A 115,343-nucleotide genomic window follows, 5' to 3' on the forward strand; every position below is an offset into this window, starting at 1 on the left:
CCAAACATGATGCCAATAATGGATAACAACCAACCACCGAATATGATGCCATATCAAATGCCGTATCAACAGCCAATGATGCCGCCATATCCGCATTATCAGCAACAAAATCCATACAATCAAATGCCGTATCAACAAATGGCGCCGCAATATACTTCTATGCCAAATCCAAATATGATGCCAATGGATAATAATATGCCACCACTCGTACAAGGGGAAGAAGATTGTGGATGCGGAGGAGAGAGTAGGTTATATAGTCCGCAACCGGGTGGACCACAATACGCCAATCCTTTATATTATCAACCGACTCAGCCAGCATATGCACCGCAGCCAGGAACGATGTATTATCAGCCAGATCCACCAAATGTATTTGGAGAACCAGTTTCAGAAGAAGAGGATGAAGAGGAAGTTTAAAAAAGGTGGGGTTATTCCCGCCTTTTTTTATTCGTGATGGTCAGGAATATGGTGAATTTACATTAAGTGCTAGAAAATTCCTAGTGAAATATTAACAGTGTAAAAACCCTCTCTATTACTCATCATAAGGGGGAGCTTTTCGAAAGAGAAGTTCATTCTAACAAGGGGGGTTTTTGTATTGAATACGAAAGTAAAAGTTATTGCTGCTTCTTTGTTAGTTACCAGTGCATTAGCTGCATGTGGTACACCAAAAGATAATAATGCGATGGATGGACGTAACTATAATTACGAGCGTACATCTTATAATGACACACACCGATATAATGATAATGTAACGCGTAACGATCGTTCTACAGATTATGTAACATATAGAAACGGTCGTAACGATACAGGATATAATAATTATTACCGTGATGTAAATTACAATGGGCAAATTGCTAATCCGCATCCAACCCGTAATATTACAATGAACAATTCATACATTAACAATGATGGTAAAACTGCGGAGAAAATTACGAATCGTGTAAAACGTATGAATAACGTAGATCGAGTTTCTACAGTTGTATATGGAAACGATGTAGCGATTGCGGTAAAGCCACGTAATTCGGCGACAGATGAAACGGCAATGGCAAACGAAATTCGTCAAGCTGTTGCGAATGAAGTTGGAAATAGAAATGTTTATGTTTCTGTAAGAAATGACATGTTTACTCGTGTGGATGCAATGAGTACACGTCTACGTAACGGCACAGTTACAAATGATTTTAATCGTGACATAACAAATATGTTCCGAGACATTCGTTATGGCTTAACTGGTACAGTACGATAACAAAACAAAGAGGAAGGGATAGCCCTTCCTCTTTATTCATCTTCGTCTTGTAAACGACGTTTTTTAATAAACATGTTGCGTTTCTATCTTATTAATGTTATATTAGCAAAGCGATGAGCTAATTTACGTAAGTCGAGAGATATGCTTAAGTGCTAAACACGCGAATGTGGTCGCCTGGTTTCTCGCCGTAAACGCATCAAGACGCCTGCTTTGCAGGCGTCTTTCATTTTATATAAAAGTAACTGATACATGCAGATGAGGATTAACCCTTATCTGCATTTTTTATTTTCCTTAGAAATTTAATGCGATTTTTTATATGGATAAAACCCCCATTTCCGGAAAAGCTACAAATGAAAGTATGATTTTGCCTAGAAGAGGTGAACGGAAATGAAATGGATACTAATTGCAGTGCAAGCTTTCGTTATGATGTTTTGCTTAGCTTATGGATCCGATGTGAGGGCAGAAATAACAGAAAAAGAACCTGCAGTTACAATTTTATTAGAGCGTATGTATGTTGATGGAGAAGTAAGCGAGGAAATACTGACAGAAAAAGTAGTGGATTTAGAAAAGTTTTTGCAGCAATATAAAGAATGGCAACTTGTTGATCGTGATGATGTGCAAATCGTATTACAAAAGAAAGTGGATGATATTTCTCCTTTACTGAAAACGAGCGGTTATTTTGGTGTTTCAGAGGAAGGGATATTGCAAATTTTCAAAGGGGTACCGAAAAGTGATAACGCGATCCATTCCTTCTTTCAAATTGATATGAAAAAGCTTGAAAGTTATGAGCGTGCGGAATTGAAACGTGGTATTCGCATAAAATCAAAAGAAGGTTTTGTAAAGACAATCGAAAAAATGAAGCAGTACGCAGTGCAAAATCAGAAAAAAAGCAGCTCAGGGTGAGCTGCTTTTTCTTATTTATTCTTAGCTAAAATCTCTTTTGCGATTTCATCAATTAGCATATCTTTTCCGATTGGATTGAAGGCTTTCGTATTGAAGGCTTCATTTGATACTTCATATACGTGATTATTTTTTACTGCTTTATTATCTTTCCAAACGGCACTGTTTTTATAGTCTTCGTACACTTTATCAGCTTCTCCGCCGAAGTTTACAATAAACATTTGATCAGGCTGGAATGCAACAAGACCTTCTAGTGATACTTGTGCCATCGTTTGTTTTAAATCTGTACCTTTTGTTGCTGGAAGCTTTAAATCGTTAAAGAGTATGTCACCATATCCGAAGCTACCGTATACACGGAAGTTTTGTGGTGTTACTGCAACGAACATAAAGTTCTCATCTTTTGTTTTTTCTTTAATTTTTTTAGATAAAGACTCTGCTTTTTTATCGTAGTCTGCAATCCATTTGTCAGCTTTCTTCTCTTCGTCAAATAGTTTACCTACTTCTTTAAACTTACCGCGCCAGTCTTCTAGATTTGTTTCTAGAACAACTGTCGGTGCAACTTTTTCTAGTTGATCATAAATTTTCAATTGACGATTGTTTAAAATAATTAAGTCTGGTTTTAAAGCAGTAACAGCCTCTAGGTCAACTTTAGGCGCCCAGTACCAGCCGACTGCTTTTACTCCGTCTAGTTTGTCTGTTAAGTGATTTTGGATTTTATCTTTATATGTGTTCGCTGTGCCAACAGGTTTATGTCCAAGGATTAATAATTCCTCTGTTGATCCAGATAAGTCAACAATTCTCTTTGGATTAACTGGAATTGTTGCTTCCCCTTTAGCATGTTTTACAACTTTCGTTTTCGGTTGTTCTTTTGCTTTGGATTCTTCTTTTTGAGAAGAACAGCCAACAATAGAAAGAACAACTAGCATAATAGTAAATAAAATAAATAGCCTTTGTTTCATCCTGATGTAACCCCTTTAATTAATATTGATAATCATTATTGACTCCTGTATATTAAGGTGCTTTATACTTTCTGTCAATGGAAAATAACAGAAGTTTCAAATAGAGAACATTTGTTGGGGCAGTCTCGCTTTTCTATTGTTAAATATGTTAAAATGGAATACATGATTTGAGAGGGAGAGATCGTATTTTGTTTGAATATGTTACAGGTTACGTGGAGTATGTAGGACCGGAATATGTCGTAATTGATCATAATGGAATTGGTTATCAAATTTTCACACCAAATCCGTATGTATTTCAAAGAAGTAAGCAAGAAATTCGTGTCTATACATATCATTATGTGAGAGAAGATATTATGGCACTTTACGGATTTAAAACACGTGAAGAGCGTTTATTATTTACAAAATTGTTAGGTGTATCGGGGATTGGACCAAAAGGTGCTCTTGCAATTTTAGCTTCTGGTCAAACAGGACAGGTCGTGCAAGCGATTGAACATGAAGATGAGAAGTTTTTAGTGAAATTCCCAGGTGTCGGAAAGAAAACAGCGCGCCAAATGATTTTAGATTTAAAAGGAAAACTAGCAGATGTCGTGCCAGATGCGTTTGTTGACCTGTTCTCGGATGCCGAAAGTTTTGATCAGAAGAAAGGTTCATCAACTGAGCTTGATGAGGCACTTGAAGCACTACGAGCACTTGGTTACGCGGAGAGAGAAGTTTCTCGCGTTGTACCAGAACTATTAAAAGAATCACTTACAACGGATCAGTATATCAAAAAGGCACTTAGTCTTTTACTAAATGGTAAGAGGTGAGTATAATGGACGAACGTCTCCTTTCAGGGGAATCTGGATATGAAGATGCGGATTTAGAGTATTCATTACGGCCACAGACGCTCCGTCAGTATATTGGCCAAGATAAAGCGAAACATAATTTAGAAGTGTTTATTGAAGCGGCAAAAATGCGCGAAGAAACGTTAGATCACGTACTTTTATATGGACCACCTGGACTTGGTAAAACGACGCTTGCGAATATTATTTCCAATGAAATGGGTGTTAACATTCGAACAACGTCAGGTCCTGCAATTGAAAGACCAGGAGATTTAGCGGCTGTATTAACAGCACTTCAGCCTGGGGATGTATTATTTATTGATGAAATTCATCGTTTGCATAGATCTATTGAAGAAGTGTTATACCCAGCGATGGAAGACTTTTGCCTTGATATCGTTATTGGGAAAGGACCGTCAGCTCGTTCTGTACGTCTAGACTTACCTCCATTTACGCTAGTTGGGGCAACGACGCGTGCAGGTGCATTATCAGCACCACTTCGTGACCGTTTTGGTGTACTTTCACGATTAGAGTACTATACAGTAGATCAGCTTTCTGCGATTGTAGAACGTACAGCAGAAGTGTTTGAAGTTGAAATAGATTCGTTAGCTGCATTAGAAATTGCAAGGCGTGCCCGTGGTACACCTCGTATTGCGAATCGTCTATTACGACGTGTACGTGACTTCGCACAAGTTCGCAGTGACGGAACCATTGCGATGGAAATTACACAAATGGCGTTAGAACTATTACAAGTAGATAAATTAGGACTTGATCATATTGATCATAAATTACTGCTTGGTATTATTGAAAAGTTCCGCGGTGGTCCAGTTGGATTAGAAACTGTTTCAGCAACGATTGGGGAAGAATCGCATACGATTGAAGATGTGTATGAGCCGTATTTATTACAAATTGGCTTTTTACAAAGAACGCCAAGAGGCCGGATCGTAACGCCGCTCGCATATGAGCATTTCGGAATGGAGATGCCAAAAGTATGACGGAGATGCCAAAGCTGCTTATTACAGCGGGTATTTTGCTCATTGTTGCTGGATTAGCTTGGAAGTTCATAGGAAGACTTCCAGGCGATATTTTTGTGAAAAAAGGTAACGTTACCTTTTATTTTCCTATCATTACATGTATTGTGTTAAGTATTGTATTATCTTTTATTATGTATATAATAAATCGATTCAAATAAGAAATAGGTGGATACAGTTATGGATATTAATTTGTTTGATTTTCATTTACCAGAAGAGCTCATTGCACAAATTCCGCTTGAAGAGCGTGAAACATCAAGATTGATGATGTTAGACCGTGAAACAGGAGATATTGAGCACAAACATTTTACGGACATTCTTTCTTACTTACATGAGGGGGATTGCTTAGTTTTAAATGAAACGAAAGTTATGCCTGCTCGCTTGCACGGCGTGAAAGAAGATACAGGTGCACACATTGAAGTACTTCTTTTGAAACAAGAAGAGGGCGATAAGTGGGAAACGCTTATAAAGCCAGCGAAGCGTGTAAAAGAAGGAACTGTTATCTCTTTTGGTGAAGGAAAGTTAAAAGCAACTTGCATTGGAACAGCAGATCAAGGTGGGCGTCAACTTGAGTTTTCATATGACGGCATCTTTTATGAAATTTTAGACGAGCTTGGAGAAATGCCACTTCCTCCATATATTAAAGAGACGCTAGAAGATCGCGATCGTTATCAAACGGTATATGCGAAGGAAATAGGTTCAGCAGCAGCACCGACAGCTGGGCTTCATTTTACAGAAGAGTTACTCGAGAAATTGAAGCAAAAAGGCGTCGGGTTAGCGTTCATTACACTCCATGTAGGACTTGGAACATTTAGACCAGTTTCTGCAGATACGATTGAAGAGCATCATATGCACGCAGAGTATTACCATATGTCTGAAGAGACAGCTGCGTTATTAAACCGCGTGAAAGAGAATGGCGGACGTATTATTACAGTAGGTACGACATCAACTCGTACGTTAGAGACGATTGCGACAGATCATAGTGGTAAGCTTTGCGCCGCTTCTGGCTGGACAGATATTTTTATGTACCCAGGATACGAATTTAAAGCAATTGATGGTTTAATTACAAACTTCCATTTGCCGAAATCAACATTAATTATGCTTGTAAGTGCATTTGCAAATAGAGATAATGTACTTCATGCTTATAATGAAGCAGTAAAAGAAAAATATCGTTTCTTTAGCTTCGGTGATGCGATGTTCGTTGCATCTCACGCTAAAATGAGAAACAAATAAAAGGAGTAAATTATGACAGCAATTCGTTATGAATTTATTAAAACTTGTAAACAAACGGGTGCGCGTTTAGGTCGAGTACATACGCCACACGGTTCATTTGATACACCAACATTTATGCCAGTTGGTACACTTGCAACAGTTAAAACGATGTCACCAGAAGAATTAAAAGCAATGGATTCTGGCATTATTTTAAGCAATACGTATCATTTATGGTTACGTCCAGGTCATGAAATTGTACGCGAAGCAGGTGGCTTGCATAAGTTTATGAACTGGGATCGTGCAATTTTAACAGATTCTGGTGGATTTCAAGTATTTAGCTTAAGTGATTTCCGACGCATTGAAGAGGAAGGTGTTCATTTCCGTAATCACTTAAATGGAGATAAATTATTCTTATCACCAGAAAAAGCGATGGAAATCCAAAATGCATTAGGTTCAGATATCATGATGGCATTTGATGAGTGTCCACCATTCCCTGCTACTTTTGAATACATGAAGAAGTCTGTAGAACGTACAAGCCGCTGGGCAGAGCGTTGTCTAAAGGCGCATGAACGTCCACAAGATCAAGGTTTATTCGGTATAGTACAGGGCGGAGAGTTTGAAGAACTTCGTCGCCAAAGTGCGAAAGATCTTGTTTCAATGGACTTCCCTGGCTATGCTATAGGCGGTCTATCTGTTGGTGAACCGAAGGATATTATGAATCGTGTTCTTGAGTTTACAACACCACTTCTTCCTGATGATAAGCCACGTTACTTAATGGGTGTAGGTTCTCCTGACTCGTTAATTGATGGTGCGATTCGCGGTGTTGATATGTTTGACTGTGTACTTCCAACTCGTATCGCTCGAAATGGTACATGTATGACAAGTGAAGGCCGTCTAGTTGTGAAAAACGCGAAATTCGCTAGAGACTTCGGACCGCTTGATCCGAACTGTGATTGCTACACATGTAAAAACTATTCTCGTGCGTACATTCGTCACTTAATGAAATGCGATGAAACGTTCGGAATTCGTTTAACGTCTTATCACAACCTTCATTTTCTGTTAAACTTAATGGAGCAGGTGAGACAAGCTATTCGTGAAGACCGTCTTGGCGATTTCCGCGAAGAGTTCTTTGAACAGTATGGCTTTAATAAACCGAATGCTAAAAACTTCTAATACATAATTTAAAAGGAGGAACACAAGATGAATGCAGGTATGATGAATATCGTTATGATTGTTGCGATGTTTGCGATTTTCTATTTCTTATTAATTCGCCCGCAACAAAAGCGTCAAAAAGCAGTTGCTCAAATGCAAAATGAAATCAAAAAAGGTGATGCTATCGTAACAATCGGTGGTTTACACGCTACAATCGAATCAGTAGACGAAACGAAAATCGTTGTTAAATCTGGTGGTTCACACTTAACTTTCGATCGCAATGCGATTCGTGAAGTTGTGAAAAACTAATGATGAAGGCCCTGCATGAAATGTGCAGGGCCTTTTTTTAATTATTTTGTTTTGACATATTTACACCGAAAATGCCTCCGAGTGTACTCGCACCCATTAATGCTAATTGGTAGAGTAACTGTGAGTTCGATAAAGTTTGAGAGAAGCCTAAATAGTTAACGAGAAAGACGAGAAGAGTGAATGTGAGTCCTGTAGTGAAACCCACTAACCAACCTTTTCCTTGTGCCTTTTTACCAGCAATAAATCCAGACATAAGCATAGATAGAAGGGCTAGTATAAAAATAGTAATTACTAATGTCCCTTCATTAATATTCGTGAATTTTAATAAAAGAGCCATGATCATACTTGTAATAGATGCGAGGATTAATAGGGTAATAATACCGAAGCCGATTGCGCTCGATAATTTTTTCGTTCCATCCATTATGCATTCCCCCTTTTTAATACAAGCATATTTTCATTTTGTTTAAGTTAGACTAGTTTCTTTTTTGTAGGGGAGCCTATAAGTAAAAAAAGGGGATGTAGAAATGGAATGGGTATCAATAATCGGACGAACAATGCTTTTGTATATAATCATTTTAATTATTTTTCGTCTTATGGGTAAACGCGAAATTGGAGAATTAAGTGTATTAGATTTGGTTGTATTCATTATGCTCGGTGAAATGGCTGTAGTGGCAATTGAAAATACAGATAAATCACTTTGGCATCAATTAGTTCCAATGACTTTTCTAATGTGTATACAAATCATTTTGTCGGTCATTTCTTTAAAGTTCCAGCGTTTTCGGCATTTAATAGAAGGGGAGCCTGCGATTCTTGTGAATGCAGGTAAAATTGACGAAAAAAAGATGCGGAAGCAGCGATATAACATAGATGATTTATTGATGCAACTACGTGAGCAAGGAATCGGAGATGTGCGTGATGTAGAATACGCTATTTTAGAACCATCTGGAAAGTTATCTGTCTTTCAAAAACAAAAAAGTAAAAAGAGCAAAAATGATACACCAATTTTTACACTCCCACTAATTATTGATGGAGAAATTCAATACAATCATTTGCAAATGATTGAGCATACAAATGAGTGGCTCGTTGAGAAATTGAATAACTTAGGTTATAAAGATGTGAAACAGATTGTATATTGTAGTTTTCAAAATGGACAATTTTTTGTTGATTTGAAAGAAAATTAGAGGCTTACCATTTTGAATGGCAAGCCCGCTTACTTCAAAAATGAAAGTTTCCGGATGATAGGGAGACGACTTAATTCTTCTTTTCGAATGAGTTTGAAAACGAAGAGGAGAACGATATAAACGATTGTTGTTAAGGTGATTTCCCATAACGTTTGTACGCCAAGTGAATGAGAAAAAACGATATGCTTATGAAGATAAAAACCGAAGGTACCAGCAATCCCGATAGCAATTCCGCCGAAAATATAGTCTTTTGCGTAAATGGTAAATGCAATTTTCTTTAAAACAGTGGCGTAGTGAAGGAATGTTACGGTTACTATATTTGCTGCGATGGCGAGGGCAACCCCCATCATTTGGAACTCTGGGCGTGAAGCGAGTGCAAAAATAACGATTAATTTTACGATAGCACCAATAAAGGTGTTCATCATAGCAGCGCGTGCTAAGTTTAAAGCTTGCAACACAGATGTAAGGGGACTTTGGAAATAATGAAATAAAAAGCAAGGTGCAAGAAGCTGGATGAACGCGGCCGCGTTGTCTGATCCGTACATGAGAGTTAAAACTGGAGAAGCAAATACATATAATATAACGACTGACCATCCGCCGGTTATTAAGGAAATTCGAAGCGCTTGTTGTAATCGGTGTTCCACTAATTTGTGTTGTCTCTTTGCCATTGCCTCGCTAATTGATGGGACGAGTGCTGTAGAAAGAGCATATGTAATAAAGGCTGGCAGTGATAGAAGCGGGAACGCATATCCGTTTAATATACCGTATTGCTGAGTGGCGACAGAAGCAGCAACGCCGGCGATCGCTAAGCTTTGCATAACGACGATAGGTTCAAAGAAATAAGAAACGGAACCAATTAAACGGCTTCCTGTAGTTGGTAAAGCAATGTCCATAAGGGAATAAAATGTATTTTTGCTCTCCTTTACAGTAGTGAAAAATCCAGAGCGTATAGATAAATGTTTTTCGCGTTGGAATAAAGTAAGTAAAAATAATAAAGATGCAACTTCGCCAAGAACAGCTGATAGCATGGCACCGGCTGCAGCATATTCTACGCCGTAAGGTAAAAATAACCGAATGCATACAGCGATAATTGTAATGCGGACAACTTGTTCTATGACTTGAGCATAAGCGCTCGGCTTCATATTTTGTTTCCCTTGGAAATAACCACGTAAAACGGAAGAAACTGCAATAACAGGGACGACAGGTAAAATAGCCATTAATGGATAGTAAGTTCTTTCATCTGTTAGTAATGTTTTTGCTAAAATAGGTGTGAGTAGCATAATCCCAATTGTTAAAATGATACTAATAATGGATGTAACGGCTAGCGAGACAGTTAATATTTTTTTAACTCTTTGTTTATCGTTCACTGCTTCCGCTTCTGCTACAAATTTTGCGATTGCCACAGGAAGACCAATTTGTGTTAATGTAATTGCTAAAATGAAGGTGGGGACAGCCATCATATAAAGGCCAACGCCTTCTTCGCCTAAAATACGTGCCATTACAATGCGGTTAATAAATCCAAGAATTTTTGTAATAAAGCCAGCTATCATTAAAATAAATGCACCTTTTAAAAAGCTTTGTCTCGTCATACTCTTCTCCTACCTTCTCAAAATCAATGGAATGATTTACAATAATTTATATGCACGTATGAGACAAGAATGACAAGCATTTAAGAGAGTAAAGTATGAATGGTACTCTTGAAAGAAGTTATTACTGTCCATTAGAGCGGGATTAAAAGCGACTTTTCGTGCTGAAATAAGAAGGAGATGTTATATATGTTGGATAAAGAGGCTTTGGTAGAATCATACCGCGGACAGTTACAAGTCGTTTTAGAAAGTAAAGTAGAAGAGTTTCAAATGTTCGGTTACGACCGAGTGACAGATAATGATATTTGGAAGTTTCTCAAGGCGAAAAAGTGGAAAAAGATAGACAGTGATGTTAGATTATATGAATTAGTAAATGATGTATTAAGAGTAAGTACTAATGAATATATGAATTATTTAACTGTTGAAGCATATCAAGCACCACTTTGGTCGTTTGATGAATATGAAAATAAATAACCGACTGTAATTGGTTTGTTCTTCCTTTTGCAGTATAATGATAGGTATTGATAAAGAGGAATTAATTATGTCTAAGATTATATATAAAGGAGGTAGTGAAGAGAAAAAATAAATAATGAAAGTGTAGGTATTGTGAAAAGCTTACCGACACAGCTAGTGATGAACTAGCGAAAATACATGTATTTTATAGAAAGTAAGTCTACTAACTAGGCGTATGCACACGTGCAAAAATGAATCGTAAGAGATTTATTGAAAGTGTTAGTAGCAGAAAGAGGGTACATATGGCAAAGCGTGGTACAAGAATTGCTGCCTTTTTCCTCATCGTTTTATTAATTGGTGGAGTAATTGGTGCGGCAGGAAAAGACATAGCAAAAGGAATTAGTCTAGGACTAGACCTTCGCGGTGGTTTTGAAATTCTGTATGAAGTAAAACCAGCCAAAAAAGGTGATAAAATCGATCGTGATGCACTTGTAAGTACAGTAGGTGCTCTTGAAAATCGTGTCAATGTTCTTGGTGTAAGTGAGCCGAACATTCAAATCGAAGGGGAAGATCGAATTCGTGTACAGCTTGCTGGTGTACAAGATCAGCAAAAAGCACGTGAAATGTTATCAACACAAGCGAAACTAACATTCCGTGATGTGGATGATAACCTTCTTATGGACGGAACGGATTTAAAAGGCGGCGGAGCGAAGCAAACATTTGATGAGCAAGGCCGTGCGAGCGTAGGTCTTACACTAAAAAGCGCTGAAAAATTCCGTGAAGTAACTGAAAAGATTTCAAAAATGCCACCACCAACGAATTTAATGGTAATTTGGCTTGATTTTGAAGAAGGAAAAGATTCATATAAAGCAGAATCTGCAAAACCGAATCCGAAGTTTTTATCAGCAGCAACAGTAAGCCAAGTATTTAACCAAGCTGAAGTATCTATCGTAGGTGGAAACTTTACAGTTGAAAGTGCGAAAGAACTTTCATCTTTATTAAATGCAGGTGCACTTCCTGTTGATTTAAAAGAAATGTATTCAACATCTGTTGGAGCGAAATTTGGTCAACAAGCATTAGAGCAAACGATTTTCGCTAGTGCGATCGGCATTGCTATTATCTTCTTATTCATGCTTGTATTCTACCGTTTACCAGGACTTGTAGCGGTTATTATGTTAGGGTTATATATTTTCGTTACACTGCTTGTCTTTAACTGGATGCATGCAGTTCTTACGTTACCAGGTATTGCGGCATTAGTGCTCGGGGTAGGTATCGCAGTTGATGCGAATATCATTACGTACGAGAGGTTAAAGGAAGAGCTTAAAATTGGTAAGTCGATGATGTCAGCATTTCGTGCTGGTAACCATCGTTCATTAGCGACAATTTTAGATGCGAACGTTACAACAATTGCAGCAGCTGGTGTATTATTCGCTTACGGTAATAGCTCTGTAAAAGGGTTCGCAACGAGTTTAATCGTAAGTATTTTAGTTGGTTTCATTACGAACGTATTTGGTACTCGTTTCCTACTTGGATTACTTGTAAAGAGCCGTTACTTCGATAAAAAACTATCTTACTTCGGTGTTAAGGAAAAGGATATTATTCCATTAACAAAAGGTGTAGTACATCCACCAACGAAATTTGATCGTATTAACTTCGTAAATATCGGTCATAAATTCTTCTTATTCTCAGTTGTAGTCGTAATTGCTGGGGCAATTATATTACCGATTTTCAAAATGAACCTTGGAATTGACTTTGCAAGTGGTACACGTATTGACTTGCAATCAAAACAAGCACTTACTGTGTCTGATGTTCATAAAGACTTCAACGAACTGAAGATTGATGTGAAAGAAGAAAATATTGTACCGACTGGTAATGATAATAAAGGTTTCGCAGTTCGTACGTTAGGTGTTCTATCAAAAGATGAAATTGCGAAAACAAAAACATTCTTTAACGATAAATACGGTACAGAGCCAAACGTAAGTACAGTTTCACCGACAATCGGTAAAGAGATTGCACGAAATGCATTCATCGCGGTTCTGATAGCTTCATTGGTTATCATCTTATACGTAAGTATTCGTTTCCGCTTTACATATGCATTATCTGCGGTAATCGCATTGTTACATGATGCGTTCGTTATGATTGTTATGTTTAGTCTTTTCCATATAGAGGTAGACTTAACGTTTATCGCTGCGATATTAACGATTATTGGTTACTCTATCAATGACTCAATCGTTACGTTTGATAGAAACCGTGAGTTATACAAACAGAAAAAACGAGTTCGCGATATAAAAGATTTAGAAGAAATCGTAAACTCAAGTATTCGCCAAACAATTGGTCGTTCAATTAATACAGTGTTAACAGTGTTATTCCCAGTAATTGCACTACTTATTTTCGGTAGTGAATCACTGCGTAACTTCTCACTTGCATTATTAATTGGATTAGTTGTAGGTACGTACTCTTCTATTTTCGTTGCTTCTCAAATTTGGTTAATGCTTGAAAACCGTCGTTTGAAAAAGGGCAAAAACAAGAAGAAGGTTGAGAAAGAAGTATCTGAACCGCAAGTATAAAAAATAAAACATATAAAAAGATGATGTCTCTATATGAGGCATCTCTTTTTCGTTTGCGGACACAATAAAGTAGCGCCTTTTTTAAGGGGAGATAAATGGAAGAAAGTGGTGATGTTATCTTTATTTTTGTTACAATAAAGTGAAACTTTAATGAGAGGGAGTCTTACTGCTCGTTAAAGCGGGATAAAAAGAGAGGTTAAGAAAAGAAGGGATTTTAATTATGGAAAAAGATGAACGTTTTAAACAGGCCGAGTTTGGTGCTATTGTCGGAATCGTTGGTAATATTATATTAGCGATTGTAAAAGCGGTAATCGGTTATATTGGAAACAGTAAGGCACTTTTAGCGGATGCGGTGCATTCTGGATCAGATGTAATTGGCTCGTTAGCTGTACTTTTTGGATTACGAGCAGCAAAGCAACCGCCTGATGAAGATCATCCGTATGGTCATGGTAAAGCGGAATCGATTTCAGCGATTATTGTTGCGGTATTATTATTTATTGTTGGACTAGAGATAGCGATTTCGTCTATAAAAGCTTTTTCACAAGATTTAGAACCACCAAAAGGAATTACGATTTTTGCAGTTATTCTTTCGATTGTAGTGAAAGAAGGGATGTTTCAGTATAAATATCGATTAGGGAAGAGGATAAATAGTGATGCAATTATTGCAAATGCATATGAACATCGTTCGGATGTGTTTTCTTCAATTGCAGCTTTAATAGGCATTTGTGCAGCTATTATCGGCGGTAAGTTAGGTATAGATTGGCTTGTATATGCCGATCCAATTGCGGGATTATTTGTCTCAATTCTCGTTGCTAAGATGGCGTGGAGTATTGGAGCAGAAGCTATTCATGCAACGCTTGATCATGTTTTGCATGAAGAAGATGTTGTTCCGCTTAGGGAGGCAGTTTTTCAAGTGGAAGGTGTGAAAAAAATCGGCTCTTTATATGCAAGAGAACATGGCCACTATGTTATTGTTGATATTAAAGTATCTGTAGATCCATATATCACTGTAGAAGAAGGTCACCGCATCGGAAAACATGTAAAAGAAAAACTTATGAAACAAGATAACGTACAAAATGTTTTTGTACATATTAATCCGTATTCTCCAAATTAAACATAACGGATATTTAATTATATAGATATCGAATCGTAGTTTGCATTATATTGTCACCCCTTAATCTGTCTTGTATAATGGATAGGTTAAGGGGTGATTTCGTGTTACAACCGAAGACGCGTTGGAAAGAAAAAGAATATAATGAGGAACTAGTGAGTGAATTAGCAAATAAATTGCAACTATCACCTCTTGTGACTTCATTATTTCTCGGTAGAGGCTTAAATACAGAAGATAAGATTGTAGACTTTTTAAATACAGCAGATCAAGAATTTCATGATCCATTTTTACTTGAAGGAATGGATCGGACTGTAGAACGTGTGAAAAAGGCCATTGAAAATGGAGAACAAATATTAATATTTGGCGATTATGATGCGGACGGAGTAAGTAGTACGACTGTGTTATATCTTGCTCTCAAAGAATTAGGTGCAGAAGTAGAGTTTTATATTCCAAATCGTTTTACTGAAGGCTATGGGCCAAATGAAGAAGCGTTTCGTTGGGCGCACAGTGCAGGGTTCTCACTAATTATTACTGTCGATACTGGTATCGCAGCGGTACATGAAGCGAAGGTAGCGAAGGAACTTGGGATAGATCTTATTATTACAGATCATCATGAGCCGCCACCAGAGTTACCAGAGGCACTTGCGATTATTCATCCGAAATTAGAAGGCGGTGTTTATCCGTTTCATTATTTAGCGGGTGTTGGTGTTGCATTTAAAGTTGCACATGCACTTTTGGGCCGTGTACCAGAGCATTTATTAGAAATTGCAGTAATCGGTACGGTAGCCGATTTAGTATCGCTTCACGGTGAAAATAGATTGTTAGTACAGCGTGGACTGAAGCATATGCGAATGACTCGAAATATCGGTTTAAAGGCGTTATTTAAAGTTGCTAACGTTTCGCAAAGCGAAATTACAGAAGAAAGCATCGGATTCTCACTCGCACCTCGTATTAATGCAGTTGGTCGTTTGGAAGATGCAACACCTGCTGTACACCTTTTATTATCAGAAGATCCAGAGGAAGCGAAAGAGCTAGCTGAAGAAATTGATGAGCTGAACACACTTCGAAAAGATATTGTAAAGCAAATTACAGAAGAAGCTATCGCTGAAGTCGAAAATAAATTCCCGCCTGAAGAAAATAAAGTATTAGTCCTTGCAAAAGAAGGTTGGAATCCAGGGGTAATTGGAATTGTCGCTTCTAAGTTAGTTGAACGTTTTTATCGTCCGACGATTGTATTAAGCATTGATCCTCATAAAGAAACAGCAAAGGGATCGGCTCGTAGTATTGCAGGATTTGATTTGTTTGCAAACCTTTCAGATTGCCGTGAATTGTTACCGCATTTCGGAGGTCATCCGATGGCGGCGGGAATGACGCTTAATATGAATGATGTGGATGAATTAAGACGCAGGTTAAATGAGCAAGCAGATGTAATTTTAACAGAAGAAGATTTTATTCCGATTACAGCAGTGGATGCATTTTGTAAAGTAGAGGATGTAACGCTTGCCGCGATTGAGGAGATGCAAAAGTTAGCGCCATTTGGCGTAGGAAATCCGAAACCGCGTATTGCGGTGAAAGATGCTGACTTAGAAAGTATCCGTGCAATTGGATCTGATGGATCTCATTTGAAAATGGCTCTTCGTGAGGGACAAGCAACACTGGATACAATTGGATTTGGATTTGGTGCTTATGCGAAAGAAATCTCTCCAGTTGCGAAGGTTTCTGTAGTAGGAGAAGTGTCCATTAATGAATGGAATAACTTTAAAAAGCCGCAATTAATGGTGCAAGATATTGCTGTAGAGGCATGGCAATTATTTGACTGGCGTAGTATGCGTAATGTAGAAGCAAATTTAGCAGAACTTCCGAAAGAAAAAATAACCATGGTGTATTTTTCTGAAGAGGTATTGAATAAGTTTTCTTTAGAAGGCTATAAAGAACAGCTCGTGCATGCATCAGAGGTAACACATTTAGATGATCAATATATTGTGTTACTCGATTTGCCGAAAGGAACAGATGAATTGCGTGATTTATTTAAAGTAGGATTTCCATCTCGAATTTACACGCTATTTTATCAAGAGAACAATCATTTATTTAGTACGGTCCCAACGAGGGAACATTTTAAATGGTACTATTCTTTCTTAAACCAAAAAACACCATTTTCTTTAAAGCAATATGGGGAACAACTGTGTCGTCATAAAGGTTGGTCAAAAGATACAGTAAATTTCATGACACAGGTGTTTTTTGAGTTAGAATTTGTTACAATAAAAGACGGTGTCATTTTTATGGCAGACAAAAAACAAAAGCGTGATTTAATTGAATCGAACACATATCGTGAGAAAATGAACCACTTACAATTAGAGAAAGAATTGGTTTATAGCACATATCAGCAACTATATACATGGTTTGAAACGATTCGTAATCATAAATAAGTAGAACAGTTAGGGTAAAGGATTTGTATTTACAAACCTTTTATATCTGAGGAGGATTCAGAAATATGGATTTCAAGCAACATATCGCAATTGTACCAGACTATCCGAAAGAAGGTATTGTGTTTAAAGACATTACACCTTTAATGAACGACGGAAAAGCATACAAAGCAGCAACAGATGAAATCGTTGCTTATGCAAAAAAAAGAGACATTGATGTTGTAGTAGGGCCAGAAGCGCGTGGTTTTATTATTGGTTGCCCAGTTTCTTATGCATTAGAATTAGGGTTCGCACCAGTTCGTAAATTAGGGAAATTACCACGTGAAGTAATTACAGTTGACTACGGTAAAGAATATGGAACAGATGTTTTAACAATCCATAAAGATGCAATTAAGCCAGGTCAACGTGTATTAATTACAGATGACCTATTGGCTACAGGTGGAACAATCGAAGCGACAATTAAACTAGTTGAAGAACTTGGCGGAGTTGTAGCAGGAATTGCATTCTTAGTAGAGCTTACTTACTTAGATGGTCGTAAAATGTTAGATGGTTACGATGTATTAGTATTAGAAAAATACTAATCGCTATATAGGTAAAACTACGGTGATAAAAAGTACCCGTGAATCTCTTGGAGAGGAACGGGTACTTTTGTATAATTGCACAAAAAAATAAGGTGAAATGTCAGTAAAATCTTTTCCTTTTCACAATTCACAATCATTGGGTTATAATGATAGAATATAATTTATTCTACTTAATAAAGATAAAGTCAATTTTCAATAAAAGGTGATTCGATGGCAAATGAGCAAGTACTAACAGCTGAACAGGTACTCGAGAAAGCAAGTCAATATTTAGCGGATGAAGATATTGAGCTAGTGGCACGTGCCTATGAATATGCGCGCGATGCACATAGCGAACAATATAGGAAATCGGGTGAACCATATATTATTCACCCAATTCAAGTTGCAGGTATTTTAGTTGATTTACACATGGATCCGGCTACAGTATCGGCAGGTTTCTTGCATGATGTAGTGGAAGATACAGAAATTACATTAGAAGATATTGAACGGGAATTTAATAAAGAAATCGCTATGCTTGTCGATGGCGTTACAAAGCTCGGAAAGATTAAATATAAATCTCATGAGCAACAACAAGCAGAAAACCATCGCAAAATGTTTATCGCAATGGCTCAAGATATTCGAGTTATTTTAATTAAACTAGCTGATCGTCTTCATAATATGCGTACATTGAAACATTTGCCTCAAGAGAAGCAGCGTCGCATTGCGAATGAAACGTTAGAAATCTTTGCACCTTTAGCACATAGACTCGGAATTAGTACTATTAAATGGGAGTTAGAGGATACGTCACTCCGCTATTTAAACCCACAGCAATATTATCGTATTGTAAATTTAATGAAGCGTAAACGTGCAGAGCGTGAAGAATATTTAGATGAAGTAATGACTGGTATTCGTGAGAAATTAAAAGAAGTTTCAATTCAACCTGAGATTTCTGGAAGACCAAAACATATTTACAGTATTTATCGTAAAATGGCATTGCAAAATAAACAGTTCAATGAAATTTACGATTTATTAGCTGTACGTGTCGTTGTAAATAGTATTAAAGATTGTTACGCGGTACTTGGAATTATTCATACGTGCTGGAAGCCAATGCCAGGTCGTTTTAAAGATTATATTGCAATGCCGAAAGCGAATCTATATCAATCTCTTCATACAACTGTAATTGGACCGAAAGGTGATCCGCTAGAAGTGCAAATTCGTACGAAAGAAATGCACGAAATTGCAGAATTCGGTATCGCGGCACACTGGGCGTATAAAGAAGGGAAAACAGCAGAAACAACTGGTACATTAGAGAAGAAACTAACTTGGTTCCGTCAAATATTAGAATGGCAAAATGAAGCTTCTAATGCAGAAGAGTTTATGGAATCATTAAAAATTGATTTGTTCTCTGACATGGTATTCGTCTTCACACCGAAAGGCGATGTAATGGAATTACCACTTGGATCTGTTCCAATTGACTTTTCGTATCGTGTCCATTCAGAGATCGGGAATAAAACAATTGGTGCAAAAGTAAATGGGAAAATGGTGACCCTTGATTATAAATTAAAAACGGGTGACATCATTGAAATTTTAACATCGAAACATTCGTATGGCCCAAGTCAAGATTGGGTGAAACTTGCTCAAACATCTCATGCGAAAAATAAAATACGTCAATTCTTTAAGAAACAACGTAGAGACGAAAATATTGAAAAAGGCCGTGAACTTGTTGAAAAAGAAGTACGTGGTCTAGAGTATGAGATGAAAGAAGTGTTAGCTCCTGACAATTTAAAACGTGTTGCTGAGAAGTTCAATTTTGCAAATGAAGAAGATATGTTTGCAGCAGTTGGATATAGCGGAATTACAGCGTCGCAAATTGTTACGCGACTAACGGACAAGTTCCGTAAGCAACGTGAAGAAGAAGAAATCGTTGAAGTTAAAGAAGTTCGTAAACCGATGAAAATTCGAAAATGGGATTCTGGTGTAAAGGTAAGCGGTGCTGACAATTTATTGATTCGCTTGTCAAAATGCTGTAACCCAGTTCCGGGCGATGATATTGTTGGGTATATTACGAAAGGCCGAGGTGTATCGATTCACCGTCGTGATTGTGTAAATGTCCATACAGAAGAAGCTGTAGAGCGCTTATTAGAAGTAGAGTGGGAAGGTAGCCCTGAAAAAGAAATTGAATACAATGTTGATATTGAGATTTCAGGTTACGATCGCCGTGGTTTATTAAATGAAGTATTGCAAGCTGTTACGGAGACGAAAACGTACATTTCAGCTGTTTCTGGTAGAAGTGATCGTAATAAGATGGCAACGATTAACATGTCAATTTCTATTCGAAACTTACAGCACTTGAAGAAAGTAGTAGAGCGCATTAAACGTGTTCCAGAAATTTATGCGGTACGACGCATGATGCATTAATAGGGAGTGTATAAAAGATGAGAGTTGTTTTACAACGATCAAAAGAAGCGTCTGTCACAGTAGATGGTGAGATTGTAGGACAAATTCCATTCGGTTTAACACTACTAGTTGGCATTACGCATGAAGATACAGAAAAAGATGCAACTTACATCGCTGAAAAAATTGCAAACCTACGTATTTTTGAAGATGAGAGCGGAAAGATGAACCACTCTGTACTTGATATGAAGGGACAAGTTCTATCTATTTCGCAATTTACATTATACGGAGATTGCCGTAAAGGAAGACGTCCAAACTTTATGGATGCTGCGAAACCTGATTATGCAGAGCATTTATATGATTTCTTTAATGAAGAAGTTCGTAAACAAGGACTACATGTGGAGACAGGACAGTTCGGAGCAATGATGGACGTTTCTTTAATCAATGATGGTCCGGTGACCTTAATTGTAGAAAGTAAATAGTGTTGCCGGGGAAGAGAGGATTATAGGATCCTCTCTTTTTTCATACATTGTGGTATGTTTTGTTTAGTTATTTGGAATCAATAGCTGTTTCGGCTATGTATAACTATCTCATCAATATGGAACAATAAAAAGTAAAACATCCATATTGAATGTGAGGGATATACGTATGCGTATGAATGAAAAAGGGCATTCTGTTACAAATGGTGCAAATCAACTGTTTAACGTAAATTTACATGATTTTATTTCAAAAGAACAAAACAATACTTCAATGGAGCTTGCTTCTGAGTTTGGAATTTCACTACAAGATGTAAAGCGCCTAAAGAAGCAAATTGAGCGCTCTTAGAGCACTTGACAATCCTACTCAACAAACGTATAGTAATTTTATATTTACATATGAATATAGCCGTTGATAGAGGAGAGTAAATGAGATACACATGGAAAGAGAAGAAATGTCCTAGGCTGAAAACATTTCTACATGATGACTGATTGAATGACACTCTGTAGGTTTCAACTTGAAAGGCTTATACGCTTAGTAGAGATGAACGCAAATTTAAGCGTTATTAAAAAAGTGGAAGCATACGTGCTTCAATTAGGGTGGCACCACGGGTATAATACTCTCGTCCCTACTGTTCAAACAGTAGAGGCGGGAGTTTTTTTATTTTTATTAAGATTAAAACAATTTGAGGAGGAACTGAATATGTCTATTCAAATCCCACGCGGAACGCAAGATATTCTTCCAGGTAGTGTTGAGTTATGGCAGTATATCGAAGGGCAAGCGCGCGACATTTGCCGTCGTTACAATTATAAAGAAATTCGTACACCAATTTTTGAGCACACAGAGCTATTTTTACGTGGTGTTGGTGATACGACAGATATCGTACAAAAAGAAATGTATTCATTCCAAGACCGTGGAGAGCGTAGTTTAACATTACGTCCAGAAGGTACTGCACCTGTTGTACGTTCTTACGTTGAAAACAAAATGTTCGGTGATGCAACACAACCAACAAAATTATACTATATCGGCCAAATGTTCCGTTATGAAAGACCACAAGCAGGTCGCTATCGTCAATTCGTACAATTCGGTATTGAAGCAATTGGTAGTAACGATCCAGCAATTGATGCAGAAGTAATTGCACTTGCTGTAGAGTTTTACCGCGGTATGGGCTTGAAAAATATTAAAGTTGTATTAAATAGCTTAGGTGATGCAGCGAGTCGTCAAGCACACCGTGATGCGTTAATTGCTCACTTTGAGCCGCGCATCGGAGAATTCTGTTCTGATTGCCAATCTCGCTTAGAAAAAAACCCTCTTCGTATTTTAGACTGTAAGAAGGACCGTAATCATGAATTAATGAGCACGGCACCATCTATTACAGAATACTTAAACGAAGATTCAGCAGTATACTACGACAAAGTACAAGAACTACTAACGATGATGGATGTTCCATTTGAGAAAGATCCGAATTTAGTACGTGGTTTAGACTACTACCAACACACTGTTTTTGAAATTATGAGTGAGGCAGAAGGTTTCGGTGCTATCACAACATTAAGTGGCGGTGGCCGTTATAACGGACTTGTACAAGAAATCGGTGGACCGGAAATGCCAGGTATCGGTTTTGCGATGAGTATTGAGCGTTTAATTATGGCGCTGAAGGCTGAAAATATTGAGTTACCAATTGAACATAGTATTGATTGTTACGTTGTAGCACTTGGTGAAAAAGCGAAAGACCAAGCTGCGAAAATTGCGTTTGATCTTCGTAAAGCTGGACTAGCAGTTGAAAAAGATTATTTAGATCGCAAAATGAAAGCACAATTTAAATCTGCAGATCGTTTAAATGCGAAATACGTAGCTGTATTAGGGGAAGATGAGCTAGATAAAGGCATCATTAACTTAAAAGATATGGCAACAGGCGGACAAGAAGAAGTAGCGTTAGATGTATTTGCTTCATATGTAGCAGAGAAATTAATATAGGGGGAACTTAAAGTGGCTGAAAGAACACATGCATGCGGAAAAGTAACAGTAGAAGCGGTTGGACAAACAGTTCAATTAAAAGGTTGGGTACAAAAACGCCGTGATTTAGGTGGATTAATCTTTATCGACTTACGTGACCGTACAGGTATCGTACAAGTTGTATTTAATCCAGAAACATCAAAAGAAGCGTTAGAAGTAGCAGAAACGATTCGTAGCGAATACGTATTACACGTAGAAGGTACAGTTGTTGAACGTGGTGAAGGCGCAATTAATGATAATATGGCAACTGGTCGTATTGAAGTACAAGCATCGAAAGTAAACGTATTAAACGCAGCGAAAACAACGCCAATCATTATTGCTGATGATACAGATGCATCAGAAGATGTGCGTTTAAAATATCGTTACTTAGACTTACGTCGTCCTGCAATGTTCAACACATTCAAAATGCGTCATGACGTAACGAAAACAATTCGTAACTTCTTAGATACAGAAGAGTTCTTAGAAGTTGAAACACCAATTTTAACGAAGAGCACGCCAGAAGGAGCTCGCGACTATTTAGTACCAAGCCGTGTGCATGATGGTGAATTTTATGCATTACCTCAATCTCCGCAGCTATTTAAACAGCTTCTTATGGTCGGTGGATTTGAGCGTTACTATCAAGTAGCACGTTGTTTCCGTGACGAAGATTTACGTGCGGACCGTCAACCGGAATTCACGCAAATTGATATCGAGGCATCATTCTTAACACAAGATGAAATTTTAGAAATGATGGAGCGTATGATGACGAAAGTCATGAAGGATGCAAAAGGTGTAGAAGTTAGTGCACCATTCCCTCGTATGAAATATGCTGATGCAATGGCTCGCTTTGGTTCTGATAAGCCGGATACACGCTTTGAAATGGAACTAAAAGACCTATCTGAATTTGCAGTAGGTTGTGGATTTAAAGTATTTACAAGTGCTGTAGAAAACGGCGGACAAGTAAAAGCGATTAACGCAAAAGGTGCAGCGAGCAAATACTCTCGTAAAGACATCGATGCATTAACTGAATTCGCAAAAGTATACGGTGCAAAAGGTCTAGCTTGGCTTAAAGTTGAAGAAGACGGCTTAAAAGGACCGATTGCGAAATTCTTCGGTGAAGAAGATGCAAACGTGTTAATGAGTACATTAGAAGCGGATGCTGGTGACTTATTACTATTCGTAGCAGATAAGAAGAGCGTTGTTGCAGATAGTTTAGGTGCACTTCGTTTACGTTTAGGTAAAGAACTTGAGCTAATTGACGAAAGTAAATTTAACTTCCTATGGGTAACGGATTGGCCACTTCTTGAGTACGATGAAGATGCAGATCGTTACTTCGCAGCTCATCATCCATTCACAATGCCATTCCGTGAAGATGTTGAACTATTAGAAACAGCACCAGAAAAAGCACGTGCACAAGCATATGACCTTGTATTAAACGGTTATGAGCTTGGTGGTGGATCACTTCGTATTTACGAGCGTGACGTACAAGAAAAAATGTTCAAAGCACTTGGATTCTCACAAGAAGAAGCACAAGAACAATTCGGATTCTTATTAGAAGCATTCGAATACGGTACACCACCACATGGCGGAATCGCATTAGGTTTAGACCGTCTTGTTATGTTACTTGCAGGTCGTACGAACCTTCGTGATACAATTGCATTCCCGAAAACAGCAAGCGCAAGCTGCTTATTAACAGAAGCTCCAAGCCCAGTTGCAGAAGCGCAGCTTGAAGAGCTAAGTTTAAAATTGAGCGTGAAAGTGAAAGAAGAGAAGTAAGAATAGAGTCTAGATGGTTATACTATAGCCGTCTAGGCTTTTTTTTATAGAGGAAGTTAAAAAAGTCCCGTTCAGATGGCAGTCACATCTCACCGTTGCTTCGCCAGTCCGGTGATCGAGTAGTAAAGCTACACTGCGCTCCTCCTGGCGTCAGCGCCTCGATCTGCTCGGCCCTCTGAATCCTCCTTTTTAAACGTACACGTAAGAAAAAAGTCTGGTTTACATTATGTTTTCCTTGTTTGAAATACGTATTTTTAGGAATTCTATAACTTTTTCTATACAAATAGTCGGAAAAACGCTAGAATACATGGTAGACCATTTTTGTAATAGGAGTGTAGAGCTGAATGTTACATCAATTTTCACGTAATGAATTAGCCTTTGGAAAAGAAGGCCTTGAAATATTAAAAAATAGTACAGTCGGTATTTTAGGAATTGGCGGCGTAGGGTCATTTTCGGCAGAAGCGCTAGCACGTTCTGGCGTAGGACGTCTTGTATTAGTTGATAAAGACGTTGTAGATATTACAAACGTAAACCGTCAAATTCACGCGTTAGTATCTACTGTAGGACGTTCAAAAGTAGAATTAATGAAAGAGCGTATTGCGGACATTAATCCGGAATGTGAAGTAATTGGACTAGAGATGTTTTATACAGATGAAACATATGAAGAGTTCTTTAAACACGGTTTAGATTTCGTAGTAGATGCATCTGATACGATTACGTTCAAAATTCATTTAATTAAACAATGTTTACGTCGTAAAATTAAAATTATCTCATGTATGGGTGCGGCAAATAAAATGGACCCAACTCGTTTCCGTATTGCGGACATTTCAAAAACACATACAGATCCAATTGCGAAAGTAATTCGTACGAAGCTTCGTAAAGATGGCATTAAAAAAGGTGTAAAAGTTGTCTTCTCTGACGAAAACCCAATCGTAATTCGTGAAGAAGTACGTAAAGAAATCGTACCAGACGAAAATGCAAAAATTCGTAAAGCGAAATTACCACCTTCTTCAAATGCATTCGTACCATCTGTGGCAGGCTTAATTATGGCAAGTCACGTTGTACGTGAACGTATTAAAAACGTAGAAGTGAAGCGTGTAGGGCAAGAATAAAAAGGAAGCATATATCCGCCTAGGGTATATGCTTTTTGTATGTTTTAAAGAAATATTATTAATGTTAATTTTTGTCGGTAAATCGATATTCTATGTCGAATGGTTGATATATTTCGAGTTGTGATAGATATATTCGGAAAATCGTTAATATAATTTCACTTACCGAGGCGATGTTTGCCGTAGTAATAAACAGGGATGTCACTAAGTTGAAAAAGTGACATCCCCATTTTCAATTTTCTGCTGAATATATAATATCTAAATTTCCATTTTGATCGGTTTTGAAAATCGGAGCAATTTGCTCTTCTTGTTCTTCGACCGAAACAAGTTTTCGAGCACGATCCATAATTCTAACAAGCATTGCATAATCTTCTTCGATTGCTTGTTGTTTTTTTGTGAGAACAGCTAATTTTGCTTCAAGTTCATTATTCGTTTTTTGCAGGGAAGTGAGCTGATCTTGTAATACGTCATTTTCAGTTTGTAACTTTGCGAGTGAAGGGTTATTGTGCTCCAAGTTTTGCAAAAATGAGATGACATTTTGCATTGTAAGATCTTGTTTATTTGGGGCAATATCTTCTGAAAACTCGGCATCGATTACGAGCTGCCGAGTTTGTGTGAACTGCTCTTGTTCTATTTTAGCTTCCGAACGCTTTAATTCTTTACGTTGTTTTTTTGCAATTTGCACCGCATCTTCATAATATGGTCTTACTTCAGCATTCCATCTAAAGCCACAAGCTGCTGAAGTTCGGTTTAATGTATCACCAACTTCATCGAATGCTTTTATTTGTGTACTTCCGCTGCGAATATGTCGTAAAACAGTTTCTGCTAAAAGGAGATCGTCTTCTTTTGTCCATGCATCTTGACGTGTTTTCATAAGCGAAGCCTCCGTAATGGTGACGTTTTCGCTTATATTACCCTTTATTCTTCATTTTATGCGAACTTTGTAATCTTTCATAAACAGTAGAAAGTGCTTGTTCAAATTTCCCTGTCGTTTTCGGTTTATAATATTGCTTGTTTTTAATTTTATCAGGTAAGTATTGTTGTTGTACCCAACCGTTTGGGTGATCGTGTGGATATAAGTATCCGATGCCTCTTCCTAATGATTCGGCTCCTTTATAATGACTATCTTTTAAATGACTTGGAATACCGCCTGTTTGGCCATTACGTAAATCGTGTAGTGCGGCATCGAGTGCTTTATAGGCCGAATTTGATTTCGGTGATAGACAAAGTTCAATAACAGCATTTGCAAGTGGTATACGTGCCTCTGGGAAGCCGACCCGTTCAGCTGATTCAATCGCTGCAAGTGTACGTTGTCCAGCTTGTGGGCTAGCAAGTCCGATATCTTCATATGCCATAATAAGCAGACGTCTACCGATGCTTTGTAAGTCACCAGCTTCAATAAGACGTGCTAAATAATGAAGTGCGGCGTTCACATCACTTCCGCGTACTGATTTTTGAAAAGCAGATAAAACGTCATAGTGAGCATCGCCACCTTTGTCGTGAACGAAACTCTTTTTTTGTAAGCATTCTTCTGCGATTTCAAGTGTAATTTCCGCGGCTTTGTCGTCAGTTGTAAAGCTAGATAAAACAGCTAGTTCAAGTGCATTATAAGCTGAGCGCATATCTCCGCCTGACGCATTTGCAAAGTGATGTAATGCTTCATCCGTAACAGTTACATCATATTCCCCAAGCCCTTTTTCTTTATCTTCAAGCGCTCGTTTTAAGCCAATTAAAATATCATCTTCTGTTAATGCGTGTAATTCGAAGATTTGACAACGACTTCGAATAGCAGAATTAATAGCATGGAACGGATTGCTTGTCGTTGCACCAATTAAAGTAAGAAGTCCGCTTTCTAAATGGGGTAATAGAAAGTCTTGCTTCGCTTTATCTAGCCTATGAACTTCATCCAGAATTAAAACGAGGTGCCGATGCATCTTCGCTTCTTGTACGACAACTTCCATATCTTTTTTATTATGAGTAACAGCGTTTAAGAGGCGAAACGGGGTTCCAGTGCTTCCTGCAATTGCGCTAGCGATTGATGTTTTTCCTGTGCCTGGAGGACCATATAAAATCATTGATTGAAAATGATTTGCTTGGACCATTCGCCATAAAATCTTGCCTTCACCAACTAAATGCTGTTGTCCGATAATTTCTTGAATATTTGTAGGGCGCATTCGATGTGCGAGTGGTTGTTTCATTTGACCCTCTCCCTTAATGTATAATCTCATTCTATCGTATCATTTTTTTTGATGAAATTTGAAATAGGATGCTGTTTTATGGGAAAAATGAAGGATAATATTTTCATTTTTCTTTCAATTGTAATAATTTCCGAGTTTTTCAATGTGATTTTATGTTATCATTTTGATACACAAGTTGAAATTTCTTATAATACTATATTATGCTATAATTTCATAGGATTTTAAATTGTGTTCTTTTATAAATAAGATATAACCAATAGAAGTGAAAATTTGAAATGAGGTGCAAATAGATGAAGATTTCAACGAAAGGCCGCTACGGCTTAACAATTATGATCGACCTTGCAAAAAAATTTGGTGAAGGCCCAATTTCATTAAAATCAATTGCGCAGGCACATGACCTATCTGAGCATTATTTAGAGCAATTAATTTCACCACTTCGTAACGCTCGTCTTGTAAAGAGTACGCGCGGGGCATATGGCGGATATGTATTATCTGATCAGCCAGTCAACATTACAGCTGGAGATGTAATCCGTGTACTAGAGGGTCCAATTAGTGTTGTAGAAATGATAGAAGAAGAAGAACCAGCACAACGCCAATTATGGATGCGTGTTCGTGATGCGGTGCAAGAAGTATTAGATAGTACAACTTTAGAAGATTTAGTACGTTATGAGGAAGAAAATCACGGGGGCTATATGTTTTACATTTAATTCCTTGTGAAACGATTTGGAAAGAAGGAGATTTAATGGAACGCATTTACTTAGATCATGCTGCGACATCTCCGACTCACCCAGAAGTGGTCGAAAAGATGATTCCATATATGACAGAAACATTTGGAAACCCGTCTAGCATTCACTTTTATGGGCGTCAAACGCGCCATGCGGTAGATGAGGCGAGACGTGTGTGTGCACGTAGCATTCACGCGAGTCCAAATGAAATTATATTCACGAGCGGTGGTACAGAAGCTGATAATTTAGCACTTATAGGTGTAGCGCGCGCGAATCGTCACAAAGGTAACCACATTATTACAACGCAAATTGAACATCATGCGATTTTGCATACGTGTGAATTGTTAGAGCGTGAAGGATTTGAAGTGACGTATTTACCTGTTGATGAAACAGGGCGTGTTCAAGTTTCTGACATACAAAAGGCACTAACGGAAGAGACGATTCTTGTATCTATTATGTTCGGGAATAATGAAGTAGGGACAATGCAACCAATTGCGGAAATAGGTAAGCTGTTAAAAGAACATCAAGCTTATTTCCACACAGATGCTGTACAAGCCTACGGTTTATTATCGATTGATGTGAAAGAATTTGGAATTGATTTATTATCAATTTCAGCACACAAAATTAACGGACCAAAAGGTGTCGGGTTCCTATATGCTGGTGCAAATGTGAAGTTTGAACCGTTATTAATAGGCGGAGAGCAAGAAAGAAAACGTCGTGCTGGTACTGAAAATGTACCTAGTATTGCCGGACTTCAGCAAGCAATTTTGCTAGCTGAAAAAACTCGTGAGCAAAAAAATGCCCAATATGAAGAGTTTAAAGATATAATGGTATCTGTCTTCAAAAATGAAGACATTACTTTCGAGGTAAACGGAAACTTGGAATATCGCTTATCACATGTGTTTAATGTAAGTTTTACAGGAATGAATATTGAACCATTTCTTGTAAACTTAGACTTAGCTGGCATTGCAGTATCAAGTGGTTCTGCTTGTACAGCTGGTTCGATTGACCCATCACATGTATTAGTGGCGATGTTCGGAAAAGATTCCGATCAAATACGTTCATCCGTACGCTTTAGTTTCGGTCTTGGAAATACGAAAAAGCAAATTGAAAAAGCGGCGTACGAAACAGTGAAAATCGTGAAGCGATTAACACAAAATTAGCATGGGAGGTGACATGATGAACAAACTACCTCACGAAACACGCGTTGTCATCGGGATGTCCGGTGGCGTCGATTCATCTGTAGCAGCTCTTTTATTAAAAGAGCAAGGTTATGATGTAATCGGAATTTTTATGAAAAACTGGGATGATACAGATGCAAATGGTGTCTGCACAGCAACAGAAGATTACAATGATGTAATTGAAGTGTGTAACCAAATCGGCATTCCGTATTATGCAGTAAACTTTGAAAAACAATACTGGGATAAAGTATTTACGTACTTTTTAGATGAGTACCGAGCTGGTCGTACACCAAACCCAGATGTAATGTGTAACAAAGAAATTAAATTTAAAGCATTTTTAGAGCATGCAATTGCACTTGGTGCTGATTATGTAGCAACAGGTCATTATGCACGCGTTGCTTATATGGACGGCGAATATAAAATGCTTCGCGGCGTTGATGACAATAAAGATCAAACATATTTCTTAAATCAATTAAGCCAAGAGCAACTATCAAAAACAATGTTCCCATTAGGTGAATTAAAGAAACCACAAATTCGCGAAATGGCGACAGAAGCTGGTTTAGCGACAGCGGCGAAGAAAGATAGTACTGGTATTTGCTTCATCGGTGAGCGTAACTTTAAAGATTTCTTAAGTAACTATTTACCGGCGCAACCAGGTGTGATGCAAACATTATCTGGTGAAGTGAAAGGGAAACATGATGGTTTAATGTACTATACAATTGGACAACGTCATGGCCTTGGTATTGGTGGTAATGGTGATCCATGGTTTGCTGTTGGGAAAAACTTGAAAGAAAACATTTTATATGTTGACCAAGGATTCCATAACGAACTTCTATATGGTGATGAAGTTATTGCTACGAATGTAGGCTGGGTAAGTAATAAAGCGAAGGAAAAAGAATTTACGTGTACAGCGAAATTCCGTTATCGTCAAGCAGACAATAAAGTAACGGTTCAAATCGTTGATGAAAATACAGTTCGTATTCTTTGTGATGAGCCAATTCGTGCGATTACGCCAGGCCAAGCAGTTGTTTTCTATGATGGAGATGAGTGCTTAGGCGGCGCTACAATTGATGAAGTATATCATAGTGGTAAGAAATTAGATTATTTAGGATAACACGAGAAGCCTCTGCCGATTAGCGGTTAGAGGTTTCTTTTACATAAAGCGAATTTTTGTTCGCTTGGAAAATACATTCTTTGTTATAATTTGTTGTAGAGGTGAAGGATATGTCAAACAAACTTGAAACAGGTATTAAATATATGCAAGAAGGAAACTGGGAAGAAGCAGCTGAAAATTTCACAGAAGCAATCGAAGAAAATCCGAAAGATACGCTTGGATACATTAACTTTGCGAATTTATTAGATGTATTAGGTGATAGTGAGCGAGCAATTTTATTTTATAAACGTGCAGTAGAATTAGATGGTAAATCTGCGGCTGCTTATTATGGCTTAGGAAACGTATATTACGGTCAAGAGCAATTTGCAGAGGCGAAGGCTGTATTTGAACAAGCGATGCAAGCGGGATTACAATCAGCTGACGTAACATTTATGTTAGGTATCACACATGTGCAACTTGGAAATGATCGTCTTGCGCTGCCATTTTTACAAAGGGCAACTGAATTAGATGAAAATGATGTAGAAGCTGTTTTCCAATGCGGACTTTGCTTCGCGCGACTAGAACATATTCAAGAGGCAAAACCTTATTTTGAAAAGGTATTAGAAATGGATGAAGAGCATGCAGATGCGTATTATAATTTAGGTGTTGCGTACGTATTCGAAGAAAATAACGAGAAAGCTCTTACTTTATTTAAGAAAGCGACTGAAATTCAAGCAGACCACTTTTTAGCTGGTAATGGTATTCGTTTATTAGAGCAAGAAGCTGAATAAAGTGAAATTATAGTTTAATGCGCAGTTACCCCTCATCTAAAGATTGTGAAAGAGGTGGGGGATGTACTGCTCATTAAAGTGAAAAGAACTCGGAAAGGAGAGGAAATATGGGAAATCAACATGCAATGGATTTGTTTGAGGAAGAGAAAAAATTTATAAAAGCGCAAGTTCTTCATACCATTTTCCACAACGAAGAAAACCTCTATTCCGTTGTCAGTATGAAAGTCATTGAAACGAATGAAACATACGACGAAAAAAAAGTAATGATAAACGGTCATTTTCCCCGTATGCATGAAGATGAAGTGTTTACATTAACAGGTCATTTTAAAGACCACCCAAAGTATGGAAAACAATATTTAGTTGAAACGTTTAAAAAAGAACTGCCACAAACAAAAGCAGGTATGGTGCAATATTTAGCGAGCGATTTATTTAAAGGGATTGGAAAGCGTACAGCCGAAAAAATCGTGGACCATCTTGGTGAGCATGCGATTTCTAAAATTATGGATGATCCGGATGCGTTAAGTGGTGTTGTAAACAAGCAAAAAGCGCAGGAAATATATGAGACGATTATTGAGCATCAAGGGCTCGAGAAAGTGATGAGTTTTTTAAATGGTTACGGTTTTGGAACAAAACTTTCTATTAAAATTTATCAGCAATATAAAGAGATGACATTAGAAGTGATTCGTAATAATCCGTATAAACTTATTGAAGAAGTGGACGGAATTGGATTTGGAAGAGCAGATGATATAGGGCGTGCAATCGGAATAACGGGCAATCACGACGACCGTGTACGTGCAGGGTGTTTTTATACGTTAGAGAATATTTCATTACAACTCGGTCACGTGTATATGGAAAAAGGTCAGCTTGTAAGAGAAACGATGTCACTTTTAAATAATCAAGAAGGCAGAGTGACTGAGGAAGATATTGTAGGCTGCGTTGAAATGATGCAAAGCGAAGGGAAAGTCATTATAGAAGAAGAGCGAGTGTATTTAGCTTCTTTATTCTATTCTGAGAAAGGCGTTGTAAAGTCGATCCGTCGTCTTATGAATCAAGAAGAAACCCCTGCATTCCCTGAAGCAGAAGTGTTAAAAACATTAGGAGAAATTGAAGAACAGCTAAAGGTGCAGTATGCGCCGCTTCAGCAAGAAGCAGTTCAAACTGCACTTCATAAGCCGATGATGCTATTAACAGGTGGACCAGGAACGGGGAAAACAACAGTTATTAAAGGGATTGTTGAAATGTATGCATCACTTCACGGAGTATCATTAAATCCGAATGAATATAGTGATGATAATCCATTTCCGATTTTATTAACGGCTCCAACTGGAAGAGCAGCGAAGCGAATGAGTGAATCGACGGGGCTTCCGGCGTGCACAATTCATCGTCTACTCGGTTGGACGCCAGAAGGATCTTTCCAGCGTAATGAAACCGATCCAATACAAGGAAAGTTACTCATTATTGATGAGTTTTCAATGGTAGACATTTGGCTTGCAAATCAGCTGTTTAAGTCGCTTCCGACAAATATTCAAGTTATCGTTGTAGGTGATGAAGATCAGTTGCCATCTGTAGGACCTGGACAAGTGCTAAAAGACTTATTGAATGCAGGTGCAGTTCCAACGGTCAAGCTTACAGAAATTTATCGTCAAGCGGAAGGGTCATCTGTTATTCAGCTTGCCCATGCGATAAAAGGTGGTGCGCTTCCGCCAGATTTAGCACAAAATAAAAAGGATCGTTCCTTTATTTCTTGTACAGGCGCTCAAATCGTTGAAGTTGTAAAAAAAGTATGTGAAAATGCCAAGACAAAAGGATTTAGCGCAAGAGATGTACAAGTGTTGGCACCTATGTACCGCGGACCAGCAGGTATTAATGTGTTAAATGAAGCTCTCCAAGAAGTGTTTAATCCGAAAATGGAAAAAAGTAAAGAAATTGCATACGGTGACGTTGTATACCGCAGAGGAGATAAAGTACTGCAACTCGTCAATCAGCCGGAAAGTCAAGTATTTAATGGTGATATCGGAGAAATCGTTTCGGTGTTTTATGCGAAAGAAAACGTTGAGCAACAAGATATGATTATCGTTTCATTTGATGGGATTGAAGTAACGTATACAAAGCCAGATTTAAATCAAATTACACATGCATATTGCTGCTCGATTCATAAATCACAAGGTAGTGAATTTCCGATTGTTATTATGCCGATTGTAAAAAGCTATAACCGTATGTTACGTCGTAATTTAATTTATACGGGTATTACAAGAAGTAAGAAATTCCTTATTATTTGCGGGGAGGAAGCAGCTTTTCAATCCGGTGTGAATCGCCTTGATGATGCAATGCGTCAAACGACTTTAGCTGGCCGATTGCAAGAATCACAAGGCGAAGTGCAAATGGTGACGGTTAATGGTGAAGAAATGGATGTGGAAAACATTTCACCGTATGATTTCATGTAACAAGGTGAAATTATATAGTGAAACTTTCAAACGTATAACGTTGAAAGGCTTTAGCAATGTATAAATGAATGCAGTTTGGACATAATGGCGAATAGAATCTGGGAGACTGTAAGGAGATGAAAGCCATATGTTCAGTTGTCCAAATTGCAAAGGGAAAGACATCGGAAAAATAGGTGTCAACCAATTTTATTGCTGGAATTGTTATATCGAATTATCGGTTTCAAAGGGGAAAATCCATACACATCAAGTAGAGGAAGATGGTTCATTAAGCTCTCTTGATGATTTATTTGATGATAATGAAAGAACGATCGGATAACGAAAAGGGGGATTTACTTTGAATCTACGCAATTCATTAATCGCATTAGGTGTTGGAGCTGCAGCATATCAATATGCTCGCAAACAAGATGTATTCTCAAAACGTAATGTGAAAAAAGCACGTAAGATGATTAAGTCTTATTTATAAGGCGTAAAAACTCCCTTCATGATAAGGGAGTTTTTTTATGTGCTTGTATGCAAATATAAAAGTCCGATTTCAGAGAAGAGATAAGATAAACCGTAACATCCAACGCCAAGCATTCCATAATGCCATAAGTGCTTCGCTCTTTCTTTTCGCGAGGAACGAATAAAGAAGCCTTTCCAAATACCAAACCCGATACAAATCCATTCAAGAAGCATAAAAAGTGCGGATAATGCAAGCATAAATAAGATCATTATGAGCCCTCCTGATTATATTTTGACATTTTGTATTTTCATGGGTGGTTGTCCTTATTATGTTAAATATATGTACGTCTTTAAAAAACAGTATGGTCTGTATAAAAAGATTTTAAAACTTTTGCACATAACCTAACCTATTTATTTTCAAAATAAAGGTGGAGGAGGTTTTTCGTGTGAAGAATCTTAAAATCATTTGGATATATCGTTTAGGATTATTGTTACTCGTTTTTCTTTGTTTGCTCGTCTTTTTAAAAATTAAGCCACTATGGGCACCGATTATTTTTGTATTTAAAGTGGCGATCACACCGTTTCTTATTGCTTGTTTTATTGCTTATTTATTACACCCTTTAATTGAAAAAATCCATAAGGAAGGAATGCCACGCACACTTGCTATTTTGCTCATTTATATTCTTTTCTTTGGCGGAATTGGCTATGGGATTTATAAAGGAACGCCAGTTGTTATTAAACAGTTACAAGAAATTAATGAACAATTTCCGCAGTTTACAAAAATGTACGATTCTTGGATGGATGGAGTTACAGAACAAACAGCGAATTTCCCATCATTTATTCATGAAAAGGTAAAGCAAATTTTCGTTGGTGTAGAAATGAAGATACAAACGCTTTTAAATAAAGTTATGAGCACAGCACGTGGTGTACTGGATTCATTGCTCATTATTTTCTTAATTCCGTTCATTGTATTTTACATATTAAAAGATTACGGTGAGTTTTATCATATTTTTTGGAAACTAGTTCCGAGTAAGTGGCGTAGTACGGGTCAAATGCTTGCGAAAGAAATTGATAAGTCACTCGGAAGTTATATTCGAGGACAGTTATTTGTTTGCTTAGTATTAGGGGGAGTATCTGTTCTTTCTTTTTGGTTTATCGGTATGAAATATCCGTTATTACTCGGTATTATTATTGGGGTAACGGATATAATCCCGTACTTTGGTCCTATTTTAGGGGCGATTCCGACGTTGATGATTGCGGCAACGGTATCAACGAGTTTACTCATTAAGGCGGGGATTACGATTGCTATTTTGCAATTTTTGGAAAGTAACATTTTATCGCCTTACATCGTTGGTAAGTCGCTTCGTATGCATCCTGTGATTATTATGTTTGCGTTACTAGTAGGGGGAGAAGTTGCGGGGATTGTAGGATTACTAATATCGGTTCCTATTTTAGCGGTCATTCGGACAGTGGTCGTTCATGTGAGGCCTCTTTGGAAAAGAGAAGATATTTAAAATGAAAAGTAGATGCTTATGTAGCTAACGAAAATGTGTGTAGTACAATATAATTATTATTATCTACATTGACAAACTTAAGAGAATTCTATTATATTTAGTCATATAATACATTAAATCAATGACGGAACAAGTATGTTACAGTCCATTTATAGAGAGAAGCTTCCAATGGCTGAAAGAAGCTTTAAATGAAGGGTAACAGAAAGCTAATCCTGAGAGCAGCTAATCACTGCCGTCTTGCCACGTTACGGCACCATGAGGTGATGAATTGATTGTTATAATAATCAATTCATAATTAGGGTGGTATCGCGAGTTAACTCTCGTCCCTTTTATTAGGGGCGGGAGTTTTTTATATTTAAGGAGGAAAATACAATGAAACAACTAACAGGCGCACAAATTCGTCAAATGTTTTTAGACTTTTTCCAAGAAAAAGGACATGCAGTAGAACCAAGTGCATCACTAGTTCCGCACGAGGATCCATCTCTTCTATGGATTAATAGTGGTGTAGCGACATTAAAGAAATATTTTGACGGACGTGTAATCCCGCAAAACCCACGTATTACAAATGCACAAAAATCAATTCGTACAAACGATATTGAAAACGTTGGGAAAACAGCTCGTCACCATACATTCTTTGAAATGTTAGGGAACTTCTCAATCGGTGATTACTTCAAAGAAGAAGCAATTACTTGGGCTTGGGAATTTCTAACGAGCGACAAGTGGATCGGATTCGATAAAGAATTACTATCTGTTACAATTCATCCGGAAGATGAAGAAGCATTCACAATTTGGAATGAGAAAATGGGTGTTCCAAAAGAACGCATCATCCGTTTAGAAGAAAACTTCTGGGATATCGGTGAAGGACCAAGTGGACCGAATACAGAGATTTTCTATGACCGCGGTGAAGCTTACGGTAATGACTTTAGTGACCCAGAATTATATCCGGGCGGAGAAAACGAGCGTTACTTAGAAGTATGGAACCTTGTATTCTCTCAATTTAACCATAATCCAGACGGTTCATATACGCCGCTTCCTAAGAAAAACATCGATACAGGGATGGGTCTAGAGCGTATGACATCTATCGTTCAAGATGTACCTACGAATTTTGATACAGACCTATTCATGCCGATGATTGGGGCGACAGAATCAATTTCTGGCGAGAAGTATCGTAATGGTGACTTAGAAAAAGATATGGCATTTAAAGTAATTGCTGACCATATTCGTACAGTAACATTTGCGGTTGGTGATGGAGCACTTCCTTCTAACGAAGGCCGTGGTTATGTATTACGTCGTTTATTACGCCGCGCTGTTCGTTACTCGAAAAAATTAAATATCAACCGTCCATTCATGTTTGAATTAGTACCGGTTGTTGGAGAAGTAATGAAAGACTTCTATCCAGAAGTACTTGAAAAGAAAGATTTCATCGCAAAAGTTGTGAAGAATGAAGAAGAGCGTTTCCATGAAACACTTCATGATGGTGAATCAATTTTAGCTGAAGTAATTGCAAAAGCGAAAGAAGAAAAAATAACTGTTATTTCTGGCGTAGATGCTTTCCGTCTATACGACACGTACGGTTTCCCGATTGAATTAACAGAAGAATATGCAGAAGAAGCTGGTATGACAGTTGATCAAGCAGGCTTTGAGAATGAAATGGAGAAACAACGTGAGCGTGCACGTGCTGCTCGTCAAGACGTTGATTCTATGCAAGTTCAAGGCGGTGTACTTGGTGAAGTTAAAGTAGCGAGCGAATTCGTTGGTTACGGTACAGTTGCAACAGAAAGTAACGTTGTTGCACTTGTAAAAAATGGCGAGTACACAGATAGCCTACAAGCAGGTGAAGAAGGACAATTAATGCTTGATGTAACGCCATTCTACGCTGAGAGCGGTGGGCAAATTGCAGACCGTGGTTATCTTCTTGCTAACGGCGTGAAAGTTCTTGTAAAAGACGTACAAAAAGCACCAAATGGTCAAAACTTACACAAAGTTGTTGTTGAAGAAGGTACATTAACGAAAGAAGCGGCTGTAAAAGCTCTTATCGATACGAAAAACCGTAGTAGCGTTGTGAAAAACCATACAGCAACTCACTTACTGCACCAAGCATTAAAAGATGTACTTGGAACGCATGTTAACCAAGCGGGTTCTCTTGTAACATCTGAACGTTTACGTTTTGACTTCTCTCACTTCGGTCAAGTACAAGCTGACGAATTAGAAAAAATTGAGCGTATCGTAAACGAAAAAATTTGGCAAAGTATTGATGTTGCGATTTCTCAAAAAGCAATCGAAGAAGCGAAAGAAATGGGCGCAATGGCATTATTCGGTGAAAAATACGGTGATGTTGTACGCGTTGTACAAGTAGGCGATTACAGCTTAGAGCTTTGCGGTGGTTGTCACGTTGATAACACAGCTTCTATCGGTATTTTCAAAATCGTTGCTGAATCTGGTATCGGTGCAGGAACACGTCGTATTGAGGCGGTAACTGGTAAATCTGCATACGAATTAATGAACGATCAAGTAGGTTTATTAAAAGAAGCGGCAGGAAAAATGAAAACAAATCCGAAAGATATTTTAACAAGAGTTGATGGTTTATTTGCTGAAGTAAAACAACTTCAAAAAGAAAACGAATCTCTTGCTGCGAAATTAAGCAATATCGAAGCTGGAAACTTAACTGATTCAGTAATGACAGTTGATGGTGTGAACGTATTAGCGGCGAAAGTAAATGTTGCAGATATGAACAATTTACGTACAATGATGGATGATCTTAAAAATAAATTAGAGTCTGCAGTTGTTGTATTAGTGTCTGTAAATGACGATAAAGTAAATATTTTAGCTGGCGTAACGAAAGATTTAATTAGTCAAGGTTACCATGCAGGTAAACTTGTGAAAGAAGTAGCTTCTCGTTGTGGAGGCGGTGGTGGTGGCCGTCCTGACATGGCTCAAGCAGGTGGTAAAAACCCAGCGCAAGTTGAGGAAGCTTTAGCATTTGTACAAGAGTACGTTAAATCTGTTTCAAAATAAAGAGATAGTAGTGTACAATGGTAGGGAGAGGAGAAGTTCTTCTCCCTATACTTACTACTTACAAGTGAGGTGCTTGAAATGGACGGTTTTGATAAAACAATGAAGTTTAGCATTCAAGATGAAAAGCAGAGTGTCCATGTGAATGATGTACTTTTAACTGTGTATAATGCACTTCAAGAAAAAGGTTATAATCCGATTAACCAAATCGTCGGTTATTTATTAAGTGGAGATCCAGCATACATACCTCGCCATAAAGATGCACGAAGCATTATTCGCAAGCTTGAACGTGATGAGTTAATTGAAGAACTTGTGAAGTCTTACTTGAAACATCATCGTGAGGAGTAGTTTATGCGGATATTAGGTTTAGATGTTGGTACTAAAACAGTCGGTGTTGCAATGAGCGATGAAATGGGCTGGACAGCACAAGGACTGGAAACAATCAGGATTAACGAAGAACGAGGCAACTTTGGTTTTGACCGTATTTCTGAGTTGGTAAAACAGTACAATGTGGACAAAATAGTAGTAGGTTTACCTAAAAATATGAATGGTACAATTGGCCCGCGTGGTGAAGCGTGCCAACAATTTGCAGAAAACCTGCGAAATCTGTTACAATTAGAAGTTGTAATGTGGGACGAGCGTTTGTCGACGATGGCAGCGGAACGTCTGCTCATTTCAGCTGATGTGAGCCGTAAGAAGCGAAAGCAAGTAATCGATAAGATGGCTGCAGTCGTAATCTTACAAGGATTTCTAGATAGTAAATAAGAGGTGACCAAAATGGAAGAAAATCAAATTACAATTGTAGACGAAAAAGGAAACGAACATTTATGTGAAATTATTTTCACTTTTGATGCTGAAAAATTCGGCAAAAAATCTTACGTAGTCTTCTCGCCAATCGGTGAAGTAGACGAAGATGGGGACCAAATCTTCGATGCAATGGCATACGAGCAAAGTGAAGAAGAGGGCGGAACATTACTTTCAATTGAATCTGAAGAAGAGTGGGAAATGGTACAAGAAATGTTTAACACTCTTGCTGATGAGCAAGACGAAGAGTAGTAATGTATAAAAAGGCGGACTGTGTACACAGTTCGCCTTTTTTGTATTCAAATGCAAAATGACAGATTTTTTGTCGAAACTACTTAATTGTTTATAGTATAATAAGACGGGTTGTATGAAATGAGGCTTTAAATGAGTAGCTGTCACCAATTATTTAGAAATGATTGGTTTTGCTTTATGTTTGTAGGGCATTGTATAGAGGAAGTGTATATGGTCTACAATTAAATAAGGAGGAAGAATTTTGGTAGAGAATCAAGTGAAGAAGAAGCGTAGACGCATTTTTTTATTTTCGATTATCGCACTGCTTTTAGTTTGTGGATCAGTCTATGCGTATATTTCATCTGCATTAGGACCAGTTGATAGTGGAAATAAAAAAGAGATTGAAGTAGAGATTCCAAAGGGGTCATCTACAAGTAAAATCGGTGAGATTTTAGAAGAAAAAGGTGCTGTGAACAGCGGTACAGTTTTTAGTTTTTATACGAAAGTTAAGTCGAAAAGCTTACAAGCAGGTACATATTTATTAAATCCTTCGATGAATGCTAACGATGTCATTGAACAAATGTCATCTGGCAACGTACATCGTCCGGCTCTTTATAAAGTGACGATTAAAGAAGGAGCGCAAGTAACTGAAATTGCTGAAGTGATTGCGACAGAATTAAAGTGGAATAAAGATGATGTTGTGCGTCAATTAAACGATAAAGCATTTATTCAAAAAATGCAGCAAAAGTATCCGAAGCTATTAACGGATAAAATTTTTGATAGTAATATTAAATATCCATTAGAAGGTTATTTATATCCTGCGACGTATTCGTTCTATAAGAAAGATACGACATTAGAAGAAATCGTAATTCCGATGCTTGAGAAAACGAATGCAATCATTGTTCAAAATGAGGCAAAAATGAAAGCGAAGAACTGGGATGTGCATCAACTGCTCACGTTGTCTTCACTTATTGAAGAAGAGGCCACTGGCTTTACAGATCGCCAGAAAATCTCTAGTGTTTTCTATAATCGTTTAGCGAAAGGTATGCCGCTTCAAACGGATCCGACGGTACTATACGCGCTTGGAAAGCATAAACAACGCGTATTATACGAAGACTTGAAAGTAAACTCACCGTACAATACGTATGTTGTGAAAGGGTTGCCAGTTGGACCGATTGCAAACTCTGGTAAACATTCAGTGGAAGCAGCGTTAGATCCTGCGCAAACAGATTATTATTATTTCTTAGCTGCACCAAGTGGTGAAGTGTATTATGCGAAAACATTAGAAGAACATAATGCATTAAAGCAAAAATACATTACGAAAAAACAATGAAATCGGGAGGGGTAGCGAAAAAGGTCGCACATCCCTCTTTTTTGTGGTAAAATATATCGGGTTAAAAACTGGCAGAAGAATCGTTTTTAATATCAAAACGGGACGTACAAGCTAAGGGTGAAACTGGCTTGTATTTTTATTGCATTCTATGTGTGAAAAGACAAAGGTTGACGCGTCATAGAGGCACTTCTCCATGTAAATAAGGAGGACCAATTATGGAGGATGCAGTTAACGAGTACCTATTATCATTTATTGATCCAAAAGATAAATTAATTCTTGAAATGGAAGAGTATGCAACTGAAAACCATGTGCCGATTATGGATCGACTTGGAATGGAGTTTATGCTGCAATTTTTACGTTTAATTGGACCGGAAAGTATTTTAGAACTTGGAACAGCAATCGGTTATTCTAGTATTCGTATGATGCAAGCTATTCCGAACTCTCGCATTGTGACAGTAGAGCGCAATCGTGAACGATATGAAAAGGCACTTGAATATATAGAATGTTCCTCGGTAACAGAACGTATTTCTGTTATTTACGGTGATGCTTTAGAAACGGGCGAACAAGTGAAAGAACATGGAACATTTGATGTTATTTTTATTGACGCAGCGAAAGGGCAGTACCGTCGCTTTTTTGACTTATACGAACCGTTATTAAATCCTGGTGGCGTTATTATTTCAGATAACGTTATGTACCATGGTCTTGTGACGACAAAAGAGAAAATTGAAAATAGACGTACGCGTGGTTTGATTCGTCGTATTAAGACGTACAATGAATGGCTTATGAACCATGAAGGATATGATACAACGATTTTCCCAATTGGCGATGGAGTGGCTGTAAGTAAAAAGAGAGGGTGACAAAAGTATGAAGAAACCTGAATTGTTAGTAACACCTAGAGCGGTGGCGGATATTGAACCTCTTGTGAAAGCAGGGGCAGATGCAGTAATGGTTGGTGAACAAAAGTTTGGTTTACGTTTGGCAGGAGAGTTTTCACGTGAAGATGTGAAACAAGCTGTAAACATTGCACATGAAAATGGTGTGAAAGTATACGTTGCAATGAATGCGATGTTCCATAATGATAAAGTGGAAGAATTAACGGACTACGTTGCCTTTTTAAATGAGGTAAATGTAGATGCGATTGTTTTCGGAGATCCAGCGGTATTAATGGCTGTTCGTGAAGTTGCACCAAACATGCAACTTCACTGGAATACAGAAACGACAGCGACAAACTGGTTTACTTGTAACTATTGGGGGCAAAGAGGCGCGAAACGCGCTGTATTAGCTCGTGAGCTTAGCTTAGATGAAATTGCTGAATTAAAAGAAAATGCTGAAGTGGAACTTGAAGTACAAATTCACGGTATGACTTGCATGTTCCAATCGAAGCGTTCACTAGTAGGAAACTACTTTGAGTATCAAGGGCGTAATCTCGACATCGAAAAGAAAAAGTATGAAGAGAATATGTTCTTATACGACCCAGAACGTAATAACAAATATCCAATTTATGAAGATGAAAACGGTACTCACATTATGAGTCCAAATGATATTTGTTTCATCGATGAGTTAGAGGAACTGATCGATGCTGAAGCCGATAGCTTAAAAATTGATGGTGTCCTAAAAAGTTCTGAATACATTATTGAGGTAACGAAGAAATATCGTAAAGCGATTGATTTATGTGTAGAAGATCGTGATGCGTATTATGACGTGAAAGATGATTTATTGAAAGAGATAGAAGAAATACAACCGGTAAATCGTCCGTTAGATACAGGATTCTTCTTTAAAGAAACGGTTTACTAAACGAGGAGGGTGTAGGAAATGACTGTACAAGAAATTTCACGGGTGATCGATGGCAAACGCGTTATTGTGAAAAAACCTGAACTGTTAATCCCTGCGGGTAACTTAGAAAAATTAAAAGTAGCTATCCATTATGGGGCAGATGCTGTATATTTAGGTGGACAAGAATTTGGTCTTCGTTCTAATGCAGGTAACTTTACGCTGGAAGACATGGCAGAAGGCGTTGAATTTGCAAAGAAATATGGAGCAAAAATATACGTAACAACAAATATTTTTGCACATAATGAAAATATGGATGGGCTAGAGGAATATTTAAAAGGGATTGAAAAAGCTGGCGTAACGGGAATTATCGTTGCCGATCCGCTTATTATTGAGACATGTAAACGTGTAGCGCCTTCTGTTGAGGTGCATTTAAGTACACAACAATCACTATCCAACTGGAAAGCAGCACAGTATTGGAAAGAAGAAGGTTTACATCGTCTTGTATTAGCTCGTGAAGCAAGCTATGAAGAAATGAAAGAAATTAAAGAAAAAGTTGATATTGAAATTGAAGCATTCGTCCATGGTGCAATGTGTATCGCATATTCAGGGAGATGTACATTAAGTAACCATATGACAGCGCGTGACTCTAACCGTGGTGGTTGTTGTCAATCTTGCCGCTGGGATTATGATTTAGTTCAAACGGTATCACAACATAAAGATGCAAAAGAGCTTCCTCTATTCCAAGAAGAAGATGCTCACTTTGCGATGAGCCCAAAAGATTTAAATTTAATCTTATCCATTCCGAAAATGATTGAAATTGGAATTGATAGCTTAAAAGTTGAAGGACGTATGAAATCTATCCATTACGTAGCGACTGTAGCAACTGTATATCGTAAAGTAATTGATGCGTATTGTGCGGATCCTGATAACTTTGAGTTTAAACAAGAATGGTTAGATGAACTTGATAAATGTGCAAATCGTGATACAGCTCCTGCATTCTTTGAAGGGGTTCCAGGACATCAAGAGCAAATGTTTGGAAATCATAGTAAGAAAACAACGTATGATTTTGCTGGTTTAGTGTTAGATTATAATGAAGAAACGGGCATCGTAACGCTTGAGCAACGTAATCACTTCAAACCAGGACATGAAGTGGAGTTCTTTGGGCCAGAAATAGAAAACTTTACGCAGACGGTGGAGAAAATTTGGGATGAGGATGGAAACGAATTAGATGCAGCGAGACATCCGTTGCAAATCGTGAAATTCAAAGTGGATCAACCAGTGTATGTGAATAATATGATGCGCAAAAACATACTTCAATAAGAAAGAGTGGTAGTCGAATGGGGACGAATAAGCCTGTTGTAATTGGAATCGCTGGTGGTTCAGGATCAGGAAAAACAAGTGTAACGAAAGCGATTTTTGACCATTTTAAAGGTCATTCCATTTTAATCTTGGAGCAAGATTATTATTACAAAGATCAAAGCCATTTACCAATGGAAGAACGTTTAAAAACAAATTACGATCATCCGTTAGCGTTTGATAATGATTTGTTAATTGACCATTTGCAGCAGTTGCTTGCATATGAGCAAGTGGAAAAGCCTATATATGACTATACATTGCATACGCGTTCAGAAAAAATTATTCCAGTTGAGCCGAAAGATGTAATTATTTTAGAAGGAATTCTTATTTTAGAAGACCCACGTCTTTGTGAGTTAATGGATATTAAGGTGTTCGTTGATACAGATGCAGACCTTCGTATTTTACGCCGCATGCAGCGCGATATTGAAGAGCGCGGTCGTACAATGGATTCAGTTATTGACCAATACGTAAACGTTGTACGTCCAATGCATAATCAATTTATTGAGCCTTCTAAGAAATTCGCGGATATTATTATCCCTGAAGGTGGACAAAATCATGTTGCAATTGATATTATGGTTACAAAAATTGCAACAATTCTTGAACAAAAAGTAAATTTGTAATAGCATAGTAAAAGATATACGATAGGAAGGGATTTTTTCCCTTCTTATCGAATACAATGAAACATGAAACCTCACCTACCAATAGGTGAGGGCATATTTATATCAACTTTCCATACATACCTTCTTTATATAAGGAAGAATTGGAGAATAAGGGGTTGTATGTGACAACTCCACTAGTGCCATGTGTGCTAGAAACCTCCGCTATATATAAGCGGAGGAGTTTTCATATGGAACTCCTCTTTTTTTCGGGGGATTGGTATATAAAAGGAGTGGAAAACATGGCAACAGAAAAAACATACCCTATGACGCAAGAGGGTAAGCAAAAACTAGAGAACGAAGTTGAACAATTAAAAACAGTAAGACGTAAAGAAGTTGTAGAGCGTATTAAGATCGCACGTAGCTTCGGAGATCTTTCTGAGAACTCTGAGTATGATGCAGCGAAAGATGAGCAAGCATTCGTAGAAGGACGCATTACACAACTTGAAAATATGATCCGTAATGCGGTTATCATTGAAGACAATGGTGAAGAGTCTACAGTTGTAACATTAGGTAAAACAGTAACATTTAAAGAGTTACCAGGTGGAGACGAAGAATCGTACACAATCGTAGGTAGCGCAGAAGCTGATCCATTTGAAGGAAGAATTTCTAACGATTCTCCAATCGCAAAAAGCTTATTAGGTAAGCAAATTGGTGAGAAGGTAGCAATCCAAACACCAGGTGGAGAAATGCAAGTAGAGATTATCTCTGTAAAATAACGTAAAAATCACTCGTGTGAAAACGAGTGATTTTTTATTTGTATAAAAGGTGAAACACCTCGTCTAAACTACAATAGACGAGGTGTTTTTTATGAAAATGAAACGGAGAATTATAATTGTTTTAATTTGTTTTATGGGTGTGATTTTTTTATTACTTTGTCGTTTAATCCAAATACAGATTATTGATACGGAATCCTTTACTGATCGAAATATCAATTTGATTGAAAAAAGTGTTACGCAACGAACACAATCACTTACAGTAGATAGTGGAAGAGGGCATTTTACAGATCGAAATGGTAAGGAAATTGGTGAAGAGAAATATCCAGTCTTAATTGTTTTTCCATTTTTACAAATAAAAAATGACATGTTAGAGAAAATTGCGCATATCATTGGTGTGTCGAGACAAGAGATAAGACTGCAAATGAAAAATAAGAATCAAGCATTTATATTACGAAGGGGGAATATCCCATTTCAATTAACGATCGAGCAAATGGAGAAGGTAAATCAATTAGATATTTTAGGTATTGTAGCAGCAGAAGTTCGACTGAAGCAAACGGGAGAGGCAAATCATTTAATTGGTGATGTGGGAGAGAATGAACAGGAATTTCAAAAGCGTTATGGAGAAATGAAAAAAACTTCGAAACAAACGCCAATTGGTATTTCGGGATTGCAACAATCATTTGATGAATTTTTACTGACTGATGGAGAAGCGAAAGTACTATATCAAGTGGATCGACAAGGAGAACCGATTTTCGGGAAACAGGCGAAATACACTTCACCAGGAAATCCATTTTATCCAGTTACTATTCAAACAACAATAAATAAAACGTTGCAACGACGAGCAGAGAGGATTATAGATGAAAATGGAATAAAAAAAGGTGGGTTAGTATTACTAGACATAAAGAATAGTGAAGTTTTAGCAATGGTAAGTAAGCCTTCTTTACAGATGAATGATAAGAGGATATATAAAGCTACACTTGAAAATCAAATGTTAACTCCTCATTTTCCGGGGTCTGTTTTTAAAACAGTAGTTGCAGCAGCAGTAATTGATGAGAATTTGGTGCGGTTTAATCGTACATTTAACTGTAATACGGATTTATACGGTGAAAATCTTCCACAAGTTATGATGGGGTCATTAAACTTTAAGGGAAGCTTTGCTAGAAGCTGTAATCGAACGTTTGCCGTATTAGGTGATGAACTAATGCAAAAGGATAGGGGAGTATTAGAAACGTATTTAGAGGCCTTAGGAGCAAGTAAGAAGGTAGGGTGGAAAGGTTCGGTATTTCATACATCGGAATTTGAGCAATTTCCAGAAGAAAAGAGTGCTATTATTTGGGGGAACGAAGAAAATAAATATAGTAGAAAAGCGATTGCTCAAACGATGGTCGGACAAAAAGATGTACGTGTGTCACCTCTAGCTATAGCGAATATGATGGCGACAATCGCTAGAGGTGGAGAGAAGATGGAAGTGAAAGCTGTGAAAAAAATAGTGTATAAAAATGGAACCGACTTTTTTACATTTGAAAATCATAAATTAAATGGAAAACAGCTTTCTTATGAAACGATGAAAAAATTACAACAGTTGTTAAGAGGCGTTGTAACAATGGAAAAAGGAACGGGAACCGCATTCCGTTCGTTGCCACTAACTGTCGCGGGAAAATCTGGGACGGCACAAACAGGAAAAGGAGAGAAGGTAAATCGCTGGTTTGCAGGTTATTTTCCATATGAAAACCCAAGATATGCTTTAGTTGTAGTTGATATAGAAACAGATAACGTAAATGTAGTTACACCAGCTTTTGCAGAAATGGTAGAAGCAATTCATCAATTAGAAGTTGAAAAGTAATCTTGCAATTATTTATGAAATGTTTTCATTTCGTGAAAATATTATTGTAAATGTTCAACCTTTCTAGATTTAATGTTACAATAGCAAGTATGAAAAACTGCATGGAGGTTTGAAGAATGGCAGGAGGATCTAGATTCCAACAGAAACAACAAAAACGTCGTCAAAACGGTGTTTTAAATATTGCAATTGCAATTGTATTAATATTAGTAGCTATTGTATCATATCAATTGTTTGTTCCTGAAAGAAAAGAGCAAGCGTCTTCTAGTGATAAAAAAGTAACTCAGCAAACAACAAAAGAGAATAAAGCTGAGAAAGCTAAAGGTAAAGAAGAGACGAAGAAGAACGAGCAAGAGAAAGCAGAGGCTAAGAAGAAGGAAGAAGAGAAGCTACAGGCTGAAGAAGAAAAGAAAAAAGCTGAAGAGGAAGCGAAAGCTACCGAGAAAGAACCAGCTGAAAAAACACAGCCAAAGGCAACAGATGCGTATACGAAATCCTCTTGGAAGCCAGTAGGTACAGAACAAGGTGCAACACCTGCGATGACGTTTAAAAAAGGTTCAGCAGATTGGAATGAAATGAATCAAGCGATTTCCACTGCAATTGACGTTCCAGTAGAGCAATTAGTTATTCATAGAATCGGAAATAACGGTAAGAATAAAGCGTACGGTAATGTCCAAGATAAGCAATCAGGTAAAAAATATTATGTAAATATTGATTGGGTAGAAAATGAGGGCTGGAAACCAGTACTTGTTCAAACTCTAAACTAAAAAAGAGAGGCTCTTATGAGCCTCTCTTTTTTAGTTAGCGTAATTTCTTTAATTTAAAATGAACAACAGCACTATAATAAGGTCTTTTGCTTTCAGGATCCATAACCATTTGATGCGAGATGTGATGTACTTCGAGCATAAGTGCTTTATTATTATCAATTTGCTCACTAATTTTTTTTTCTAAAGAAGCTAAGTCCGCCGCTTCAAAAAACTCTACTTTATCTTCTAACATTTCAAAGGTAAATGACACGAAGACGCCCCCTCTCCTATGTAATCACCTATAGTGTAACAAAGAAAAGAAGGAAATACTACGTACATTTCAATTGACATTTTTAGAAAGAGAGAATATCATACTGATAAAACCGATAAGAAAAAGGGGAATTTTTATGGGAACAGAATTTAATGGTTTATTTGATGAATGGGCTCATACGTACGACTCATTTGTACAAGGCGAAGATATACAATATAAAGAAGTTTTCGCCCATTATGAGGACATTTTAGAGGATGTAGTTAACAAGTCATTTGGCAACGTATTAGAATTCGGTGTTGGTACTGGCAATTTAACAAATAAATTATTACTTGCTGGTCGCACAGTTTACGGTATAGAACCGTCACGCGAAATGCGTACAATTGCAAAAGAGAAATTACCAAAAGAGTTTTCAATTACGGAGGGTGATTTTCTTTCATTTGAAGTCCAAAATTCAATCGATACTATTGTGAGCACTTACGCATTTCATCATTTAACAGATGAAGAAAAAGACGTAGCAATTGCGAAGTATAGTCAATTGCTAAACAAAGGTGGTAAAATAGTGTTTGCTGATACGATATTTGCAGATCAAGATGCATATGATAAAACTGTCGAAGTAGCAAAACAAAGAGGTTTTCATCAGTTAGCAAACGATTTGCAAACAGAATACTATACACGTATTCCGATCATGCAATCTATTTTTGAAAACAATGGCTTCCACGTAACGTTTACGAGATTAAATCATTTCGTTTGGGTAATGGAGGCAACTAAGCAATAGAAAGAGGGATTAGATTGAGAATTGCTGTAATTGGAGCAATGGAAGAAGAAGTACGTATTTTACGTGACAAACTAGAACAAGCAGAAACAGAAACTGTTGCAGGTTCTGAATTTACGAAAGGGCTATTGGCAGGACATGAAGTAATCTTGCTAAAGTCTGGTATTGGTAAAGTAAATGCAGCGATGTCAACGACAATTTTATTAGAAAAATATAAGCCTGAAAAAGTAATTAATACTGGTTCAGCTGGTGGATTCCATCACTCTCTAAATGTTGGTGATGTAGTTATTTCAACAGAAGTTCGTCACCATGACGTAGATGTAACAGCATTTAACTACGAATATGGTCAAGTGCCAGGAATGCCACCTGGATTTAAAGCTGATGAGGCATTAGTTGCATTAGCTGAGAAATGTATGCAGGCAGAAGAAAATATTCAAGTTGTAAAAGGTATGATTGCAACAGGTGATTCATTTATGAGTGATCCGAACCGTGTTGCAGCCATTCGTGATAAATTTGAAGATCTTTATGCAGTAGAAATGGAAGCAGCAGCTGTTGCGCAAGTATGCCACCAATATGAAGTTCCATTTGTTATTATTCGTGCACTTTCTGATATTGCTGGTAAAGAATCAAATGTTTCATTTGATCAATTTTTAGATCAAGCAGCTCTTCATTCTACAAACTTTATCGTAAAGGTACTAGAAGAGTTAAAGTAATGTAACAAAAAGGCAACTGTCTCATATAAAGAAAATACATACAGTTGCCTTTTCTTTATTGGCAAATAAGGGGGAGAACACGATGAATGTATATCGTGGAGTTCATGAGTTGATTGGCCATACACCAATCGTAGAAATTACTCGTTTTTCACTTCCGAAAGGAGTCCGTTTATTTGCAAAGCTTGAATTTTACAACCCAGGCGGAAGCGTTAAGGATCGTTTAGGAAGAGAATTAATCGAAGATGCGTTAGAAAAAGGGCTTGTTGCAGAGGGCGGAACAATCATTGAACCGACGGCTGGAAATACCGGCATTGGACTGGCACTTGCAGCGTTAGAACATGATTTACGCGTCATTGTTTGTGTACCAGAGAAATTTAGTATTGAAAAACAAGAATTAATGAAAGCGCTAGGTGCAAAGGTCGTGCATACACCGACTGAGCAAGGAATGACCGGCGCAATTGCAAAGGCAAAAGAATTAGTAAAGGAAATACCAAATTCATACTCTCCAAGTCAGTTTGCTAATGAAGCAAACCCTCGTGCTTATTTCAAAACACTAGGTCCTGAACTTTGGGACGCACTGAATGGAGAGATTAACATATTTGTTGCGGGTGCAGGAACTGGCGGTACGTTTATGGGAACTGCGTCTTATTTAAAAGAAAAAAATATTGATATTAAAACGGTTATTGTAGAACCAGAAGGATCTATTTTAAATGGCGGCAAAGCTGGTTCACATGAAACAGAAGGTATTGGTCTTGAATTCATTCCACCATTTTTAAAAACATCTTATTTTGATGAAATTCATACAATTTCTGATCGAAATGCATTTTTACGAGTGAAAGAATTAGCGAAAAAGGAAGGCCTTCTCGTTGGGAGCTCTTCAGGAGCAGCATTTCATGCAAGCTTACTTGAGGCAGAGAAAGCAGCACCAGGTACAAATATTGTAACGATTTTTCCTGATAGTAGTGAGCGCTATTTAAGTAAAGACATATACAAAGGATGGGAATAAAAAATGAGAGCAAAGACAAAGTTAATTCATGGTATTCGCATAGGAGAACCTTCAACTGGATCTGTAAACGTACCGATCTATCAAACGAGTACGTACAAACAAGAAGCAGTTGGTAAGCATCAAGGATATGAATATTCACGTACAGGTAACCCAACACGTGCAGCTCTAGAAGAAATGATTGCCGTATTAGAAAATGGTCATGCTGGATTTGCATTTGGTTCAGGAATGGCTGCTATTACAGCGACAATTATGTTGTTCTCAAAAGGTGATCATGTCATTTTAACAGATGATGTTTATGGCGGAACGTACCGTGTTATTACGAAAGTATTAAACCGCTTCGGTATTGAGCATACATTTGTAGATACAACAAACCTAGAGGAAGTTGTAGAAGCGATTCGTCCAAATACGAAAGCGATTTATGTGGAAACACCAACGAACCCATTACTAAAAATTACTGATATTAAGAAAATATCTACTCTTGCTAAAGAGAAAGATGTATTAACAATTATTGATAACACATTCATGACGCCATATTGGCAGTCGCCAATCTCTTTAGGAGCAGACATTGTACTTCATAGTGCAACGAAATATTTAGGAGGACATAGTGACGTAGTTGCAGGCCTAGTAGTTGTAAATAGCCCGCAATTAGCAGAAGACCTTCACTTTGTACAAAACTCAACAGGAGGTATTCTTGGCCCACAAGATAGCTTCTTACTACTTCGCGGTTTAAAAACATTAGGAATTCGTATGGAAGAACATGAAACGAATTCACGCGCCATTGCTGAGTTTTTAAATAACCATCCAAAAGTAAATAAAGTATATTACCCAGGTCTTGCATCACATCAAAATCATGAATTAGCAACAGAACAAGCAAATGGATTTGGGGCTATTATTTCATTTGATGTAGATAGTGAAGAAACATTAAATAAAGTACTTGAGAAATTACAATACTTTACACTTGCTGAAAGCTTAGGAGCAGTAGAAAGTTTAATTTCTATCCCATCTCAAATGACACATGCATCAATCCCAGCAGATCGCCGCAAAGAGTTAGGAATTACAGATACATTAATTCGTATTTCAGTCGGTATTGAAGATGGTGAAGATTTAATTGAAGATTTAGCACAAGCGCTAGCATAGTCAACTACCCCCGCTGAGATGAAGCGTTTCAGTGGGGGCTTTGAGTTAGAACTCTAGGTCTTTTCGTCTATCGCTAGACAGTTTGACGCTCTAGCATTCATGCCACCTTACGGTAACACCCCAAGTAAGTTTTTGGTTGGTACTGGCAACAAACTATTGTTTTCACCACCTTTCTCAGAGAGTTTATTAAAATTATTTCTTTCCTAAGATAATGTTTTATCTTAGGAAATCTCGTTTCACGAGACAAGAACTAACACTTTTGTAACTGTTAATCGCTTTTGATAAATCAATATTTGGAACTGAACGGAACAAAATGTGAACATGGTCTTCATCGTAATTCCTTTTGGTTCAAGTAACCGAATGATTATTATTATCCAATTTCGTTGTCGTACAATCTATTCCCTCCTTATCTACGACAGATTATATCGTAAGACAAAAAAGAACAAATGCTCCCTTTAAAAAATTGTTATGAACGAAACAAAGGTGTTTGGTCTACCTTCTGACGGCAATTCATCTCCACCTGAATTGTTGGGTTTCACCCGTAACACAAATCAGATGGAGTCTTCTTGCCGAAAAGGATAAAAAATGCACTGCTAATATAGAGCAGTGCATTTTTATTACATCATTTTGTGAAATGTTTCACAAAATAGACATACACAAATGAAATAATTTCATGTATATTGAATTCATGAAATGTTACTCACGAACAAACTTGTGAAATGTTTCACAAACAATGAAATTCATGTAGGCAGGCAACTCTATTTTTTTTGCGATAATTGGGACTTATTTTGACCTATAGGGACATATAAGGACCGGAATAGTAGAATAGGAGGAAATTTACATGGTAGTCAAAGAGAAAGTTGTAAATGAAATGCAGGAAGTAAAAGAGATGATTGATTCGTTAGTAGATAACGGTCAAAAAGCTTTACAAGCATTAGAAGGTTTTACACAAGAGCAAATTGACAACATTGTTCATAAAATGGCACTAGCAGGTGTTGATCAACATATGCCGCTTGCGAAATTGGCTGTTGAAGAAACGGGTCGTGGTGTATATGAAGATAAATGCATTAAAAATATTTTTGCCACTGAATACATTTGGCATAGTATAAAGAAAGACAAGACGGTAGGAATTATTCATGAAGATCCTCATGAAGAAGTAATAGAAATTGCGGAACCGGTTGGTGTAGTAGCTGGAGTAACGCCGGTAACCAACCCAACGTCGACAACGATGTTTAAAGCATTAATCGCGATAAAAACGAGAAATCCAATTATTTTCGCATTCCATCCTTCTGCACAAAAATGTTCTATTGCAGCAGCGAAAACAGTATACGATGCTGCATTGAAGGCTGGTGCACCAAAGCACTGCATTCAATGGGTTGACAGACCTTCTGTCGAAGCAACGAAACAATTAATGAATCATGAAGGTGTTGCGCTCGTTCTAGCAACTGGAGGAGCTGGTATGGTGAAATCAGCGTATTCTACTGGCAAACCAGCGTTAGGTGTAGGTCCAGGTAATGTACCATGTTATATAGAGAAATCGGCACATGTAAAACGAGCTGTTAATGATTTGATTTTATCGAAAACATTTGATAACGGTATGATTTGTGCGTCAGAACAAGCTATCATTGTAGATAAGGAAATCTATAATGATGTTAAAACAGAAATGATTGCAAATAATTGTTATTTTGTAACAGAAGAAGAGAGAGAAAAATTAGAAAAGCTTGTTATTAATGAAAATACATGTGCAGTAAATAGTGATATTGTTGGGAAATCAGCACAGTATATTGCCGAATTAGTAGGGATTACTGTGCCTGAAGATACAAAAATGCTTGTAGCTGAAATTAAAGGAATCGGAGCAGCATATCCACTATCTCGTGAAAAACTGAGTCCAGTATTAGCTTGTGTAAAAGCAAATTCATTAGAAGAAGGATTTACATATTGTGAAGAAATGTTGAACCTTGGTGGTTTAGGACATTCAGCAGTCATCCATTCTACAAACAAAGAAGTACAAAAACAATTTGGATTGCGTATGAAAGCTTGCCGTCTCATTGTAAATGCACCTTCATCACAAGGTGGAATAGGGGATATATATAATGGATTTATTCCATCACTTACGCTTGGTTGTGGTTCCTACGGGAAAAACTCAGTTTCCCAAAACGTAACAGCGACTCATTTATTAAATATAAAAAGGCTGGCAAATAGAAAAAAGAATATGCAGTGGTTCAAATTGCCACCAAAAATTTATTTTGAAAAACATGCTACAGCGTATTTAGCAAACATGCCTAATATTTCACGTGCATTTATTGTAACGGATCCAGGAATGGTTGAGCACGGCTATGTAGATACGGTTACGCACTATTTACGTAAACATGCAAATGATGTAAAAGTTGAAGTTTTCTTCGAGGTTGAGCCAGATCCATCAGATGAAACTGTTTTTAAAGGTGCGGAAATGATGAGAAGCTTTAAGCCAGATGTAATTATCGCACTTGGCGGTGGTTCAGCTATGGATGCAGCAAAAGGGATGTGGCTTTTCTATGAGCACCCAGAAACAACATTCTATGGAATTAAACAGAAGTTTTTAGATATAAGAAAACGTACATGTAAGTATCCGAACTTGGGAAATAAAGCGCAGTTTGTTGCCATTCCAACAACATCAGGAACAGGGTCAGAAGTGACACCATTTGCGGTTATTACAGATAAGAAAAATAATATAAAGTATCCGCTTGCTGATTATGAATTAACACCAGATGTAGCGATTGTTGATCCGCAATTTGTAATGACAGTACCACCTCATGTAACAGCAGATACCGGAATGGACGTATTAACACATGCAATTGAGGCCTATGTGTCTGTTATGGCAAATGACTATACGGATGGTTTAGCGTTAAAAGCAATTGATCTCGTATTTAAATATTTACCGAGAGCATATAAAGATGGAAATGATGAAGAGGCGCGAGAAAAAATGCATAACGCTTCTGCGATTGCAGGGATGGCATTTGCTAATGCTTTCCTTGGTATTAATCACAGTTTAGCACATAAACTTGGACCAGAATTCCATATTCCACACGGACGCGCAAATGCAATTCTTATGCCGCATGTAGTTCGCTATAATGCTATTAAGCCAAGGAAACACGCATTGTTCCCAAAATATGAGCACTTTGTGGCAGATGAACGCTATGCACATATTGCGAGGATGCTCGGGCTTCCAGCAAGTTCAGCGGCAGAAGGTGTGGAATCACTCGTCCAAGCGATTATTGCGCTTGGAAAAAGCTTAAATATCAATATGAGTATCGCGGAACAAGGAGTTGCTAAAGAACAATTTGAAGCTGTTGTGGAAATGTTAGCAGAAAGAGCTTTTGAAGATCAATGTACAACAGCTAATCCGAAATTACCGCTCATTTCAGAGCTGAAAGAAATTTATATGGAAGCATATAAAGGCGTATAATAGATAAAAAAGAGCCGCATTTAAGTGGCTCTTTTTTACTTTGGAAAACATCTCCCAGTTTGGTTCTATTTACTTGTCTTTAAGCTTAATAGAATGTGATAAAGTGAGGATGGGAGTGATAAAGAGATGAAAGAATTACAAGGAAAAATAGCAGATTATACCCGTTTCGGACAAGTACTTTTGTCTATAAGTACATTTTTAATGATCGGTTTATTAATTCCAAGCGGAGTCAAAGATATGGTGCAGTCTTTTGTTATGATGGGGAGTATTGTTGTATTTTTAGTTCTTGCTTTTTTCTTCTTTAAGTGTGTTAGAACGATGCGTGACCAATTAGAGGAGAGCGAATATGAAGAAAATTGTTAAATAGAGCGCTACGAAAAGAAAAAGTCTTTTTGTAGCGTTTTTTTCGTTTTTGAAGAAAATGTATGCGGTTTATATTGACAATGATAATCTATATCAATTAAAGTAGAATGGTAGTTAATGATTATCATTATCAATTAGAGGTGAAAGAATGAAAAAATCCATTACGCTGTTCACAGCGATCTTATCTATTTTTTTCTTATTAATAGGTTGCAGTGCAAAAGAAAACGAAAAAGCATCCGCCACAAAAACAGACAAAGGAACAGACAAAATCGAAATTACCGATCTCTCAGACAGAAAGATAACATTCAATAAAGTTCCTGAAAGTTTTGCGACGTTAAGTATGGGGGACATGAATGTTATCCACGCTTTAGGAGGAAAAATCGTCGGGCGTCCAGATGCAAAAATTCCCCTTCCAGAAGATTTGCAAAAAACACAAGTAATTGGAAATGCACATCAGCCAAACTTTGAACAAATTGCTAGTTTAAAGCCAGACGTACTTGTTGCTAATAATGGATTCCAAAAAAATATTCCAACGGTTGAAGGGCAAGGAACAAAAGTAATCATTTCTTCAGCCAACTCTGTAAAAGATATTCAAAAGAGTATTGAAATGTATGGAACAGTAATGAAGAAAGAAGATAAAGCAAAAGAGCTTAACCAAAAAATTAATGATCAAATGAAGAAATATGAGAAAAAGAGTGACGTTAAAGCATTGCTAGTGTATGGGGCACCAGGCACTTATTTAGCAGCATTACCAACATCTCTATCAGGGGATATTTTAGAAAAAACGGGCGGGAAAAATATCGCAGCTGGTTTTCCAGAAATGAAAGAATATCCGCAATATGCACAGCTAAGTGTAGAACGTATTATTGAAGCAAATCCAGATGTGATTTATTTAATTACACATGGAGATCCCAATAGTGTGAAAAAAGCATTTGAAGGCGAAATGATGAAAAATGAAGCATGGAAAAATTTAGATGCAGTAAAACAAAATCGTGTAGTTATTTTGCCACCAGATTTATTTGGATCAAACCCTGGGACAAAAGTTACAGAAGCGATGGAATTCATGTATAAAAGTATACAAGATGTAAGGAAATGATAAGTATGGAGAGTAGTGAAATAGTAAGAGAAAAGGAACATCCTTTTGCAAAGAAAAGATGGATAATAGCAGTTACTTTAGTCGTATTAACATTCCTAAGTCTTTTTTACGGTCTTTTCGCAGGAAGTTTATCTTTTTCTTTACGAGACATTCTAACAGGGATACAAGATGAAAGTTCGACAGTTCATCGGATTGTATGGGATCTTCGCATACCGAGAGTGCTCGTTGGGTTTATAGTAGGAACGTGTTTAGCTACATCTGGAGCATTACTGCAAGGGGTTATGAGAAACCCTCTTGCAGACCCTGGAATTATCGGGGTTTCATCTGGAGCGGGTCTTGTAGCAATTGTAATTATGATTCTATTTCCTCAGCACATGGCTTTTTTACCGCTAGGAGCGTTTTTAGGAGCTTTCATAACAGCGATGGTCATTTATGCTTTATCATGGCAAAAAGGGGCACCGCCTTCAAGAATCGTCTTAGTAGGTGTGTCAATCAATGCATTAATTGGTGCAGCAACGTCAGCATTAATGTTATTACATAGTGACAAAGTACAATCCGTGTTACCGTGGTTAGCTGGCGGTATTGGTGGTGTGAGCTGGGCACATTTAAATATGATTATTTACTATGCAATATTCGCTATTATATTAGCTTTCTTCGGTATTAAACACATTCGGGTATTAATGCTTGGGGATGAAATGGCGAAATTATTAGGGCATAACGTGGAAAGAAGTCGGTTTTATTTAATAGTAGTAAGTACAATGTTAGCTGGAATTGCGGTTAGTGTTTCTGGTCTAATTGGATTTGTAGGTCTTGTTGTACCGCATATGTTACGTTTATTAGTTGGAAATGACTATAAATATTTACTGCCATTATCATGCCTTGGCGGAGGGATATTACTTGTTTTCGCGGATGCGATAGCTCGAAGTTGGTTCGATCCAATCGAATTGCCTGTTGGTATTTTATTGTCCTTCTTAGGTGGTCCGTTCTTCTTATATTTAATTCATAGAGGAGGAAAACAACGTGATTTCCGTTAACAAAGTGTTTTACGCACATTCTGAAAGATTTCAAATGCAAAATATGAATGTACATATTAAAGCTGGAGAAATCGTTAGTTTAATCGGTCCGAATGGATCCGGGAAATCTACTTTGCTGCGTTTAATAGCACGGCTACTTAAACAAAGCGAAGGAGATATCATTTTAGATGGGACAAATATTCATACGATGAAGAGTGCGGATGTAGCGAAGCAATTAGCGATGTTACCACAAATGCATGATCATCAATTAGATTTAACAGTGAAAGAACTAATAGAGTTCGGAAGAGGTCCTCATAAATCATGGAGTAGTCGCTTAAACAAAGAAGATGAAGAAATTGTTGATTGGGCATTGTCTGTTACAAATCTTGAAGGGTATGAATATCGTCTTTTACAATCCTTATCAGGAGGAGAAAGACAACGTGCTTGGATTGCGATGACGCTAGCACAACGTACAAATGTCTTATTATTAGATGAACCAACAACCTTTTTGGATATCGTTCACCAGTTGGAAGTAATGGAACTTGTGAAACGATTAAACGAGGAGTTTGGTATGACAATTATAATGGTCTTACATGACATTAACCAAGCGGCTCAATATAGTGATCGTTTACTCGTATTAAAGCGAGGAAAGATTCAGTATGACGGTGTACCAGAAGAAGTATTATGTCAACAAATGTTTCAACATGTATTTGGCATAGAAGTAGATATTTTTCAAGGAAGCGACAAGCCATTTTTTACACCGAAACGAATTTCTAAAAAAGGAGCAGAGCGATGCAAACAGAAGAACGTATTACCATTGAATTAGTAAGAGAATTTGTTATGGCAGCTCACGGAGATTTAGAAAAAGTACAGGAACTATTGGCAGAATCGCCAAGCTTACTTCATGCCTCTTATAATTGGGGCGGCTCAGATTGGGAAAGTGCCTTAGGAGCAGCGGCCCATGTAGGACGTAAAGATATTGCGCTTTATTTACTGGAAAAGGGAGCTCGGATGGATATTTTTGCAGCGGCTATGCTTGGGAAACTTGAAGTTGTACAAGCTATTTTAGTAGTACAACCAGAAGCGTTATTTGCACCTGGCCCGCATGGCATCTCGCTACTTCAACATGCACGAATGGGTGGAGAAAAAGCTCAGCGTGTATTTGAATACTTAACAGTGCTTTCTTAATGACCGCAAAGTTCTTATGTGCGGTAAACTTTCCACTCAAAAGATTGGAAGGTTTACCGCCCGTTAGAACGGGATAAGTATCTAGTATATATGAAAATCCTACACCCCCTCAATTGTAGTTTTCTTAATACTAGTTATGATATGGATGCAGTAGACACTCTTTTGTCTACTGCTTTTTTTTGATATAATACATTTTTATAAGACTGAATTTTCTTTCTTTTTTGTGGCGTCTTGATAAAAATTATTTAACATTTAAGTAGTTTGAAATATATAGTTATGTAATGAGGTTCAAAATGATGGGAGTGAATAAAAGAGTGTTTCATACAGATCGTTTACAATTTCGCAAATATACAATGGATGATTTACCGTTTTATGCTTCTTTATGGGGGGATGAGAAGGTAATGCGCTATATTGGAAATGGAATGTTAAAAACATTTATGCAATGTAAAAAAAGTTTGGAGGAGAGGGTACTTCCAAATTATAAAAACGGTCTCGGTTTATTTGTAATGATTGAAAAGGAAACAGGGATACGAATTGGTCATGCAGGACTTGTCAAGCAGAAGGTAGATGGAAAAGAGGAAATTGAGATTGGCTATTGGTTACTTCCTAAGTATTGGGGGAAAGGGTATGCGAAAGAGGCTGCGGCGGCATTTCGAGACTATGGTTTTCAAGCATTACAAATGAATAAATTAATTTCACTTATTAATCCGAACCACCCAGCTTCAATATTTGTTGCTAGAAAAACAGGGCTTAGTTATGAGAAAACAACTTCATTTCATGAGATGGATGTTCTCGTTTATTCCATTAAGCGGGTTGGATGAAAAAGGTGAATTGCATTTTTTGGAGAATGGTATATAAAAATAAAGGGGGGATTACATGTATATTTACCATAATGGACTTATTATTCGTGAGGGAACGAACGGTGTACCAGCATATGCAATTAAAACTTTATTTGAAGATGCCGGTTGGAGTAATGATAATATCCCTTCTTGGCAAATTGAAAAATTTACGATAGCATTTGAAAATTCCACATGGGCTTTCACAATTTGGGATGAAGAAGAAATGGTCGCGATGGTTAGAGTGATTTCTGATCAAATCATGGTTGCTAACATAGTAAATTTAGTTGTGAAGTGTGAGTATAGGGGAAAAGGGTTAGGTAAGAAACTTGTAGCTCTTTGTTTACAAAAGCTTCCGCATGGCGATTGGTTTGCGCATACATCCGCTAACAATTTTGATTTTTATAGAAGCTGTGGTTTTGAAGTAAGAGAGTTATCAAGAAATGGAACATGTGCGTATTATGGGTATCAAGTGGCAAAAAAGGATGGGCATCGATAAAATTATAAGGTAGTGAAGAAAAAGGATTGCTATTTTAATAATATAAACTGAACTGAGACTTATTTTGTGATAAAATTAAAGAAAATTCAGTTTATTAAACGGGGGATAAAAATGAATGTAAAAGTTGGAGATGTATTTAAATACGAAAGAAGGTTTACTGAGGAAGAAGTTTTTGAATTTGCAAATATTACAGGCGATAAAGGTAGACATCATATGGAATATGATGAGAATGGACGATTAATGGTTCATGGTCTATTGACTGCTAGCATTGGTACAAAAGTAGGAGAAGAGTTACATTACATAGCGAGGGAATTAGTAAGTGAGTTCATTAGACCAGTTTTTACAGGTGATACGATTACTTGTGAATTAACATTAACAAATATTGAGCAAATGGAAGGATATAAAAAAGTTTCAATTGAGTCAGTTTATCGCAATCAACATGAAAAGACCGTACTAGTTGGGACAAGTTATGGAATTATAAGGGAATAAAAAAGAAGCCTGTTACGAAACAGGCTTCTTTTTTATCAATTAGTAAACTCGTTTTCGATTTTCCGCATGACTAGAGATAAGTAATAATGCAGATTCTTCACCTATATTACGAACAATATGGGGAACGCATGCATTCCAGGAGAAAGAATCACCTTCTTCTACAATTGCAATATCTTCACCATGTTGAACTTCCAGTTTTCCGCGTAATACAAGATGACACTCTTCGCCTTCATGAGCATTTGGCGAGTTTTCTTTCGGGAATCCGGCAGAAATTTCTACGAGATTTAGGCGAAGGCCACCTTGCTCCGCAACATGCTCAATTCTTTGTTCATCTTTTCCGTACACACTGTATTTACGCTCTTCTTTTTTTATAATTTTCAAACGATCTTTTTGTTCTAACAATAGATATGGAAGGGGAACATTTAAAAAATTAGCGATCATTTCTAAAGTTGAGATAGATGGTGATGTTTTATTGTTTTCAACCTGACTCATAAAGCCTTTAGAAAGACCCGTTCCTTCACAAATTTGGGCAATCGTAATACCTCTGCGTTGACGAATTTCACGAATTGCAGAACCGATATTCATAAAATCAAGCTCCTTTTTGTAAACAACTATTTGTATCATAGCAAAAAAAATATATTTTTTCTCATAAAAAATGAATTGACGAATAAAAATAATTAGTGTATGTTTTGTAATGTGAATAAAAGTTTTGTATAAGAAAACTATAAAGGAGAGAATGAAATGAATCAACATATTGGTAACTTAATTATTCGTATCGTGTTAGGGGTAACATTCTTTATGCACGGTTTAACAAAATTCCAATCAGGAATTGACAATATCGCAGGGTGGTTTACAAGCATTGGTTTACCAGGAGGACTTGCATACGGTGTAGCAACAGTTGAATTAGTTGGAGGTCTATTGTTAATTCTAGGTTTAGGTGTAAGATATATTGGTTTATTATTCGCACTTGTTATGGTTGGGGCGATTGTAAAAGTAAAATGGTCAGCTGGTTTGTTAGGAGACGGGAAAAATCCTGGATTTGAGTTAGAACTTGCATTATTAGCAATGGGTGCTTACTTATTTGTTGCGAAAGCTGACGGTTTTGTAGATAATTTCTTAAAAGAGAAAATGTTAAAGAAGAATTAATTAAAATGGGGGTATAACAAAATGGGCTTTCCACTTCATCCCGAAACAACACTTGGGGTTGTTCATTTATATGTATCAAATGTAAAGAAATCGCTAGAGTTTTATACAGAAGTATTGCGAATGAAAGTGCTAAAAGAAGATGAAACTGTCGTTACATTTGGGAATGAAAATGACGAACCACTCCTAATAATTGAAGAAAAGAAAGAAGCTTTTCCGAAACAACGAGGTAGAACAGGTTTATATCATTATGCAATTTTATTACCAAATAGACAGGACTTAGCGAACATTCTTCGTCATCTTGTAGAGATGGTATATCCACTGCACGGTGGAGCCGATCATTACTTTAGTGAAGCTCTTTATTTAGCTGATCCAGATGGAAACGGGATTGAAATTTATCATGATCGCCAAAAAGAAGTTTGGCGTGATGAGAATGGAGAGCTACCATTTGTTAGTAACCCATTAGCCGGTGAAGAATTATTACAGCAAGGAAGTACATGGAATGGGTTCCCAGCTGGTACTGTGATGGGGCATATTCATTTACATGTAGCTGACTTAGAAGAAGCAAAACGTTTCTATGTTGATGGTCTTGGTTTTGATGTAACGATCCCAGCTCGTAATGGAGCGCTGTTTGTATCCGCAGGTGGTTATCATCACCATATCGGTTTAAATACATGGCAAGGTGAAGGGATACCACCACAAATGCCAAATTCCGTTGGCTTAAAATATTTCACAATTGTACTAGCAGATGAAAAACAAAAAGAGCAAGTGTGTGAAAGCTTAAAATATATTGGCGTAGTTGCTACGTACAAAGATGGAATATTACAGGCCAAGGATCCGTTTGGACATTGTATACATTTTAAAGTAAAAGGAGAAGCCTAATTAAAGGCTTCTCTTTTTTACTTTCTTATAATCGCTTTTTCATTTTGTAAAAACAGTTCATCAAATTGCTTTGCAAGGTCAAAATCTAGTTTGGTTAAACCTTTTGCATTCCATGATGACAAAGTAATAATGACTGCTTTATACTGGATAAGGATAAATGGGTGGTGATTATGTTCTTCTGATAGTTTGGCGGCTTCAGAGACAAATTCGACTCCTTTTAAGTAGTCGGAAAACATATATTTTCTTTCAATCCATTTTTCATCTTTCACTGTCCATTTATCCAGCTTAACTAATTCTTCTTGTACCTCTTCATTAGTTAGTCGTAGCATCATTTTTCACATCCTTTACCTGTAGTAACGCAAGACCGTTGTTAATAAGACGTGTTACAGATTCGTCAGTTGTGAAAGTAGAAAGTTGTTGCAATAATGCCGCTGATGCTTCGTGGCCCTTATTATGTTCTAAAAGCAATTCTAAAATTTCAAGACGAAGCAACCATTCTTTCGGATGAAATTTATTTAATACTTCTTGAATAGCTATTAATTGATCAGTATGAGTATCGTGTAAAATACTATCGTTACGTATATCCCGAACTGTTTGATACATACGTTCAAGCTCATTCAGTACAAGTGGATCAGGAGTTTTTTGTACTTCTTCATTCATCGGGAAAAATGCAGCCGCATCTGCCGCTCCTGGGAATACAGAAGTGATTTGTGAGCCGACAGCCATATCAAATGCTCCCCATGAAGGATCAAATAATAAGCGATCTTTATGAGTAACTGTACAATTTATAAAGGAGATAAGAGCAATTTTTTTATCATTCTTTACAATGTCTGTTACTGTTCCTTTTACATGAATGCCGCTTGCAAAAGTAAACTCTGCACTATGTCCAATTGTAATGCCTAATGATTGTAATTGTTCTTCTGTACAATTTTCTAATGCAATATCACCATCTAGTAATCCGATTGGTGTCCCGAATCCATCGCTGTGCACAGATGTAGAATGATTTGCTAGTTGTTTATTATGAATTGCTAATGCAGTTGGTGAGCTTGTTCGTGTGTAAATAACTTCACCAGTATCATTTTTAATTGTCTCTGTAAATGTACCCGTAATTTGTAATCCACTACTTAGCTCAGTTGTAGCATGATTTTCGGAGCGGATTGCTTTTTCTAATCCTTCTGTGCCACCTGTTTTAAATGCCATCGTTGTAGAGAACTGCTCAAGTGCCTCAGTCAACTCTTCAAATGATTCACAAACAAATAGCTGTGGCTGCATTTTTGTTACGTCATAAGTTGTCCCGGTGCAAGCTTCAATTGAGAATGGAACTTTCTTTACAGCATCTGTTAAGCAATGCTTACTTTCACCGACAGAGGAAAGGAGACCAGCACCGTAAATTTTTGGGTCATCTATATTACCGATTAAGCCGTATTCCACTGTCCACCAGAATAGACGTGAAATTTGTTCTGCTTCTGATAAACCAGAAACTAAGTTTTGTTTTTCGATTACAGCATTTTCAGCAGCTGCAACTTCTTCAGGTGTAGAAGTCGGGCTTTCTTTTACGATCGTTAATGTACGAACAGCTTCAAAAGCTTCATGTTCTTCTTTTGTGGAGAAAGCTTTCGCTCCAATTTGCCCAAAGCGTTTCACATATTTTGCATATGTACGATCAAGTAAAATCGGTGCGTGTCCTGCTGCTTCATGAACGATATCAGGAGCTGGTGTATACTCGATATTTTCTACTTTACGAATATCTGTTGCGATTGGTAGTAATCCATGCCCCTGAAAATCAAAGAATGCTACGCCGGGAATAAGCCCATCAATCGTTACGGCGCCCCAGCCGCTTGGTGCTAAACAGTCATTCATTTCTTCTACTTTTGGAATCGCATCTATATTAATACCAGATGATTGTAGTCCATTAACATAGGCGGGATGAGCAACATCTTTTAAGAAGTTATGGTTTTGTTTCATAATGTAACGCCAAACAGCGTGATTCACCGGTGTGTATTGATCATAATGCTGTGTGGATACGAATGGTTTTAAATGTGATGGAATTTCTGTTTTCTTTGTCATTTAGACATCCTCCTTTTTTTCTATAAAAATGAATACCGGTTCGTATAGATTGCATCACCTCCCTTTAAAAAATGTAAGCGCTTATAAAATCTTATCATAAGATTCGGAATTATTTAACAACTGTTTGTGTGAGAAATAGAAAAAGCCCCTATCGGAAAATCCGATAGGGGCGAAAAAATCGCGGTACCACCCTATTTGTAAGTGAAAAGGTACTTACATCTCAACTAATGATAACGGAAAAACTCCGTCTTTTCCTTCATGCATAAAAGCACTACGAAAAAGAAGCTCCAGAATTGTAATTCGTACTTATATATGTGCTAATTTCCACCGACCATTAGCTCTCTGAAACAGGGATACAAGATACTACTGCGATTCTTTCAACGCATATATATGAAATTATTTAAAAGGGAAGGACGCAAAAAAGCCCCTATCGGAAAATCCGATAGGGACGATAAAAATCGCGGTACCACCCTATTTGTAAACAATTAATTGTTTACCACTTACTTTAAGATAACGGAAAAATCCGTCTTTCTCTTCATGCATAAAAAGCATTACGGGAAAGAAGCTCCAGAATTGTAATTCACGCTTGTATATGTACTGATTCGCACCAACCATCAGTTCTCTGAGACAGGGATATAAGTCGCTACTAGTATTCCTTCAAAGCCGATATATAATTCGTTCAACTAAACTATGTTTTGTATTATAAAACTATATTTAAAAGCTTGTCAACAATAATTTTATTATTTTACTTCTAAATCAACATTTAAATTAGATGTATTTCCGGCTGCATCAGTTGCTGCAATGTGGATTGTATTTTTCCCTTGTTGTAATTGATTGCGATCGAAATAAATTTCAAAGTTTTTCTCCCAATGGTTCAAGAATGCATTTTCCCATACGCCATTTCCATTAATTTCATACTGTATTGTTACTGGATGTCCTGGAGCAACCCATCCGGATTCTGTCATCCAATCTAAAAGTATATCATCTACTTTCCCTCTAATTACGAGGTTTTCTTGATCTACTTCAGGCGATAATTTCGGTGCAGTGCGGTCGACAAATACAGCTCCTGTTTGTTTCGTTTCTCCTCCAGAATTAGAAGCAACAGCTTCAATTTGGTATAAGCCATCAGGTAGAGGTGATCCATCAGTTTTCGTACCATTCCATTTGAAAGATTTATAACCTGGTGTTTCATTCTTACCTTGATGAACGATTCCTTTATATGTTACTCGGTCTTTCGTAATTAAATTAGCATGAAACGTTACATCCTCAACTGGTGTAACTAAATAGTAATTGATAAGGTTGTCATCTAGTATTCTGTCATTATTTGGACTGAAAGTAGAATTAACGATTTCAAGGCCATCAATACGCTTGTATTCTTTCGGATCGATGCTAAATGTAAATGGAATACGCATTTCTTCAGTCTTCCCTTGCTCTTTTACATATAGATTTCCCGTATATACACCTTGTGGTAAGGAGCTATCAACAGTAATAGTAAAAGGCTTTTCGATGTTACTATTCGGTTTAATGCTAATAGAAGAAGGGAAAGAAGTCTGGACTTTTGTTTTTGTATCTAGTAATTCAATGCGAGTTGAAAAGTTTTTCTTTTTGTTAGAAAGATTTTGTAACGTAATATTTTGTGTTAACTTCACTTTGCCACTATTAGGTTTAATGAGACCGAAACTTACATTGTTTGGTTTCACTAATGCATCTGCTTTTGCTGCTTTTGGAATGTTAATTAAACCAGATCCTTGTGCCATGACAGGATATGTATTTTCATTGACATCCTTTAATGTTTTTGCAGTGTTGGCAAGAGCTGCTTTCAATTGTTCTGTCGTCCAATCAGGATGCATTTGACGCAGCAGAGCAACGGCTCCCGCTACTTGTGGCGCAGCCATACTTGTTCCGTTGTGAGATTCATAGCCACCTCTTGGCACTGTGCTTGTAATGTTTACTCCAGGTGCAACTATATCAGGCTTTATGAGCCAACTTCCTTGTGATGGTCCTCTTGAACTGAAGTTACCAATAAGTTCGGTTTGGCTTGGTTGTCCAATTTTTATATTTTTCTTTCGTTTTGTAATTAAATTTTTCAACTCTTCACCATTTGTATTTGATAGTTGCATAACTGGAAGAGCTACATCTTCACGTCCAAAATATTCGGGCATAATATTAATTTCTTTTTCGTTAGAAATTAGTAGCACGCCGAGAGCGCCAGCTTGTTTCGCTTGTTCTGCTTTTACTAACGTGCTCGAAGTTCCTTGTAAAACAAGGGCGAACTTCCCTTTCACATCTTGTTTAGCGTAATCGCTTGGATTACCGTAGCCAACATATACAAGCTGAGCATCGTTTCCTACTTGGAAATCTGCTTTTGATAAAGGTAATCCTTGGTAAGATTTATTGGAACCAGCTACTTGGAATGTTGGAAATGGAATAGAAACTGTAGATGCTCCAACAGAGATGACACTACTTGCGTTACCAGGAGCGTCAACAGACCAAGGTTTTGGTCCATCATTTCCATTTGAGACGACCGCAGTAACCCCAAGCTTTGCTGCACGTTCTAACGTTAATGTTACAGGCTGATCAGGTACATTCAAATCTTGACCAAGAGATAGATTTAAAACATCGGCACCATCTTGAATAGCGCGCTCAATACCTTGAATAATATCATCGGTCGTACCAGTACCACCATCATTCATGACACGGTAAGCGAGTATAGAAGCATTCGGAGCAATCCCCTTTATTTTTCCGTTACCAGCAATAATTCCAGCAACATGGGTACCGTGGACGTTTCCATCCATCGGATCATTATCTTCATCGACTGTATCATAGCCGCCGATATAATTTGCTTGTAAATCAGGGTGGGTATAGTCGACACCTGAATCGATAATAGCGACTTTCATTCCTTTTCCATCAAGGGGTTTGCCAGTTGGATCTTTTAAATTCCAAGCTTCAGGTGCACCAACTGTAGGGCCGCCAACATTTGGTGTTTCTTGATCTGCTGGGCTTTTTGATGTTTCATGTAACTTATATGTTAAGTTCGGATAAATTGCTTTTACTTCAGGTAAAGAAGCTAAAGCAGCAATTTGATCTCCTGGGATAGAAATAGAAAACCCAGAAAATAATGTACTATATGTTTCTTTTATCGTTGCCTTCGGTGCTTTTTCTTTAATTTTCTTTGTTGTATCCTCTTGTGCCTTTTTTAGTTGCGCATGGTATGATTGCACATTGCTATTTTTTAGATCCGGAGCATGCTGAATGTTACTTTGTGAAGCGAGTGGAGCATGCTGTAATTCTACAATGACAGAAATTTCTTTTGATGTTTTTGTTTCAACATTTTGCGCGATTTTGTTTTCTCCCCATTGTTCAATATTCGCTTTTAACTGTGGACTAAATTGCTTCTCTTTTTGCAGTGACTCAGCATGGGCGCTTAAAGCTCCAAAACTCGAAAAGACGAGCGCCATACTTAATAGTGTAGATGTAGTTTTTTTCATTGAAACTCCCCCTAATAAAAAGTGCTAATATTCCGAAAATAAATATTACATTTTTGTCGTTAATTATAGGAACGGATGTTGGCTAAACTATAAATTCGACATAATCCATACCAATCCTCTTTGAATTGAAAATTTCTTGGGAAATTTTTTGGAATTATGTCGAATGGATAAAATTTGCATATAGTAAGCGGAATATGAGGAATGCTAAAGGGGGAAATGGGGGTGCTATATGAAAAGGTTTATAGTAAGTGGAATCGTGATTCTGGGCCTTTTTTTCTGTTCAAGTTCTATTACTAGCGCAGAAAACAATGGAGTGAAAGTTGCCTTTATTCGTAATCATAATCTATGGATTAAATTCGGTGAAAAAGAAAAACAAATTACAAAAGGAGAGTACATAACAGGGCCGAAATGGTCACATAATGGAGAATGGCTTGCATATGCAAAAGGAAAGAAGCAAAATCATTTTGAACTGTATCGGCTGAAAGATGGAAAGAAAGTTACACCATCTCAATCAGAAGCATCGAATTATCAATGGTCACCAACAGAGAATATAATTGCATTTGTATTTGCACGTACATTAAATATATTTGATGTTGAAAAAAAGAAAGTAGATTTTGACAATGTAGCTAGTGGTGTAGGTGACTATGCATGGCATCCTGATGGTAAGAAGTTTCTTGTATCATCAGAAGCGTTCTTGCTTCCAACAGGATGGACAGGTGCTCAGTTATATGAAATACAAAAGGATGCAAATATGAATCCTCATAAGATGAAACATTTATATGCACTACCGAATGAGCATGATGACTTTTTAGCATTAGTTGGAAGTGGATTTAAGTGGTCGCCAGATCAAAAATGGATTTCGTTTTTGGCAGTACCAACAGCTTCTTTGTCAGCGGATAGTAATACACTTTGCTTAATTCGATCAGACGGCAGTCGTTTTGAAACAGTAGATCAAATGTTATTAAACACACAATGGTTCAAATGGGCGCCATCCAAAAATATATTAGCCTATATTGAAGGGAGCGGGAGAGTTGCCTTAGAGAATAAACATTTAAAAATAAAAGAATTGCCGGCTCTCCAGCAAAATACATTTACTCCAAAAGGCTATGTTGATTGGGATTTCACATGGAAGAACGATAATGTAATTATCGTTTCAAGGGCAAAGGAAGCAGAGCTATCGGTCCCTCTAGAAAAAAGACCACTACCATCTTTATATGAAGTAAATAGTATAAACGATGAACAAAATCAAATTACAAAGCCATCAAATAGCCAAGGCGATTATAACCCTATTTTTATTAAGAAGAGCAACCAATTAATGTGGATCCGTTCAAATCGTAAGAAAGCTGATGTATGGCTTGCTCATAGCGATGGGAAATATGAAAAGAAGTGGATTGAAAATATAGATGTGCCAGAGTGGTATTATGAGAAATGGGATTGGGAAGATGTCGTTTCGGTTAAAGACAAGTAAAAAAACCTGCCTAAAATATAATTTTTAGGCAGGTTTTTCAATGTTATTTATGTGTTTTATTTGGCTTTTTTTTCGCAGGGTTTCCGTTCCCTTGGCGCTTTCTATTTTGTTCATCTTTTGCTTGTTTTTCATGTAATGTATCTAAAAAGTCATTTGAGTTACTCATTTTTATATCTCTCCTTTTTTCATTGCGTCCTAGTTACTATAACCATTTAGGAGGATAATCATGAGATAAAAGTTAAGCACTTAGTTTTCTTCGGTAGTATACGTAAAATAGTCCATATGTAATGAATAACATAAGTAAAACTTGTAACTCTACATTTTCTTTTAAAATAGTTGCGACAGGAGCTGGTAAGTAAGGTGATGTATCGCTCGTTCCTAAACCTAACCATTTGTTTAAGAGGTTAAAGATACAAAACATGAAAACACCAGACCAGCTTGCGATAATTGCCTTCTGCTTAATTTTTGTTTCCCGTTCATCATCTGTAATCCAAGGATTAGCAGTTTTATCGCTATTAAAAAAGCCATTTATGTATCCCCATATGATCATTCCGATAAAGAAGATAATCCATTTCATATTTGTAATCCTCCTCTTCTTGTAAAAAATATTTTACATATATAATTGTAATATTTTCCAAAAGTTGATGTCAAACACTTTTTACATTCTGCTTTTTAAAATAGCAGGAGTAAAGAAAAAATTAGGGAAGAAATATGTGAGACTATTTCATAGTGAGAGGAAGAGGAGAATGAAACTTGTCTTTGTTCGGCATGGTGAAGGTGAGCATACGAAAGATTTACCATTAAGTTTACAAGCGGTGAATCCGCCATTGACGGGTGTGGGAAAGAAGCAGGCTAAATTACTTCAGTGCGATGTACCATTACAAGAAAAGGATATATTAATCGCTAGTCCTACACTTCGAACTTTACAAACTGCGGCAATGTGGAGTGCGGAAGTTGCTTGTCAAAAAATTGTTCATCCATATATATCCCCGCGTATTTTCCCTTATCGGGAATACGCCAAAACATTACCGTGCGATCAATTGTTAGATCGAAAGGTAATAAAAAATTTATTTCCACATTTTTCATTAGAAGAAAGTACAAATGAATTGTTATGGAATGAGGGAGTCAATATCATCTCAGAGAAGGAATTTCAGCAAATAGTAGATGAATTTCTGCACTGGTGCTATCAGTTAAGAGCAGAAAAAGTTTGTATCGTTTCACATGATGGAACAATTACAGCGTATAGGCAATATTTACAGAAAGTCGCTTTAACTAGAGCTGATTTTTTGAAAGAAACGGGTATATATGAAATGGACTTATAGGAGGGGGATTTGTAATGGAAGAGTTAGGGGGAAATGTGTACGACTTAAATGAGCAGAGAGTATACTTTGGCGTAGCGGAAATTAAGTAATATGCAAAATTGCATATTACACATATTGTAAATGGTTGGTATAAGTTTGGGGGGAAACTAGTAGAATCCTTTTTACATAGTGATGTAAAATCATATGTTGGATCGATAGATTATGTAGATGGGAATGTAGCGCTTATGTTTACAATACGCTTATTTTATGGGCTTATTAACCATAAAAAACGTTAGAAGAGGCTTTTCAACAAGCGAGATTAATCGATGAGGAGACACATACATTTCGATTATATAAATAGTATGAAACACGTTTATTTTATATTCGAATAAACGTGTTTCACATTTAACTCACAGTTTTTTTACATTTTCTTCAATGAAAATGATTATCACCTGTGGTATGATATGTTCAAGTTTTTACAGGTAATAAAAGTTACTATATATACGTTAGTATTTAATGTTTTGTATGTATGTCACGAATTATTCATAATTAATATTTTAAAAGTAAGTAACTAATGTTATCATATTATCTGTAACTGACTTAATTACAACTTTAGGAGGAAGATATGATTATTCAATTTTTAAGAGAAAACAAAGCAGTTTCTTTTGTATTAGCGATAATTCGAGTGTATCTTGGTTACACATGGGTAATGGCTGGAATCGGTAAACTACAAGGAAAAGGATTCGATGCAACTGGTTATTTACAAGGTGCAATTGAAAAATCTAAAGGAGCACAACCAGCTGTTCAATCTTGGTGGGCATCATTCTTACAAGATTTTGCAATTCCAAACGTTGATTTATTTAATACACTTGTGACGTGGGGAGAAATTTTAGTCGGAATTGGTTTAATTGTAGGCTGTTTAACAAAAACAGCGGTCTTTTTCGGTCTTGTAATGAACTTTTCCTATATGTTTAGTGGGTCAATTGGTGTAAACCCTGAAATGGTTATCTTATCCATGTTCGTTCTTGTTTCTGGTATGAATGCTGGAAAACTTGGAATTGATGGCTTCGTTATTCCAAAAGTACTAGGATCAAAAACTCAAAAACGCCAAAAGCAAGCTGCTTAATATATGAAAACGGGTATCTCAAAAAGAGATACCCGTTTATTTTTCAGCATTTATAGGATTTTTCTCGAAAAAATCTTTTACATACCCTACAAATTCTTGTGGCTCTTGACGAAATGGAGCATGGTAACCCTTTTCAATAATATGGAAAGTGCTATTTTTTAAGAATTGATGATAAGTTTCTCCTTCTTTCCAAGAAACGCTACTATCATTTCTTCCCCATATAATTAAAGTTGGTTGCTTAATTTCATTTGCATTGATTTGAAGACGCCTAGGCCATAATTTCATTTTATTATAATGCTCTTCATCATTACGCTTGAATTTAACTTTGCTCTCATCATAATCTGCAATAGAAGAAACGGCACTTAAATCAGTCGACAACTTTGGTTTTGGTGAACCTTGTTTATTAACGAGAGTATGAGGGCCGCCTGTAGCATCAGTTAAAATAAGGTGAGTAACCGCTTCAGGGTATAAATATGTTAAATTAAGAGAAATTTCTCCGCCCATCGAATGTCCCAGTATTGCGAATGAGTCATACCCTAGTTTTTTCATTAACTTATAATACAAATTTGCATGAGTTGGAAAAGAATAATAAAAATCCATCGGCTTAGAGGAACGTCCGAATCCTAAGGCATCAACAGAAATAATCGTATGATTTTTTGCTAAATCTGAGTAAATCTTTTGAAAACCATCGGATGATCCTCCAAATCCATGGATCATAAGTAAAGGTGGTTTTTCATCACCAATCTTTTTAAAGTAAATCGTTTGACCATCTATCTCTACCATTTTTTCCTCGGTAGCTAGTTTCGCTGTAATTGTATTTTTAACTTTTTTTACTTGTTCTACTGGCTTTTCTGCTGCACTACATCCTACTAATAGTGTAAGAGTAAGACAACCTACCATACAATAGCTAAATCGCTTCAATTAGGTGTCCCCTTTCTAACATAACGCTGCATCTATCATAGCAAATAGCATATTACGATTTCCAGGAAGTTGATTACCATTCTTTATCATAAGAGGTGAAAGGAGCGTTTCCTGGAAATCTGCTGTTTGAAGAAATTGGCGGAATATGAATTGTGAGTGCGGAACATCAATGCGTATCGTCCCACTCCACGATTTACAAATCATTTCTAATAACTGAATAGCGTCTTTTTCTTTTTTTGAAATAAGCGGAGTGATACATAGTACATCTCCTTTTTGTATGCATAAAGCAAAAGCATCTATTTGATTATCCCGTTCTATTTTAAAGGAGTAAGTTGCTCTCGATAGTAGCGATGAAAAAAGCTTAGAACGATATGCACCAGTCGCAGTTTGATCAAGAAAAATGAGAGATTGAAGATCGGCTTGCTGAATTTGTTTTATGGGAAAAGAATTTGTACTTATATGAGCCGCTTGTTTTTCGAAACGATGAATTGTTGTTATTGATTGAAATCCATAAGATTCATATAAGGATTCGCCAGCTTTTGTTGCAATGAGCGTAATAGGGAGCGATCGATGAGTTACTTTTAAGCTAGTGTTTAACAAAATACGGCCAATTCCTTTTCTTTGAAAATCAGGATGCACGATTAACATACCGATAGAAGAAAATCCAGGGGCAAACGAAAAGACCCCGCCCGCTGCAATAAGTTTATTCTCATGTACATAGCCAAAAATTGTGCCAATGGAAAGGTACATATGGAATTGCTCTTTCATAAAAATCTCATGCTGTAACCACCCGACTGATTTGCAAAGAGAGAGTAAATCTGGAATGGAAGATTCGTCTAGTTTTACTGTTTTCATAAAGTTCACCATATTTCTATTTAAATTAGAAAAAATAAGAATAATATTACGAAATGTAAAATAATAGGTTCGTATTAAAAAAATCCAACATGTTTATATTTTTCTTTGTAAAGGGAAGTATGTTTGATATGACAAGACAAACTTATACAAATTATAACTGGAATTTACATAAGTTAACAAAAAATTTACATATAACTCATTTTCTCTTAACAGTCTTCTATTAAATTTGATAGTGGGAAATGAATAACCTAATTAGGGGGACAAGACAGTGAAAAAGTTTGTAAAAAAAGCATGGCCATTTGCAGTTGTGGCGTCGTTAGCAGTTACTTCGGTAGCAACATGGAATTTTACGCGTTCTAGTGAGGTTAATGCGGATGAGAACGGAAACAATGCAAAAATTAAAAATGTCATTGTATTAATTGGGGATGGTATGGGGCCTTCATATATGACAGCTCATCGTTATATGAAAGATAATCCAAAAACATTTGAGATGGAATCTACAGAATTTGATAAGCATCTTGTAGGAACACAAAAAACATATCCAGAAGATGAACATGAAAATATTACAGACTCTGCATCGGCAGCTACTGCGATGTCAGCAGGTATAAAAACATATAATGCAGCTATTGCAGTAGATAATGATAAAGCTGAAGTGAAAACAGTATTGGAGCAAGCGAAAGAAAAAGGGAAGTCAACGGGACTCGTTGCAACGTCTGAAATTACGCATGCAACACCAGCTGCATTCGGTGCACATGATATTAGTCGTAAAAATATGGACGCAATTGCAAATGATTACTTTGATGAGAAAATTAAAGGTAAGCATAAAATAGATGTTATGCTTGGCGGCGGCGTAAATAACTTTGTTAGAAAAGACCGCAATCTTACAGAAGAATTTAAGAAGTCTGGTTATAGTTATGTAACAGATCGTAATCAATTATTAAATGATAAAAGCGATCAAGTTCTTGGCTTATTTGCACCAGGTGGTTTAGACAAAATGATTGACCGTACTGACAAAACACCTTCATTAGAAGAGATGACAAATACCGCGATTGAGCGCTTGAACAAAAATAAAAATGGTTTCTTCTTAATGGTCGAAGGTAGTCAAATTGATTGGGCTGGACATGATAATGATATTGTCGGTGCAATGAGTGAAATGGAAGACTTCGAAAAAGCGTTTAAAGCAGCAATTGAGTTTGCGAAAAAAGATAAGAACACATTAGTTGTTGCAACTGCAGACCATGCTACTGGCGGATTATCTTTAGGTGCGAATGGTGAGTATAACTTTAAAGTAGATCCGATTAAAGCTGCGAAACGTACGCCAGACTTTATGGCAAGTGAGATTGTAAAAGGTGCAAATGTAGAAGAAACATTGAAAAAGTATATTGATCTACAATTAACACCAGAAGAAATTAAAGCTGTAAATGATATAGCTCCATCAAAAGATGTAACAAAGATTGATAATGCAATTGAAGATATCTTCAATAAGCGTTCGGTTACAGGTTGGACAACGGGTGGACATACAGGTGAAGATGTAAACGTATATGCATTCGGACCGGGTAAATACTTATTCTCTGGCGTTCAAGAGAATACAAATATAGCTAAACGTGTCTTTGACATTGTTGGCGGCGGCGACCCGAATAAAGGAAGACGCTAATTATAAATGAAAGTGAGGCGAAATGCCTCACTTTTCTTTTTAGGAGATGGAAAGATGAGAGTTTTTTTAGGGAAATTAAGATTCCTTCTAGTATTTGTATTATTGCTAGTTGGATGTCAATCTCAAGAGAATAATATAGAACAAAAATTTGCTAAAAAAACTGAGGAAAAGGTACATATAACGAAAGAAGAAGAGAAATCCATTCAAGATGTTATTGAGGCATTTGTACGGACGACGAATGAAAAGAATCTTGCTGAGCATATGGAGTTATTTTCAAAGAAGATGCCTAGTGCTGAAGACTTAAAAACACAAAAGGAAGCGGCATTTCAAAAGGGAAATAAGAAAATAGAATTGGAACATATGAATATGAAAGCTCTTAAAGGTGGGCTTGTTATTGTTGAAACGGAGGAAAAAGAAGTAGACGGAGGGGTTACTCTTCAAAAGAAAATGCAGTATGCACTTGGAAAAGAAGACGAAGGGTGGAAGATTGAAGAAGTTCGTACGATAGAGAAGAAATAAAGTGAAACTTTAATCAGTGGGAGTCTTACTGCCCGCAAATAGCGGAATAAAAAAAGGTTCTCATAGGAGAGAACCTTTTTATAGTGGTAATAAAATTTGATTTGAACATGCTTCAATGTCATCAATATCTTGACGGATTGTTGCCATCTTATTATCGAGGTCTTCAGCTTTCATAGCAGCATCATGTAGTTCATCCTTCAAATAGTCAGGTATATTTCCTTCATATTTGTAGTAAAGTTTATGTTCTAAACTTGCCCAAAAGTCCATCGCAAGTGTACGTAATTGAATTTCTGCAAAGACATCTTTCGTACCAGAATTTAGTGACAATGGATATTTAATAATCATATGCAAACTTTTATAGCCATTTCCTTTTGGATTAGCAATATAATCTTTTACTTCTACAATTTCCATGTCTCCACGATTTTCAATAACTTCTTTTAAATGATAAATATCTTCTACAAAGCAACATGTAATACGGATGCCAATAATATCTTGTAATTGTGTTTGAGCATTTTCAACTGTTGGTGATAAGTTTTTACGCTCAAGCTTCCTGATGATACTTTGGGGTTGTTTAAGTCTTGTTTTTATATGTTCAAACGGGTTGTAGTCTTCTAAAAATTGAGCTTCCCGGTTCATAATTTCAAATTTAGTTTTTAACTCTTCTAAAGCAAATGTATAAGGTAATACAAAAGCTTTCCAGTAGTTAACGGTTGATTGGTTATATTCCATTTATATACACACCTTTTCTTATTTACAAGTGAAGTTGTTATTATACTAAACACCAAATCATGTAGGCGCAAGCAGCAAATGATGAGATCATAAAGCGATATTTAGTTTTCATCTTTTCAACCCCTTTCAAATGAAATTATATATGAATAAACGTCATTGTTAGTAATTTCACTATGTACAATTCTTATAGTAATAGATTCATGTGAAATTCGTATGAACTAATTGTTTCAGCTTTTTGTCTTTTTGCTAATGACTTTTGGTTTTGTTTGTTATAATTACCTTAAATTGTAATAAAGGAGAGGTATAATGAATCAAAAAGATAAAGAAAGAAAAGAGCAAGTCGCTCATATTATTGAAATTCCAGATGAATATAGGCTTGTTGTAGATGATCAAGAAGGTGTGGATGACCCATATCATCTATTATGGTGGGAACATAAAGCGGATGAGGAGAAAACGATACAAATTACGTTGAATAGACATACTGGTAATTTAATTGAATTTAGGGTAGATGATGAAAATTCTTTCTTGAGCGGTAAGGAAGCGATAGAGGAGAATAAAGCAAGAGAGATTGCAAATACATTCTTAAAAAAATATACAAAAGAAGGATACGAATTTTATACATATGTAACTGTTAAGGACGACTGGCGCGGTTGGAAAGAAGTAAATTATATGCAAGAAGTGAATGGATATCCATTGCCGAATACAGGGTGTGTTGTGCGAGTTCATCCTTTAGGGAATGTTGTGAATTTCCATTATAATGGACAAAAAGCTATAGAGAAAAAAACGTTATGGCCAAGTGAAATTGTTGAGGAGAACGTCGTTTTAGAAAATTTGAAAGCTAGACAAGGTATGAGACTTGTATTTATAGATTTAACATTTTCTTCATGTAAATATGAAAATGGTGAGGAAGTAAAAGGGCATCATCTTGTATATGAACCAGAACCTAGTCATGCATCTATTGATGCAAGTACGGGAGAAGATTTATTTGGACCAGAACACTATAAATTACCGCCAACAGTAGCTGTTGAAAAAACAAAAAAAAGTAGCCGGCAAGATGATATATTCGATTTATTTGACTGGGATAAAGAAAGTTTTACAAAAGTAGATGAGACAGAAAATGAAGATGGAATAAGGATGAAATTTGTTCCGAAAGAGGAATTACAAAAACAGAAAAAAGAAGAAAAGAATCCATATTTAATGAATGAATTCTTTAAAAAGCATTTACCGATGTTAAAATATAATAATTTAGTTGGCATTACGATTGATAAATCAACCAATGAATTAATTGGTTTTATAAAACTGACAGACGATAAAGAAGTAAAACAAATACTGTCTAGAGAGGAATGTTTACAAAAAGTACTTCAATTTCTAGAACGAGTGATTCCGGATATCACACAATATCTTCATCTTTGGGAGGAACGTGAAGAAGCAGAAGATGGGATTGAAAGATTTAACTTTTCCGTATATGTGAATGGTATTCCGGCAGAGTATAAGCACTTTATGATCAACATCAATGCAGAAAATGGTGCAGTGATGCACTACTCCGGAGAGTCTAGCAAATTTATAAAAGAATTACTTGCATATGAAACAACACCAAAAGTAACAAAAGAAGAAGCGTTAGAAATATACAGAGAGGCTATCCGAGTTAAATTAGAATGGTCTATAGATCATGACGTAGAGGAAACGGTATATCAATTGCTGTATAAACAAACAACGGATGAAAATTATAAAGAATTCTTCGACTGTAGTCGAGAAATTCGTTATATTGATGCGCATACTGGGGAGAAAATTTGGAGTGAATACTAGTAAAAGCCAATCGATACGTATCGATTGGCTTTTACTATGTTCTTAGAATTATTTATTAATTGCCGTTAAGTGGTTGAAGAATACCATCTTGAGCTTTTGACCAATCATATAGGTTTCCATCAGAGCCCACTGCAAAATTTAGAGAACGTGAGTTCTCAGGAGATTCGCGTCCGTATAAGACGTCGTATAGTTTAATACCATTTATTGTGCCAATTAGTTTGTCTTCGCCGGAGCCGTAACGAATTTCATCTGAGCGAGCTCCCATTCTTTTTTCTAGAACTTTTACAGCATCTTCACTTGTGAATGTAATAGTATCAGTTTGTTTATTTGGTTGCTTAGCTGGTTGTTGTTCTTTTTGTGTGTTTTTAGATTCTGCTTCAGGTTTTGTATTATTTTTAACTGTGTCGTTATCTTCATTTTTTTTGTTGTTTTCAGTAGTTGCGTTGCTCTCAGTTTTTGTATTGTTTTTAGGTGTTGCATTGTTTTCATTTTTTTTGTTGTTTTCGGTAGTTGTGTTGCTCTCAGTTTTTGTATTGTTTTTAGGTGTTGCATTGTTTTCATTTTTTTTGTTGTTTTCGGTAGTTGTGTTGTTTTCAGCTTTTGTGCTGTTTTTAGCTGTTACGCTGTTTTCATTTGTTTTGTTGTTTTCAGTAGTTGCGTTATTCTCGTTTGTTGCATTTTCCTCAGTTTTTACACTGTCTTCATCTTTTTGTGTATCTTCTGTTTTTGTGCTGTCTTTTGATGCTGCAGTATCCTGTTTAGTCGTTTCAGTTTTTGTGGGCGAAGTTTGTTGTCCGCAAGCTGACAGTAAGAAAAAAGATAGTGTGAGTACTACTAGTTTTGTTATTTGTGAAGTAAAGTATTGCATGAAAACACCTCTTTCAAAATTTTGGAACTTAACATATTGTAATACATTGGAAAAAATATGCAAGGTATGAAAGACTTATTTTGTTCGACAAAAAGCTAAGGATTCCATATTTGTGTAGTACAGACACAAACAACCTCACGCCCACATACACATAGTAAAGACCACTATTTTGGCGGAGGTGAAAGGTTTGAGTCTATTCGCCGCAATTGGATATATGGTTCGAGAAGTGTTTGTCTTTGTTTCTTATGTGAAGAACAATGCGTTCCCGCAGCCGTTATCATCAGATGATGAGAGAAAGTACTTAGAGTTAATGGAGCAAGGTGATGCTCAAGCGAGAAATCTTTTAATTGAACATAATTTACGGCTTGTAGCTCATATTGTTAAGAAATTCGAAAACACTGGTGAAGATGCAGAAGATTTAATTTCAATTGGTACCATTGGGCTTATTAAAGCGATTGAAAGCTATTCAGCGGGGAAAGGAACTAAGCTTGCAACTTATGCAGCACGCTGTATCGAAAACGAAATTTTGATGCATTTACGTGTGCTGAAGAAAACGAAAAAAGACGTTTCACTTCATGATCCAATCGGGCAAGATAAAGAGGGTAATGAAATATCGCTTATTGATATATTAAAATCAGAATCAGAAGATGTAATTGATATGATTCAGCTTAGTATGGAGTTAGAAAAAATTAAAGAGTATATCGATATTTTAGACGAACGAGAGAAAGAAGTAATTGTGAAGCGTTTTGGACTTGGGCTTGATAAAGAGAAAACACAGAGGGAGATTGCGAAGGCACTCGGTATTTCAAGAAGCTACGTATCGCGAATTGAAAAGCGTGCTTTAATGAAAATGTTCCACGAATTTGTGCGGGCTGAGAAAGAGAAAAAAGCAAAAGAATAATGTATATTGTAGGCAGCTACACTTTAAAAGTGGCTGCTTTTCTTTCGGGAAAACGGAAAGAAAACGAGCTGTTCTAAGAAGAAATACATGTTCACTGTTGAAAATGGCGGATTCTATCTGTAATATTAGAAGGTGCTAAACAATTTAAGAATAAAAATTATACTTAGTTTTTCATCGTGTATAACGAGACGGCTCCATTCTATATGTGGGAATAAGAACCAATTTTACATATGATATAGAGAGAAAATAAGGGGAAACTAAAGTTATAGGCTGATTAGGAGGTTTCGTAATTTGCGACGGACATTATATCGACTTATGATCGAACTTACAAATGGTCGTTTTACTTCTTATATATTACGTAAATTTGCACAATCTCGTTTGAGCTCTATCATTATTCCATCGTATGCGAAAGTTTTTCAAATTAATCAAGATGAGATGGAAAAGGGTTTGAAGGAATATCGAACATTGCATGATTTATTTACACGTAGGCTAAAAGAAGGAAAGCGTAGTATTGATACTGATGCATCGAGTATCGTTAGTCCTGTTGATGGTGTTTTTGCTGATCAAGGTCCTATTGAGGATACAAAAACATTCGATATAAAAGGAAAGCGTTATTCAATTGTGGATATGCTAGGTAATGAAGAGCGTGCAAAGCGATATGCAGGCGGTACATATATGGTAATTTATTTGAGTCCAAGTCATTATCATCGTATTCATAGTCCGCTCTCTGGCTCTGTGACTGAAAGATTTGTACTCGGCAGAAAATCATATCCGGTAAATGCAGCGGGTATGGAGTATGGGAAAGAACCATTGTCAAAAAATTATCGCTCTGTTACAGAAGTAAATAGTGAAGGCGAACGTATGGCGCTTGTAAAAGTAGGTGCTATGTTTGTTAATAGTATTGAGCTCCTTCATGAAAGAAGTACTGTTCAAAAAGGTGAAGAGATGGCATACTTTACATTTGGCTCAACAGTTGTTTTATTATTTGAAAAAGATATGATTGAAGCAGTGCAGGAATTGACAAGTGGGCAAGAGCTACGTCTTGGTGAAAAAATTGCAACCCGAGTATCTCATAAATAAAGAAAAGATTTTATAATATACTTATGAAGCTCTAATTAAGAAATGTGGACAAAGATGCTTAATGAAGAAATCCCCTAGATGGGAGTACTTGTTTATTCGAGAGCCATCGCAGGATGGCTCTTTTTACAGGTCAATCAGCAATCTATATGTACTCAAGAAGATTTGACGAGCTTGTCCTCTAACGAGCGTCTAATAATTTCTTGTTTTATAAGTAAAATGAAGTCGGGATTTAATTTTAGTTCTTTTGCTTTATAATAAGACTCAGTGAGTAAATCAGTAGATAACTGTTCCATATGTTTTGTTTTCAAGGGGAGTCACCTCCTAATAATATAAGGATTGATTCGTTGTTGCATTTAATGTACCAAAAAAATATGACAGTCACAAACAAGAGGTTATCCACATACCTCAGTGGATAAAGTGTGCATAGAGTGTTAGTAAATTCCGAATTAACTGAAAAGTTAATGTGGAAAGTGTGTACAAGTTTATCCACAGGTTATCTATCGAAAAATGTTGTCGAAAAATTTTATGAAAAATCCTCAAAGAGGTGAAAGAAATTGAAGTTATTTTTACCAAATGAATATGTGAAAAATGTATATCATGTTCAACCGGAAGATTTGAAAAAACGTGGAATTAAAGGAGTTATTACCGATTTAGATAACACTTTAATTGAATGGGATCGTCCGAACGCAACACCACAGCTTGAAGAGTGGTTTTTGAAAATGAAAGAAAATGATATTCAAGTAACGGTCGTTTCAAATAATAACGAGCAACGCGTTAAAGAATTCGCTGATCCATTAGGTATTCCGTTTATTCATAGTGCGCGCAAACCGTTTGTCCGCGCATTTAAGCGTGCGATACACGAGATGCACCTGCAGCCAGATGAAGTTGTAGTAATTGGAGATCAGTTACTAACGGATGTGCTCGGTGGGAATCGTGTGGGACTTCATACAATTTTAGTTGTACCGGTAGCGCAAACGGACGGATTGGTGACACGTTTTAATCGAAAAATTGAACGAAGAATTATGAGAAATATGAAGAAAAAAGGCTTAATTAACTGGGAGGAATAAAGTTTGACTGAAACAATTAAATGTATTGGTTGCGGTGTAGAAATTCAAACAGAAAATAAAAATGAAGTAGGATACGCTCCTGTATCATCTTTAGAAAAAGAACAAGTAATTTGCCAACGTTGTTTTCGTTTGAAACATTATAACGAAATTCAAGATGTATCTTTAACAGATGATGATTTCCTTCGTATTTTGAACGGAATTGGACAATCAGACGCACTAGTGGTTAAAATCGTAGATATTTTCGATTTCAATGGTAGTTGGTTACCGGGCTTACATCGTTTTGTAGGGAACAATAAAGTATTACTTGTAGGGAATAAGGCTGACTTAATTCCAAAGTCAGTTAAGCATGATAAAGTAAAACATTGGATGCGCTATAGTGCAAAGCAACTTGGTTTAAAACCAGAAGATGTCTTTTTGATTAGTGCAGCTAAAGGACAAGGAATCACTGAACTTGCTGATGCAATTGAGCATTACCGCGAAGGTAAAGATGTTTATGTTGTTGGATGTACGAATGTTGGTAAATCAACATTTATTAATCGTATGATTAAAGAGTTTAGTGATGAGACTGAGAATGTAATTACAACATCACATTTCCCAGGAACAACGCTTGATTTAATTGATATCCCATTAGACGAAACATCATCTTTATACGATACACCAGGTATTATTAATCATCATCAAATGGCGCATTATGTTGGGAAACAAAGCTTAAAGCTTATTACACCGACTACAGAGGTTAAGCCGATGGTATTCCAATTAAATGAAGAACAAACATTATTCTTTGGTGGATTAGCACGATTTGATTATGTAAGTGGAGGTCGTCGTGCATTTACTTGTCATTTCTCAAACCGTTTAACAATCCATCGTACAAAGCTTGAAAAGGCTGATGAATTGTACGAAAGACACGCTGGAGAAATGTTGAATCCACCGACACCAGAAGAATTAGAAAATATGCCGGATTTTGTGAAATATGAATTTAATATTCGTGAGCCAAAAACGGACGTTGTATTCTCTGGATTAGGCTGGGTTACTGTAAATGAATCAGGAGCGAAAATTGTTGCTCATGTACCAAAGGGAGTAAGTGTTTCATTACGTAAATCTTTAATTTAATATGGAGAGGGATTTATGAAACAATTATATGGTGTAATCGGAAATCCAATTGGACATTCATTATCACCCGTTATGCATAACGATGCATTTGAACACTTGAATATGGATGCCCATTATCATGCGTTTCTTGTAGAAGAAGAAGCGCTAGGGGAAGCAGTAAAAGGTTTGAAAGCATTAGGTATTTCAGGATTTAATGTAACGACTCCGCATAAAGTTGCAGTTATGGAGTACTTGGATGAGGTTGCCCCGCTAGCAAGGCAAATCGGTGCGGTAAATACAGTAGTTCATCGAGATGGAAAATTGATTGGGTATAATACAGATGGAATTGGTTTTGTTCGTGCCCTGCAGTCAATTAGTGAAGATCCACTTCAAGAGAAACGTATTTTATTAATCGGTGCAGGTGGTGCTAGCCGAGCTATTTACTTCTCGCTTGCAGATGTAGGTGTGAAAGAAATTGATATTGCTAATCGTACGAGAGATAAGGCGGAAAATCTTATCGCTGGGTGCATGGCAAATGTTAATTCGCATGCTCTATCGTTAGAATGTGCAGCAGAAAATCAAGGGGAATATGATATTATCATCCAAACAACAACGATAGGTATGCATCCATATGTTGCGTATACGCCGCTGGAAATTCGTTCATTGAAACAAGGAACGATTGTTTCTGATATTATTTATAATCCATTTGAGACGAAAATTTTAGGCGATGCGAAAGAACAAGGTGCAATAATTCAAAATGGAATCGATATGTTCGTTTATCAAGGTGCACTTGCATTTGAAATGTGGACAGGTTGTGTGCCGAATATTGATAGAATGAAACAATTAGTAATGAGAGAGCTTGGAGGCTAATTATATGTTAACAGGAAAACAAAAAAGATTTTTACGTGCAAAGGTACATCATTTAACACCGATTTTTCAAGTTGGAAAAGGTGGCGTAAATGAAAATATGGTGAAACAAATTGGAGAAGCATTAGAAGTTCGTGAACTATTTAAAGTGAGCGTATTACAAAACTGTGAATTTGATCGTCGTGAAGTTGCAGAAGAGCTTGCACAAGGTGCACGAGCTGAAATCGTTCAAGTAATCGGAAGCACAATTGTTTTATACAAAGAATCAAGAGAAAATAAGCAGATTAAGCTTCCTCGATAAAAGATATACGTGAGTTATTTCGTAGTGGACGCTTGATATGTAGAAAGCGAAACCAATTGAACTTTTATTAACAGTGGCTCTCTTCGAATATGTATGGGGAGAGTTGCTGTATGTAAAAGGAAGGAGCGTTTCTTTTGAGAAAAATTGGCATTATTGGTGGCACGTTTGATCCGCCTCATAATGGGCATTTGTTAATTGCAAATGAAGTGTATCATGCTTTAGGGTTGGAAGAGGTATGGTTTTTGCCGAATCAGATTCCACCGCACAAGCAAGGACGTAACATTACGAGTGTGAAAAGTCGATTAAACATGCTGCAAATAGCGACTGAGGAAGAAGCATACTTTTCAATTTGTTTAGAAGAGCTAGACAGAGAAGGCCCATCTTATACGTACGACACTATGGTACAATTAACGGAGAAGTATCCGGATGTGCAGTTTCACTTTATTATTGGCGGAGACATGGTTGAGTATTTGCCGAAGTGGTATAACATTGAAAAGTTACTTAAGCTTGTGACTTTCGTTGGAGTTGCAAGACCAGGTTATACATTACATACGCCTTATGATATCGTAAAAGTGGAAATTCCGGAGTTTGCAGTTTCTTCTTCTCTGTTACGGGAGAGATATATGACGAAGAAAACGTGCAAATATTTACTCCCCGAAAAAGTACAGGTATATGTCGAGAGGAATGGGTTGTATGAATCGTGAGGAAGCACTTAGTATTGTCAAACAGCAAATGCATGAAAAACGTTATATACACACGATTGGTGTAATGGAAACAGCGATTGAACTTGCCCGATTATATGGTGTAGATGAAAAAAAGGCAGAGACGGCTGCTATATTTCACGATTATGCAAAATGTAGAGCGATTCCAGAAATGGAAGAGATTATTAAGAGAGAAGCTTTGCCAAAGGATCTATTGCACTATAACAAAGAGTTATGGCATGCACCTGTTGGGGCATACTTAGTAGAAAAAGAAGTAGGCATTACTGATCTTGAAATTCTACAAGCTATTACATATCATACAAGTGGTCATGAAAAAATGACAATGTTAGATAAAGTTATTTATGTAGCAGATTACATTGAACCAGGACGTAAGTTTCCTGGTGTGGAAGAAGCGAGGAAACTCGCATATAAAGATATAAATCAAGCTTTACTGTTTGCTTTAAAGCGAACAATTCAATTTTTAATGGAAAAAGATCAAACGATTTATCCATTAACATTCCAAACATACAATGCAATTATCAAGGAGGAAATTAATAAATGAAAGATAAAGAGTTATTAGTATTAGCGGCAAAAGCAGCTGATGATAAGAGAGCAGAAGATATGGTTGTACTAAATATGCAAGGTATTTCACCGATTGCAGACTATTTTATTATTTGTCACGGAAATTCAGACAAGCAAGTACAAGCAATTGCACGTGAAATTAAAGCGAAGGCACATGAGTTCGAAATTAACGTACAACGTATGGAAGGCTTTGATGAAGCACGTTGGGTTTTAGTAGACCTTGGTGATGTGGTTGCTCATGTATTCCATAAAGATGAGCGTAATCACTATAATTTAGAGCGTCTATGGGGCGATGTGCCGCGTGAAGATATTGCAGATGAGCTAGATCAATGAAATACGAACAATTTGCTTTGCTGTATGACGAACTGATGAATGATGTCCCTTATGATAAATGGGTGGAATTCACAGAGGAAAGTTTGCAACAGGCATCTATGAAAGAGGCAAAAATTCTTGACGTAGCATGTGGAACTGGTAACGTAACACTTCCGCTTGTACGAAAAGGTTATGATTTAATTGGTGTAGATCTTTCGGAAGAAATGTTAACTGTCGCACAGCAAAAATTGGGGGGAGAAGGTTATTTTATTCCTTTTTACCAACAAGACATGAGAGAGCTCGATGTTCCTGGTGAATTTGATTGTGTGACAATATTTTGTGACTCATTAAATTACGTATTGCAAGAAGATGGAGTGCAAGAAACATTTAGAAGAGTTTTCCACCATTTACGTCAGGATGGCTTGTTTTTATTCGATGTACACTCGTTATATAAAATACATCACGTATTTCAAAATGAAACATATACAGTGAACGGCGAAGAAATATCACTTATTTGGAACTGCTTCCCTGGAGAAGAATCAGATAGTGTGGAACATGATTTGACATTCTTTGTACAAGATTCAGAAGAAGATGTGTACCATCGTTTTGACGAATGTCACGTGCAGCGTGCATATTCGGTTGAAGTGTTAACAAAATGGCTTGAAGAAGCTGGGTTTACAGTACTTCGCGTCACAGGTGACTTTGAACGAATCGAAGTGACAGAACAAACAGAGCGCATCTTTTTTATGGCGAAGAAGAATGGATAAAAGAAAAGCAACCGATAAGGTTGCTTTTGTTTTATAGAAAAGATGTAGTTTTAGTTCTAGAAAAATAAAAAGATGATATGTGTAAAGTGTAAAAATGCTAGTTTTAGTGAAAATGTAGCATGAAAAAGATAAGTATTAATAAAAAGGGTTTGGGATTACGATGGCGTATTTATTATGTGTGTTTATTGAATTGCTGCTCAACGCATTTTAAATCTTCATCAAATTTCTCATGTGTCCGTTCGATTAATTTATGAAACATATCCCCAACGTGCTCTTCTAAAATACGAATACCTTCTCCTGTAACACCGCCTTTAACGCATACCTTTTCTTGTAAAGTAGGTAATGTGAAAATTTCTTTTTCAAGTAATTTCCCCATTCCAATGACCATTTCACTTACTAAAGTAGTGGCTTCTTCATGTGTAATATTTGTTTTATCTACAGCAGCGTTAATGAAACATTGTAATAAATAACTAAAAAAAGCAGGGCCGCAGCTTGCTATATCAGATGAAACGCGCGTTATATCTTCTTCTATAACAGTGGGAGTAGAAATGTTTTTGAATAGACGAAATAGTTTTTGTTGCCATTCTTCAGAGCAGTTATTTCCAAATGTAAATAGTGATGCGCCGGATAAGGCGCGGTTTGTGATGCTTGGAATGATACGAGCGACGTGGCAAGGTATAAGTGTTTCTAATTGTGATGGAGATATGGGGCTTGTGATAGAAACTAAGCAATCTTCGTCTGAAAAATGGTCAGCGTATTTTTTTAGAATAGGGTATATATCTATCGGTTTTACGCAAATGAAAATAAGCTGGGATTGTTCGATTACCTCTTGGATTGTTTTGGCTATATGAACAGAAGGGTATTTTTCTTTTATATGATATGCTTTGGCAGGCGTCCGATTAATAATAGTAAGGCACGAAGGTTTGACAGCACGGGTTTCTAAAAATGCATCGATTAGTATATTCCCCATGTTCCCTGTCCCTATAATTCCTATGTTCAATGTTTCATCCCTCCTTCGTAACAGCTTTCTCCTAAACAATATGAATGATGTTATAAATTTATGATTAGAGGTGTAAAATGATGTGGGATTTTCCGAAAAAATGGTTGGGATTAGTGGTTATTATTGGCACTTTGATTTTTCTTTTTTTCTGGAAAACGAATCAGCAAACGGAGCAATCGCTCATTACAACGGAAGTTCAAGCGAAAGATGTGGAGAAAAAAAGTAAACCGAAAGTATTGGATACAAAGGAACAGAAAAAAATAATTATAATTGATGTGAAAGGGGCGGTTGTAAGAGAAGGTGTGTATGAAATGAAAGAGGGGGACCGAGCGAAGGATGCCGTTGAAAAGGCGGGTGGTTTTTTACTAGAAGCAGATGTGAAGAAGGTGAATTTAGCGCAAATTGTACAAGACCAAATGATCCTTTATGTACCGAATAAAAATGAGCAAGTACAAGAGGTGGACGCTTTTTCAAAGGGCGAGGCAAAGATTCAAATAAACGCAGCTTCTAAAGAGCAACTTGAAAAAATTACAGGCATTGGTTCTCGGAAGGCAGAAAGTATTTTGAAATACCGAGAAGAACACGGTCCGTTTCAGAAAATAGAAGATTTATTAGAAATTGATGGGATTGGGGCGAAGTCTTTAGAGAAAATAAAAGATCAAATTATTATTCCGTAAAAGATTGACGAAGTTTTTCTTTTTTCGCTACACTACAAGTAGACAAAAAAGAAGGTGAAAAATATGGAACGAATTTCATGGGATCAATATTTTATGACGCAAAGCCATCTACTATCTTTACGTAGTACATGTACAAGGCTTGCGGTAGGAGCGACAATCGTTCGTGATAAACGAATTATTGCTGGTGGATATAACGGTTCAATTAAAGGTGGTGTACATTGTATAGACGATGGTTGCTATGTCATTGATAATCATTGTGTTCGTACAATTCATGCGGAAATGAATGCTTTATTGCAATGTGCGAAGTTTGGTGCAAAAACAGAGGAAGCGGAAATTTATGTCACACATTTTCCTTGTTTGCAGTGCTGTAAGGCGATTATTCAAAGTGGTGTTACAGCAGTTTATTATGCACAGGATTATAAAAATCATCCGTATGCCGTAGAGTTATTTGAACAGGCGAGTGTAACAGTGAAGCACGTTCCGCTAGAATATGATATTACATCGCTAGAGGAACAAGAGCGTCATTTGCAGCTAAAGGAATTATTCGCAGCTTTAGAAAAAGATAATTTATCAATGGAAGAATTACAGCGTGTATTCACTAAAGCGAAAATGATGCTATAAGGAGTGAGTATGAGTTGAATGGACAATGGGGCTATGTTGCAATCTCGTTTATAATTGGGATTGCAATTACCTTTTCCACGTCGCATTTGTTGACTGCTTGTTGTTTCGTTTGTTATGTTTTATTTTGTTTATATCGTACTTCGCGTAAAACCTTCATATTTTGTATGATAGCGTGTTTTAGTGGCGCTATGTACACCACATATGTTCAGAGTCTAAATAAGCCGCTAGGGGAGCCCTACGAAGTTACACGAGGGGTCGTGCAAAATACACCTCTAATTAATGGAGATCGTCTCTCTTTTCAAATTGAGGATCAGAATAAAAACTTAGTGCAGTTAAATTATAAAATACAATCTGCTTCGGAAAAGAAGCAGTTGCAACAATTACATGCAGGTATATCGTGTACATTTAAAGGGGAGGTGAAAGAACCACAAACTGCCCGGAATTTTCATGTTTTTGATTATCGTAATTATTTATATCAGCAAAAAATACATTTTATATTTGATGTGACATACATTTCTGAATGCCAAAAAACATCGTTGTCACTCGTGCAATGGATTTTTCTTCTCAGGCAACAAACAATCTCGAAAGTTACAGAAATGTTCCCAGAACAATCAGGTGCATTTATGAACGCATTATTATTTGGAGATCGACAACAAATGACGTTTGAAGTAGAAGAGCAATATCAACAATTTGGTCTTATACATTTGTTGGCAATTTCAGGATCGCATATCGTATTATTAATGGTTATAATGTATTTTGTTTTACTAAGAAGTGGTGTGACGAAAGAGACAGCAACAGTATGCCTTATAGTTTGCATTCCTCTATATATGATCGTAGCTGGGGCGTCGCCATCTGTTGTGAGGGCTTCTATAACAGGAGTTTTATTGTTGGTAGCTTTCATGTGCTCTATTCGCTTATCTAGTCTAGACGCCTTAAGTATAACAGCTATATGTATGCTTATATACGATCCATATCTTATTTTCAACATTGGATTTCAATTCTCATTTGTAGGTAGTTTTGCTTTACTACTATCTGCGCCGATATTATTAGGGCGTAGTAATGGAGTAGTTCGAAATTCTATTTACATTTCTATAATTTCACAGCTCGCTAGTACCCCCATCTTGTTATATCATTTTTGTTATTTTTCTCCTTATAGCATTTTCCTCAATCTTATATATGTTCCTTTTCTATCCATTATTGTATTGCCGTGTAGCATTATTATTCTTATATGTATGCCGGTTATTCCATTTTTCGCAAAAGGAATTGCATATGTACTTTCATTATGTTTAACCATTTCTAATGACTTTCTAAGTTACTGTGAAAGTTTCCCTTTCATCCGACTTACTTTTGGTCAAACTCCTTTATTTCTTGTGGCTATATATTGTTTTAGTATCGTTAGTATATTTGTGATTTGGGAAAGAGTAATAACGAAAAAAATTTTGTGCATAGTTGTGGGTGTGTTTCTTTTTATTAGTACTTGTCATTATGTATATCCATATTTTCGCGAAAGTGGGAGTGTTACATTTCTTGATGTTGGACAGGGAGATGCAATATTAATTCGTCTTCCGTACGATAAAGAGGTTTATCTTATTGATACAGGTGGAGCCCTTCCCGTCAAGAAGGAAGTGTGGCAACAGAAAAAGCATGAATTTTCTGTTGGGCATGATATTCTGGTTCCTTTCTTACAAAAAGAAGGTATAAAAACGATTGATAAATTAATTGTAACGCATGGAGATGCGGATCATATAGGTGCTGCGCTGGATTTGCTGTCATCTATTATTGTAAAAGAAGTTGTATTTGGGAGAAAGGAACAAGATGCTGTATTGGAAAAAGTGGTGAAGAAAAAGGCGTTAGAAAAGAGCATGAAGATAAGTGTAGTAGGAGAAGGGGAAGGTTGGAGGGTAAATGAAGCGGAATTTTTCGTATTAGCTCCAAAGGGGAAAGAAAAGGGAGAAAATGACTCTTCGATTGTACTATGGGCCAGACTAGGGGGACTAACATGGCTATTTACGGGTGATTTAGAAGAAGAAGGAGAAAAGTTTATAGTATCGACATATCCTAATTTGCGGGCTAATATTTTAAAAGTTGCCCACCATGGGAGTAAAACATCGTCTACAGATACTTTTTTAAGCCTTGTACAGCCTACTGTAGCGATTATTTCTGTGGGAGAGCGTAATAGGTATGGGCACCCGCATAAGGAAGTTATAGAGCGTTTTAAGAAGATGGGTATTGATATATGGCGTACGGATAAGCAAGGTGCTATTTCCTATGTTTTTAATGGAGAAAAAGGAACCTTTCAAAGTAAAATCACATATGATGAAACACATAGAAGATGAAAAAAAGAAGACTGCCGTTAAGCAGCAGCCTTTAAGAACCGATGAATTTAATAACAGTTGCAATAATGAAAAGTGTTGCGAAAAAACCAAATGAGACGATAAATCCTACCCCTGAATCAATAGCGTCATTGCGTTTACTTTGAACGTTTTGTTCAAAATCATTCATTTAGAATCCCTCCCCAACATTCCATTTTAGTATAGAATATTGTCAGAAAAAAATCTACAATTTCCATATGAAGCGAAATAGAGTATTTGTATACTTTTCTAGTTAGTTAAGTAGCGTGAATTTTTCATTTCCAATCATGTTAACAGTTGGCACTTATACTAAGATTATTATTGTAAATAATAAAGGGAAGGTGATTACCGCACACCAATAAGAAATCCGGGGCTTATTGCGTGGCGTTTTATATAAATAAAGGGGCGGGTTATAAAGCCCGTCCCTTTGTACTTGTAAAACAAAAGCTAGGGCATTAGTATAAATATATATTGCCAAGTTAGGGAGTAGGAAAAAATATGAGTGATATACATAAGAAAATTAAAAAGAAACAGTTCGCTCCGTTGTATGTACTGTATGGAACGGAAGCCTATTTTATAAATGAAACGATAAAGCTTATTACAACGGAAGCGCTTGAAGAGGAAGATCGAGAGTTTAATGTTGTGACATACGATTTGGAAGAAGCGTATTTAGAAGATGTAGTTGAGGATGCGCATACGCTTCCTTTTTTTGGAGAGCGTAAAGTTATATTAATAAAATCACCATTATTTTTAACGGCACAAAAAGAAAAATTAGAACAAAATATAAAAATTTTAGAAGAATATATTGGGGAGCCATCTCCTTTTTCTATTCTTGTTTTTGTTGCGCCTTATGAAAAATTAGACGAACGAAAAAAAATTACAAAACTATTAAAGAAAACAGCGGATGTAATAGAGGCAAATGCGATGCAAGTGCAGGATGTTCAGAAGTGGATTGTTTCTCGCGCGGATGAGGTGCATGTGCATATTGATAATGCAGCTGTTAGTTTGTTGTTAGAGCTTGTGGGAAGTAATGTAACAATGTTGGCGAAGGAAATGGACAAGTTAACGTTATACGTCGGTATGGGCGGAGAAATTACGCCAAAACTTGTCACGGAACTTGTGCCGAAATCTGTTGAGCAAAATGTGTTTGCTTTAACAGAAAAAGTGGTGAAAAAAGATATCGCTGGTGCGATGCAAATTTTAGACGGATTATTTACACAGCAGGAAGAACCAATTAAACTGCTCGCGTTATTAGTAAGTCAATTCCGCTTGCTCCATCAAGTGAAAGAATTACAACAGCGTGGTTACGGACAAAATCAAATTGCTTCCCATATTGGTGTGCACCCGTACCGGGTAAAGTTGGCGATGAATCAAACGAAGTTTTTTTCTTTTGAAGAATTAAAAAAAGTTATTATAGAATTAGCGGAAGCTGATTATAGTATGAAGACTGGAAAGATGGATAAGAAACTTGTGCTTGAGTTTTTCTTAATGCGGTTAAATCATATGTAGTAACACAAAAAAGTTCACGTACTAAATACGTGAACTTTTTTGTGTATATAAAAAACGATCCGAATGGATCGTTTTTTAAACGCCTTACGCGTTTACTTGTTTCGCTAAGCGAGATTTTTGACGAGCTGCAGCGTTTTGGTGGATAAGACCTTTACGAGCTGCTTTGTCAAGTTTTTTAGAAGCAGTTTTGAAAGCTTCTTTAGCATTTTCAAGATCGTTATTAGTAACTAAAGTTTCTACAGTTTTAACAGCAGTACGCATGTCAGACTTGATAGAAGCGTTATGTGAACGACGCTCTTCGCTAAGTTTCGCGCGTTTGATAGCAGATTTGATGTTTGCCATACTTTTCACCTCCCTGGTGCAATCGAATGACTCGATTCTTACATAGAACAAGTGATATTTTATCAAACGGTGAAGAGAATTGCAATAGTATATCAATGAAATTTCACGTAAAGGAAAGAATGACCTAATATAACTTGGGGAAATCTAACGATATTTACTATGAATTACGGAGGAGATACGATGAAAGAACCATTAGATTTAAGTAAATATAGTGTTAGAACTGACCTTGCTGTAGAGGCGCACCAAATGCTGCAAGAGCGCCAAGAAGAACAAAAAGGGATACAGGGAGTTATTGTAAAAGAGAGGGAAGAAGAGGGAGTTACAATTACAAAAGTAACTATTGATGAAATTGCATCTGAGTCGATGGGGAAAAAACCTGGGAATTATTTAACTCTTGAGGTGCAAGGTATACGACAACAAGATACGGAACTTCAGCAAAAGGTAGAGCGTATTTTTGCAAAAGAATTTTCTTATTTCTTAGAAGAGGTTGGAGTTTCAAAAGAAGCGAGTTGTTTAATCGTAGGTCTTGGGAATTGGAATGTAACGCCGGATGCACTCGGACCGATAGTTGTAGAGAACGTACTGGTGACGAGACATTTGTTTAAATTGCAGCCTGAAAGTGTGGAAGAAGGGTTTAGGCCTGTTAGTGCCATTCGTCCAGGGGTAATGGGAATTACAGGAATCGAAACGAGCGATGTCATTTACGGAATTATTGAAAAGACAAAACCAGACTTTGTCATCGCAATTGATGCATTAGCTGCGCGTTCTATTGAACGAGTAAATAGTACGATACAAATTTCTGATACAGGAATTCATCCAGGATCTGGTGTTGGGAATAAGCGTAAGGAACTAAGTAAAGAAACATTAGGTATTCCTGTTATCGCAATTGGTGTGCCAACTGTGGTAGATGCCGTTTCGATTACGAGTGATACAATTGATTTTATTTTGAAACATTTTGGCCGGGAACTGAAAGAAGGAAACAAACCATCACGCTCTTTATTACCAGCTGGTTTTACATTTGGAGAAAAGAAAAAATTAACAGAAGAAGATATGCCAGATGAAAAGAGTCGAAATATGTTTTTAGGGGCTATTGGTACGTTAGAAGAAGAAGAAAAGAGAAAGTTGATTTATGAAGTGTTATCTCCTCTTGGTCATAATTTAATGGTAACCCCAAAAGAAGTAGATGCGTTTATTGAGGATATGGCAAATGTAATAGCAAGTGGTTTAAATGCAGCACTGCATCATCAGATTGATCAAGATAACACAGGGGCCTATACACATTGATGGAAAGAGGCAGAAATAGTTTGAGTCGATTTACGCTGTTATGTATATGCGGTACAGTCTTATGCTTGCTTATGATGATAGCTGGAGTGGGACTCGCTAATCATGGTCTGAAAAGTATGAAGGGGTATCGTCAGCTGTCATATGAACAAATTGCTCATATGACAGGAACAGAAGGCGCTGGGGCTGAATCAGAAATTTCGAGAGATACGTTTTCGGCTATTGAAAAACAAAAACAGTTAGAAAGTTTAAGAAGTTTTAATGTTGTAGAAGGTATCGGTATGGCGATAGCAAGTGTTGCTCGTGATATGACAAAGTTTGGGACGGATATAGTGGTTGGGGCAATAAAAGGGATTTTTAGCTAAGGATAGCAGGAAGGACGGTTGTCTTATTGGTTTGTAAGAGAGTCGTCCTTTAATTTGAAAAAGGTTTGTCTCTTATGGTTTGTTCGCATAAGATATAGATAGAGTGATTTGTATTGTAAGCAGCACGAGTTTTCATTGAATCTTTGCTGCTCTATTGATATAATCAGTGCTAGTGTATATTGGCGAGACTATTAGGAGTTGAGAACATAGATGAATAAAGAAGAAAGAGCAAAAAGACAGTCCAAAATTCGTAACTTCTCCATCATTGCTCACATTGACCACGGGAAATCAACGTTGGCAGACCGTATTTTGGAGAAAACAAACGCGTTGGCACAGCGCGAAATGAAGGCGCAATTGCTTGACTCTATGGAGTTGGAGCGTGAGCGTGGTATTACAATTAAATTAAATGCAGTACAACTAACGTATAAAGCGAAAGACGGTGAAGAGTATATTCTTCACTTAATCGATACTCCAGGACACGTCGACTTTACGTACGAAGTATCTCGTAGTTTAGCGGCTTGTGAAGGTGCAATTCTTGTTGTGGATGCAGCGCAAGGAATTGAGGCGCAAACATTAGCGAACGTATATTTAGCGCTTGATAATAATTTAGAAATCTTACCAGTTATTAATAAAATCGACTTACCAAGTGCAGACCCAGAACGCGTACGTCAAGAGGTAGAAGATGTAATTGGTTTAGATGCATCGGAAGCTGTACTTGCTTCAGCGAAAGCTGGCATTGGTATTGAAGATATTTTAGAACAAATCGTTGAAAAGGTACCAGCTCCAACAGGTGATTCAGAAGAGCCGTTACAATGTATGATTTTTGATTCTTTATATGATCCGTACCGTGGTGTAATTGCATATATCCGTGTTGTAAATGGAACGGTAAAAGTTGGCGATAAAGTACGTATGATGGCAACTGGAAAAGAATTTGAAGTAACAGAAGTAGGTGTGTTTACACCGAAAACAACGCAACGTGACGAGTTAACAGTAGGTGATGTAGGTTTCTTAGCAGCATCTATTAAAAACGTAGGCGATACACGCGTAGGTGATACGATTACACATGCGAAACGTCAGGCTGTAGAGCCGTTAAAAGGGTATCGTAAATTAAATCCAATGGTATTCTGTGGTTTATATCCAATCGATTCTGCACGTTATAACGACTTACGTGATGCGTTAGAAAAACTAGAATTGAATGATTCTGCTCTTGAATTTGAGCCTGAAACATCTCAAGCTTTAGGTTTTGGTTTCCGTTGTGGCTTCTTAGGGCTGCTTCACATGGAGATTATTCAAGAACGTATTGAACGTGAATTCAAGATTGACTTAATTACAACAGCGCCAAGCGTTATTTATAAAGTGTATTTAACAAACGGTGAAGATCTTATTGTTGATAATCCATCTAATATGCCAGATCCACAGGCTATCGATCGTGTAGAAGAGCCGTTTGTGAAGGCTGCAATTATGGTTCCGAATGACTATGTTGGAGCTGTAATGGAAATTTGCCAAGGGAAACGTGGAACGTTTATTGATATGCAATATTTAGATGAAACACGTGTTACATTGACATATGAAATCCCGTTATCAGAAATCGTATATGATTTCTTCGATCAATTGAAATCAAATACGAAAGGATATGCATCATTTGACTACGAGTTAATTGGTTATAAACCATCTAAGCTTGTGAAAATGGATATTCTTTTAAATAATGAACAAGTGGATGCTTTATCATTTATTGTACATCGTGATTCAGCGTATGACCGTGGTAAAGTAATTGTAGAGAAATTAAAGAAATTAATTCCAAGACAACAGTTTGAAGTGCCAATTCAGGCGACTATCGGAAATAAAGTTGTATCTCGTTCTACAATTAAGGCGATGCGTAAAAACGTACTTGCAAAATGTTACGGTGGTGACATTTCTCGTAAGCGTAAACTTCTTGATAAGCAAAAAGAAGGTAAAAAACGTATGAAGTCTGTTGGTTCTGTAGAAGTGCCGCAAGAAGCATTCATGGCTGTACTGAAAATGGATGATAACTAATAGAGTGAACTATAATTAGTGGGGATTTTTCTATTCTTCGCTAATTATTAGCCCGCACCAATTGTGATAAAAGTAGAAGCCGTTCGTTCGGCTTCTTTTTTTATATGCTACTTTTTAGACATCTTAGCATCTCTCATTTACAATAGTGAGAGAGCTTTTTAGTGATTGATATAGAGTTAGGAGACTATTAATGTCCGAAAATATTCGAAAAGATATTCGAGAGAAAATACAAAAAGGTAATTTTAATTGCGAAAAGGAACTGACGCTTTCTATTATTAGTGGGAAGTGGAAAGTTGTGATATTGTGGCACTTAGGTGTGGAAGGTCCGCATCGTTTTAGTGAATTACAACGTCTGTTCCCAAGCATTTCTCATAAAGTGTTGTCAAATCAATTGAAAGAGTTAATGGAGGACGGGATTATTGATCGAACAGTATACCCGGAAATTCCTCCGCGAGTTGAGTACTATATGACGGAATTAGGTATGTCGCTTTTACCGATCGTTGAAATGATGTATGATTGGGGAAAAATGCGAATGGAACAAATTCGTAACACTTTATAAAAGTAAAGGACCCTCCGGAACGCGGAGGTTTTCTTTTTAGAAAGGTAGGAGTTATATTTGGTACAAGCTGCATATATTCATATTCCATTTTGTCAGCATATTTGTCACTATTGTGATTTTAATAAAGTATTTATTGAACGCCAACCGGTTGATCAATACTTACAATATTTAGAGAAAGAAATAATAAATACGGTTCAAAAAGTACCGTTTGAAAGTATGAAAACGATTTTTGTTGGCGGAGGAACTCCGACAGCTTTAAATATGGAGCAAACAAAACAGCTACTCGACATCATTAACCGTCGTTTGCGTCCATTTGCGCCGAATTGTGAATTAACATTTGAAGCGAATCCAGGTGATTTACCGAAAGAGAAGTTGAACTTATTGCTAGAAGGTGGAGTAAACCGAATTAGTTTTGGTGTGCAAACGTTTCGTGATGAGCTACTTGAGAAGATTGGACGCAGGCATACGAGAGAAGATGCATTCGTAGCAATTCGAGAAGCGCAGGAAGTCGGTTTTGCAAATATTAATGTAGATTTAATTTATGCTCTGCCAGGACAGACGATAGAAGATGTAAAGGAAACATTAGACATTGCCTTTACGCTTGGTGTACAACATTTCTCGGCATATTCCTTAATTGTGGAACCGAAAACCGTATTTTATAACTTAATGAATAAAGGGAAATTAAGACTACCAGGTGAAGATCATGAAGCGAAAATGTACGAAATGGTAATGGATGAAATGGAGAAACATGGTTATAACCAGTATGAGATTAGTAACTTCTCAAAAGGTAATAATGAAAGTAGACATAATCTCACATACTGGAATAATGAAGAGTATTATGGATTTGGAGCTGGAGCGCATAGCTATGTGAACGGGGAACGAATTCAAAATGTAGGTCCGCTCAAGCAATATTTCACTAAAATTAATGAGACAGGATTTCCATATTTAGATGTTCACACAGTGACAGAGAAAGAAAAAATGGAAGAAGAGTTGTTCTTAGGACTTCGAAAAACAAAAGGTGTTTCTAAGTTAGAATTCCAAAAGAAATTTAATGTGGAGATGGATCATGTTTTTGCAAAGCAGTTACAAAGTAATCAAGAACAAGGATTACTTGAAAACAGAGATGGGCATGTTTGTTTAACGAGGAAAGGGAAACTATTAGGGAATGAAGTATTCCAGTCATTTTTGATTGATTAATTAAATGTGCCATAAGCGTGAAAAAGTTTTGTTATTTCGTGACGTTTCCGTTGACAATTGAATGTCAATTTTGGTAAGTTATTAATAGATTTAGCACTCGAAGACAAAGAGTGCTAACAGAGGTGATGATGAGATGCTTACGGAACGTCAGCTCTTAATTTTACAAACAATTGTTGATGACTTTATTGGATCAGCGCAACCAGTTGGTTCGAGGACGTTGGCTAAGAAAGATGAAATTACGTTTAGTTCAGCTACTATTCGAAATGAAATGGCTGATTTAGAAGAACTAGGATTTATTGAAAAAACGCATAGTTCTTCTGGGCGTGTTCCTTCTGAAAAAGGATACCGATTTTATGTAGACCATCTTTTAGCGCCGCAAAACTTACCGACCGATGAAATTGTACAAATTAAAGATTTATTTGCTGAAAGAATTTTTGAAGCAGAAAAAATTGCACAACAATCCGCTCAAATTTTATCAGAGCTTACGAATTATACGGCCATTGTTCTTGGTCCCAAATTGAGCACAAATAAACTTAAAAATGTACAAATTGTACCGCTTGATCGTCAAACAGCAGTCGCTATTATTGTAACAGATACAGGGCATGTGCAAAGTAAAACGATTACCGTTCCGGAATCTGTTGATTTATCAGATTTAGAAAAAATGGTTAATATTTTAAATGAAAAGCTATCTGGTATACCTATGGCAGAACTTCATAATAAAATCTTTAAAGAGATTGTTACAGTCTTGCGTGGGTATGTTCATAATTACGATAGTGCAATAAAAATGTTAGATGGTACATTTCAAGTTCCTTTATCGGAAAAGATATACTTTGGAGGAAAAGCAAATATGCTTTCGCAACCAGAGTTCCATGACATTCACAAAGTAAGATCTTTGCTGACGATGATTGATAATGAGGCTGCGTTTTATGACATTTTGCGTCATAAACAAGTCGGAATTCAAGTGAAAATTGGTAGAGAAAATTCTTCGATAGCTATGGAAGATTGTAGTTTAATTTCTGCAACGTATTCGATTGGAGAAGAGCAACTTGGAACAATTGCAATTTTAGGTCCGACGAGAATGCAATACTCTCGTGTAATTAGTTTACTGCAGTTATTTACAAGACAATTTACAGACGGACTTAAAAAGTAAATGAGAGTAATACATTCGCTCAAGTGATGGAATTTTCATTGCTGTGTGTAATATATAATGCTTAGGTAATCATGCTAAGCATGATACCTAATACCTTTTAAGGAGGTGAAAATTGTGGAAGAGCGTAACGAACAAGTGGTAGAAGAAGTGAAAGAAGCGCAAGTTGAAGAAGCTGTCACGCCAGAAAACAGTGAAAAAACTGTAGAAGAAAAAAGTGAGGCTGCTCTTTTACAAGAAAAAGTAGATGAGTTACAAGCGAAACTAACGGAAACGGAAGGTCGCACATTACGTCTACAAGCTGATTTTGAAAATTATAAGCGCCGTGTCCAAATGGATAAACAGGCTGCTGATAAATATAGAGCACAAAGTCTAGTTTCAGATATTTTGCCAGCTCTTGATAATTTTGAAAGAGCGATGCAAGTGGAAGCGACTGACGAGCAAACGCAATCCTTGTTACAAGGTATGGAAATGGTGCATCGTCAATTGCTAGAAGCGTTGACTAAGGAAGGTGTTGAAGCGATTGAAGCTGTTGGTAAACAGTTTGATCCGAATGAACACCAAGCTATTATGCAAGTGGAAGACAGTGAATTTGAATCAAACGCGGTAGTTGAAGAATTCCAAAAAGGTTATAAACTAAAAGACCGTGTGATTCGCCCATCAATGGTAAAAGTAAATCAATAATGTACATAAAAGTAGGAGGATTCGCCATGAGTAAAATTATCGGTATTGACTTAGGTACAACAAACTCTTGTGTAGCTGTTATGGAAGGTGGAGAACCAAAGGTTATCCCAAATCCAGAAGGAAACCGTACAACACCTTCTGTTGTAGCTTTCAAAAATGAAGAGCGTCAAGTTGGGGAAGTTGCGAAGCGTCAAGCAATTACAAACCCAAATACAATCATGTCTGTTAAACGTCATATGGGTACAGACTACAAAGTAGAAGTTGAAGGTAAAGATTTTACACCTCAAGAAATTTCTGCAATCATTTTACAAAACTTAAAAGCTTCTGCTGAAGCATACTTAGGTGAAACAGTAACGAAAGCTGTTATTACAGTACCTGCATACTTCAACGATGCAGAGCGTCAAGCAACGAAAGATGCTGGTCGTATCGCTGGTTTAGAAGTTGAGCGTATCATTAACGAACCAACAGCCGCAGCACTTGCTTACGGTTTAGAAAAACAAGATGAAGAGCAAAAAATCTTAGTATATGACTTAGGTGGAGGTACATTTGATGTATCTATCCTTGAGTTAGCAGACGGCACATTCGAAGTTATTTCAACTGCTGGTGACAACCGTCTTGGTGGAGATGACTTTGACCAAGTTATCATCGATCATTTAGTAGCTGAATTCAAAAAAGAAAATAGCATTGATTTAAGCCAAGATAAAATGGCACTTCAACGTTTGAAAGATGCAGCTGAAAAAGCGAAGAAAGATCTTTCTGGTGTAACACAAACACAAATTTCATTACCATTCATTAGTGCTGGAGCTGCTGGTCCATTACACTTAGAATTAACGTTAACAAGAGCTAAATTCGAAGAAATTTCAGCTGGTCTTGTTGAAAGAACATTAGAGCCAACTCGTCGTGCATTAAAAGACGCTGGTTTTTCTCCAAGCGAATTAGATAAAGTTATCCTTGTTGGTGGTTCTACTCGTATCCCAGCTGTACAAGAAGCAATTAAACGTGAAACTGGTAAAGAGCCATACAAAGGTGTAAACCCAGATGAAGTTGTAGCATTAGGTGCTGCAGTTCAAGGTGGCGTACTTACTGGTGATGTAGAGGGCGTTCTATTATTAGACGTAACTCCACTTTCTTTAGGTATCGAAACTATGGGTGGTGTGTTCACGAAATTAATCGAGCGTAACACTACAATTCCAACAAGTAAGTCACAAGTATTCTCAACAGCTGCTGATAACCAACCAGCGGTAGACATTCACGTACTACAAGGTGAGCGTCCAATGTCAGCTGACAACAAAACGTTAGGTCGTTTCCAATTAACAGACCTTCCGCCAGCACCACGTGGAATTCCACAAATCGAAGTAACATTCGATATTGATGCGAACGGTATCGTTAACGTACGTGCAAAAGACTTAGGAACAAGCAAAGAGCAAACTATTACAATCCAATCTTCTTCAGGTCTTTCTGATGAAGAAGTAGATCGTATGGTACAAGAAGCTGAATCAAATGCTGATGCTGACCAAAAACGTAAGGAAGAAGTTGAACTTCGTAACGAAGCTGACCAACTTGTATTCCAAACAGACAAAGTTGTAAAAGATTTAGAAGGTAAAGTAGATGCAGCTGAAGTAGCGAAAGCAACGGAAGCGAAAGAAGCATTACAAGCGGCAATCGAGAAAAACGAACTTGAAGAAATCCGTGTGAAAAAAGATGCTCTTCAAGAAATCGTACAACAATTAACTGTTAAATTATACGAGCAAGCTCAAGCGGCTGCAGGGCAAGCGGAAGGTGCACAAGGAGCACAAGACGCTGGCGCGAAAAAAGATAATGTAGTAGACGCTGAGTTTGAAGAAGTAAAAGAAGACAAGTAATAAAGTGAAATAAAATAAGTAAGATGACAAAAAGTCAAAGTCAAGCGTGCCTTGGCTTTGGCTTTTTTCACGAATAAGAAGAAATGTGTGAGGATCTTAAGTTTTTTATTTTGCATACTGTAAGTGAGGAAACTTTGTTGCAAAGCACTTTCTTTCGGTGTTAAAATTACGTTTATGTGAAAGATTCGGGGGTTGCAAATTTATGAATAAACGAGACTATTATGAGGTCCTTGGACTTAGCAAGGGTGCTTCTAAAGATGAAATAAAAAAAGCGTATCGTGGTTTGGCTAAAAAGTACCATCCAGACGTAAGTAAAGAAGAAAATGCAATTGAAAAGTTTAAAGAAGTACAAGAAGCATACGAAGTATTAAGTGACGATCAAAAACGCGCGCAGTATGATCAGTTTGGTCACGCGGGTCCGAATCAAGGTTTCGGTGGAGGCGACTTCGGCGGTGGTTTCGGATTTGAAGATATCTTCAGTTCATTCTTTGGTGGCGGTGGAGGCAGACGTCGTGATCCGAATGCTCCGCGTCAAGGTGCTGATTTACAATATCAAGTTACTTTAGAGTTTGAAGAAGCTATTTTTGGTAAAGAATTAAATGTTGAGATTCCAGTGGAGGATCCATGTGATACTTGTAAGGGTAGCGGAGCAAAACCAGGGACTTCAAAAGAAACATGTAAACATTGTTCAGGATCAGGGCAAGTAAGTGTAGAACAAAATACACCATTTGGGCGTATTGTAAACCGTCAAGCTTGTGGGCATTGTTCAGGAACAGGTCAAATGATTAAAGAGAAATGTACGACATGCCATGGTTCTGGTAAAGTTCGTAAACGCAAAAAAATCAATGTTAAAATTCCAGCGGGTATCGATAATGGTCAACAAATTCGTGTATCTGGAAAAGGTGAAGCAGGCGTAAATGGCGGACCGGCAGGTGACTTATATGTTGTTGTTCATGTGAGAAATCATGAATTCTTTGCGCGCGAAGGGGATCACATTATTTGCGAAATGCCATTAACATTTGCGCAAATGGCACTTGGTGCGGAAGTAGAAGTTCCTACCGTTCATGGCAAAGTGAAGCTGAAAATTCCAGCAGGAACACAAACAGGAACAGAATTCCGCTTAAAAGGAAAAGGTGCTCCGAACGTACGTGGATATGGTCAAGGAGATCAATATGTAGTCGTTCGTGTTGTTGTGCCGACGAAATTAACTTCACATCAAAAAGATTTATTGCGTGAATTTGCAGGGCAAGAAGAGCAGGATGATAGCTTATTCAGAAAGCTTAAACGTGCTTTCAAAGGGGAATAATGGAAATAAAAAATGGAGTTGGTAAATTGTGAAATGGTCAGAAATTAGTATTCATACAACAGAAGAAGCAGTAGAAGCTGTCTCTCATATTTTGCATGAAGCAGGCGCTAGCGGGATTGTGATTGAGGACCCAGCGGAGTTGACGAAAGAGCGCGAGCAACAATACGGTGAGATTTATGCACTTAACCCAGATGAATATCCAAGTGAGGGTGTTTTGGTAAAAGCATATTTCCCACAAACGGATTCTTTACACGAAACGGTTGCAGGTGTAAAATCATCTATTGATGCACTACCATCTTTCGACATCGAAATTGGTACAGGAAATATTACAATTAATGAAGTCGATGAGGAAGATTGGGCTACTGCTTGGAAGAAGTATTATCATCCAGTTCAAATTTCTGATACATTCACAATTGTGCCGACGTGGGAAGAGTATACACCGTCTTCTCCAGATGAAAAAATTATTGAATTAGATCCAGGTATGGCGTTTGGTACAGGGACACATCCAACAACAACGATGTGTATTCGTGCGTTAGAAAAAACGGTTCAGCCAGGTGATACTGTGATTGATGTGGGGACAGGTTCAGGGGTACTTAGTATTGCTGCGGCAAAATTAGGTGCGGCTTCTGTTCAAGCGTATGATTTAGACCCAGTTGCAGTTGAAAGTGCAGAAATGAATGTGCGCTTAAATAAAACAGATGACATTGTCAATGTTGGACAGAATAGTCTATTAGAAGGTATTGAAGGTCCAGTTGATTTAATCGTAGCAAATTTACTAGCGGAAATTATTCTTCTATTCCCTGAAGATGCAGCGAGAGTTGTGAAGCCAGGTGGATTATTTATTACATCTGGTATTATTGGGGCGAAAGAAAAATTAATTTCTGAAGCGTTAGAAAAAGCTGGATTTACAATTGAAGAAGTGCTTCGAATGGAAGATTGGGTAGCAATTATTGCACGAAATGCGTAATATAGATTTTAGTCTATAAAGAACAGGGGAGTCTCTCACCGTATAAGGTGAGGGACTTGCCGTTTGTTATATGAAAATGATAACGTTTCGTTCTTTTCGTAAGTGTTGACTTACGAAAGGAACGAAACTCTACTAAGGTGATTATATGCAACGTTATTTTGTAGAAGAGAAATATGTAAATGAGACAAGTATTCGTATAATGGGTGATGATGTTCATCACATCGCAAGAGTGATGCGTATGTCAGCTGGTGACCACATTTATTGCTGTGTAAATGGTCAAACAGCAGAGTGTTCAATTGCTGAAATTACCAGTGAATTTGTGGATACCACTATTGTAGAATGGGTAGAGGCGTCAAGCGAACTTCCTGTGTTCGTGACGATTGCAAGTGGACTGCCGAAAGGAGACAAGCTAGAGTTAATTTTTCAAAAAGGAACTGAGCTTGGGGCAGCTGCATTTTTACCATTTCAAGCATCTCGATCTATTGTAAAGTGGGATGCGAAAAAAGCAGATAAAAAAGTTGAGCGTTTGAAAAAAATTGTAAAAGAAGCTGCGGAACAATCGCATAGAAGTGAAATTCCAGAAGTACACGTTCCCTCATCATTTAAACAACTGCTGTCGATGAGTAGCGAGTATGATGTTTGTCTTGTTGCGTATGAAGAAGAAGCGAAACAAGGTGAGAAATCTAATTTTGCGAAAGCTTTATCGACGATTAAACGAGGCCAAAAGCTGCTGATTGTATTTGGGCCGGAAGGCGGTTTAGCGGAGGAAGAGATAACCGCACTTCGTGAACATAAATTTGTACCATGTAGTTTAGGACCAAGAATTTTAAGAACAGAAACGGCTCCGCTTTATGCGTTAAGTGCCGCTTCTTATCATTTTGAATTGATGGGGTGATAATCAATGGCAACTGTTGCGTTCCACACGTTAGGTTGTAAAGTAAACCACTATGAAACAGAAGCGATTTGGCAATTGTTTAAACAAGGTGGTTATGAAAGAACTGAATATGAAAAAAAATCTGATGTATATGTTATTAACACATGTACAGTAACAAATACTGGAGATAAAAAAAGCCGTCAAGTAATTAGACGTGCTGTACGTCAAAATCCAGATGCGGTAATTTGTGTAACTGGATGTTATGCACAAACATCTCCAGCAGAAATTATGGCAATTCCAGGTGTAGATATTGTTGTTGGTACGCAAGATCGTGAGAAGATGTTAGGATACATCGAAGAATTCCGTAAAGAGCGTCAACCAATTAATGCTGTCCGCAATATTATGAAAACACGTGTATATGAAGAGCTCGATGTACCATATTTCACGGACCGTACACGTGCATCTTTAAAAATACAAGAAGGTTGCAATAACTTCTGTACATTTTGCATCATTCCTTGGGCGCGTGGTTTAATGCGTTCTCGTGATGGAAAAGAAGTTATTAAACAAGCGCAGCAATTAGTAGATGCGGGCTATAAAGAAATCGTATTAACAGGTATTCATACAGGTGGGTACGGTGAAGATATAAAAGAGTATAACTTAGCGGGATTACTGCGCGATATGGAAGCGAAAGTAGGCGGATTGAAACGCCTTCGTATTTCTTCTATTGAGGCGAGTCAAATTTCTGATGAAGTAATTGAAGTGTTAGATAAATCAGAAGTAGTTGTACGTCACTTGCATATTCCATTACAGTCAGGATCTAATACTGTATTGAAACGTATGCGCCGTAAGTATACGATGGAATTTTTCCAAGAGCGTTTAGATCGTTTGAAAGAAGCGTTACCAGGTCTTGCGATTACATCAGACGTAATTGTTGGATTCCCAGGTGAAACAGAAGAAGAATTCATGGAAACGTACAATTTCATTAAAGAGAATCGTTTCTCTGAATTACACGTTTTCCCTTATTCAAAACGTACAGGTACTCCAGCAGCACGTATGGAAGATCAAATTCCTGAAGACGTGAAGAACGATCGTGTTCACCGTTTAATTGAGCTATCAAATCAATTAGCGAAAGAGTATGCTTCTGGATTTGAAGGTGAAGTACTTGAAATCATTCCGGAAGAGACATTTAAAGATGGTGACCGTGAAGGTTTATATGTAGGTTATACAGATAACTACTTAAAAATTGTGTTTGAAGGATCTGAAGAATTGATTGGTAAGCTAGTAAAAGTGAAAATTACAAAAGCTGGTTATCCATATAATGAAGCGCAGTTTGTTCGTGTTCTTGAAGATGATGTAAAAAAAGAATCAGCAAGCGCATAATAAAGTGAAACTTTAATCAGTGGGGGGTTTTGTTCATCCCCACTGATTATTTGCCCTTACCAATCGGGCGTTTACGGGCAGTTGATCTCCCACCTAACTTCTTTGCTTCAGCCGAATTTTGAGATGGGAGTTTTACTGCCCGTTAATGCTTTTTTTTCGTTCATGGAGAAGTTAAGTATTGAAAGAAGATGCAGTGGGTTGTTCGTTAAATGAGTGATTTTTGAGCGTATCCTTGTATAAAAAAGATCCAGTAATAAAAATATATTTATTTTTAGGGGAAGAGATAAAGGCTATCAACATAGTTTTTGAAAAAGGAAGAGCATCAATTCTTCTTTTATTCTGCCAAATAGTTGACCTGAAGTGATAAAATGTATTATAATCTTAAAAGACATGCTGAAGAAGTGTTTCTTTTTGCATGCTGAAGTTAGTATGTAAGTGTGATGTTTCGGAGGGAGGGAAAGAGAATGTCAAAAACAGTCGTTCGTAAAAACGAGTCTTTGGAGGATGCACTTCGCCGTTTTAAAAAGTCGGTTTCTAAAACTGGTACACTTGCTGAAGCAAGAAAGCGCGAGTTTTATGAAAAGCCAAGTGTAAAACGTAAGAAGAAGTCTGAAGCGGCAAGAAAGCGTAAGTTCTAAGAGAGGGTGTAAGTTATGAGTCTTCTCGGTCGTTTAAACGATGATATGAAACAAGCGATGAAGAATAAACAAAAAGAAAAATTAACCGTTATTCGTATGGTTAAGGCTGCTTTACAAAATGAAGGTATTAAACTGCAACATACTCTTACTGAAGAAGAGGAATTAACAGTTTTAGCTCGTGAAGTAAAACAGTATAAGGACTCCCTCCTTGAATTTAAAAAAGCTGGTCGTGAAGACCTTGTTGATAAACTGCAAAGTGAAATTCAGATTTTAAGCGCATATTTGCCGGAGCAATTAACAGAAGAAGAACTAGCGGATATAATTAAGCAAGTTATTTCTGAAGTTGGTGCTACATCTAAAGCAGATATGGGTAAAGTGATGACTGCTGTTATGCCGAAAGTAAAAGGTAAAACAGACGGATCACTTGTGAATAAGCTGGTTATCCAGCTATTAGCATAAAAAAGCGTCTCATTTCGTATGAGACGTTTTTTTATGCTTTTTTCAGTTTGGACGTGATATTACAAGCTCTTTTTTCATACATATGGGATGAGAGGGGGTCTTTTGAGATGAAGAAATTAGAACAAATGAAGAATTGGTTAACGAAGCAAATAGACCTGCCAGTGGATGTGTTAATGGATCTACCTCGGATCACGCTTGTTGGGCAAGTACATATCTATATAGAAAATCATCGAGGATTATTAGTGTTTTCAGATAAAGAGGTAAGATTGCTATTGAAACATGGTCAATTATTAATTAAAGGTCAATCCTTTGTTATTAAAACAATCCTTCCAGAAGAACTGTTACTTGAAGGGATTATTGAACAAGTGACGTTTTTAGAAAATGAAAAGAAAGAGGAGTGAGGAGAAACTTCCGTTTGTGAAGTTTTTCTTCGTTACCTTGTATTAACAGGTGATAACGTTCTGGCCTCAATATTCGGTTCGTACAAAGAGGATAGGTGGGAATTGAGTTCCACGTAAAAAAAACTGGCTCGTGAAGGTTAATAATTAGTGAGGATCAAGGAATCTGCTAATTTAGTACGAGCTAGTTTGATAATCGAATTGAAAAGTAGTGTATCTACTTTTAGAAAGGTAGTGGAGATAGTCGATGAAAAATAAATGGTTTATAAAATGGCTTGGGTATGTAAAGGTGCGAATTGAAGGTAGAGGAGCGGAACGCTTTGTTAACGAGTGTGTGCGGAGGAAATTACTCGTTTGGGATGTAAAGAAGATAGCTGATGAAACGTTAGTTTTTTGTATGTTATTACGAGATGTGAAAAAGATAAAACCAATTTATAGAAAAAATGAATGTAAATTATATTTTATTGGACGTTACGGTTTTCCGTTTTGGAATAAGCGTTTAATTAAAAATAGTGGATTTTTAATTGGGTTTTTAATATTTTTTTTCGGAATGATCGCATTGTCAAATATGGTGTGGAAAATTGAAATTACAGGAGCAAAACCTGAAACGGAATATATATTGATGAAAGAATTGGACAAAATGGGTATAAAAAAAGGGAAATTACAGTTCCAAATGCCGAGTGTAGAAGATGTTCAACGTCATTTGACAGACAATATTAATGCGATTACTTGGGCGGGATTAGAAATAAGAGGGACAACATATCATTTTAAGATTGTTGAAAAAAATGAACCGAAAAAGGAAAATGAACAACAGCCACAAAACTTAGTAGCAAAAAAAGAAGGGATTATTACAAAAACATTTGTGGAAGTTGGGAAGCCTGTTGTCATGAAAAATGACCATGTAGAAAAGGGGCAACTTCTCGTCTCGGGGATGTATGGTAATGAGGAGAATCCGACAATTGTTTCGGCTAAAGGGATTGTATATGGAGAAACGTGGTATAAATCTGAGGTGGATGTTCCGTTAAAGACGCAATTTCAAGTGTATACTGGTAATTCGTATAATGAATATTTTCTTAAATTTGGGAGTGCTAAAATAAAAATATGGGGATTTCAACAGGATAAGTATAAACGCTCTCGTACTGAAAGTGTAAAACATGATGTGAAATTATTTGGATTCACATTACCAGTTGCATACGAGAAAGATATTGTACGAGAAGAGGAAGAAGCGAACCGAGAATATACCGAAAAACAAGCAATGAAAGTAGCGAAAGAGATGGCAGAAAAAGAACTGAAGAAAAAATTGGATGAACATGCTATGATTGTAAGTGATAACATTTTGAGTAAAGAGGTTGAGGCGGATCACCTAAAGGTCACATTACATTATACAGTGATTGAAAATATTGCAGAGCCACAACCAATATCTGAATTCGATATTCAAGGAGACTGAGTAATGGCAGAACAATTAGTAGAAATGAACCAACAATTGGAAAACCCTAACGAAGCAATCGCTCTTTTTGGGGTAAATGATGCTCATTTAAAAGTAATTGAACGAGAACTTAGTGTATCGATTGTGACTAGAGGAGAATCTGTTCGTGTATCTGGGGCAGATGAAACTGTGGTGCTCGTAGAAAAAATCTTACAACAGTTACTTGTTGTTATCCGTAAAGGTGTATCAATTTCGGAAAGAGATGTTGCGTATGCGATTCAGCTTGGGCAACAAGGGAAAATTGCTCAATTCGAAGAGTTATATGAAGAGGAAATTTTTAAAACGGCAAAAGGTAAATCCATTCGTGTGAAAACGATGGGGCAAAGACGATATATTCATGCAATGAAAAAGAATGATATTGTATTTGGGATAGGGCCTGCTGGGACAGGAAAAACATACTTAGCCGTAGTAATGGCTGTGAGAGCTTTAAAGCAAGGGTATGTAAAGAAAATTATTTTAACAAGACCTGCTGTAGAAGCTGGAGAGAGCTTAGGGTTTTTACCAGGTGATTTGAAAGAAAAAGTAGATCCGTATTTACGACCACTATATGATGCGTTACATGATATTCTTGGACAAGAATATACACAACGTATGATGGAACGTGGTGTAATTGAAATTGCACCTCTTGCTTATATGAGAGGGCGTACTCTTGATGATTCATTTGTTATATTAGATGAGGCGCAAAATACAACTGGTGTTCAAATAAAAATGTTTTTAACACGATTAGGTTTTAGTTCGAAAATGGTTATTACGGGGGATCCCTCACAGGTAGACTTGCCAAAAGGGGTAAAGTCAGGTCTTTCTATTGCTGCTAATATTTTATCAGGTGTATCAGGTCTTTCGTTCATTACATTGGAACAAACGGACGTTGTGAGACACCCGTTAGTGCAACGTATTATTGAGGCATATGATAAAATGGAATGATCCTATTTGTCAGGATCATTTCTTTTTGTATGATAAGGTTGGCGAATGACATATTTTTTACTATCATTAAAGACGAGGGAAATAAACTATAGGTGATGGTCTATAAAAATATGGTCTTAAAAAGTATCGTTGGCTGGAAGAAATGAAAGCTATAAATAGTTTCACTTTATTTCTGGAGAGGAGAAGGTATTGAAATCATGTCAAGATCTCAAGAAATTTCTAAGTGGTTTCGTAATTTACAACATTCGAAAAAACTAAGTTGGATTTCTTACGTTTTATTAGGAGCGGTACTGTTTTTTGCACTTATGAATAATGTAAAACCAGAGCAATTAGATGTTGCAACATACTCTATTGCGAAAAAAACAATCCATTCTCCTATTAAAATTGAAGATAAAGTTACAACGGACAAAAAGAAAAAAGAAGCCGCTACAAAAGTTGAAGATCAATATACATATAAAAGTGAGTATAAACAAAATAAAGTGGATATTGTGAATGACGTCTTTGCTAAAGTAGATGAAGTGATACAAGAGATTAAAGCGGTTGGGCCGGATGAGCAAAAAAAGATTACTGATGCTGAAAAAGTGGACAAGTTGAAAAAAAAATTGCCTACTGATTTAACGAAAGAATTATCTGATTCAAGCTTACTAAACTTAATTAATGCAGATTCGAACCAATTAGTATTAGCAAAAGATGCAGCAGTTACAGCTATTAATAGTATCATGACTGAGCATATTAAAATGGACGAATTGAAGGATGCGAAGGAACGATATGTAAGTGAGATGAATAGTGTTAATGTTGATAATGGTTTAAAGGAATCTATTAAGGCGTTAGGGAAATATGCGATTTCTGCAAACTATTTTTATGATCCGACCTTAACAAAAGAGAAGAGAAAAGCGGAAGAAGATTTAGTTCCACCTGTTTATATTCTTCAAGGGCAAGTCCTTGTTAGAGAAGGTGAAACGATTTCAAGTGATATGTACAATCAGTTGAAATTAGTTGGCCTGTTAGAAAAAGGGAACAGCTTTCAACCCTATGTTGGGTTAGCGGTACTCATTGGTGTGCTATTGTACTTTATGCATAAGCAATTTGAAGTGTTTTTACAGCGGAAAAGAGAAGATAGACCGTATATTTTAGCGTACATTACCATTTTGTCTATCACGATCGTTTTAATGAAAATCATTAGCTTGTTCCAAAAGCTTGAATATGCAGGGATCGCGTATGTTGTTCCGGTTGCAATGGGAACAATACTTGTAAAATTAATGATTGGTGATCGATTTGTATTTTTAACGAGTATGATCTTTTCTGTGTGCGGAAGTATTATGTTTAATGAAGGTGTAACGAGTACACTGAATTATAGTGTGGGGATTTATGTTTTATTAAGTTCATTATCAGTTAGTATTTTCTTGAGAGAAAAAAATCGTCGTACGATGATTTTACAAGCTGGTATACTCGTTTCTGTATTAAATGTAGTCGTATTAGCGGCGTTGTTATTATTGCGAAATGGGAACTTTTCGCCTCTTGAAATAGGGGTGCAATTATTAATGGCTGCAGTTTCAGGGATTATCTCTTCTGTTCTAGCTATGGGGATTTTGCCTTATTTAGAAAGTGGTCTTGGGATTGTATCGAGTATGAAGTTGATGGAACTTTCAAGTCCGAATCACCCGCTCTTACGCAAAATTTTATTAGAAGCACCAGGTACATATCACCATAGTGTAATGGTAGCCAATCTTTCAGAAGCTGCATGTGAAGCAGTTGGAGCAAACGGAGTGTTAGCACGTGTAGGGGCGTATTATCATGATGTAGGGAAAACAGTACAACCGCAGTTTTTTATTGAAAACCAGATGGGGATTGAAAACCCGCATGATAGATTAGAACCTGTAACGAGTAAAGATATTATAATTGCTCATGTAACCGATGGGGTGAGAATGTTAGAAGAACACCATATACCTCAAGAAATTATCGATATCGCTGGACAGCATCATGGTACAACGTTACTTAAATATTTTTACTATAAGGCGATTAAAGAAGATAAAGAGAAATATACTGAGGAAATGTTCCGCTATCCAGGGTCAAAAGCAACTTCTAAAGAGTCGGCGATCGTTGGTATTGCTGATAGTGTAGAAGCGGCGGTACGTTCAATGAATCATCCAACGCCAGATCAAATCAATAATTTAGTGCAAAGTATCATTAAAGATCGTTTGCAAGATGGTCAATTTAGTGAATGTGATTTGACATTTAAGGAACTACAAATCGTTGGAAAAACGTTATGTGAAACGTTAAATGGTATTTTCCATTCCCGTATTACATATCCGGAACCGCCGGAAGAAAAGGAGAAAGAATGAGTTTATTAATTGATTTTATTGATGAAACAGAAGAAGTGAAGGACGAGTATATAAGCTTGATTCGAGGGCTGGTAGAGAAAGCAGCTCAAATGGAGAACATAGAAGAAGGAGCAGAATTATCGGTTACGTTTGTAGATAATGAACGTATTCGTGAAATAAACCGTGATTACCGAGATAAGGATCAGCCTACGGACGTTATTTCTTTCGCCATGGAAGAAATGGGAGAAGGCGAAATGGAAATTGTCGGTGCGGAGATGCCGCGTATGTTAGGAGATCTTATTATTTCTATTCCAAGAGCAAAAGAACAAGCGGAAGAATATGGACATTCTTTTGATCGAGAACTTGGGTTTTTAGCACTACATGGCTTTTTGCATTTGCTTGGTTATGATCATATGACAGAAGAAGATGAAAAAGAAATGTTTGGAAGACAAAAAGAAATTTTAGAGGCCTTTGGATTAGGACGATGAAAAAAGGAAAACTTTTAGATAGTTTTGGATATGCTATAGCTGGTATATACTTTTGTCTTCGTTATGAACGAAATATGAAAATTCATTCTTTAGCCGCAGTCATTGTTATGTGCTGCGGCTTTTATTTCCATATTACAACAACGGAATGGATTGTATTACTTATTGTGATAGGGATTGTAATGGGTTTAGAGATGGTGAATACGGCTATTGAAAAAACAGTAGACTTAGCAACCGCGGATATTCATCCGTTTGCGAAAATTGCAAAGGATGTTGCGGCGGGGGCAGTTTTATTGTTTGCAATTATAGCTGCTGTAATTGGTGCTATTATCTTTTTACCGTATATGGTATAGTTGCATTCCGAAGCTTTTATTAAGCTTTGGGAGCGCCGTGAAGGCCTTTAATGAAAGAGTGTATCTATTCACATCTGTGAACGGAAAGGATGCGGGAATATGAATAGCAAACAATTAATTCAAGAAGCAACCGAAGCGCGTAAACGAGCGTACGTACCATATTCTAAATTTCAAGTAGGTGCAGCTTTACTAACTCAGGATGGAAAAATATATCGTGGATGTAATGTTGAAAATGCATCATATGGTTTATGTAACTGTGCAGAAAGAACAGCGTTATTTAAGGCGATTTCTGAAGGAGATAACGAGTTTGTAGCTATTGCAGTCGTAGCAGATACAAAGCGTCCAGTACCTCCTTGTGGAGCATGTCGACAAGTTATGGTAGAATTATGTAAACAGGATACGAAAGTATACCTATCAAACTTACATGGTGATGTTCAAGAGACAACAGTCGGAGAATTGTTACCAGGAGCATTTTTAGCGGAGGATTTACATGAATAGAAAAGGTTATAAATCAGGTTTTGTCTCTATTATTGGCAGACCGAATGTTGGGAAATCTACATTTTTAAATCGTATTATTGGCCAAAAAATTGCTATTATGAGCGATAAGCCACAAACAACTCGTAATAAAATTCAAGGTGTATATACAGAAAATGATTCACAAGTAGTTTTCATTGATACACCAGGAATACATAAACCT

Annotated in this window: 118 protein-coding genes, 3 pseudogenes and 4 other annotated features (1 of these 125 running past the window's edge); of the genes and pseudogenes, 99 read left to right on the forward strand and 22 right to left on the reverse strand. The window is 36.9% G+C overall.

What is annotated here, in order from left to right; translation table 11 throughout:
- From JTF23_RS15015 to JTF23_RS15025, 3 genes and pseudogenes are all read left to right on the forward strand, one after another.
- A pseudogene (locus JTF23_RS15015) lies at nucleotides 1–414 on the forward strand (spore coat protein); the annotation flags it as partial.
- Between the two features lie 178 nt (nucleotides 415–592).
- Nucleotides 593–1,240, forward strand: coding sequence for a YhcN/YlaJ family sporulation lipoprotein (locus tag JTF23_RS15020; RefSeq protein ID WP_002112018.1), 648 nt, complete (start codon nucleotides 593–595; stop codon nucleotides 1,238–1,240).
- A gap of 387 nt (nucleotides 1,241–1,627) precedes the next feature.
- The gene (locus JTF23_RS15025; RefSeq protein WP_204209100.1) at nucleotides 1,628–2,143 is read left to right on the forward strand and encodes a BofC C-terminal domain-containing protein; all 516 of its coding nucleotides are present in this window, start codon (nucleotides 1,628–1,630) and stop codon (nucleotides 2,141–2,143) included.
- Nucleotides 2,144–2,154: 11 nt separating this feature from the next.
- On the opposite strand, the gene JTF23_RS15030 is transcribed toward JTF23_RS15025, so the two are convergent.
- Nucleotides 2,155–3,099 carry an iron-hydroxamate ABC transporter substrate-binding protein gene (locus JTF23_RS15030; RefSeq protein WP_070139970.1) on the reverse strand — a complete coding sequence of 315 codons (945 nt, stop codon included), beginning with the start codon at nucleotides 3,097–3,099 and terminating at the stop codon, nucleotides 2,155–2,157.
- 188 nt (nucleotides 3,100–3,287) lie between these two features.
- Between JTF23_RS15030 and ruvA the strand changes: the two genes are divergently transcribed.
- From ruvA to yajC, 6 genes are read left to right on the forward strand one after another with little or no spacing between them, the layout of a single operon-like run.
- Nucleotides 3,288–3,905 carry a Holliday junction DNA helicase RuvA gene (ruvA, locus tag JTF23_RS15035; RefSeq protein ID WP_002112013.1) on the forward strand — a complete coding sequence of 206 codons (618 nt, stop codon included), beginning with the start codon at nucleotides 3,288–3,290 and terminating at the stop codon, nucleotides 3,903–3,905.
- 5 nt (nucleotides 3,906–3,910) lie between these two features.
- Entirely contained in the window at nucleotides 3,911–4,912 is a 1,002-nt protein-coding gene (gene ruvB / locus JTF23_RS15040) for a Holliday junction branch migration DNA helicase RuvB (protein ID WP_204209101.1), read from the forward strand.
- Entirely contained in the window at nucleotides 4,909–5,109 is a 201-nt protein-coding gene (locus tag JTF23_RS15045) for a DUF2905 domain-containing protein (protein ID WP_002112011.1), read from the forward strand. The genes ruvB and JTF23_RS15045 overlap by 4 nt, the downstream gene beginning before the upstream one ends.
- Nucleotides 5,110–5,128: 19 nt before the next feature.
- The gene (gene queA / locus JTF23_RS15050; RefSeq protein ID WP_002160379.1) at nucleotides 5,129–6,181 is read left to right on the forward strand and encodes a tRNA preQ1(34) S-adenosylmethionine ribosyltransferase-isomerase QueA; all 1,053 of its coding nucleotides are present in this window, start codon (nucleotides 5,129–5,131) and stop codon (nucleotides 6,179–6,181) included.
- Between the two features lie 12 nt (nucleotides 6,182–6,193).
- Nucleotides 6,194–7,333 (forward strand): tRNA guanosine(34) transglycosylase Tgt, encoded by a 1,140-nt coding sequence (gene tgt, locus JTF23_RS15055; protein WP_000125368.1) that lies wholly within the window; start codon nucleotides 6,194–6,196, stop codon nucleotides 7,331–7,333.
- A gap of 27 nt (nucleotides 7,334–7,360) precedes the next feature.
- Nucleotides 7,361–7,621, forward strand: a complete 261-nt coding sequence (yajC, locus tag JTF23_RS15060; protein ID WP_002034132.1) for a preprotein translocase subunit YajC — start codon at nucleotides 7,361–7,363, stop codon at nucleotides 7,619–7,621.
- Nucleotides 7,622–7,658: 37 nt separating this feature from the next.
- On the opposite strand, the gene JTF23_RS15065 is transcribed toward yajC, so the two are convergent.
- Complete coding sequence (locus JTF23_RS15065) at nucleotides 7,659–8,042, reverse strand: TIGR04086 family membrane protein (RefSeq protein ID WP_204209102.1); 384 nt, start codon at nucleotides 8,040–8,042, stop codon at nucleotides 7,659–7,661.
- 103 nt (nucleotides 8,043–8,145) lie between these two features.
- On the opposite strand from JTF23_RS15065, the gene JTF23_RS15070 reads away from it, so the two are divergent.
- Nucleotides 8,146–8,802, forward strand: a complete 657-nt coding sequence (locus JTF23_RS15070) for a DUF421 domain-containing protein (protein WP_199659380.1) — start codon at nucleotides 8,146–8,148, stop codon at nucleotides 8,800–8,802.
- A 29-nt stretch (nucleotides 8,803–8,831) separates the two neighbouring features.
- Here the strand turns inward: JTF23_RS15070 and spoVB are convergent, their stop codons facing one another.
- Nucleotides 8,832–10,391 (reverse strand): stage V sporulation protein B, encoded by a 1,560-nt coding sequence (gene spoVB, locus JTF23_RS15075; RefSeq protein ID WP_002112001.1) that lies wholly within the window; start codon nucleotides 10,389–10,391, stop codon nucleotides 8,832–8,834.
- A gap of 186 nt (nucleotides 10,392–10,577) precedes the next feature.
- On the opposite strand from spoVB, the gene JTF23_RS15080 reads away from it, so the two are divergent.
- The 11 genes from JTF23_RS15080 to JTF23_RS15130 all read left to right on the forward strand — a co-directional run bounded on the left by JTF23_RS15080 (nucleotide 10,578) and on the right by JTF23_RS15130 (nucleotide 25,250).
- Entirely contained in the window at nucleotides 10,578–10,862 is a 285-nt protein-coding gene (locus JTF23_RS15080; RefSeq protein WP_002112000.1) for a post-transcriptional regulator, read from the forward strand.
- Between the two features lie 281 nt (nucleotides 10,863–11,143).
- Entirely contained in the window at nucleotides 11,144–13,408 is a 2,265-nt protein-coding gene (gene secDF / locus JTF23_RS15085; protein ID WP_098988397.1) for a protein translocase subunit SecDF, read from the forward strand.
- A gap of 220 nt (nucleotides 13,409–13,628) precedes the next feature.
- The gene (locus tag JTF23_RS15090; protein ID WP_002111998.1) at nucleotides 13,629–14,522 is read left to right on the forward strand and encodes a cation diffusion facilitator family transporter; all 894 of its coding nucleotides are present in this window, start codon (nucleotides 13,629–13,631) and stop codon (nucleotides 14,520–14,522) included.
- A 101-nt stretch (nucleotides 14,523–14,623) separates the two neighbouring features.
- The gene (gene recJ, locus JTF23_RS15095; RefSeq protein WP_204209103.1) at nucleotides 14,624–16,945 is read left to right on the forward strand and encodes a single-stranded-DNA-specific exonuclease RecJ; all 2,322 of its coding nucleotides are present in this window, start codon (nucleotides 14,624–14,626) and stop codon (nucleotides 16,943–16,945) included.
- 65 nt (nucleotides 16,946–17,010) lie between these two features.
- The gene (locus tag JTF23_RS15100; protein WP_002111996.1) at nucleotides 17,011–17,523 is read left to right on the forward strand and encodes an adenine phosphoribosyltransferase; all 513 of its coding nucleotides are present in this window, start codon (nucleotides 17,011–17,013) and stop codon (nucleotides 17,521–17,523) included.
- 210 nt (nucleotides 17,524–17,733) lie between these two features.
- Nucleotides 17,734–19,917 carry a GTP diphosphokinase gene (relA, locus tag JTF23_RS15105; protein WP_002145623.1) on the forward strand — a complete coding sequence of 728 codons (2,184 nt, stop codon included), beginning with the start codon at nucleotides 17,734–17,736 and terminating at the stop codon, nucleotides 19,915–19,917.
- Between the two features lie 17 nt (nucleotides 19,918–19,934).
- Nucleotides 19,935–20,375 carry a D-tyrosyl-tRNA(Tyr) deacylase gene (locus JTF23_RS15110; RefSeq protein WP_002015302.1) on the forward strand — a complete coding sequence of 147 codons (441 nt, stop codon included), beginning with the start codon at nucleotides 19,935–19,937 and terminating at the stop codon, nucleotides 20,373–20,375.
- 166 nt (nucleotides 20,376–20,541) lie between these two features.
- Complete coding sequence (locus JTF23_RS15115; protein WP_002015300.1) at nucleotides 20,542–20,718, forward strand: hypothetical protein; 177 nt, start codon at nucleotides 20,542–20,544, stop codon at nucleotides 20,716–20,718.
- Nucleotides 20,719–20,772: 54 nt separating this feature from the next.
- Nucleotides 20,773–21,003, forward strand: a binding site (T-box leader).
- A 69-nt stretch (nucleotides 21,004–21,072) separates the two neighbouring features.
- The gene (gene hisS, locus JTF23_RS15120) at nucleotides 21,073–22,344 is read left to right on the forward strand and encodes a histidine--tRNA ligase (RefSeq protein ID WP_002145627.1); all 1,272 of its coding nucleotides are present in this window, start codon (nucleotides 21,073–21,075) and stop codon (nucleotides 22,342–22,344) included.
- A 12-nt stretch (nucleotides 22,345–22,356) separates the two neighbouring features.
- Nucleotides 22,357–24,138, forward strand: coding sequence for an aspartate--tRNA ligase (aspS, locus tag JTF23_RS15125; RefSeq protein ID WP_002160387.1), 1,782 nt, complete (start codon nucleotides 22,357–22,359; stop codon nucleotides 24,136–24,138).
- A gap of 344 nt (nucleotides 24,139–24,482) precedes the next feature.
- Complete coding sequence (locus JTF23_RS15130; protein ID WP_000903181.1) at nucleotides 24,483–25,250, forward strand: tRNA threonylcarbamoyladenosine dehydratase; 768 nt, start codon at nucleotides 24,483–24,485, stop codon at nucleotides 25,248–25,250.
- A 229-nt stretch (nucleotides 25,251–25,479) separates the two neighbouring features.
- Here the strand turns inward: JTF23_RS15130 and JTF23_RS15135 are convergent, their stop codons facing one another.
- Both JTF23_RS15135 and JTF23_RS15140 read right to left on the reverse strand, forming a co-directional pair.
- Complete coding sequence (locus tag JTF23_RS15135; protein WP_078172774.1) at nucleotides 25,480–26,121, reverse strand: RsfA family transcriptional regulator; 642 nt, start codon at nucleotides 26,119–26,121, stop codon at nucleotides 25,480–25,482.
- A 37-nt stretch (nucleotides 26,122–26,158) separates the two neighbouring features.
- Complete coding sequence (locus JTF23_RS15140) at nucleotides 26,159–27,445, reverse strand: replication-associated recombination protein A (RefSeq protein WP_078172775.1); 1,287 nt, start codon at nucleotides 27,443–27,445, stop codon at nucleotides 26,159–26,161.
- 290 nt (nucleotides 27,446–27,735) lie between these two features.
- On the opposite strand from JTF23_RS15140, the gene cymR reads away from it, so the two are divergent.
- The 7 genes from cymR (at nucleotide 27,736) to JTF23_RS15175 (ending at nucleotide 34,142) form a co-directional block, all read left to right on the forward strand.
- On the forward strand, nucleotides 27,736–28,152 hold the full coding sequence (gene cymR / locus JTF23_RS15145; RefSeq protein WP_000704117.1) for a cysteine metabolism transcriptional regulator CymR: 417 nt from the start codon (nucleotides 27,736–27,738) through the stop codon (nucleotides 28,150–28,152).
- 35 nt (nucleotides 28,153–28,187) lie between these two features.
- Nucleotides 28,188–29,333, forward strand: coding sequence for a cysteine desulfurase family protein (locus JTF23_RS15150; protein WP_204209104.1), 1,146 nt, complete (start codon nucleotides 28,188–28,190; stop codon nucleotides 29,331–29,333).
- A 16-nt stretch (nucleotides 29,334–29,349) separates the two neighbouring features.
- Nucleotides 29,350–30,465, forward strand: a complete 1,116-nt coding sequence (gene mnmA / locus JTF23_RS15155; RefSeq protein ID WP_002160392.1) for a tRNA 2-thiouridine(34) synthase MnmA — start codon at nucleotides 29,350–29,352, stop codon at nucleotides 30,463–30,465.
- Nucleotides 30,466–30,575: 110 nt separating this feature from the next.
- A complete protein-coding gene (locus JTF23_RS15160) occupies nucleotides 30,576–31,235 on the forward strand; it encodes a tetratricopeptide repeat protein (protein WP_204209105.1) in 660 nt (219 codons plus the stop codon).
- Nucleotides 31,236–31,342: 107 nt separating this feature from the next.
- A complete protein-coding gene (gene recD2, locus JTF23_RS15165) occupies nucleotides 31,343–33,679 on the forward strand; it encodes an SF1B family DNA helicase RecD2 (protein ID WP_204209106.1) in 2,337 nt (778 codons plus the stop codon).
- Between the two features lie 127 nt (nucleotides 33,680–33,806).
- Nucleotides 33,807–33,995, forward strand: coding sequence for a hypothetical protein (locus JTF23_RS15170; RefSeq protein ID WP_002015288.1), 189 nt, complete (start codon nucleotides 33,807–33,809; stop codon nucleotides 33,993–33,995).
- 18 nt (nucleotides 33,996–34,013) lie between these two features.
- The gene (locus tag JTF23_RS15175) at nucleotides 34,014–34,142 is read left to right on the forward strand and encodes a YrzQ family protein (RefSeq protein ID WP_002015286.1); all 129 of its coding nucleotides are present in this window, start codon (nucleotides 34,014–34,016) and stop codon (nucleotides 34,140–34,142) included.
- Between the two features lie 35 nt (nucleotides 34,143–34,177).
- Here JTF23_RS15175 and JTF23_RS15180 read toward each other — a convergent pair whose 3' ends face one another.
- The gene (locus JTF23_RS15180) at nucleotides 34,178–34,390 is read right to left on the reverse strand and encodes a hypothetical protein (protein WP_002160395.1); all 213 of its coding nucleotides are present in this window, start codon (nucleotides 34,388–34,390) and stop codon (nucleotides 34,178–34,180) included.
- Between the two features lie 176 nt (nucleotides 34,391–34,566).
- On the opposite strand from JTF23_RS15180, the gene JTF23_RS15185 reads away from it, so the two are divergent.
- The 13 genes from JTF23_RS15185 to JTF23_RS15245 all read left to right on the forward strand — a co-directional run bounded on the left by JTF23_RS15185 (nucleotide 34,567) and on the right by JTF23_RS15245 (nucleotide 48,125).
- Nucleotides 34,567–35,634: an AI-2E family transporter gene (locus tag JTF23_RS15185; protein ID WP_002138436.1), complete on the forward strand. Its 1,068-nt coding sequence runs from the start codon at nucleotides 34,567–34,569 to the stop codon at nucleotides 35,632–35,634.
- A gap of 112 nt (nucleotides 35,635–35,746) precedes the next feature.
- Nucleotides 35,747–35,965: a binding site (T-box leader), on the forward strand.
- Nucleotides 35,966–36,006: 41 nt separating this feature from the next.
- On the forward strand, nucleotides 36,007–38,649 hold the full coding sequence (alaS, locus tag JTF23_RS15190) for an alanine--tRNA ligase (protein WP_078172778.1): 2,643 nt from the start codon (nucleotides 36,007–36,009) through the stop codon (nucleotides 38,647–38,649).
- Nucleotides 38,650–38,727: 78 nt separating this feature from the next.
- Complete coding sequence (locus JTF23_RS15195) at nucleotides 38,728–38,994, forward strand: IreB family regulatory phosphoprotein (RefSeq protein WP_002111976.1); 267 nt, start codon at nucleotides 38,728–38,730, stop codon at nucleotides 38,992–38,994.
- Nucleotides 38,995–38,997: 3 nt separating this feature from the next.
- Nucleotides 38,998–39,411, forward strand: coding sequence for a Holliday junction resolvase RuvX (gene ruvX, locus JTF23_RS15200; RefSeq protein WP_002160397.1), 414 nt, complete (start codon nucleotides 38,998–39,000; stop codon nucleotides 39,409–39,411).
- 12 nt (nucleotides 39,412–39,423) lie between these two features.
- Nucleotides 39,424–39,702, forward strand: a complete 279-nt coding sequence (locus tag JTF23_RS15205) for a DUF1292 domain-containing protein (RefSeq protein WP_002111975.1) — start codon at nucleotides 39,424–39,426, stop codon at nucleotides 39,700–39,702.
- Between the two features lie 241 nt (nucleotides 39,703–39,943).
- Entirely contained in the window at nucleotides 39,944–41,014 is a 1,071-nt protein-coding gene (gene mltG / locus JTF23_RS15210) for an endolytic transglycosylase MltG (protein WP_199708829.1), read from the forward strand.
- A 215-nt stretch (nucleotides 41,015–41,229) separates the two neighbouring features.
- Nucleotides 41,230–41,871, forward strand: coding sequence for an O-methyltransferase (locus JTF23_RS15215; RefSeq protein WP_002111971.1), 642 nt, complete (start codon nucleotides 41,230–41,232; stop codon nucleotides 41,869–41,871).
- Between the two features lie 7 nt (nucleotides 41,872–41,878).
- Nucleotides 41,879–42,808 (forward strand): peptidase U32 family protein, encoded by a 930-nt coding sequence (locus JTF23_RS15220; RefSeq protein ID WP_078172780.1) that lies wholly within the window; start codon nucleotides 41,879–41,881, stop codon nucleotides 42,806–42,808.
- Nucleotides 42,809–42,826: 18 nt separating this feature from the next.
- The gene (locus JTF23_RS15225; RefSeq protein ID WP_002111968.1) at nucleotides 42,827–44,107 is read left to right on the forward strand and encodes a peptidase U32 family protein; all 1,281 of its coding nucleotides are present in this window, start codon (nucleotides 42,827–42,829) and stop codon (nucleotides 44,105–44,107) included.
- 17 nt (nucleotides 44,108–44,124) lie between these two features.
- Nucleotides 44,125–44,763: a uridine kinase gene (udk, locus tag JTF23_RS15230; protein WP_002015274.1), complete on the forward strand. Its 639-nt coding sequence runs from the start codon at nucleotides 44,125–44,127 to the stop codon at nucleotides 44,761–44,763.
- A gap of 278 nt (nucleotides 44,764–45,041) precedes the next feature.
- Nucleotides 45,042–45,518 (forward strand): transcription elongation factor GreA, encoded by a 477-nt coding sequence (gene greA, locus JTF23_RS15235; RefSeq protein ID WP_070170580.1) that lies wholly within the window; start codon nucleotides 45,042–45,044, stop codon nucleotides 45,516–45,518.
- A gap of 91 nt (nucleotides 45,519–45,609) precedes the next feature.
- Nucleotides 45,610–47,361 (forward strand): peptidoglycan D,D-transpeptidase FtsI family protein, encoded by a 1,752-nt coding sequence (locus JTF23_RS15240; RefSeq protein ID WP_204209107.1) that lies wholly within the window; start codon nucleotides 45,610–45,612, stop codon nucleotides 47,359–47,361.
- Between the two features lie 116 nt (nucleotides 47,362–47,477).
- Nucleotides 47,478–48,125 carry a YrrS family protein gene (locus JTF23_RS15245; protein WP_016106208.1) on the forward strand — a complete coding sequence of 216 codons (648 nt, stop codon included), beginning with the start codon at nucleotides 47,478–47,480 and terminating at the stop codon, nucleotides 48,123–48,125.
- Nucleotides 48,126–48,159: 34 nt separating this feature from the next.
- Here the strand turns inward: JTF23_RS15245 and JTF23_RS15250 are convergent, their stop codons facing one another.
- Complete coding sequence (locus JTF23_RS15250; protein WP_016106207.1) at nucleotides 48,160–48,375, reverse strand: YrzA family protein; 216 nt, start codon at nucleotides 48,373–48,375, stop codon at nucleotides 48,160–48,162.
- 136 nt (nucleotides 48,376–48,511) lie between these two features.
- Between JTF23_RS15250 and JTF23_RS15255 the strand changes: the two genes are divergently transcribed.
- The 4 genes from JTF23_RS15255 (at nucleotide 48,512) to JTF23_RS15270 (ending at nucleotide 52,003) form a co-directional block, all read left to right on the forward strand.
- On the forward strand, nucleotides 48,512–49,150 hold the full coding sequence (locus tag JTF23_RS15255) for a class I SAM-dependent methyltransferase (RefSeq protein WP_016106206.1): 639 nt from the start codon (nucleotides 48,512–48,514) through the stop codon (nucleotides 49,148–49,150).
- A gap of 14 nt (nucleotides 49,151–49,164) precedes the next feature.
- Nucleotides 49,165–49,860 carry a 5'-methylthioadenosine/S-adenosylhomocysteine nucleosidase gene (mtnN, locus tag JTF23_RS15260; protein WP_016106205.1) on the forward strand — a complete coding sequence of 232 codons (696 nt, stop codon included), beginning with the start codon at nucleotides 49,165–49,167 and terminating at the stop codon, nucleotides 49,858–49,860.
- 82 nt (nucleotides 49,861–49,942) lie between these two features.
- Complete coding sequence (locus tag JTF23_RS15265) at nucleotides 49,943–50,866, forward strand: O-acetylserine dependent cystathionine beta-synthase (protein WP_002111959.1); 924 nt, start codon at nucleotides 49,943–49,945, stop codon at nucleotides 50,864–50,866.
- 3 nt (nucleotides 50,867–50,869) lie between these two features.
- On the forward strand, nucleotides 50,870–52,003 hold the full coding sequence (locus JTF23_RS15270) for a bifunctional cystathionine gamma-lyase/homocysteine desulfhydrase (protein WP_002111958.1): 1,134 nt from the start codon (nucleotides 50,870–50,872) through the stop codon (nucleotides 52,001–52,003).
- A gap of 193 nt (nucleotides 52,004–52,196) precedes the next feature.
- Here JTF23_RS15270 and JTF23_RS27865 read toward each other — a convergent pair.
- Nucleotides 52,197–52,342: pseudogene (locus JTF23_RS27865) on the reverse strand (transposase); the annotation flags it as partial.
- A gap of 502 nt (nucleotides 52,343–52,844) precedes the next feature.
- Between JTF23_RS27865 and adhE the strand changes: the two are divergent.
- The 9 genes from adhE to JTF23_RS15320 all read left to right on the forward strand — a co-directional run bounded on the left by adhE (nucleotide 52,845) and on the right by JTF23_RS15320 (nucleotide 60,932).
- Entirely contained in the window at nucleotides 52,845–55,448 is a 2,604-nt protein-coding gene (gene adhE, locus JTF23_RS15280; RefSeq protein WP_204209108.1) for a bifunctional acetaldehyde-CoA/alcohol dehydrogenase, read from the forward strand.
- Nucleotides 55,449–55,574: 126 nt separating this feature from the next.
- Nucleotides 55,575–55,811: a YrhC family protein gene (locus tag JTF23_RS15285; protein WP_002111956.1), complete on the forward strand. Its 237-nt coding sequence runs from the start codon at nucleotides 55,575–55,577 to the stop codon at nucleotides 55,809–55,811.
- Between the two features lie 148 nt (nucleotides 55,812–55,959).
- Entirely contained in the window at nucleotides 55,960–56,907 is a 948-nt protein-coding gene (locus JTF23_RS15290; protein ID WP_016106201.1) for an ABC transporter substrate-binding protein, read from the forward strand.
- Between the two features lie 5 nt (nucleotides 56,908–56,912).
- Nucleotides 56,913–57,941, forward strand: a complete 1,029-nt coding sequence (locus tag JTF23_RS15295) for a FecCD family ABC transporter permease (protein WP_002111954.1) — start codon at nucleotides 56,913–56,915, stop codon at nucleotides 57,939–57,941.
- Complete coding sequence (locus tag JTF23_RS15300) at nucleotides 57,928–58,746, forward strand: ABC transporter ATP-binding protein (RefSeq protein WP_002111952.1); 819 nt, start codon at nucleotides 57,928–57,930, stop codon at nucleotides 58,744–58,746. Before JTF23_RS15295 ends, JTF23_RS15300 begins: the two co-directional genes overlap by 14 nt.
- Nucleotides 58,713–59,108 (forward strand): ankyrin repeat domain-containing protein, encoded by a 396-nt coding sequence (locus JTF23_RS15305; RefSeq protein WP_078172783.1) that lies wholly within the window; start codon nucleotides 58,713–58,715, stop codon nucleotides 59,106–59,108. The genes JTF23_RS15300 and JTF23_RS15305 overlap by 34 nt, the downstream gene beginning before the upstream one ends.
- A gap of 293 nt (nucleotides 59,109–59,401) precedes the next feature.
- Nucleotides 59,402–59,929, forward strand: coding sequence for a GNAT family N-acetyltransferase (locus JTF23_RS15310; protein WP_002111949.1), 528 nt, complete (start codon nucleotides 59,402–59,404; stop codon nucleotides 59,927–59,929).
- Between the two features lie 55 nt (nucleotides 59,930–59,984).
- The gene (locus tag JTF23_RS15315) at nucleotides 59,985–60,443 is read left to right on the forward strand and encodes a GNAT family N-acetyltransferase (RefSeq protein WP_002111948.1); all 459 of its coding nucleotides are present in this window, start codon (nucleotides 59,985–59,987) and stop codon (nucleotides 60,441–60,443) included.
- A gap of 111 nt (nucleotides 60,444–60,554) precedes the next feature.
- On the forward strand, nucleotides 60,555–60,932 hold the full coding sequence (locus tag JTF23_RS15320) for a hotdog family protein (RefSeq protein WP_002160412.1): 378 nt from the start codon (nucleotides 60,555–60,557) through the stop codon (nucleotides 60,930–60,932).
- A 39-nt stretch (nucleotides 60,933–60,971) separates the two neighbouring features.
- Here the strand turns inward: JTF23_RS15320 and JTF23_RS15325 are convergent, their stop codons facing one another.
- Nucleotides 60,972–61,517: a helix-turn-helix domain-containing protein gene (locus JTF23_RS15325; RefSeq protein WP_088099534.1), complete on the reverse strand. Its 546-nt coding sequence runs from the start codon at nucleotides 61,515–61,517 to the stop codon at nucleotides 60,972–60,974.
- A gap of 156 nt (nucleotides 61,518–61,673) precedes the next feature.
- Here JTF23_RS15325 and JTF23_RS15330 point away from each other — a divergent pair, with 156 nt between their 5' ends.
- Nucleotides 61,674–62,078 (forward strand): DoxX family protein, encoded by a 405-nt coding sequence (locus JTF23_RS15330; RefSeq protein ID WP_070144931.1) that lies wholly within the window; start codon nucleotides 61,674–61,676, stop codon nucleotides 62,076–62,078.
- A gap of 21 nt (nucleotides 62,079–62,099) precedes the next feature.
- Nucleotides 62,100–62,957 (forward strand): VOC family protein, encoded by an 858-nt coding sequence (locus JTF23_RS15335; protein WP_088099533.1) that lies wholly within the window; start codon nucleotides 62,100–62,102, stop codon nucleotides 62,955–62,957.
- 17 nt (nucleotides 62,958–62,974) lie between these two features.
- Here JTF23_RS15335 and JTF23_RS15340 read toward each other — a convergent pair whose 3' ends face one another.
- From JTF23_RS15340 to JTF23_RS15350, 3 genes are all read right to left on the reverse strand, one after another.
- Nucleotides 62,975–63,289, reverse strand: coding sequence for a 4a-hydroxytetrahydrobiopterin dehydratase (locus JTF23_RS15340; RefSeq protein WP_002199307.1), 315 nt, complete (start codon nucleotides 63,287–63,289; stop codon nucleotides 62,975–62,977).
- The gene (locus tag JTF23_RS15345; protein WP_088099532.1) at nucleotides 63,270–65,024 is read right to left on the reverse strand and encodes an aromatic amino acid hydroxylase; all 1,755 of its coding nucleotides are present in this window, start codon (nucleotides 65,022–65,024) and stop codon (nucleotides 63,270–63,272) included. Before JTF23_RS15345 ends, JTF23_RS15340 begins: the two co-directional genes overlap by 20 nt.
- Before the next feature lie 162 nt (nucleotides 65,025–65,186).
- Nucleotides 65,187–65,414, reverse strand: a binding site (T-box leader).
- A 51-nt stretch (nucleotides 65,415–65,465) separates the two neighbouring features.
- Nucleotides 65,466–65,694: a binding site (T-box leader), on the reverse strand.
- A 70-nt stretch (nucleotides 65,695–65,764) separates the two neighbouring features.
- Nucleotides 65,765–68,512, reverse strand: a complete 2,748-nt coding sequence (locus JTF23_RS15350) for a S8 family serine peptidase (protein WP_204209109.1) — start codon at nucleotides 68,510–68,512, stop codon at nucleotides 65,765–65,767.
- Between the two features lie 229 nt (nucleotides 68,513–68,741).
- Here JTF23_RS15350 and JTF23_RS15355 point away from each other — a divergent pair, with 229 nt between their 5' ends.
- A complete protein-coding gene (locus tag JTF23_RS15355; RefSeq protein ID WP_088099530.1) occupies nucleotides 68,742–69,980 on the forward strand; it encodes a TolB family protein in 1,239 nt (412 codons plus the stop codon).
- Between the two features lie 43 nt (nucleotides 69,981–70,023).
- Here JTF23_RS15355 and JTF23_RS15360 read toward each other — a convergent pair whose 3' ends face one another.
- On the reverse strand, nucleotides 70,024–70,146 hold the full coding sequence (locus JTF23_RS15360) for a DUF4023 domain-containing protein (RefSeq protein ID WP_000071861.1): 123 nt from the start codon (nucleotides 70,144–70,146) through the stop codon (nucleotides 70,024–70,026).
- Between the two features lie 72 nt (nucleotides 70,147–70,218).
- Nucleotides 70,219–70,557 (reverse strand): hypothetical protein, encoded by a 339-nt coding sequence (locus tag JTF23_RS15365; RefSeq protein ID WP_016106194.1) that lies wholly within the window; start codon nucleotides 70,555–70,557, stop codon nucleotides 70,219–70,221.
- 169 nt (nucleotides 70,558–70,726) lie between these two features.
- Between JTF23_RS15365 and JTF23_RS15370 the strand changes: the two genes are divergently transcribed.
- The 3 genes and pseudogenes from JTF23_RS15370 (at nucleotide 70,727) to JTF23_RS15380 (ending at nucleotide 72,407) form a co-directional block, all read left to right on the forward strand.
- On the forward strand, nucleotides 70,727–71,302 hold the full coding sequence (locus tag JTF23_RS15370) for a histidine phosphatase family protein (protein WP_204209110.1): 576 nt from the start codon (nucleotides 70,727–70,729) through the stop codon (nucleotides 71,300–71,302).
- A 2-nt stretch (nucleotides 71,303–71,304) separates the two neighbouring features.
- Nucleotides 71,305–71,642, forward strand: a pseudogene (locus JTF23_RS15375) (delta-aminolevulinic acid dehydratase); the annotation flags it as partial.
- A 264-nt stretch (nucleotides 71,643–71,906) separates the two neighbouring features.
- On the forward strand, nucleotides 71,907–72,407 hold the full coding sequence (locus JTF23_RS15380) for a DoxX family protein (protein WP_088099528.1): 501 nt from the start codon (nucleotides 71,907–71,909) through the stop codon (nucleotides 72,405–72,407).
- Between the two features lie 36 nt (nucleotides 72,408–72,443).
- Here JTF23_RS15380 and JTF23_RS15385 read toward each other — a convergent pair whose 3' ends face one another.
- Together JTF23_RS15385 and JTF23_RS15390 are read right to left on the reverse strand one after the other, a co-directional pair.
- Nucleotides 72,444–73,328, reverse strand: a complete 885-nt coding sequence (locus JTF23_RS15385; RefSeq protein ID WP_088099527.1) for an alpha/beta fold hydrolase — start codon at nucleotides 73,326–73,328, stop codon at nucleotides 72,444–72,446.
- Between the two features lie 15 nt (nucleotides 73,329–73,343).
- Complete coding sequence (locus tag JTF23_RS15390; RefSeq protein WP_204209111.1) at nucleotides 73,344–74,183, reverse strand: GNAT family N-acetyltransferase; 840 nt, start codon at nucleotides 74,181–74,183, stop codon at nucleotides 73,344–73,346.
- Nucleotides 74,184–74,451: 268 nt separating this feature from the next.
- On the opposite strand from JTF23_RS15390, the gene JTF23_RS15395 reads away from it, so the two are divergent.
- Together JTF23_RS15395 and JTF23_RS15400 are read left to right on the forward strand one after the other, a co-directional pair.
- A complete protein-coding gene (locus JTF23_RS15395) occupies nucleotides 74,452–75,837 on the forward strand; it encodes an alkaline phosphatase (protein ID WP_016106191.1) in 1,386 nt (461 codons plus the stop codon).
- Between the two features lie 54 nt (nucleotides 75,838–75,891).
- A complete protein-coding gene (locus JTF23_RS15400) occupies nucleotides 75,892–76,356 on the forward strand; it encodes a hypothetical protein (protein ID WP_204209112.1) in 465 nt (154 codons plus the stop codon).
- Between the two features lie 78 nt (nucleotides 76,357–76,434).
- Here JTF23_RS15400 and JTF23_RS15405 read toward each other — a convergent pair whose 3' ends face one another.
- The gene (locus JTF23_RS15405) at nucleotides 76,435–77,085 is read right to left on the reverse strand and encodes a GTP pyrophosphokinase (protein ID WP_002160426.1); all 651 of its coding nucleotides are present in this window, start codon (nucleotides 77,083–77,085) and stop codon (nucleotides 76,435–76,437) included.
- A gap of 306 nt (nucleotides 77,086–77,391) precedes the next feature.
- On the opposite strand from JTF23_RS15405, the gene JTF23_RS15410 reads away from it, so the two are divergent.
- On the forward strand, nucleotides 77,392–78,891 hold the full coding sequence (locus tag JTF23_RS15410) for a YcdB/YcdC domain-containing protein (protein ID WP_204209113.1): 1,500 nt from the start codon (nucleotides 77,392–77,394) through the stop codon (nucleotides 78,889–78,891).
- Nucleotides 78,892–78,946: 55 nt separating this feature from the next.
- Here JTF23_RS15410 and JTF23_RS15415 read toward each other — a convergent pair whose 3' ends face one another.
- Nucleotides 78,947–79,759: a hypothetical protein gene (locus JTF23_RS15415; RefSeq protein WP_204209114.1), complete on the reverse strand. Its 813-nt coding sequence runs from the start codon at nucleotides 79,757–79,759 to the stop codon at nucleotides 78,947–78,949.
- 187 nt (nucleotides 79,760–79,946) lie between these two features.
- Here JTF23_RS15415 and sigK point away from each other — a divergent pair, with 187 nt between their 5' ends.
- Both sigK and JTF23_RS15425 read left to right on the forward strand, forming a co-directional pair.
- Complete coding sequence (gene sigK / locus JTF23_RS15420; protein WP_000051382.1) at nucleotides 79,947–80,660, forward strand: RNA polymerase sporulation sigma factor SigK; 714 nt, start codon at nucleotides 79,947–79,949, stop codon at nucleotides 80,658–80,660.
- A 291-nt stretch (nucleotides 80,661–80,951) separates the two neighbouring features.
- Nucleotides 80,952–81,740 (forward strand): phosphatidylserine decarboxylase, encoded by a 789-nt coding sequence (locus JTF23_RS15425; RefSeq protein WP_002160430.1) that lies wholly within the window; start codon nucleotides 80,952–80,954, stop codon nucleotides 81,738–81,740.
- A gap of 152 nt (nucleotides 81,741–81,892) precedes the next feature.
- On the opposite strand, the gene sda is transcribed toward JTF23_RS15425, so the two are convergent.
- Nucleotides 81,893–82,048 carry a sporulation histidine kinase inhibitor Sda gene (gene sda, locus JTF23_RS15430; RefSeq protein ID WP_002015226.1) on the reverse strand — a complete coding sequence of 52 codons (156 nt, stop codon included), beginning with the start codon at nucleotides 82,046–82,048 and terminating at the stop codon, nucleotides 81,893–81,895.
- Between the two features lie 246 nt (nucleotides 82,049–82,294).
- Between sda and JTF23_RS15435 the strand changes: the two genes are divergently transcribed.
- The 8 genes from JTF23_RS15435 (at nucleotide 82,295) to JTF23_RS15470 (ending at nucleotide 87,426) form a co-directional block, all read left to right on the forward strand.
- Complete coding sequence (locus JTF23_RS15435; RefSeq protein ID WP_002160431.1) at nucleotides 82,295–82,807, forward strand: YqeG family HAD IIIA-type phosphatase; 513 nt, start codon at nucleotides 82,295–82,297, stop codon at nucleotides 82,805–82,807.
- Between the two features lie 3 nt (nucleotides 82,808–82,810).
- Nucleotides 82,811–83,917: a ribosome biogenesis GTPase YqeH gene (gene yqeH, locus JTF23_RS15440; protein ID WP_002160432.1), complete on the forward strand. Its 1,107-nt coding sequence runs from the start codon at nucleotides 82,811–82,813 to the stop codon at nucleotides 83,915–83,917.
- 15 nt (nucleotides 83,918–83,932) lie between these two features.
- A complete protein-coding gene (gene aroE / locus JTF23_RS15445; protein ID WP_204209115.1) occupies nucleotides 83,933–84,766 on the forward strand; it encodes a shikimate dehydrogenase in 834 nt (277 codons plus the stop codon).
- Nucleotides 84,767–84,770: 4 nt separating this feature from the next.
- Complete coding sequence (yhbY, locus tag JTF23_RS15450) at nucleotides 84,771–85,064, forward strand: ribosome assembly RNA-binding protein YhbY (RefSeq protein WP_204209116.1); 294 nt, start codon at nucleotides 84,771–84,773, stop codon at nucleotides 85,062–85,064.
- 134 nt (nucleotides 85,065–85,198) lie between these two features.
- Entirely contained in the window at nucleotides 85,199–85,768 is a 570-nt protein-coding gene (locus JTF23_RS15455) for a nicotinate-nucleotide adenylyltransferase (RefSeq protein ID WP_002160434.1), read from the forward strand.
- Nucleotides 85,758–86,327 carry a bis(5'-nucleosyl)-tetraphosphatase (symmetrical) YqeK gene (gene yqeK / locus JTF23_RS15460; protein WP_002160435.1) on the forward strand — a complete coding sequence of 190 codons (570 nt, stop codon included), beginning with the start codon at nucleotides 85,758–85,760 and terminating at the stop codon, nucleotides 86,325–86,327. Before JTF23_RS15455 ends, yqeK begins: the two co-directional genes overlap by 11 nt.
- Nucleotides 86,324–86,680, forward strand: coding sequence for a ribosome silencing factor (gene rsfS, locus JTF23_RS15465; RefSeq protein ID WP_000653209.1), 357 nt, complete (start codon nucleotides 86,324–86,326; stop codon nucleotides 86,678–86,680). Before yqeK ends, rsfS begins: the two co-directional genes overlap by 4 nt.
- Nucleotides 86,677–87,426, forward strand: coding sequence for a class I SAM-dependent DNA methyltransferase (locus tag JTF23_RS15470; protein ID WP_002111917.1), 750 nt, complete (start codon nucleotides 86,677–86,679; stop codon nucleotides 87,424–87,426). Before rsfS ends, JTF23_RS15470 begins: the two co-directional genes overlap by 4 nt.
- Before the next feature lie 172 nt (nucleotides 87,427–87,598).
- Here the strand turns inward: JTF23_RS15470 and comER are convergent, their stop codons facing one another.
- Nucleotides 87,599–88,426, reverse strand: coding sequence for a late competence protein ComER (gene comER, locus JTF23_RS15475; RefSeq protein ID WP_204209117.1), 828 nt, complete (start codon nucleotides 88,424–88,426; stop codon nucleotides 87,599–87,601).
- A gap of 77 nt (nucleotides 88,427–88,503) precedes the next feature.
- On the opposite strand from comER, the gene JTF23_RS15480 reads away from it, so the two are divergent.
- The 3 genes from JTF23_RS15480 to JTF23_RS15490 all read left to right on the forward strand — a co-directional run bounded on the left by JTF23_RS15480 (nucleotide 88,504) and on the right by JTF23_RS15490 (nucleotide 92,060).
- Entirely contained in the window at nucleotides 88,504–89,103 is a 600-nt protein-coding gene (locus tag JTF23_RS15480) for a helix-hairpin-helix domain-containing protein (RefSeq protein ID WP_204209118.1), read from the forward strand.
- A gap of 63 nt (nucleotides 89,104–89,166) precedes the next feature.
- A complete protein-coding gene (locus tag JTF23_RS15485) occupies nucleotides 89,167–89,724 on the forward strand; it encodes a ComE operon protein 2 (protein ID WP_002088698.1) in 558 nt (185 codons plus the stop codon).
- 14 nt (nucleotides 89,725–89,738) lie between these two features.
- Nucleotides 89,739–92,060: a DNA internalization-related competence protein ComEC/Rec2 gene (locus JTF23_RS15490; protein ID WP_204209119.1), complete on the forward strand. Its 2,322-nt coding sequence runs from the start codon at nucleotides 89,739–89,741 to the stop codon at nucleotides 92,058–92,060.
- Nucleotides 92,061–92,091: 31 nt separating this feature from the next.
- Here JTF23_RS15490 and JTF23_RS15495 read toward each other — a convergent pair whose 3' ends face one another.
- Complete coding sequence (locus tag JTF23_RS15495; RefSeq protein WP_000997609.1) at nucleotides 92,092–92,226, reverse strand: YqzM family protein; 135 nt, start codon at nucleotides 92,224–92,226, stop codon at nucleotides 92,092–92,094.
- Nucleotides 92,227–92,573: 347 nt separating this feature from the next.
- On the opposite strand from JTF23_RS15495, the gene holA reads away from it, so the two are divergent.
- Nucleotides 92,574–93,584, forward strand: coding sequence for a DNA polymerase III subunit delta (gene holA, locus JTF23_RS15500; protein ID WP_002034073.1), 1,011 nt, complete (start codon nucleotides 92,574–92,576; stop codon nucleotides 93,582–93,584).
- An 84-nt stretch (nucleotides 93,585–93,668) separates the two neighbouring features.
- On the opposite strand, the gene rpsT is transcribed toward holA, so the two are convergent.
- The gene (gene rpsT / locus JTF23_RS15505) at nucleotides 93,669–93,926 is read right to left on the reverse strand and encodes a 30S ribosomal protein S20 (RefSeq protein ID WP_002088694.1); all 258 of its coding nucleotides are present in this window, start codon (nucleotides 93,924–93,926) and stop codon (nucleotides 93,669–93,671) included.
- A 180-nt stretch (nucleotides 93,927–94,106) separates the two neighbouring features.
- Between rpsT and gpr the strand changes: the two genes are divergently transcribed.
- The 22 genes from gpr to era all read left to right on the forward strand — a co-directional run.
- Nucleotides 94,107–95,210, forward strand: coding sequence for a GPR endopeptidase (gpr, locus tag JTF23_RS15510; RefSeq protein ID WP_002111912.1), 1,104 nt, complete (start codon nucleotides 94,107–94,109; stop codon nucleotides 95,208–95,210).
- The gene (locus JTF23_RS15515; RefSeq protein WP_033710758.1) at nucleotides 95,210–95,572 is read left to right on the forward strand and encodes a DUF3679 domain-containing protein; all 363 of its coding nucleotides are present in this window, start codon (nucleotides 95,210–95,212) and stop codon (nucleotides 95,570–95,572) included. Before gpr ends, JTF23_RS15515 begins: the two co-directional genes overlap by 1 nt.
- A gap of 210 nt (nucleotides 95,573–95,782) precedes the next feature.
- Complete coding sequence (lepA, locus tag JTF23_RS15520; RefSeq protein ID WP_002145694.1) at nucleotides 95,783–97,606, forward strand: elongation factor 4; 1,824 nt, start codon at nucleotides 95,783–95,785, stop codon at nucleotides 97,604–97,606.
- Between the two features lie 190 nt (nucleotides 97,607–97,796).
- Nucleotides 97,797–98,165 carry a winged helix-turn-helix transcriptional regulator gene (locus JTF23_RS15525; RefSeq protein ID WP_002160441.1) on the forward strand — a complete coding sequence of 123 codons (369 nt, stop codon included), beginning with the start codon at nucleotides 97,797–97,799 and terminating at the stop codon, nucleotides 98,163–98,165.
- A 57-nt stretch (nucleotides 98,166–98,222) separates the two neighbouring features.
- Nucleotides 98,223–99,362 (forward strand): radical SAM family heme chaperone HemW, encoded by a 1,140-nt coding sequence (hemW, locus tag JTF23_RS15530; protein ID WP_204209120.1) that lies wholly within the window; start codon nucleotides 98,223–98,225, stop codon nucleotides 99,360–99,362.
- A gap of 133 nt (nucleotides 99,363–99,495) precedes the next feature.
- Entirely contained in the window at nucleotides 99,496–100,512 is a 1,017-nt protein-coding gene (gene hrcA, locus JTF23_RS15535; protein ID WP_204209121.1) for a heat-inducible transcriptional repressor HrcA, read from the forward strand.
- A 114-nt stretch (nucleotides 100,513–100,626) separates the two neighbouring features.
- A complete protein-coding gene (gene grpE / locus JTF23_RS15540; protein ID WP_002165061.1) occupies nucleotides 100,627–101,193 on the forward strand; it encodes a nucleotide exchange factor GrpE in 567 nt (188 codons plus the stop codon).
- A gap of 26 nt (nucleotides 101,194–101,219) precedes the next feature.
- A complete protein-coding gene (dnaK, locus tag JTF23_RS15545) occupies nucleotides 101,220–103,055 on the forward strand; it encodes a molecular chaperone DnaK (RefSeq protein WP_204209122.1) in 1,836 nt (611 codons plus the stop codon).
- Between the two features lie 202 nt (nucleotides 103,056–103,257).
- On the forward strand, nucleotides 103,258–104,361 hold the full coding sequence (gene dnaJ, locus JTF23_RS15550; protein WP_088079386.1) for a chaperone protein DnaJ: 1,104 nt from the start codon (nucleotides 103,258–103,260) through the stop codon (nucleotides 104,359–104,361).
- A 28-nt stretch (nucleotides 104,362–104,389) separates the two neighbouring features.
- Entirely contained in the window at nucleotides 104,390–105,328 is a 939-nt protein-coding gene (gene prmA / locus JTF23_RS15555; RefSeq protein WP_204209123.1) for a 50S ribosomal protein L11 methyltransferase, read from the forward strand.
- 145 nt (nucleotides 105,329–105,473) lie between these two features.
- Nucleotides 105,474–106,223: a 16S rRNA (uracil(1498)-N(3))-methyltransferase gene (locus tag JTF23_RS15560; RefSeq protein WP_002160444.1), complete on the forward strand. Its 750-nt coding sequence runs from the start codon at nucleotides 105,474–105,476 to the stop codon at nucleotides 106,221–106,223.
- A gap of 6 nt (nucleotides 106,224–106,229) precedes the next feature.
- On the forward strand, nucleotides 106,230–107,582 hold the full coding sequence (gene mtaB, locus JTF23_RS15565) for a tRNA (N(6)-L-threonylcarbamoyladenosine(37)-C(2))-methylthiotransferase MtaB (protein ID WP_002160445.1): 1,353 nt from the start codon (nucleotides 106,230–106,232) through the stop codon (nucleotides 107,580–107,582).
- Between the two features lie 464 nt (nucleotides 107,583–108,046).
- Nucleotides 108,047–108,220 carry a 30S ribosomal protein S21 gene (gene rpsU, locus JTF23_RS15570; protein ID WP_002088683.1) on the forward strand — a complete coding sequence of 58 codons (174 nt, stop codon included), beginning with the start codon at nucleotides 108,047–108,049 and terminating at the stop codon, nucleotides 108,218–108,220.
- A gap of 15 nt (nucleotides 108,221–108,235) precedes the next feature.
- Nucleotides 108,236–108,679 (forward strand): GatB/YqeY domain-containing protein, encoded by a 444-nt coding sequence (locus tag JTF23_RS15575; RefSeq protein WP_000054578.1) that lies wholly within the window; start codon nucleotides 108,236–108,238, stop codon nucleotides 108,677–108,679.
- Between the two features lie 107 nt (nucleotides 108,680–108,786).
- Complete coding sequence (gene yqfC / locus JTF23_RS15580; protein ID WP_002088680.1) at nucleotides 108,787–109,080, forward strand: sporulation protein YqfC; 294 nt, start codon at nucleotides 108,787–108,789, stop codon at nucleotides 109,078–109,080.
- Between the two features lie 244 nt (nucleotides 109,081–109,324).
- The gene (gene yqfD / locus JTF23_RS15585) at nucleotides 109,325–110,524 is read left to right on the forward strand and encodes a sporulation protein YqfD (protein ID WP_204209124.1); all 1,200 of its coding nucleotides are present in this window, start codon (nucleotides 109,325–109,327) and stop codon (nucleotides 110,522–110,524) included.
- 3 nt (nucleotides 110,525–110,527) lie between these two features.
- Nucleotides 110,528–111,487: a PhoH family protein gene (locus JTF23_RS15590; protein WP_002015189.1), complete on the forward strand. Its 960-nt coding sequence runs from the start codon at nucleotides 110,528–110,530 to the stop codon at nucleotides 111,485–111,487.
- A 197-nt stretch (nucleotides 111,488–111,684) separates the two neighbouring features.
- Entirely contained in the window at nucleotides 111,685–113,829 is a 2,145-nt protein-coding gene (locus JTF23_RS15595) for an HD family phosphohydrolase (RefSeq protein WP_204209125.1), read from the forward strand.
- Nucleotides 113,826–114,296, forward strand: coding sequence for an rRNA maturation RNase YbeY (ybeY, locus tag JTF23_RS15600; RefSeq protein WP_002088675.1), 471 nt, complete (start codon nucleotides 113,826–113,828; stop codon nucleotides 114,294–114,296). Before JTF23_RS15595 ends, ybeY begins: the two co-directional genes overlap by 4 nt.
- Nucleotides 114,293–114,646, forward strand: coding sequence for a diacylglycerol kinase family protein (locus JTF23_RS15605; RefSeq protein ID WP_204209126.1), 354 nt, complete (start codon nucleotides 114,293–114,295; stop codon nucleotides 114,644–114,646). Before ybeY ends, JTF23_RS15605 begins: the two co-directional genes overlap by 4 nt.
- A gap of 99 nt (nucleotides 114,647–114,745) precedes the next feature.
- A complete protein-coding gene (locus tag JTF23_RS15610) occupies nucleotides 114,746–115,144 on the forward strand; it encodes a cytidine deaminase (RefSeq protein ID WP_002111886.1) in 399 nt (132 codons plus the stop codon).
- Nucleotides 115,137–115,343, forward strand: partial view of a GTPase Era gene (era, locus tag JTF23_RS15615; protein ID WP_002160449.1) — the start only. The gene runs 699 nt beyond the window's last position; only the first 207 of its 906 coding nucleotides appear in the window; its start codon is at nucleotides 115,137–115,139; its stop codon lies off the right edge, out of view. The genes JTF23_RS15610 and era overlap by 8 nt, the downstream gene beginning before the upstream one ends.

Origin of the sequence: Bacillus sp. RIT 809 (assembly GCF_016892495.1) — a bacterium.
GTDB lineage: Bacteria > Bacillota > Bacilli > Bacillales > Bacillaceae_G > Bacillus_A > Bacillus_A cereus_U.

Coding starts and splice junctions, on each gene's coding strand:
- JTF23_RS15025 (WP_204209100.1), top strand. CDS start 1,628: ATGAAATGGATACTAATTGCAGTGCAAGCTTTCGTTATGATGTTTTGC.
- JTF23_RS15030 (WP_070139970.1), bottom strand. CDS start 3,099: ATGAAACAAAGGCTATTTATTTTATTTACTATTATGCTAGTTGTTCTT.
- ruvB (WP_204209101.1), top strand. CDS start 3,911: ATGGACGAACGTCTCCTTTCAGGGGAATCTGGATATGAAGATGCGGAT.
- JTF23_RS15045 (WP_002112011.1), top strand. CDS start 4,909: ATGACGGAGATGCCAAAGCTGCTTATTACAGCGGGTATTTTGCTCATT.
- queA (WP_002160379.1), top strand. CDS start 5,129: ATGGATATTAATTTGTTTGATTTTCATTTACCAGAAGAGCTCATTGCA.
- tgt (WP_000125368.1), top strand. CDS start 6,194: ATGACAGCAATTCGTTATGAATTTATTAAAACTTGTAAACAAACGGGT.
- yajC (WP_002034132.1), top strand. CDS start 7,361: ATGAATGCAGGTATGATGAATATCGTTATGATTGTTGCGATGTTTGCG.
- JTF23_RS15065 (WP_204209102.1), bottom strand. CDS start 8,042: ATGGATGGAACGAAAAAATTATCGAGCGCAATCGGCTTCGGTATTATT.
- JTF23_RS15070 (WP_199659380.1), top strand. CDS start 8,146: ATGGAATGGGTATCAATAATCGGACGAACAATGCTTTTGTATATAATC.
- spoVB (WP_002112001.1), bottom strand. CDS start 10,391: ATGACGAGACAAAGCTTTTTAAAAGGTGCATTTATTTTAATGATAGCT.
- JTF23_RS15080 (WP_002112000.1), top strand. CDS start 10,578: ATGTTGGATAAAGAGGCTTTGGTAGAATCATACCGCGGACAGTTACAA.
- secDF (WP_098988397.1), top strand. CDS start 11,144: ATGGCAAAGCGTGGTACAAGAATTGCTGCCTTTTTCCTCATCGTTTTA.
- JTF23_RS15090 (WP_002111998.1), top strand. CDS start 13,629: ATGGAAAAAGATGAACGTTTTAAACAGGCCGAGTTTGGTGCTATTGTC.
- JTF23_RS15100 (WP_002111996.1), top strand. CDS start 17,011: ATGGATTTCAAGCAACATATCGCAATTGTACCAGACTATCCGAAAGAA.
- relA (WP_002145623.1), top strand. CDS start 17,734: ATGGCAAATGAGCAAGTACTAACAGCTGAACAGGTACTCGAGAAAGCA.
- JTF23_RS15110 (WP_002015302.1), top strand. CDS start 19,935: ATGAGAGTTGTTTTACAACGATCAAAAGAAGCGTCTGTCACAGTAGAT.
- JTF23_RS15115 (WP_002015300.1), top strand. CDS start 20,542: ATGCGTATGAATGAAAAAGGGCATTCTGTTACAAATGGTGCAAATCAA.
- hisS (WP_002145627.1), top strand. CDS start 21,073: ATGTCTATTCAAATCCCACGCGGAACGCAAGATATTCTTCCAGGTAGT.
- JTF23_RS15130 (WP_000903181.1), top strand. CDS start 24,483: ATGTTACATCAATTTTCACGTAATGAATTAGCCTTTGGAAAAGAAGGC.
- JTF23_RS15135 (WP_078172774.1), bottom strand. CDS start 26,121: ATGAAAACACGTCAAGATGCATGGACAAAAGAAGACGATCTCCTTTTA.
- JTF23_RS15140 (WP_078172775.1), bottom strand. CDS start 27,445: ATGAAACAACCACTCGCACATCGAATGCGCCCTACAAATATTCAAGAA.
- cymR (WP_000704117.1), top strand. CDS start 27,736: ATGAAGATTTCAACGAAAGGCCGCTACGGCTTAACAATTATGATCGAC.
- JTF23_RS15150 (WP_204209104.1), top strand. CDS start 28,188: ATGGAACGCATTTACTTAGATCATGCTGCGACATCTCCGACTCACCCA.
- mnmA (WP_002160392.1), top strand. CDS start 29,350: ATGAACAAACTACCTCACGAAACACGCGTTGTCATCGGGATGTCCGGT.
- JTF23_RS15160 (WP_204209105.1), top strand. CDS start 30,576: ATGTCAAACAAACTTGAAACAGGTATTAAATATATGCAAGAAGGAAAC.
- recD2 (WP_204209106.1), top strand. CDS start 31,343: ATGGGAAATCAACATGCAATGGATTTGTTTGAGGAAGAGAAAAAATTT.
- JTF23_RS15170 (WP_002015288.1), top strand. CDS start 33,807: ATGTTCAGTTGTCCAAATTGCAAAGGGAAAGACATCGGAAAAATAGGT.
- JTF23_RS15180 (WP_002160395.1), bottom strand. CDS start 34,390: ATGATCTTATTTATGCTTGCATTATCCGCACTTTTTATGCTTCTTGAA.
- alaS (WP_078172778.1), top strand. CDS start 36,007: ATGAAACAACTAACAGGCGCACAAATTCGTCAAATGTTTTTAGACTTT.
- JTF23_RS15195 (WP_002111976.1), top strand. CDS start 38,728: ATGGACGGTTTTGATAAAACAATGAAGTTTAGCATTCAAGATGAAAAG.
- ruvX (WP_002160397.1), top strand. CDS start 38,998: ATGCGGATATTAGGTTTAGATGTTGGTACTAAAACAGTCGGTGTTGCA.
- JTF23_RS15205 (WP_002111975.1), top strand. CDS start 39,424: ATGGAAGAAAATCAAATTACAATTGTAGACGAAAAAGGAAACGAACAT.
- JTF23_RS15215 (WP_002111971.1), top strand. CDS start 41,230: ATGGAGGATGCAGTTAACGAGTACCTATTATCATTTATTGATCCAAAA.
- JTF23_RS15220 (WP_078172780.1), top strand. CDS start 41,879: ATGAAGAAACCTGAATTGTTAGTAACACCTAGAGCGGTGGCGGATATT.
- JTF23_RS15225 (WP_002111968.1), top strand. CDS start 42,827: ATGACTGTACAAGAAATTTCACGGGTGATCGATGGCAAACGCGTTATT.
- udk (WP_002015274.1), top strand. CDS start 44,125: ATGGGGACGAATAAGCCTGTTGTAATTGGAATCGCTGGTGGTTCAGGA.
- greA (WP_070170580.1), top strand. CDS start 45,042: ATGGCAACAGAAAAAACATACCCTATGACGCAAGAGGGTAAGCAAAAA.
- JTF23_RS15240 (WP_204209107.1), top strand. CDS start 45,610: ATGAAAATGAAACGGAGAATTATAATTGTTTTAATTTGTTTTATGGGT.
- JTF23_RS15245 (WP_016106208.1), top strand. CDS start 47,478: ATGGCAGGAGGATCTAGATTCCAACAGAAACAACAAAAACGTCGTCAA.
- JTF23_RS15255 (WP_016106206.1), top strand. CDS start 48,512: ATGGGAACAGAATTTAATGGTTTATTTGATGAATGGGCTCATACGTAC.
- JTF23_RS15265 (WP_002111959.1), top strand. CDS start 49,943: ATGAATGTATATCGTGGAGTTCATGAGTTGATTGGCCATACACCAATC.
- JTF23_RS15270 (WP_002111958.1), top strand. CDS start 50,870: ATGAGAGCAAAGACAAAGTTAATTCATGGTATTCGCATAGGAGAACCT.
- adhE (WP_204209108.1), top strand. CDS start 52,845: ATGGTAGTCAAAGAGAAAGTTGTAAATGAAATGCAGGAAGTAAAAGAG.
- JTF23_RS15285 (WP_002111956.1), top strand. CDS start 55,575: ATGAAAGAATTACAAGGAAAAATAGCAGATTATACCCGTTTCGGACAA.
- JTF23_RS15290 (WP_016106201.1), top strand. CDS start 55,960: ATGAAAAAATCCATTACGCTGTTCACAGCGATCTTATCTATTTTTTTC.
- JTF23_RS15295 (WP_002111954.1), top strand. CDS start 56,913: ATGGAGAGTAGTGAAATAGTAAGAGAAAAGGAACATCCTTTTGCAAAG.
- JTF23_RS15305 (WP_078172783.1), top strand. CDS start 58,713: ATGCAAACAGAAGAACGTATTACCATTGAATTAGTAAGAGAATTTGTT.
- JTF23_RS15310 (WP_002111949.1), top strand. CDS start 59,402: ATGATGGGAGTGAATAAAAGAGTGTTTCATACAGATCGTTTACAATTT.
- JTF23_RS15315 (WP_002111948.1), top strand. CDS start 59,985: ATGTATATTTACCATAATGGACTTATTATTCGTGAGGGAACGAACGGT.
- JTF23_RS15320 (WP_002160412.1), top strand. CDS start 60,555: ATGAATGTAAAAGTTGGAGATGTATTTAAATACGAAAGAAGGTTTACT.
- JTF23_RS15325 (WP_088099534.1), bottom strand. CDS start 61,517: ATGAATATCGGTTCTGCAATTCGTGAAATTCGTCAACGCAGAGGTATT.
- JTF23_RS15330 (WP_070144931.1), top strand. CDS start 61,674: ATGAATCAACATATTGGTAACTTAATTATTCGTATCGTGTTAGGGGTA.
- JTF23_RS15335 (WP_088099533.1), top strand. CDS start 62,100: ATGGGCTTTCCACTTCATCCCGAAACAACACTTGGGGTTGTTCATTTA.
- JTF23_RS15340 (WP_002199307.1), bottom strand. CDS start 63,289: ATGATGCTACGACTAACTAATGAAGAGGTACAAGAAGAATTAGTTAAG.
- JTF23_RS15345 (WP_088099532.1), bottom strand. CDS start 65,024: ATGACAAAGAAAACAGAAATTCCATCACATTTAAAACCATTCGTATCC.
- JTF23_RS15350 (WP_204209109.1), bottom strand. CDS start 68,512: ATGAAAAAAACTACATCTACACTATTAAGTATGGCGCTCGTCTTTTCG.
- JTF23_RS15355 (WP_088099530.1), top strand. CDS start 68,742: ATGAAAAGGTTTATAGTAAGTGGAATCGTGATTCTGGGCCTTTTTTTC.
- JTF23_RS15360 (WP_000071861.1), bottom strand. CDS start 70,146: ATGAGTAACTCAAATGACTTTTTAGATACATTACATGAAAAACAAGCA.
- JTF23_RS15365 (WP_016106194.1), bottom strand. CDS start 70,557: ATGAAATGGATTATCTTCTTTATCGGAATGATCATATGGGGATACATA.
- JTF23_RS15370 (WP_204209110.1), top strand. CDS start 70,727: ATGAAACTTGTCTTTGTTCGGCATGGTGAAGGTGAGCATACGAAAGAT.
- JTF23_RS15380 (WP_088099528.1), top strand. CDS start 71,907: ATGATTATTCAATTTTTAAGAGAAAACAAAGCAGTTTCTTTTGTATTA.
- JTF23_RS15390 (WP_204209111.1), bottom strand. CDS start 74,183: ATGAAAACAGTAAAACTAGACGAATCTTCCATTCCAGATTTACTCTCT.
- JTF23_RS15400 (WP_204209112.1), top strand. CDS start 75,892: ATGAGAGTTTTTTTAGGGAAATTAAGATTCCTTCTAGTATTTGTATTA.
- JTF23_RS15405 (WP_002160426.1), bottom strand. CDS start 77,085: ATGGAATATAACCAATCAACCGTTAACTACTGGAAAGCTTTTGTATTA.
- JTF23_RS15410 (WP_204209113.1), top strand. CDS start 77,392: ATGAATCAAAAAGATAAAGAAAGAAAAGAGCAAGTCGCTCATATTATT.
- JTF23_RS15415 (WP_204209114.1), bottom strand. CDS start 79,759: ATGCAATACTTTACTTCACAAATAACAAAACTAGTAGTACTCACACTA.
- aroE (WP_204209115.1), top strand. CDS start 83,933: ATGAAACAATTATATGGTGTAATCGGAAATCCAATTGGACATTCATTA.
- yhbY (WP_204209116.1), top strand. CDS start 84,771: ATGTTAACAGGAAAACAAAAAAGATTTTTACGTGCAAAGGTACATCAT.
- yqeK (WP_002160435.1), top strand. CDS start 85,758: ATGAATCGTGAGGAAGCACTTAGTATTGTCAAACAGCAAATGCATGAA.
- rsfS (WP_000653209.1), top strand. CDS start 86,324: ATGAAAGATAAAGAGTTATTAGTATTAGCGGCAAAAGCAGCTGATGAT.
- JTF23_RS15470 (WP_002111917.1), top strand. CDS start 86,677: ATGAAATACGAACAATTTGCTTTGCTGTATGACGAACTGATGAATGAT.
- JTF23_RS15480 (WP_204209118.1), top strand. CDS start 88,504: ATGATGTGGGATTTTCCGAAAAAATGGTTGGGATTAGTGGTTATTATT.
- JTF23_RS15485 (WP_002088698.1), top strand. CDS start 89,167: ATGGAACGAATTTCATGGGATCAATATTTTATGACGCAAAGCCATCTA.
- JTF23_RS15495 (WP_000997609.1), bottom strand. CDS start 92,226: ATGAATGATTTTGAACAAAACGTTCAAAGTAAACGCAATGACGCTATT.
- holA (WP_002034073.1), top strand. CDS start 92,574: ATGAGTGATATACATAAGAAAATTAAAAAGAAACAGTTCGCTCCGTTG.
- rpsT (WP_002088694.1), bottom strand. CDS start 93,926: ATGGCAAACATCAAATCTGCTATCAAACGCGCGAAACTTAGCGAAGAG.
- gpr (WP_002111912.1), top strand. CDS start 94,107: ATGAAAGAACCATTAGATTTAAGTAAATATAGTGTTAGAACTGACCTT.
- JTF23_RS15515 (WP_033710758.1), top strand. CDS start 95,210: ATGGAAAGAGGCAGAAATAGTTTGAGTCGATTTACGCTGTTATGTATA.
- lepA (WP_002145694.1), top strand. CDS start 95,783: ATGAATAAAGAAGAAAGAGCAAAAAGACAGTCCAAAATTCGTAACTTC.
- JTF23_RS15525 (WP_002160441.1), top strand. CDS start 97,797: ATGTCCGAAAATATTCGAAAAGATATTCGAGAGAAAATACAAAAAGGT.
- hrcA (WP_204209121.1), top strand. CDS start 99,496: ATGCTTACGGAACGTCAGCTCTTAATTTTACAAACAATTGTTGATGAC.
- dnaK (WP_204209122.1), top strand. CDS start 101,220: ATGAGTAAAATTATCGGTATTGACTTAGGTACAACAAACTCTTGTGTA.
- dnaJ (WP_088079386.1), top strand. CDS start 103,258: ATGAATAAACGAGACTATTATGAGGTCCTTGGACTTAGCAAGGGTGCT.
- JTF23_RS15560 (WP_002160444.1), top strand. CDS start 105,474: ATGCAACGTTATTTTGTAGAAGAGAAATATGTAAATGAGACAAGTATT.
- mtaB (WP_002160445.1), top strand. CDS start 106,230: ATGGCAACTGTTGCGTTCCACACGTTAGGTTGTAAAGTAAACCACTAT.
- rpsU (WP_002088683.1), top strand. CDS start 108,047: ATGTCAAAAACAGTCGTTCGTAAAAACGAGTCTTTGGAGGATGCACTT.
- JTF23_RS15575 (WP_000054578.1), top strand. CDS start 108,236: ATGAGTCTTCTCGGTCGTTTAAACGATGATATGAAACAAGCGATGAAG.
- yqfC (WP_002088680.1), top strand. CDS start 108,787: ATGAAGAAATTAGAACAAATGAAGAATTGGTTAACGAAGCAAATAGAC.
- yqfD (WP_204209124.1), top strand. CDS start 109,325: ATGAAAAATAAATGGTTTATAAAATGGCTTGGGTATGTAAAGGTGCGA.
- JTF23_RS15590 (WP_002015189.1), top strand. CDS start 110,528: ATGGCAGAACAATTAGTAGAAATGAACCAACAATTGGAAAACCCTAAC.
- JTF23_RS15595 (WP_204209125.1), top strand. CDS start 111,685: ATGTCAAGATCTCAAGAAATTTCTAAGTGGTTTCGTAATTTACAACAT.
- ybeY (WP_002088675.1), top strand. CDS start 113,826: ATGAGTTTATTAATTGATTTTATTGATGAAACAGAAGAAGTGAAGGAC.
- JTF23_RS15605 (WP_204209126.1), top strand. CDS start 114,293: ATGAAAAAAGGAAAACTTTTAGATAGTTTTGGATATGCTATAGCTGGT.
- JTF23_RS15610 (WP_002111886.1), top strand. CDS start 114,746: ATGAATAGCAAACAATTAATTCAAGAAGCAACCGAAGCGCGTAAACGA.